This window comes from Enterococcus sp. NPDC086594 (assembly GCF_044746145.1).
GTDB classification, from domain to species: Bacteria; Bacillota; Bacilli; order Lactobacillales; family Enterococcaceae; genus Enterococcus_D; species Enterococcus_D entomosocium.
Genome location: NZ_JBIVBP010000003.1, coordinates 1 through 115,343, shown reverse-complemented (window position 1 = coordinate 115,343; position 115,343 = coordinate 1). Strand labels below are relative to the sequence as shown.

Genomic DNA, 115,343 nt, shown 5'->3' with positions numbered 1-115,343 from the left:
TTTCGCACTAGCAACGAGTTCGTAATGGGCTGCTTGGTACATGATTTTTTCTCGGTCTTCTCCTTCGGTAAAGAACAGACCGGAATTGGTAAACGGCGCAAAATCTTCTTTGTAGTTTGCTTGATTGTTGATTTCATTGAAAGTCATCCAATACTTCACTTTCTTTTGATAGCGCGTAAAACAAACTTCTGCAAAGCGGACAAACAAATCGATCAACTTACGGTTACGCCAACCTCCGTATTCGGTAACTAAATGATAGGGCATTTCAAAGTGAGAAAGGGTAATAACCGGCTCAATGCCATAGCGTAAACACTCATCGAATAATTGATCATAAAAGGCCAAGCCTTCCTCATTTGGCTCGCGTTCATCACCTTTTGGAAAAATACGGGTCCAGGCAATCGATGTTCGGAAGCACTTCAACCCTAATTCGGCAAAAAGCTTGATGTCTTCAGGATACCGATGATAAAAATCGATCGCTTCATGATTGGGATAGCTTTCGCCCGGTTGGATACCTTCCGTGATTCGGCGAGAAATTCCGTTGCCTCCTACAGTCATGACATCAGCGACACTCACGCCTTTTCCACCCGCACGATAGCCGCCTTCCAATTGGTGAGCAGCGACTGCGCCACCCCATAAAAAATCGTTTCTAAGTTTATTCATTTCTGTTCAACCTGCTTCCTTGGTATTAAACGATCTCTGTTTCTTGTTTATAGTTCAAACTATCGACCTTACGAATGAAAGGATAGTAAATAAAGAAGCCGATTGCTAAAACAACAAATTGTAAAATAGCGGTCCGGATGCCCCCTACTAGAAATCCTGAAATGATCGGCGGGGTCGTCCACGGAACTTGCACAGCAGTAAATAACGGTACGATACCGGTATAAAGTGCAAAATACGTGATCACGCCTGAAACCATCGGTGTCAAAATAAATGGTAAGACCATGATTGGGTTCATGACGATCGGTGTCGCAAAAATAATTGGTTCATTGATATTAAAGAATGCTGGGATCAGGGAGAGACGTCCTAATTGTTTGAACTGCGCTGAACGGGCAAAAGCAACCATGTATAGCACGATGCCAATTGTCATTCCTGCACCAGTTACCGTCATAAATTGATCTAAAAACTGTTGGGTCACGATGTGTCCCCCATTTTCCAATGTCAATGCTTTACCAGATTCAAGAATAGCCGTATTTGCTAATGAATTGGCTTGTAAAATCGGCCCCATGATGCCGCCCACGATCGTCGAACCATGAACCCCGAAGAACCACAAGAATGGTACTAAGAAGCCTAGCATCATTGCACCGCCAAGAGAATCCGTCACACCTTGCATTGGACTTTGAATCACGGTGTAGATCCATTCGACCACGGTTGTCTGAAAGACTTTATCAAAGAAAACATAAATGCCTAATGCGATGGTCGTCAAAACAGCTGCCGGAATCAACGCTGTAAATGAGTTTGCAACATTGGTGGGTACTTGTTCTGGCAGTTTGATCCGGATGTCGCGTTTTAAGAACCAAGTATAGCCCCAACCCACAAAAAGCCCTACTAAGATGGCACTGATCATGCCTTGTCCACCAGTCCATGTTTTATCAATGACATTTGCGATGGTCACATTTGCTTCAGCATCCGTTACACTTGACTCCATAGTTAATAAGAAAATAACTAAACCAATCATTCCTGCTGGGAGTCCTTCGTAACCTTCTGCTTTTACATACGAATAGGCGATACCCATTACGGCGAAAAAAGCCATAATTGCAAAAGAGGCGCCATAGGCTTGGTTGAAGTATTCACCTAAGCCACTATTCGTTACCCAATCCGCAATCGACTGGACGGGAAAGTTTGCTAATAGCAGGAAAATCGATCCTACGATTGAAAAGGGCATCGTATAAAGCATACCGTTTCTTAATGCAGTGATTGCTTTCGTATTAACAAATTTTAATATTGGGGGTAATAATTTCTCATTGATCCATTCGTTCATCTCACATCACTCCTAAAATAAAATTCCATCCACCGGCCAGTGAATTCGCTTACAAATAAATCTTAATGGATAATATTCCCCTTGCCTATAGCTTTTCTAAGTTATGAAACATGTTCCAACAAAAAAAACAGCCGAAGCTGTTTTTTTACGATCGCTTAGATTTGCTTGTAGACTTGATGGGCTAAAAGTTCGATCAGTGTAATCACCGGGACTTGCGTTGTCAGGTTCAAATCGACTTCTTTTCCGCCACTTACGACGGGCATATAATACGATATATTGTAGTCCGCCATTTGGGCGATCGTCGATTTTTCATCATTGGTGATGCTGAGTACTTTTGCTCCATAGCGTTTGAAGTCTTCCGTTTGCTTGATCATTTGAATGGTTTCACCCGACACCGATAAAATGATCGCTAACGTATTTTCCATTCCACGAGACGGTACTGGCAAAAAGGGATCAACGATGCTATAAGCATTAATGCCTAAGTTGGCAAAATAGCGACTGCCATAGGTGCCCAGAATGCCGCTTGTGCCGATACCGGAAAACGCCACATGGCGTGCGGAAAGAATCAATTCTACTGCCGGTTGGATAAACTTACGGTAATCTTCATTATTGACTTTTTTTAAGAATGTATTGACTTGAATCGTTGCATCATAGAAAAGATCAAACGCTCGTGCGTCTTGTTCCTTTTTTTGACAGATTGCATACTTTAACTCTGAATATCCACGATAGCCCAATTTCGTGATACATCGTAAAATCGTCGACGTTGAGACGTGGCATGCAGCTGACAATTCGCGAATCGTCAGCTGATCGATCTCTTCAAAATGCTGGACAATGTATTTATAAACTGCCATTTCAAGCTCGTTCAAAGTCTTGATTTTTTCTTCATCAAACATCCCACTGCCTCCACCCAACAAATTCATCGCTCTGATGATCGATTAGATCGCAAATAATTCCGTCGCTTTGTCAGGATCGGTATCAAAGACTTCAAACGTTTCTCCAACACCTAGATCATGTTCTTTCATGGTGTTGACCATCGTTAAGTGCGCCAACTCTTTCAGGTTGTTTTCTTTACTTAAATGACCAAGATAGACCCGTTTGGTGTTGTCGGTCAAGATATCCGTCATGACAAGTGCGCCATCTTCATTCGATAAGTGACCGCGATCTCCAAGAATCCGCTGCTTGAGACTCCATGGATAAGGACCCATTCGCAACATTTCTAGGTCATGGTTGCTTTCCACAAGGTACGCATCGGCGCCTTTGATAATGCCTCGCACATGATCGCTGCAATAACCGGTATCCGTCAACATCACGAATGATTTGCCGTCTTTATGGAAACGATAAAATTGCGGCGCTGCAGCATCGTGAGAGACGCCAAAGCTTTCAATGTCCAAGTCACCCAAGGTCAGCACTTTTCCCATTTCAAAGATATGTTTTTGTTCGACAGCGACGTTACCGATCATTGGATCCATCGCTTGCCATGTTTTTGTATTCGCATAGACATCAAGTTTGTATTTTCGTGCCAGTACTCCAACACCGTGGATGTGGTCCCGATGTTCGTGGGTCACAAGAATGGCGTCCAAGTCTTCTGGTTTGCGCCCTACTTCATCCAATAATGAAGTGATCTTCTTGCCGCTCAAACCGGCATCCACTAAGATCCGCTTTTTATTGCTTTCGATATAGAGCGAATTCCCTGAGCTTCCGCTGGCTAGAATACTTACTTGAAAGGCATTTTCCTTCATCATGGTTTACGTGACTTCCTCTCTGGTTGTTTCAACGAGTTCCATTATACCCGCTTTTTTATGGATTTTCTACCTTTTGAACGGCATTATTCGTGATGATCCGATTGCTGAAGGCATTGACCGTTTCGATTTGAATGGTGTCATCGCCATCTAATTGGAAAGCAATAAACCATGCAGGAATATACACGTTTTTTTCCCTAACCTTCAAAATCATCGTATAGGCTAATTCCGTCCAGAGAATTTTCGAGTGACTTGGCAGCTTGTTGTTCAGATAAAGCGTATTTACTGCTTCTTTTTCTGAATAGACCGTCATCTTTTCCCTTAGAGGCGTAATATTGGAGATATGTGTTTGCGTATAACGGGCAATCTGCAGTAGATCATCCGTTTGTTCTAAGGTGATATCGATCCGACTTGAGCTGTCATTGAAAGGAATGCCTTCATACGACTGGACCGCCACCACCGTCGGATGATTGGCGTTCAAGACAGAGAGGTTTTCCAAATAGTCATATTCATCCCCAAACAGGACTTGGTCTTTACGTTGCAAGAAACCATTGACGGTTTCTTCCGTTTGAGAATCATCACTGATATAAAAGCCATTGGTTGAGACATGGATCAACTGCTGCCCTTTGACCGTCGACCCTCTTTTGAACTGAGTATTGAGTTGCGGATTTCGTAGTTCTGCCTCAAAATCCGTCTGTTCACCGCTCAAATAATAGCCACTCAAGACCTCGTCTGATAATTCACCAGAATACCGAATGTCCTCAGAATCGAGTCGTTGTTCGATAGGAATCGTTTGGTTTGATTGTGAAACCATCTGATGCTCGCTGCGAGCCTCACTATAAACATTGAATAAAAAGACATTCAGACCAAGAAAAGCGAGGAAAAAAATCCATTCGATTCGTTTAAAATCCAATTAATTCTCCTCCGTTTCTGCTAATTTTGTCATTAATGCATCATAGCTAATCCAAGACGAGTCATAATTGACATACCAAGCAGGTGTCAAATCAACCAGTGGTGCATCTTTGATCTCCCCCCATTGATAGCCGACGATGATCTGTTGCAACAGCTCTGGGTCAGCCCCTGCCGCAATCAAATCATTTTTGACTGACAAACTAGAAGGCAATTCAATCTCCGTTTCAGAAGGAATCGGCACTTGAATTGCGTTCAAGCTGGCAGAAATCGTCATTTCACGACTGCCGGTCTGACCACTTTCTGAAAAAGCGACACTGATCACCCCTTGGCCGCCAGTACTAAAGACTGGATAGCCTTCGACGAAAACCCGATAATCCAAGTGTTTGTCTTGTTGATCAAAATAGCGGATCGTCCCAAAGTTATTGCCTAGACGAATAATGTAATCCGCACTCAACATTGCCAGATCCATTTCATCGGAACCGTCTGTGGTGGTTTCAAACTTGACTTGCTGCTGATCTTGCAAGACCGTCATGTTTTGCCCACCTTCATAATAGTAGGTATCGACACTTTCGTCATTGATCTTGACATTTTTAGGATTGCTGAAAAAGGCTTCTCGGAACAAACTCTGAGACTGTGTCGAAGAATAGTAGCTGTATTTTTTTAGCTTGATCGAATCCTGCGTATAGTATTGATTGCTGGATCGTTCTTGATCAGTCCTCATTGCCGTCCATTCCCGAGGATTGTCTGCTAGTAAGTGTTTTACTTGGCTTTTATCCCAGTCGATCTTGCCTCGAACTACTCGTTGATGGGTAAAGTCAACAAATTGGATCGTATTTTCTTCGAGATCAAACTGGATGCGAGAAAACGGAAAATCCTCTGTTTCACTTTCGTCCTCTAAGGACAGTTCTTTATCAAAGGTTTTCTCGTAATCTTTCAAGTAAAACGTCGTATAGTAGTTTAAGGATATTCCTTGATCGACCTCTTGGGCTTTCGAAAAAGCCTGTTCTTCACCATAGGTTCGCAGGGTCAAATCACTGATCGTTGCCTCGTTGATCACCTCTTGGATCTCTCGAATCACCGCTTCAGAGTTGGTTTCTTTGATATCCTCTTCGTCATTCCATGTCAGATATAGGGGCAAAAACAAATCACTTTTTTGTTTGTAGGTTTGAACCGAAGGATTGACGCCAGTATCTGTTTCGGTGCTGGCATTGTTGAACCCGGTCGGATTTAGCCAAATCATATAGGAGAAATAAAAACTCAAGGCGATCATCACGATCAAACCTGCTCGAATGATTTTTTCTGAGATTCTCATACCCACCAATCCTCCTCATACGGTTCATAAGGCAACATGATGTAAAATGTTGACCCGCGATTTTCTCGACTTTCCGCCCAAATCGCACCGCCATGAGCTTTGATGACTTCACGTGAGATCGCCAACCCTAAGCCGGTGCCTCCTTGTTGGCGGGCTCGAGCTTTATCGACTCGATAAAAACGATCAAAGATCTTCGTGAGATCTTTTTTCGGAATTCCTAGTCCTTGGTCATTGATGCTAAGGACGATGTTATTATGAGTCTCCATCAATTTCACCGTAATAATCCCACCATCTGGCGAATATTTGATGGCATTATTCATGATGTTGTCGATCACTTGGATCATTTTGTCCGTATCGACTTCCACCCACAATTCTCGTTTGGTGAACTCCCGACGAATCAAATATTTTTTGCTTTCATTCGTCACCATCATGTCAAAACGATCCAACACGAAATTAACCATTTCATTGAAATTGATGTATTCCAACTGCAGTTGCGAATTGCCGCTATCCATCCGCGACAGACTCAACAGGTCATTGATCATGCGAATCATTCGATCCGTTTCATCCAAAGTCACTTTCAAAAAGTTCGGCGCAATTTCTGGATCTTTCCAAGCACCCTCACTCAGCGCTTCGATGTAACTACGCATACTCGTTAGAGGTGTTCGCAACTCATGGGAAACGTTGGAGACAAATTCTCGCCGTTCCTGCTCATTTTTTTCTTGTTCCGTGACATCGTGCATTACCGCAACTAGACCGGAAATGAACCCGGACTCTCGACGGATCATGGAGAAATCAATGCGCAAGATCAGATTTGTTCCCGTCAAATCATTGCTAGGACGTTCCAAAAGCATGTCTTCAGGATTTTCCAAAAGCTTTCGTAACGTGTATTCTTCATCGATTTCCAATAACGTCAAAATCGACTGCCCGATCGCTTCTTCGTTTGTGACATTCAACAAGGACATCGCCATCTCATTGATGGTAATGACTTTGCCTCGTCGGTCGGTGGCAACAACGCCGTCTGTCATGTGGGATAAGACACTATCCAAGCGATTTCGCTCGGACTCCATCGCCTCTTGAGTCTCTTCGATTCGTTCTCCTAGTTGATTGAAGGTTTCCGCCAATTGTCCCAATTCATCTTTCCCATGAATCGCGACCTTGCGGCTATAATCTCCTTTAGCGATGCGAATCGCTTGTTCCCGCATCTCTCCAATTGGTTGGGTAATCGAACGAGAGACCAATAGTGCCACAATGATCGAAATCACTGCCGCTATCAGCGAGGCGGTAACAAAAATGACCGCCGTCGTACTGACTTCATTGTACTTTGACTCTAGATTGCTCCGTAAATAAAGGGTTCCTAAAACGGTATCCCCTGTCGGTGATTGGATCGACTGGACGATATTGAACACCCGCTGACCGCTGGATTCATCATAAAGGACTTCACTGCGGTTCGTATCGTAATCACGGTAATCATTTTTTTCTCCCACCGAGCCACGATCATTGATATTGGTGGTTGCACGAATAATCCCTTGCTCATCCACCACCCGCATCTCCAAAATTTCTGAAGAGTTGGTACTCGTTAAGATTCGATTCAGGGAAGCATTCATGGAATCCCAATCCAACCCGTCATCATTATCCATGCGACTCAATTCAGAGCCTAATGTCACCACTAACGTGCTGGCCCGTGCCTCCATGTCGCGTTTGAAGGCATCGACCGTTGTTCTTTCCAATTCGCGAATAAAATACGCCCCGATAATCTGGATCGCAATCAATAAGATCAAGATAAAAGTCAGGGCGATTTTGAAGTTCACCGATTGAAAAAAGCGAACCTTATTTTTCATAGCTTATTCCTGTTCTGGGTTCCGCAAGTAATAGCCCACTCCGCGACGAGTAACCAAATAGTTTGGATGGCTCGGGCTGTCTTCGATTTTTTCACGCAAACGGCGCACCGTCACGTCAACGGTTCGAACATCACCAAAGTAGTCATAGCCCCAGACAGTTTGCAATAAATGTTCTCGGGTCATCACTTGACCAAGATGTTTTGCCAAGTAGTGCATCAATTCAAACTCCCGGTGCGTCAATTCGATGGCTGCACCATTTTTAGTGACCATGTAGGCATCCGGATGAATTGTTAAATCACCAATCGTTAATTCGCTGTTGGCATTGTCGTCTGCTTCCTTCGCAGCTGCCGAGCCGCGACGCAGATTGGCTTTGACGCGGGCCACCAATTCCCGGTTTGAAAATGGTTTGGTTACATAATCGTCCGCACCAAGCTCAAGGCCTAGTACTTTATCGATTTCAGAATCTTTGGCTGTGACCATGATGATCGGCATGTCATGGGTTTTGCGCACTTCCCGTGCAACTTCCAATCCATCCATTTTTGGTAGCATCAAATCAAGCAAAATCAGATCAGGATCGACCTCGGCTACTTTTTCTAATGCCTCTTCTCCATCATAGGCGGTATATACTTCATATCCTTCTTTGGTTAAATTAAATTTGACGATATCAGAAATTGGTTTCTCATCGTCCACTACTAGGATCTTTTTCAAAAATGTCACCTCAATTTTTTTTGGTTTCTTACTTATTATACATTATTTAAACAGGCTTTTCATCTTTCCCAAAAACCGCCGCCTCATTCTTAAGGAAAGCACAAAAAAAGAAAGGCACGGGGCCTTTCTTTTTTACTCTTCTAAGAGTTGAATACCGATCCCTAACAACCCAGGACCCGTATGGACAACTAACGCGGGAGAGATTTGCCCAAACAAGATTTCTTTGACCTTAGGAAATTCGGCTTCTAATCTTGCTTTCATCTCTTTGGCTTCTTGTAGTGCATCACCTTGGGCCACGGCTAAACGCACATGGCGATGGTCACCGATGAATTGCTTGATCAAGTCAACGGTTTTATCCAAGCTTTTCTTCCGTCCACGAGATTTTGCGACCGTATAGTAGATCCCTTCTTCATTACAAGAGATAATTGGATTCAATTTCAAAGCATTACCTAAGATGGATGCAACCAGACCGATCCGGCCGCCTTTTTGTAAATACTCTAAGGTAGCTACGTTGAAAAAGACTTTGTTTTTCGGTACTTCATTCGTTAATTGTGCCCGCAATTCTTCCCAAGTCACGCCTTTTTCTAACAGTTCTGCCGCACGAATCGCTTGCAGCCCTGCACCGATCCCAATATTTTTCGTATCAAGTACAAAAACCTCAAGATCCGTCCGTTGTTCACCTAACAGTCGAACGACATTAAACGTTCCGCTCAATCCGCTGGAGATGGTTACGGCAAGGACTTTTTCATACCCATCGGCTTTGATCCGATCAAAGATTTCCCCGATCGCCGCGCCATCAGGTAATGAAGTACTAGGAATCTCTTGCGGCAAACGTTCGTAAATTTCTTCGGCAGTAATATCAACTTTATCGGTATAGGTCCGATCCTTGTAGATTATTTGCAATGGCAGCATATACATGCCGTATTGCTCCATGATCTGTGCGGGAACATCGGTACCTGAATCAACTAATAGGGCAATTTTCTCTTTATTCATGGGCTTCTCCTTTATGTGTTTCTAAATAAATGACTTCTAATTCGATGGTTTTTTCTGCCAACAATTTATTAGCAAAGGAACGCGTTGCACCTTTCATGGCCACTAATTCAATCGGGATTGGTTCCGATGCCATTTGCTCGGGCTCTCCCATTGCTTCTTTGCCAACAAGATGAATTGCTTTTTCTTGTTCTTCACAAAATACATTATAGGCATTTCTGATTCCGACAGCTTTCCCTTGAAAAAGGATGCCTGTCTTTATTTCTGGAATTGTCAACACTTGCTTCAGCATCGTGATCGCGATCAAAAATGCGAGATGCTTTTGGTTGTAACGTTTTTTTTCTGGTGCGGGGATCATCCCTTTTTTGACATAATTATTGACCATAGAAGAGGTCAATAGCGGATGTTTTTCTGTTTGGATCACAGGTGATAAATATTGGTCAATCAAAGTGATTACCTGATCCATATACAGTTCCAGGGTTGGCAACTCTTCCCACCTAGGCAGATGGAATTCCAGCAGCGATTCACCCCATGTTTTCATGTTCGATTGTAATTTTTCCATGTCATCCTCCATTTTGACTAACAGAAGGTTAGATTATCACAAACTAATCATCTAGTTTCGATAACTAGATACATTTTATCACGGTTTTCTGAGTTTTTAAAGCAATCTGATCAATCTTTTAAGAATTTCCTATCATTTGAAATTGGGGAACGAATGGTGTTTTTTTAAGATAACCCCTGTTTTCCAACTGGAAAAAGCGCACATTTTTTTCAAAAGAATGATTGATTTTTAAACACCGGAGTGCTAAGATAATGAAGTACTTTTGGTACGGGCCGTTAGCTCAGTTGGTAGAGCAGCTGACTCTTAATCAGCGGGTCGCGGGTTCGAGCCCCTCACGGCCCATTGGGTGCCAAACCCACGGAACAGGTAAATGTTGGTGCGAAAGCATTTCGAAAACATTTATGCTGTTCCATTTTTTTGTTTATAATTATCACCTTACGAATAAAGGATTTTTTTGATAAGAAGATTTCTTATTCGAAGAGGTCTGTGTAAAACTTCAAAAACTTTTGAGCGATGAAGAAGGCATCTCAATACGATTCTCTCCCTTACTCAAACGATGACTCATTTACCGATCACGAAACGAGTATTCTACAGATTTAAATCATTTGAGAACATGAGAATTAGAATCATTTTGATCAATCAATTAATCAAAGTAAGCTAACAAAAAATCTGAGCCAGAATGCTATTCATTCTGACCCAGATTTGATTTTGTACGACTCATCAGTCCTTGTTGACAAAGAGTCGAAATAGTTTAGCATATTATATCCCACGTTCATAGTGTGACCAAACAGAGAGAATCGTGATCGTTTTACTCTCTTCTTCCACGCTGTAACCAACCTGTGTTTGATATTGAGACGTCTTGAACAGTAAGGTAATCCTGGTAATTTTTCGTAAGGCGGCGGTGTTTGAAAAGGATTTTCCTTAATGACTTTGATCAGTTCATCAAACTTACTAGTTAGATTGATACTCTTCAATTTAGACAAATCTTTGCGAGCATTCTTTTTGATCTTTACATTCTATCCCAATCAATTTCACCTAAGTCTTCACTTTCTTCATTCTCAAAGTGTTTGATCCGATCAAGTACACCCACATTTTGTAAGTTGAGCGTTTCTTGTAAGGAGTTCCAATCGCTCTTACTAATCATGATGACGCTTTCTTCCTCTTTTGTACTCGCAATTTCTACAGGTTGACTGTCAGCCACAACATGCTTAATGATTCCATAAAGGTTTTTTCTTGCATTCGTTGGTGTAATTACTTCCATGTTTTCTCCTCCTTCTATTTAAAAATCTTAAGCATATTATAACGTACGTAAATAAAGAGGAAGAACATATTTAATTTTTCTTACAAGTCTTCAAGTCTTTTAGTAATCGTTTTTTGTGCCGTAATTTGTGGTTTCGATTGCTCAAATTGGTTACTGTTTGCCGTCCTATTTACCAAATGGGCGGTTTCTTGTATTGATTCTTGGTCTTTAACAGCTGCCATAGTCATTTTGTCTTCAGCGGCTTGCTTTTTGATCCGTTTATTAATCGAAGAATGCAACAAGAAAAGAAATTGCCAATCACTGTTTTGCTTCTAGTATGACTGTCCTTTGTGTCCTGCACAGTAATAAGACTAAATGTATTGAAAAGGAGTAAAAACATTTTGATGCTACTTCATTTATTCTTTTGCTCAATCACTACTTCATCTTCATTTATCGGTTCTTCGAATCCTGAAAAAAACCGTTGAAGGATTTCTTCTGTAATAGGAAAAGCGGAATTTGCAGTCTGGACTTTATTTCTGATCGCTAATCGTTTTCGTAAAGTATCATAATCAGCTTTTAGATAGATTACTTTAATCGTCACATCATATGCTGCCAGTAGTTCTCTATAAGCGTCTCGGTGACTTTTAGCCCAAAAACTAGAATCGACAACTACGTTTTTTCCTTCTTGAACAGCCCTTACTGTAAGCTCTTTCAATTTAACTGAAGATAATGACGAAACTTTTGCATATTTTTCCGAAGGGTAATCAACACCATAAACGCCATAGTCTTCCCAAATTAATTCATCTATTGCTAATCTTACATAACCTTCTTGCTCTTTTTGTTTTGAGTAAGTGGTTTTGCCTGCACCACTAACGCCACACATCAAAAGTACCTCAACCATTATTCTCCTCCTACCTTTTCTGATCAATAAACAAAGAGAACGAAAAAACCTTATTTGTAATCAACGCTCGTGTTTTAGACCACTGTTCGCCACCCACATCTGATGATACAATGATAACATTGTTTTTATGAACAACAAGCAGATTGGGAAACAATCGCAAGAAAAATAGTAAGTAAAACCATATATTAGAGAATAGAAGCGTTAGCCACTTAAGCTAACGGATAAATCAAATTTTTGTCCATTTCCACTCTACTATAAAAAAATTATTTTCTACAAAAAATAGGAACGAAAGCCAAAATACGAAAGAAACATCATGGCTAAAACTTATGTATGTAATGGTATCTTTATTTCTATTATTCCAATTTTAAAATAAAATAAGCCACCACTCCAAACTATGATAGAAAAACAAGAATAGACTCTTGAATAGAACTTGAATGCAAAACTACCTCCAAAATAAACGCAAGAGTCTATCTGTATAGATAAAGATCTTTATGTGCAAGTTCTTTTGCACCAATAAAGATCCTTAGAATCAAACAAATCAGAATGTTTTCAAATCAAATGTGATAGTGTCATTGTTCTTTAAAATCAACGCTTGTGCCCCTTTATCGGTCATTTCGTCATTGACGGTATAGACCCAAAATAGATTGGCTTTTTGATCTTGGCTGATGCCGTTGATCGAGGTGATAAAGCCATCTTTTTCTTTGATCGTAAAGTTTTCTTTCATTACTTCCAGCAGCGACTCATTTTCTCGGAACGTTACTTCTTTTGAGGTCACATCTTCTTGATTTTGGATGACGATCGTAGCTGTTCCTTGTTCTTGCTTCAAGGAACTTTGCTGCGTGCTTTCTGACGTTACACTTGCCTGTTGACATCCTGTAGCGACGAGTAATGTGCTCACTAGCATAAATACGACAAATACTTTTTTCATCTATTTCTTCCTCTCCAATAGTCAAAATACTAATCGTTTTTCTATCCAATATGCGGATAAGAGTTATTTTATCAATCCCGTTTTTTCTTAGAGCCCGCATTTTAATTGGATTTTACAGTTTGTGCAGGTACTACAGCCGCCGATTTCCTCAATGGTTCCTTCATGGCAGATGGGGCAGATTTCACCAGAGACGACGGGTTCATCTACTTGAACGACAGGCAGCGGTTCAACTTGTGCGGTCAGCTCATTTTCTACCGCTTCTAAGGTAAGTACTTGTGAATCTCGGCTGCCATCTACATAGACGGTCCCTCCTTTGGCTCCTCCTTCATAAAGATCTCGATAAACCTTGGCTACTTGGCTTACTGTATATCCTTTTGGTGCATTGACCGTTTTTGAAATGGAGCTATCCACCCAACGTTGAATGGTGCATTGCACACCGACATGTTCTTCGGGCGTCAACTCCATAGCGGAAATGAACCATGCCGGCAACTGCGCTTTGGTTCTTTCAGGATGATCCATCAGGTATTCGTCAACGATCTCCGCATTGATTTCAATAAACTTACCTAGTCGACCGCTTCTAAAATAAGAAAAGGAGTAGTAAGGTTCTAAACCGGTTGAAACTCCCGTCATCGTGCCTGTCGATCCTGTTGGTGCAACGGTCAAAAGATGAGAGTTACGAATGCCGAATCGCAGCACGCCTTCGTGGATGTGCGCTGGCATTTTTTTCATGTATCCTGTATCGACAAATTTCTTCCGCAACGCTTGCGTCTCTTGGTCATTTTTTCCAATCAGGAAGGGAAAGCTGCCTTTTTCTTTCGCCAATTCAATGGATGCCTCATAGGCAGTGACTGCCATTGCCTCGAAAATTTGATCAACGAATTGATTCCCTTCTGCCGATCCGTATTTTTTCCCACAGTAGATCAATAAATCTGCCAAGCCCATGATCCCTAATCCAACACGTCTTTCCCCTTTCGCCTGCTGCTCATTTTTGTCAAAAAAGTAAGGCGTTGCGTCAATAACATTGTCTTGGAAACGAACTGCTGTTTTCACGGTTTCTTTTAGTTTGGCAAAATCAACGGTGCCTTTCTGGCGATCCGCCATGTTTGCGAGATTGATGGCTGCCAAGTTACAGACGGCATAAGGGGTTAGGGGCTGTTCACCGCACGGATTGGTTGCCACGACTTTTTGTCCGTATGCTGTAGCATTCGTCATCTTGTTGGCATTATCGATAAAGAAAATACCAGGCTCAGCAGAATACGTTGCACAAAAAGTAATCAACTCCCATAACTCACGAGCTTTGATCCTTTGATAGGTTTTGACTTTATGACCAGCTGCTGCCCATTCTCGCACATCCCCGACTTCCGCCCATTTTGCATCATATTGCGCCATCTCTGCTTCTGAATAATTGTCAATATCTGGAAAGCGCAGCTCATACCACCCATCTGTCTTCACTGCTTCCATGAATTCTCCTGTCAAGCAGACTGAAATATTCGCACCAGTTAAGAAATCACTTTCTTTTACCGTATAGCTGCCACCTATTCGCAATTTTTCTTTTGCCTTTTGGATCATGTCATTATGTTCCTTATCTGACGATTCAGGCAGTTGCGCTAGATAAGTGAACATTCTTTCTTCCATTTTTGTCAAAGGATCAAATTGCAGTTTTTCATTGATCAGTTGTTTGATTGCTGCATTCGTGACTGTTTTTTTCAGGTGAAGCAATACAGCAGGATTTTGAACTTTAGAAAGAATAAACGTAAAAATATCTGGATGCCAATCTGCCATCATAATCATCTGCGCTCCGCGACGACTACCTCCTTGTTCGACAAGGTTCGTCAAGTTCGCCAAATCATTCAACCAAGAAACTGCCCCAGAAGACCGACCGCTGACGCCGTGGACCACACTTGATTTTGGTCGCAAGGTCGACCCATTGGTTCCAACCCCACCACCACGACTCATGATTTCCATGACTTCTTGTCGATGGACAGCAATCCCTTTTCGGGAATCATGGATGAAAGGCATCACAAAGCAATTGAAGTAGGTAACTTGAGAATTTGTTCCTGCTCCATAAAGTACTCTGCCTGCGGGAATTAGGTTTTGCGCCACGATTTGTTGGTAAAACGTCTCAAGGAAGCGCTCCTGGTCATGGGACTCGTTGGCAGAAATCCCTTTGGCAACACGATGCGCCACTTGCTCAAAAAAGAGTTCTAACGGTTTTTCAATGTCACTTTTTCTTCTTTTCACAAGTCCACTGGCTTGTTCATCAGTATCTTCTAACGCTGAACGATAGGCCTCTTCCACTTCGATAGAGACTAGTTCCCCATCGATTGCTTTCACAATACCGATTCCTCGTGCAGGATATTTAGGATCAGCTTTCGTTGTCAAAATCACCAAATCATCCTTACCCAACGTTTGATGGGTTTGATCCTTGAATGAGTAACGATCCAACATAATCAAACGAGCGATTCCCTCAAATGTTTTGGTCATTTCCGGTGTGATCGCCGAAACTTCTTGGAACAACTTGATATCCTCGTTCAATTTCTCAATCGTTTGTTTTTTGTAGTCCATTTCTTTCCCTCTCCTTCTAAAAACACAACATATTGTGCTCCGTTTTTATTATCGTACTATATGATGTGTATTTCAATCTTGAATTATATTATTTTCCATGTATAATGAGAATGATTATCAATTAGAAAGTCGGCGATTTTCATGCTTCCTCCCCAATCCAAGGTATTCTCCGTTCAAAGAATTTCTCATTTAGCACTGCTCACCGCAGCGTGTATCGTTGGACGGTTGGTTTTTGTCTTTATCCCTAACGTTCAGCCTATGAGTGCCCTTTTATTTTTAGTGGCTTTTTCTTACTGCTTAACCGATGCGTTGATGATTGCCTTGCTAAGTTTGCTCGGAACAAATATCTATTTAGGCATGGGTCCCTGGACGATCAGTCAATTGGCTGCACTTACCGGCACCATCGTTCTTTTTCAACAGCTTGGAAAAATCCCGATCATCAAGAAAAATCGTATCCTGCAAGCTTTCTTTGCCTTTCTTTGCGGACTTCTTTATGGCTTGATCGTTTCGTTGATGGAGGTTTGGCTTTATCAGTTTCCTTCGTTTCTTGCCTATTACCTTCAAGGACTACTGTTCGATTTCTTTCATGCCAGTGGAAACTTCGTCTTTTATTTGCTTTTATGGCCAGTATTTGAGCGAATAACACCCAACTCCTATAAATTGAAGAAAAAAAACCAGTGATTTCGATGGAATGAAGAATCCGGCTAACTTTGTTTTCGTGTTTCTTTGAAAGAATGTTAGCGTAAAGTTATTGTTAGAAAAACAAAAAAACTATGGCTACTCTTCTGTTTCCTTTGCTTAAAAATCTATCCAAAAAGTAACAGCTAAAAGCCTTTCGAAAGGGTTTCTTTCATCTTTATGCGTCCATTCATTTAAATGAAACGTTCTCTATTTCATCCACGCCCTTGACCGAATGTAGTAGCATTTCTTTCAGATTATTAATGAATGATGATGTTTACTTTTTCTATCATCAGAAATTTATTATTTTTTTTAAATAACAATTTAATTTTTCTTGACCAAAAGAATTCAGAGGTTTATCCTAACTATGGAAAATCAATGACTGGATAAAAAAGAGCAGCTGAAATTTTTTTATTCAATTTGACCTTTGACATTTGTGAAAAAGTGCATAAGAAACTTGATAGTGATCAAGCGCTTATGGAAAGAAATTTTTTTCTCACTAAATTTCAAAAAACGCTCTATTTTAACCAGTCAGAAAAATCATTTTAAGAAGGAGAAAGCGATGAATGAGAAACAATTACGCTGGTATAATATTGCGCTGATGGCGTTCGTCTCTGTTTGGGGACTGGGAAATGTTGTAAACAATTACGCTCAACAAGGATTGACTGTTGTTGTTTCGTGGCTATTAATTATGGCTCTTTATTTTGTACCCTATGCATTAAGTGTTGGTCAGTTAGGATCGACCTTCAAAGAGTCAAGTGGTGGGGTCTCCTCATGGATCAAAGAAACCTCAACAAAGCGGTTGGCTTTTTTTGCTGCTTGGACTTATTGGGTCGTTCACGTGCCCTACTTGGCACAAAAACCCCAAGGAATCTTAGTATCCTTGAGTTGGTTATTTAAAGGAAATGGTACATTTGTATCGACGATGGGTTCCATGGAAGTCTCGTTGATTTGTTTAGCTATTTTTCTATTCTTTTTATGGATTGCCTCTAAAGGATTGACGACCTTAAAAATGATTGGGAACATCGCGGGAACAGCCATGTTCGTGATGTCGATTCTTTTTATTCTTTTAGCAGTCACCGCTCCAGCAATGACTGGTGCTGAAATTGCTACACCAAACATGTCATCTGTTTCAACCTATATCCCTAAATTTGACTTTACCTATTTAACCACGATCTCGATGCTGGTATTTGCGGTAGGCGGCTGTGAAAAAATCTCGCCTTACGTAAATAACACAAAAAATCCTGCAAAAGAATTTCCAAAAGGCATGATCTTTTTAGCCGGTATGGTGGCGTTATGTGCCTTGCTCGGCTCGATTGCTATGGGGATGCTTTTTGATGCCAACCATATTCCAGAAGATTTGATGGTTAACGGCGCTTATGAAGCCTTTCAACGACTTGGAAACTTCTACGGAATCGGCAACTTCTTTGTCATTCTTTATTCCATCGCCAATGCGTTGGCGCAAATCTCTGCTTTGGCCTTTTCAATTGATGCCCCATTGAAAATATTACTGTCTGATGCTGATTCAGAATTTGTACCAAATGGCTTAGCAAAACTAAACAAAAAAGGAACACCAGTAAATGGATATATTATGACTGGTATCCTGGTAAGCATTTTGATCATTATTCCAGCACTAGGAATCGGCAATATGACCGAACTGTACCGTTGGTTGCTGAACTTGAATTCAGTTGTCATGCCACTGCGTTACTTATGGGTCTTCTTAGCCTTTATGCTAGTCAACAAACACGCCAATCGCTTTACTTCCGATTATAAATTCGTGAAAAACACCAAAGTTGGCTTTGGGATTGGCTTATGGTGCTTCTTGTTCACGGCCTTTGCCTGCATTTTAGGGATGGTTCCTAAGCTTGATTATGCGGCAGATCCGCAAGCTTGGTTCTTCCAATTGGCCTTAAATATCATTACGCCGATCGCCTTTCTTTTGATTGGCTTGATCTTGCCAATCATTGCGAAACGTGTAAATAAAAAATAATCATTTGCTCAAAAAAAAGGTGTCCGACAACTATTTCGGTTGTCGGGCACCTCTTTCTTTGTAAATGAACTTCTCCGCCGCGTGCGGTATTTGATCCATCCTCTTGCCGAAGCGTTCATTCCTCTTTGTTGTACTCTTTGTTGTCCTTTTTGATTCCATACTTGATCCACTGCACCTTATAGCGGAAATCTTTGATCAGCTCTTTTGCGGTCCATTCATTCGAAATAAAATCTGTCAGACTATCCATCACGACCGCCATAATAAAGTAAAGGAAACTGACGGCTTCTTGCGTATCATGGATCGTGAAGCGATTTTCTTCCAACAGCTCCAACCATTGGCGAATCATGGGCGAATCGTCAGGGATCGCATCGCGCTTCGTCCAGGCATTGCTTTGGGTACATAAGTGGATCATTTTCCAATGATCATCTTCAGGTGACCATTGACTGCACCAAGCCAAGTATTCTTCGATCCCTTTGAAAAAATCATTTTTGTTGCGATTGATAAACGTAAAAATCGCAGAATGGATTTGGTTGGAATAGTTGGTGATCGCATAGTCATAGGCATCTTCTAAGTTTTGAAAGTACTTGTAAAACGCCCCTCTAGAAATGTGCGATTTTTCGACGATGGCAGAGACCTTGACTTGACTGATATGCTTGCTAAAAAATTCTTCTAAAAGCACGGCATCGATTTTTTCTTTTTTCTCTTGTTTTAAATGAAAAAATGTTGTACTTGGCAAGGGATTCTCCTCCATCATTCGCAATCTACTCCCTCTATTATAAACAAATCCCTCTACTTTTCCACTCAGACTTGTGCAGTTTCTCTTGATGGGGCGTTTTGTTCGATCAGATTGCCATCTTCCATTCGGAAAATGCGATCACTCCATTGGATCATTCGCTCGTCGTGGGTGACCATAACTGTCGCTTTCTTTTTCTCATGCGCTTCTTTCACTAATAACTTCACGACTTCATACGCATGATCGGTGTCTAAGCTGGCAGTTGGTTCATCCGCTAAAATCAAGCTTGGGTCATTAAACAAGGCCCTGCCGATCGCTACTCGTTGACGTTCCCCACCAGATAAATCGCGGGGAAACTTGTCTTGAAGATCGAGAATATCTAATGAAGCAAGCAATTCATCAATCCGTTCCTTTTCCTTGGCTTTTCCTGAAACTTTGTCGACCAAATAAAATTGTTCCTTTACTGTTAGAAAAGGGATCAAATTCGAGCTTTGCAAGATAAACCCAATCTCTTTAAAACGCAACTTCCCTCGTTGCTTTTCATTTAATTGGGAAAAGTTGACCTGGTTGATGATGATCTCTCCGGCTGTTGGACTTTGTAAGCCGCCAGCGATGGTCAAAAAGGTACTTTTTCCTGAACCAGAAGGACCGATGATACTGACAAACTCCCCTTCTTGAACGTGAAAATTCAGTCCTTTTAGTGCCGTTACTTCGGTATGCTGCTTGCCAAATTTTTTTATAATATCCTTCATTACTAAAATGTCTTTCATCTTTGTTACCCTCCTATTGCCGTTATTGGATCGACTTTTGTGACCGTCCGAATGGAGAATAAGCCGCCTAGAACTGCCACGAGAATCAAGATGCCGCTATAAAGCAGCCATTGCTTTAATTCAAAGAAAAATGGCATGGCATCTGGTAAAAACAAGCTGGTGCCGTATGCCGCCGCAAAGGCTAGGGCTACCCCGATCACTCCTACCATAAATGCTTGCGCAATAATTGATTTGGCAATGAAGCTGGTCCGAATCCCTTGGGCTTTCATCACACCAAAAATCGCTGTTTTTTGTAGGGTGATCACATACATGAAAATCCCCACGATTGCCGTTGCAACAACAAACAAGAAGTAGATCATGGCATTTAAGGTCAAGTTTTGGGCAGAAAATCCGGGAAGCTTTTCAATAAAGTCTTCCGTTGCCAACACTTTGAGCTGGGTTCCTTCTTGGTTATCGACTTTAGGATCACTTGATTTGGTCACAATGATATTGATTGGCTGCTCCTTGTCAGATGCAAATGGTTGATTAGCAAACTTCATTTTCGTCCAAGTATCGAGGGAAGTATAAATCACTGGTGACACCGTATAAGACGTTTCTGGGGTGATCCCAACGACTTTGAAGGTTTCATCTGAGCGTCCGATTTTCACTTGATCCCCGACCTTGATACCTTCTTCTGCTAAGTTTTCTGAAATCGTGATCTCATTTTCTTTTGAAAACAGCTTGCCCTCTAAGACTTCTGGTAACAAGAACGCATCGTCTTGTGTACCAAAAACAGTCACATTGACTTGTTCATCGTTGACCGTAATGACACTGCTGTATAAACCAATTGGGGCTTTTTGTGTCCCTTCTACACGGTCTAAATCCCCTCTCGTCAATTGCGAAGCCGCAAATGTGTCATTCGCATCTTCTGATAAAACGATCGCGGATGAATCCCAGTCGACGATGGCCTTTTTAAAATCCCAGTTAAGTCCGGTAGCTAAGCCAGACAATATAAAAACAACATAGGCGATCAAAAACATGATTCCTACGATCAACCCATATCTTAATTTTGAATAACGCATTTCTTTTATAGCCAGAAACATTGTTCTTTCCTCCTACTTTCCAAATATTGACAAAGTGTCACTTTTTGAAGAATACCACATAAGGTGACACTTTGTCACTTTTTACAACTCGGAAAGTTTGTAAGGTTGATCGATCATTCTTTTTCTGTCATTCACTGAGGATGTTTTTTCCTAAAGGAGTGTGAATAAAGAGAGTTGAATACTGGGCGTTTCGCGTAAAATACGCCATTTCCTTTTAACATTCTTTGCTAGATGAAAAAAAGCATGGCAGACCGTAAATAGTCGAACCATGCTTTGGCAAAAACGAACACGAGGATTTCATTATTGGTGTTCTAGAGATCAGCTGACTTTGCTTTGTCCAATTGTGGAAATTACTGCTCGTAACTGATGACACGAAGTATCAAACTGCCGTTTTTCCTCAGGTGTAAGCGTCAATTCAATAATTTCGCGGACGCCGTTTTGGTCCACGACTGCAGGAACCCCTGTGAATAAATCGTTGATGCCATATTCCCCATTAAGGTAGGAAGATACCGGCAGAATCGCTTGCTCATCATTTAAGATCGCTCGAACGATTCTTGCGACACTCATCCCTATCCCGTAAAAAGTTGCTTGTTTTCGATCGATGATTTCATAGGCAGCATTTTTTACTCGTTCAGAAAGAACCGCTAGATCGGCAACGGTCAAACGATCCTTTTGCTTGATCAATTCTACGATCGGTTTCCCACCGATCGTTGTATGGGACCAGACAGCGACTTCCGAGTCACCGTGTTCCCCAATGATGTACCCATGAATATTCCGTGGATCGATGGCTAATTTTGCCGCCACTTCTTTTCGAAGTCTTGTGGTATCGAGGGTCGTTCCCGTACCAACGACCCGATTGGCTGGCAACCCGGACACACGCCATGCTTGATAAGTTAAGACATCGACTGGGTTTGAAGCGATAACAAGCACGCCATCAAAGCCTGAAGCCATCACTTGTTTTGTGACGCTTGCCATAATTTCGGCGTTCACATCAATCAATTCAAGCCGTGTTTGTCCTGGCTTTTGGTTGACCCCTGCGGTAATAACCACGATGTCAGCATCTTTACATTCCGAGTACTCTCCAGCCCAAACTTTGATGTTTTCTTGCCCCCATGACATACCGTCTAACAAATCGAGGGCTTCTCCTTCTGCTTTGTCACGATTGACATCGATCAAGACTAACTCATTGATCAGTCCTTGATTGATCATGGAATACGCAATGCTCGTTCCAACGAAACCTGTTCCGACAACGACAACTTTTCTGCTTGTACTTTTCATGTGCGATCCCTTCCTTTTCTTTTCAAATACTTGTGCTATTGTTTTGCGTATATTACGTATTTTCTCAAAAAATGTATGTTCTCTTGTGTACTCTTGTGTTTCCTTAATAACTATGACCGGCAATCAGCGCTTTGGCTTGCTGATACAAATGAATTGCATATTTTCCTAACACATAGCAGACGACAATCACGGCAAAGCTTGTTTCAATAATCGTTAAGGCTTGTAGAAATCCAAATATCAGTGGGTGATTCGCAAAAAACAGCGCTGATTTGAACATAGCAGTCGCTGAAATCACAAGAGGAAACGTAAATGCCGCATAGCTTGGATAAAAGCCGACTGCCAGCATGTTTTTCATATAAGCGACGACACAAAAATAAATCGTTTGTGACAATAACAGCATAAAGGCGACAAACCAAGCAGAGCCTTGTTCAAATACGGAAAGGTAACCTGCTAAGCAAAGAGAACCTGGTGCTGTTAAAATCGTGATCAAAGGAACTGCCGCACGTTCCGTCAGCTTCTGATGGACGATTCGTTTTAAAATAATCGGCAAAAGCGCAAAATACAATACCAATGCGATCCAGACGATCACTTCCCCCAGCTCTTTAAAAAAGACAGCAGAAGTATTGGGAATGACGCCAATACCGACGAAGGTAATAAACCAGCTCGGATAAATGTATTCCAGCGAAAGGTCGACAGGCAAAATATGCACGACAACAAAATAGATCATTAAAGCAAAATGTAAGCCGATAGCCCCCCACCAGAGCAGATCATTCATCACTGCATCGGGAATGACCCGTTCAAAAACAGTGGAAATCACCATCAGCGCCATCGTAAAGGTCGGCGCCACCGAAGCAACGATTGGGTTTTGCAACTCTGACATCGTGTGCTTAAATGTAACGCATACTTTCAGAAGGAAGAGCCCCATGATGAAAATACCAAGGGTACAAAACGCATTTCCAACCGTCTCCATTCCTTCTGAATACAATAAATTCCCCAAAGACACAGTGCCTAAAATCAAGCCACAAATCGGGATTGGCAATGAATGTAAAAAATGCTGGATCGATGTTTTCATCAACTCATCCTTTCTAAACGTATGAAAATTTCAACTAAATTTGCTTTCTTTTTTCTCTACACTTATACTATAATCACCTGATAACTATTTGTAAAATTATACTTTTAAATACTAATTATAAATATTATTAATAATAAAGGAGTCCCCAAAATGATTGAATTGCTCAAAACCTTCATTGTTGTTTATGAAATGAGAAACTTTAGTCTTGCCGCCAAACAACTCTATAAAACTCAACCAACGATTTCCTTGCAAATCCAACGCTTAGAGGCCGAACTTGGCTTCAAACTTTTTGAACGTAAAGGAAAACAATTGATTTTACCCACCAGCCAAGCGGAGTTTTTGTATCCTCGTGTGGTCGAGTCTCTCCGCTCAATGTCCACTATTTTTTCGCAAGCCAAAGACACCAAAAATTTTAAAACAGAGTGTGTGCTCGCTTGTTCGAATACCACCGCCGTCTACTTACTGCCCAGCATCATGGCGCAGCTGATTGCAGAATTTCCAACGTTTGCTTTTGAAATCAAAATCATGAATTCTCAAGAAGTAATCGATGCCGTCGAATCAAACAAAGCCCATATTGGCCTGATCGAAAAATCAATCGTTTCGCCATTGATCCAAAAAGAATTCGTTTATCGCGATGAATTGGTGTTAGCAGGCAACCTCGCTTCTGATTTTTGGGTCTTGCGGGAAAACGACTCGGGGATGTACTACATTAACGAAACCTATCTGTACGCACAGCACTTGCATCCGCAAATCATCAAAGCCAATAACAGCGAAGTGATTTTGTCCCTACTAAAACAAAACATCGGCAAATCGATCATCTCGAAACTTTCATTACCAGAAGAGTTGCCTTGGCAGGAACTTGATCCAGAGTACCGCTATCGTGATCTTTTTATCATTCAGAATCGTCAGCGTGCGACGCCGGAGACCGGAGAGATTTATGAGGAGATTAAACGGCTGTTGTTGGCTTTGATTCCATAAATACTAGACTTTTGAAACAATTATAGTGGATACAAAAAAGACGCTGAAGAGTCGTTTGTCACTCCTCCAGCGTCTTTGCATTTTTATAATTCCTTGATAAACCGTTTCTGTTCATGACTGCTGTGGTAGCCATGGTTTTCATAAAACTTGTGGGCAGCATGGCGTTTGACATTCGAATTTAATCGAATGCCTTGCATTCCTCGCTGTCGGGCTTCTGCTTCAATTGCCGACAGTAGTTTCCCGCCAACGCCTTGCTTTTGCACTTGATCATCCACTACCAAACCTAGGACATTAAAAAATCGCCCGGCAGAATAAACTGTTGAATATGGCTGTGCTTCAATCATTCCAACTGCTTTTCCCTCTATTTCAGCGACCAGCAAGAGATGATCCTCCTCAGCTAAAATTCTCTTTAGGCCTTCGATCAATACTTCTTCTTCGATTGGATAGCCTAGTACTTTCGACAAATGAGCTAGTTCTTTATGATCAGACAATGCAGCAGCTCTAATTCTCATAGTATTCTCCCACCTTTTGGCTTTTATTCGGTCTTGTTTTAGATAACTCACATTCATTTATCAACTTAGAAATAAATGACAGCTAGTTGATTTGTACAAGTGCAATAGAAAAAAAGTATACAGACAATGTACTAGAAATCCCTTTGCTATGATCTTTTATGTTATTTAGCTAAACCAGTTTTTAATTTTGATCAAATGAAATGAGTGCATATTCGTTAGGAATATACCTGATTGTCGTATATTCGAATAATTTTCCCATATCATTATAGACCGCATTTTCCAATATTCCCACACAATTATTTTTTCCTAAAGCTAATTCTTTAAAGTCAGAATCTTTTGCAGATTCAACTTTCATTATAGACTTTGATGCAGCGATTTTAAAATCTAAGTTTTGTTTGATATGGTCGTAGATTGATCCGGCTATGATTTTCTCATTAAGACCCTTAACGATACTTTTTTTGAAATAACTCGTATCTGACATCATCGCTTTCCCATCAATGAGGCGTAATCGTTTCACAAGGTATACTCTTTCACCAACCGGAAATGAAATTTTTTTTGCTAATGAATCATCAACAGTCAACTCGTGAAATTCTTGCACAATTGTTTTTTTTTCGACCTCAGTATCTGCGGATAGTGCCTTCAATCCTTGAAAATTTCCTACCTTGAAAGACTTCTTGTCAATCTCGATTCTTTCAAGAATAACTACCCCTCTTCCTTTCACACTATAAACCAATCCATCTTCATTAAGCAGTTGAATCGCTCTGCGAACTGTATTTCTACTAGTACCAAATCGCTCAATTAACGCCATTTCGGTCGGTAAAACCATTGTATCGTTATAGAGTCCCTCATTAATTTCATTTTTCAAAGTGTCATATATATCCCGAAACTTATTCACCATAGTTCCACCTCACTCTTTCAGTTAATTATAACATGATATCATTCTACCTATACAAAAAACTTAAATTTGTTTAAACAAATGCTTGATTATTTGTTTAAACAAATTTAAAATGAGCGTAACCGGTTAAAAGAAATGAGGAGGTTTTATTATGAGTGACAAACAGTTAGCGGAGTACATGATTGAATACGTTGGTGGAAAAAATAATATCAAAAATGTGATCCACTGCATTACACGTGTTCGTTTCTATCTAGTGGACAAAGAGAAAGCCGATACAACTAAGATAAAAGAGTTGGATGATGTAATGGGCGTAGTAGAAGCTCAAGGACAATATCAGGTGGTTGTTGGAAACAAAGTAAATGCTATTTACGAGGAAGTAATGCGCCAGTTAAACAATGATCAAGTCTTTGATTCTACAGAGGGAGTGGTGGAAAATGATTCCAATAGTGATTTTCTTCAGCTATTTCGAAATGGCTTCAATCAGTTTATTGGCATAATTACAGGTTCAATGATGCCCGTCATCGGTCTTCTTGCAGGAGCTGGAATAATCAAAGGATTACAAGCTTCGTTGGTGACGTTTGGTTTATTACAAGATAGTTCGCAATCTTATCTATTGATTAGCACGATTGCAGATGGCATTTTTTATTTTTTACCTGTCATCTTAGGTTTTACTGCAGCTCAAAAATTAAAGGTGAATCCTATTGTTCTGGCAGTCGTGGGTGCGATACTCATTCATCCAAATATAGTCACTATTGCTTCAAGTACAGCTGCGAAGGTCGCTATTTTTGGCATAGAATTCCCCATTATGAATTATACAGCTTCGGTTTTCCCTATTCTGGTCGCTGCTTGGTTAGCAACGTATGTTGAAAAGTTTTTAAAGAAAATTGTTCCTCTCGTGATTTCTTCCATTGTGTCACCAATCGTTGAAGTTCTGGTACTAAGCTTAGCCGTTCTTCTTATCATCGGACCAATCATAACGATTATTAGTGATGGGCTAGCATTCGGAATTAGTACCATTTTTGACTTTAACACGATTATTGGCGGAGCAGTCTATTGCGCACTTTTTCCAGTCTTAGTGGTCTTCGGCATGCATTGGCCATTGATTCCGATCATCGTCAACGATTTAACTGTTAACGGATTTAGTATGATGAATGCCTTCTCGTCTGTATTGATGATGGGTATTGCGGGTGCAACATGCTCAATCGCATTGAAAACAAAAAAAGCTCAACTAAAACAAGTTGCCTTTGCTGCCACTCTTTCACAAATATGCGGTGTTGGCGAACCTGCAATCTATGGTATTCTACTAAAATACAAAAAAGTCTTCTATCTCGTGACCCTTTCAAATATTTTTGGTGGTGCTCTAGCAGGTTTCCTTCACTTGGTCAACTATGGATTCGCAGGTGGGGTTATAGGATTTGCCTCTTTTATCAACCCGGTTGCAGGGATCGATAAAAACTTCTATGCTTATCTACTCTCTCATATAGGAACATTTTTGCTATCCTTTCTTTTGACTTGGCTTTTTGGTTTCAATGATAAAATGAAAGCTGCAGATGAACTGTAAGGTGATATATGATGAAAAAAATAATTTGGCATCAAGTATTTTCTAATTACCAAGTACTAAACTTTTCTCCTAATGGACGTAAATTACGTTTAAGAATCAAGCAGCCGCTTTCTGGACAACGATTAGCACTCGAACTTTGTAACCGCTATGATTCTTTTGATTTAAACGTAGAGTCGATAAAAATCAGTAGTAATCCGGGAAACCAACAATCCAATGTTATTACCTTAGATAATCGACCACAATTCATTGTCCCAGCTGGATCCACTTTATGGACAGATGACGTTGATTTTTCAGTAACCAAAGGAGCCGATATTCTGATAGAGGCATTATTCTCCAACGAGATCAATCGAGTATCTTCCTCGGCAAACTTACTATCTGATCAAGTAGTCCATTCGAATATAAGAGAAACCAATAACTTTATTTTTGGGATTACTTCAGTTGCTCTAGAAACGAAAGTTGATGCAAAAGTCATTGCTTTTTTTGGCGACTCTTTGACGAATCAAGGATATTTTAGTGATAGTGTCATCGACAATCTAAACAAACGTGGTCTGATTGCAACAAGCTTTAATGCTGGCATATCAGGCAATCGTCTGACACATGCTGGTTCAGGGATTTCTCGTTGGAAAGACAGCTTTGGTGTTGCAGGAATCGACAGGTTCCAAGCAGATGTCGTGGATCAAAAGCCAGATTTGATTGTTTCATTGATTGGGTTAAATGACTTGTTTCACCCAGGAACTGGCTCACCGCTTTCAGAATTACCTATCAAAGAAGAGTTGATCCAACAATACAAAGTTCTAATAAATCTGGCAAAAAAAGCAGACATTCCGTTTGTTCCCCTCACGCTTCCCCCTTTTAACTATTCTTACAACCAAGGAAAGCCGAGTTGGACCGAGGAAAAAGAAGCTATCCGAACTGCGTTTAATCAATGGATAATGACTCAAGCAAATACGATCGATATCAATGATATGGTAAGAGATCCTTCTGATAAAACGAGATTAGCTTCTGCATTTGATTCGGGGGATCATCTGCATTTTTCTCAAACTGGAGGGGAAATTTTAGGAAAAGCTGTGGCTGAGAAAATTCTTTGCCTTTCATTGCTGTGAATTGATAGACTCTCAACAAAAACTGTTAAAAATAGTCAAAAATAAAACCTACCTCCCATACACATCTGGTTAAAATGTATACGGGAGGTTGACCTTTTCACTATGAATTTTCTTCAACTCTGCACTTAAATATCCTTACTCTCGATCACTAGCAATTATTCTACATACAATGTCACAAATTTTGCATGGCCTATCTTTTCAAGAGTGACTACATTCTTTTCCACAAGAAGTGCTTCTTTTGTAGCTTCTTTTAAATCGACTGTTTCTACTACGTTCACTGGATGGTTAAATGTGATCGTCGCGTGTCCAACTTCATCTAAAAGCCCATTGTATAGACGCAAAATATAACCTGGACGAGCTTCGGCTTTTTTAAATACACTTAGGGTCAAATTGCCATTGATCTCAAAAAGACTAAAGTTTGCCGGTAAGGTTGGTTCAACCGGCCCTAAAGTAAAAATCAATCGGGAATTCAGGAATTCTGCGGATTGATAAAGCGTGATCGGTGTTACTGCTTGTTTGGCACGTTGCGCAACATTTGCTTGATCAAATCCTTGCGCAAAGTAAGCAACAGAAAAATCAAAATGCATCGTTTTGTGACACTGCGCAGCTGGTGTCGCAATCACTGATTCTCCTGAAGCACGCCCTGGACGATACAGTAGATTCTCTTTCCCCATGAAGCCATAGGTTCGGAAAATCGTTAAGCGAATCGTATCAAACGCTTCCCCCACGATCTCATATTCACGTACACCCTGAGGCATTACTGCTACGCCATGGGATGCATCGAATAAACTGACAAACGATTGACACGTTTCTATGGCGATCGGTTGCTCATTCCATTGCTCTTTATTGGCTTCCCAAAGGGCCATTTCTTTTTCAAACATAACCGGACGCTGCAATGTACCAAACTGTTGGTCAGCCAGCGAAAATTTCGAGGCAATTCCGGTATCAAATAGCACACATACCCGATGGCTATCCACTTGTTGATTTTCAACCGTTAATTTGAAATCAATTTGTTGCGATTGTTTTTTTAACACGATCGTCAATTGGATCGGCAGTGAAGCCGAGATCTTCTTTTCTGCACGTTCAGCTAAATCCTTCGGAACCCTCAGGGTGAATGCCACATCAATCTTTTGGTAGATCGCTGATTGCTGAATCGAGATCGTTGGTTGCGCATCAATTGATGAAATCACAAAATCTTTCACAGGTGGTGAATAATTGAATGAATCACCATCGTCGCCATTTTCTTCAATAATCCCTTGATTTTGATAAAGTACTTGATTGGTTTTATCTAGAATATCCAACGAACCATTGCTATTGACAGTGATCTGATAGTACTCATTTTCGATCGTATTGGTTGTAATCTCCTGCAATGGTGCGCTTGTATCACCTTTTAAATCAATCGTCATCTGGGTATACCCCATACTCGGCACGTCAGTCGTTTCTATGGCAATTTTTGCTTTATAGACTTTCTCCGGCAAATAGATCTCCTTGACTGGATCTAATATGTTCCCCTGATTCAACACATACTCCGTTTGGTCGGTAAGCTCTAAAATCGTATAAGGTAACGCCTGACCTGACTGGTCAAGGATCGCAAACTCTTTTTGCGGCAAATAAACCTCTGCTTCGATCACCCCATTACGTTTTGTGTCATAGGTATTGAAAAGCGTAAAAGTAATTTCTTTTGCTTGTGGGTTGTTGATTGCAATAGAAATCTGTCGTAACATCAATTCGACAAGATTCATAGAAATATCTCGCGCTTGCTTGTAGCGCATATAGATATCTTCGTTTGTCGTATCAGAAACACAAGAACCAATCGAATCATGCGCCGCATTTTCAAACATTAACTTCCAAATCTCTATGACTGTTTCTACGGGGTACTCAAATCCTAATTGCATAGCCATAGTTAAGATAGGCTCCATGACATTGACTAAGTAATGTTGGATCTGAGTGTTCATCGCCTTCAAATCAGGACGTGAAGAAAAAATCGTTTTGTGAATTCGCATCAATTTTCCGTTGATCAGTTCACCAGCGATTTCTTCCAACTCAGGATGGCGTGCTTTGACCGCAGCAATGTATTTTTCGATCGTTGAAAATTGTAACTCATACTCATCCTGATACAGTTGATTCATTCGATCAACCAATTCTGGAAGATTTTCTCTAACTGGTGCTTGGTCGAAACCATTTGGAAAATACACTTGATCCGTTGCACTGCGTCCCCAAGTCGTTTTAAACGGTTCTTGATGTAAGAACTTTGCTAATTCTACTTCTCGTTCAGGAATGGCACCGCCAATGTAGTACCCACTTGGGATCTGGTAAACATTGACCACAGAACCATCTTCTCCACGCCATTTGTACTCTGTGTGTTTAACATCGTCATCACTGACACCGCGCCAAAACATCGTGTCAGTGATACCAAACTCACGATAGATTTGTGGCATACTAGCTGCTTGTCCGAAAGAATCTGGCACATAGCCGACATTCATGTAGGTTCCGAATGCTTCACAAATTTTCATGCCATATAACATATTTCGAACAATGCTTTCTCCCGAGATCACTAATTGATCGGTTTGTGTGTACCATGGGCCAATGATCAATTTTCCTTGTTGGACAAGTTGTTGAATCCTTTCTTTGTCCTGTGGGCGCCATTTCAAGTAATCATCTAACAGAGAAGCCTGTCCATCTAAAATGAAACTTTCATAAGGATCATCCTTTTCTAGTTGTTCAATGACGTTTTTTAGATCGTGCATCAAATAGATTTTCGAGCGACTCGTCGTAAAATACCATTCGCGATCCCAATGACTGTGGGGTACGACATGTACTGTTTTTTTCATTCAATCATTCCTCTCCCGTGATTAAAAAAGGCACGTAACGATGGGTGTCGTTCGTGCCTATTAATTTTTCTCAATTTTTTTACCATCTGGTACGCATAATTTGATCCTTACATAAATGCTTCGAATTTTGAAAATCGTTTCTCTTCAAATACTCTTGTTTTCTTCCCCAAGTCTTGTCCTTGTCAGATACCTTAAAGCGTTCTTGAAACATCACCTGATCGTGCCTTTTCTTTTGCTACTATTTAGCTAATCAGCCTTGTTGCTTAGTTTTCAAAGCTCACTTCAATATCATCGAGGGCAATATCTTCTGTTTGTTCTTCTTGCTTATTGAAATTCACGAATAAAGGCGCGACAAAACCGATGAAGGCTGCTCCTGCAAATAGTCCAATCAAATACGCCCAACCGTTTCCAACAGTGAAGAAGCCGTAGATTCCCCCAACTGGCGGCATTTTGTCATACATTCCTAATGCGATCCCCAAACCAGAAGCGATTGCTCCTCCCAACATGTTGATCGGCACAAGCCGTAATGGATTGACTAATGTAAAAGGAATTGCTCCTTCTGTGATTCCGATGAACCCCATAATAAAGTTATTACGCCCAGCATCCAGTAGCTCTTTGTTGAATCGATTTTTGTGGAACAAAGTTGCTAAGGCATATCCAAATGGTACCGCACAAATCGCAACATTCACGATGATAGCTGGCAAAAAGACCCCTTCCGCTAGTAACACATTTCCTGCCATCCAAGCAGCTTTGTTTACAGGTCCCCCTAAGTCAGAGCCAATCATTGCCCCCATGATGACTGCCAGTAAAATTTTGTTAACGTCATTTTCAATCATGGTTCGGATCCATTCAACCAAACTAGTATTGATCCACGCCAATGGCTCAGAGAGTAAGGCGCCCATGACGATTGCTACAGACAATGTAGCAATCAAGGGTAAAATTACCAGCGGCATCACCCCAGCAAACGACTCCGGTAATTTGATATGTTCTTTCGCCCACTTCACTAAGTATCCTGCTAAGAACCCAGCAATAACTGCCCCTAAAAACCCAGCATTGGTGCTAGAAGCGACTGCACCACCGATAAAGCCGGCACCTAGCGCAGCCTTATCTCCAACAGAATACGCGATAAAACCAGCCAAGACAGTATTGATCAAGCCGATTCCTGTCCACCCTACTTGTTCAATCAAATAAAGCGCATGTTTAAAGCCTTCCGTGTCAGCATAAGGATCTAAGCTTGTGATCCCCATACCAAGAGCAATCATTTTCGGAATGGCAACAACCAGTGAAGCACCAATAATCAATGGCAGTACAAAACTAATTCCACTCATCAAGTGGCCTTTTAAATCTGCTAGAACTCTTTTCATCATCCTTGCCTCTTTCCTTTAGTTTGCGTTTCTTTGTTCAACAGCAGCGACACATTTCTTCAGCACCGCTTCCGGTGCTTTGATACACGTATTGATATTTACTCGAATTTGCGGTTTTCCTTCAAACCGTTCCATCCCAACAACTTTTTGGTCAGTCGCTAAAAGCAAGAAATCTGCTTCTTTTGCTTCGGCTGCAGTGATCTCATTGACTTGCCCTAACGAGCCTTGCTGTTCGATCTTGACCTCATAGCCAAGTTTCGCACCAGCTTTTTCTAAAGCTTTTGCCGCCATCGGTGTATGTGCCAATCCTGCTGGACAGGCGGAAATCCCTACTATTTTCATATAATTTTCTCTCCCATCATTTCCTTTTTGATCAATTCTGCTAAATAAGCTTTGTCTTCTGATTGTTGAATCTGCTGGATGAATGTCTCTTCAAGCAATGCGGTTGCTAGACGACTCAGCATTTGCAGATGCACCGTTCCTTCATCTTTTTTAGGGACCATCAAAGCAAACACATTTTTGACTGCCGAATCATCGAAAGTTTCCCATTCGATGGCTTGCTCTAAACGAATAAACAAAACGGTCGGTTCCAAAACCGGTTCAGCTTTTGCATGTGGAATAGCAAAGCCTTCTTGTAAGCCGGTTGAATATTGTGCTTCCCGTTCAATGAATGCCTCACATGTATCTGCTGCATTGGTAACGATCCCTGATTCATAGGCATGATGCGCAATTACGTGAAACAGTTCTTCTTTTGATGTAACAGCCACATTCAAGAGAATATTTTTTTCCTGAAAATCCATCTCATCTGCTCCTTTCCTTTATTATGAAACCATTAGCGTAATTCGTGTGGTTTATTTTCTGTACACGTTTAATTTACGGTTTCTGATTCACCATGTAAACACAACAAATTTCCAATTCAAGCGGCAATCATTAGTAAAGCGTTTTCCAAAATGATTGCCAACTCTTCTGGAAACTTTCGGTACTGGTGAAGCATTTCATTCTTATTCTTTCTATTGTATGATGAGAAAGAGCACGGAGGTGAAACAAGTGTCAAAACTTGCTTATCAACGATTAGATGATCTAATGGAAGTATTAACTAGACAAACGGCGCCGCTACCAATGAAGGAGTTAACAAAAAGCTTCTCGATTTCTGAGCGAACGGTTCGGACCGACATTGCAAATTTGAATGATTTGTTAACAAATGTAGGAGCCTCCATCAAGTTGATTCGAGGACAAGGCTATTTGTTGTCTATTGGTTCAAAAGAACGATTTCATGACTGGTGGACTGAAAGTATGTCGACTACCGAGTCCTTTCTAACTACGAGTGAAGAACGACAAGCTTATCTACTTTTCCTTTTATTTAAGAATGAAACCCCTTTATCCTTGGATGATTTTCTTGATCGATTATTTATTAGTAAAAACACCTTTTACTCATACTTAAAAACGGCTCGAGACAATTTAGCGACCTATCAATTAAAAATAGTAAATCGTCCAAATATTGGCTTTGAAGTCTTGGGTAACGAATTCGCCAAACGCCAAGCAATCAGTGATCTGTTGATTGAAAAAGATCTCCAAGAGTATTTGGTCGGCTTCACGGAAATGGAACTTGAGTTGTTTGATACGATTGATCTAACCCGCTTGCAAGAATTGTCATTAAATCATCTGGCACCCTTAGACTTATTAGACTCTGATTACTATCATAAAAACATTCTTTCTCATTTTGCTTTAGCAATCAGTCGCTTTATAGCCGGTCATCAGATCAACGAATTTCCCTTGCATGTGCCCGCGCTCAAAAAAGACGCCCAGAAAGTTGTAGGTCACTTCTTAGAAGAAATCGATCATGCATTTGATATACAATTGACTGCTGGAGAAAAACAATACTTCATTTACTATCTCGCGATGAACGCACCACGTTTAGTTGAAACAGGCGATGCAAGCGATTCTTCCACGAAAACTGCGAAAGCCATTGTGGAAGAATTATTAACTGCGATCAAACAGACGTCAAACTATGCATTAGAGACAGACAAGATGCTAATAGAAGATCTGACATCTCATATTGAGGGCTTTATCAATATGAATCTAATGGATGCACGCCGTAGCAATCCATTGCTGACAACGATCAAAAAATCTTTTCCACAGGCTTATGATTTATGTTTGACTCATTTAGAAACGGTAAGCCTGAAACACGGTTTTTATTTTTCTCCTGATGAGATCGGCTATATCGCTTTGCACATCGCAGGTGCTATGGAAAGGAATTCCATCAGAAATCATCATAAACATCGCGTCATCCTTGTTTGTGGAACTGGTCGAGCCATGAGTCGTATTATTGAAGCAAAAATTATCAAGCACTATCAAGAAACGATCGAAGTCGTTGATCGCTTTTCTTACGTCGAGCTACAACAATGTGATCTTTCTGCGATTGATTTTGTGATCACAACCGTTCCATTAGAACAGTTTTCGGTTCCCTCTATTTACATCAACATGGCCAAGCTAGATAAAGAAATTGGCAAAATCGAACCGTTCATTGAAACGCTCAGTGAAACAAAAGACGGCATCTATTCATTGTTTCAAAAAGCATTTTTTCTTCATGAAAATCATGCAGATAAAGAAACCTTACTAAAGAAAATGGCGCAGCAATTGTACCAAAAAGATTTTGTGCCCCAAGATTTTTATGACAGTGTGAAAAAACGAGAAGCAATCAATCAGACCAATATTAACGAGTGGCTTGCTATCCCCCACCCCATGACATTGCTGGCAAAACGCTCAGCCGTTTCAGTGGCGATCATTCCTGATGGTGTTGATTGGGGAAATGGTGATTTGGTTAAATTTGTCTTTCTCTTTGCGATTCAAAAAGACGAATATGAAGATACCGAAGAAATCTATAGTCTTTTATTAGAATTGATGGATCGTGAAGATATTCAACAAGCAATCTTACAAAAAAGTGACTATCACCACTTTTTGAGCTGTATCAAGCAATTATAAAAGGAGCTGGGGAATCCAGCTCCTTTTGTTGATATGACTAATCTTATTTTGATAGTTCTTTTTTCTCATTCATAGTAAGCAAAATTAAGACTGTTTCTTGACCTTTTTATTTTTTAGTATTATTAAAAAGATGAAACAAATGATACAGAACAATCCAACGAGTATATATCGTTGATCTACAGTTTCTCCTGTCTTAGGCAGAGCATCACTATCTGATTTTTTTATCCTTTTATTTTCTTTCTCCAACTCTTTTTCCCTGGTTGCTTTAATTGAACGATCATTTATTGAAAATTTGATAGGGGTTTTATCGATTTGATACCCATCTGGTGCTTTAGTTTCAACTAACTGATATTCTCCTATGTCTAAATTGCTTATCTCAACTTTTCCATCTTTATTTGTAACTATTTTTTTCTGTACAATATTTCCTTTCGAATCTTGCAACTCAAACTCTGCATTTGCCAGTAGCTTTCCTGTTTCGCTATCTACTTTTTTCAGAGTTACTTTCCCAAGTTTTGGTGATACATAAGTATTCTTGAAAAGAATCGATTCTTGATACGCTGGACTTGCCACTAATTGCCCCGATTGATCCTCCACATTTACGGTTACATGATAGACTGTGTCATCATAGGTGATCGTGTTATCTGTCCCTGCGACTTCACGGATCGTATACTTGTATGTGCCAGCTTGGTCATAGTCGATCGCATCGAAATAAATTTTCCCATTGGCATCATTGGTCTTGGTTTGAAGCACTTCCCCTTGCTCGTCCAACAGCTGGAATTGAAATTCATCTGCACTTAGTGCTTTGCCAGTTAGTTCTTTGCTTGCTTCTAGAACCGCACTTCCTTTTGCGGGATTATAGCTATTTTTAAAAGCAGCACTGCCTTCATAACTTGGACTTGCCACTAATTGCCCCGATTGATCTTCCACATTTACCGTTACATTGTAGACTGTGTCATCGTAGGTGATCGTGCTATCTGTCCCTGCGACTTCACGGATCGTATACTTGTATGTGCCAGCTTGGTCATAGTCGATCGCATCGAAATAAATTTTCCCATTGGCATCATTGGTCTTGGTTTGAAGCACTTCCCCTTGCTCGTCCAACAGCTGGAATTGAAATTCATCTGCACTTAGTGCTTTGCCAGTTAGTTCTTTGCTTGCTTCTAGAACCGCACTTCCTTTTGCGGGATTATAGCTATTTTTAAAAGCAGCACTGCCTTCATAGCTTGGACTTGCCACTAATTGCCCCGATTGATCCTCCACATTTACCGTTACATGATAGACTGTGTCATCATAGGTGATCGTGCTATCTGTTCCTGCGACTTCTCGGATCGTATACTTGTATGTGCCAGCTTGGTCATAAACGATTGCATCAAAGTAAATTTTTCCTTTGGCATCATTGCTCTTAGTTTGGAGCACTTCCCCTTGCTCGTCCAACAGTTGGAATTGAAATTCATCCGCACTTAGTGCTTTGCCAGTCAATTCTTTACTTGCTTCTAGAGTCAAAGCGACAGGTTTTTCTATTTTCTTGTTTACAACATTTTTCGTCACTTCTTTATCGTTGCCAAAGTCGCTTGGAGTAACAGTTAGTACCTGATCCAATAATTCATAACCCGCAGGAGCTTTTATTTCCTTTATCGTATAATTATCCTTCAGAAGATCATTGATAGAAGCTCGCCCTTCGTCATCTGTTATCAATTTTCCTACAACTTGTCCCGTTGACTCACGTAGAACTTCAAAATGTGCACCAGAAAGAACTTCCCCTGATTCATTCGTTTTAAGAATACTTACCGTGTAATTATATCCTTCGGCTTCGCCTCCTCCTTTTTGGTAATTTGTATAGGCAACGCCATCCTTTATCACTACGTCATTTGATGTCAATACAGCCGTATTAACGATATTCTCTCCATCAACAGGTGTATACGCTAATTCTGCTTTATAGTAAATTGCGTATTGATCTTCACTACCAATATCTCCAAAATCTATTGAGAATGATCGTTGATCACTAGAAATATTGATTTCATAATCTCCAGTCACGTTGACACGATTTACTAATTCCCAATCATTTCCAGCAGCATTTAATTGCCACTTTCCTTTATAAATAATGAACGAACCTGGAACATAATTGACAGCCTGACTATTTATCGCATCGGTGATCGTAGCATCAGGATAGTTACCGCTACTTCGATTGATTGCAACATAATATTGAATCGTTTGATCACTTCCGTCTGTAAACCAACCAGATTTCGTTAAAGGATATGTGGTTGTATCTATACCAGCATAATCAATTTCAATTGGAAAGGTCGTTCCTTCAACATCAATCGTCGTCGTTATTATCTGTTCCTCTTGAACAATTGTTGAATCAACGCCCGCGTAAAAATAAAAAGAGCCATGTATATCTGAATGGATTTCTGCATAATCTGTATAGGTCAGAATAATCTGTTTTGAATCTGACAAAACGGTTGCATTGGCGACGATGTTACCGTTCGAATCTTTTAATTCAAAGGATTCGTTACTACCAAATCTAAGTTCAGGCGGCAAGGTGATCGTTGTCGTATCTCCTTCTTTTACTTGGTTATTTGGTAGATCAAACGTCCCATTGATTCGAAATGTCTCCCACTGTCCAACAGCTTCCGTCAGAGGAGCTCCATTTTTATCCGTGATACTAAAGGAAGTGATCACATCATCAACTGCTGAAAATGGAGCAATGGTTGGCGCTCTTGATTGTTTCTCCGAAGTCTGTAAAGTTTCTGATTTAAGATCTGATTGTACCTCTGTATTCTGTAAATCTGTAGATTCTACCGATCCACTTGATGTGGTGGTCGATGTTTCACTTTGAGACTCACTTGTTCTATTTGTTACATCACTCGTCTCACTTGTGGCTTGTGTACCTTGGGTTTCACCAATACTCATTTCAGCAATCGCGTGTAATGGCGCAACCAAGATAGATGTTACAATTACTAAAAGGCTAAAATAAGTAGAAATTCTTCTTTTCATATTCACCGATTCCTTTTCTATACTATTAATGTGTTGCATACTGACATTTTTATACCGTTGCTACAAGATTCATCTATTTCAACTACTATCTTTTATGCAAATATTCCGTGTACTTTCTTCCATATAAAATTCCCCCAGACATACTTTCTAAAATTCTTCCTAAATAGATGGGTTTATCATTTGAAAGCAAATAAGGTTGTTCCGTTAACATTGTTAATTGTTGCTCAATTGAGAGGAAATTTTCCTTTTGTTTTCTGTATTTCGCTAATTTTTCTGAATCATTCTCAACGACGATTTCATTCTCATTGGAACCTACTTCAAACGCATATACAGGTGCTTCTTCTTTCGTATGTTCGCTAGGCAAGAAACTCATTTGATTGATTAGAAAAAAGGGTAAAACTACCCATGAAAAATATTTATCTTTCAAAAGCTGCCTCCTTTAGTTGTACTAGCAACTCTCCCAGTTCCTTCCAATCATTAGATGTAGGCGGTTTTTTCCAAATAAGTTGTTCACAGTTCAATTTATCCATAGCACAGTCCGAAAGAAATAACTTGGTATTATTACTGATTTTGGCTTCAAAGATAAGATTCATCGATTGTAATGACTGTAGCATCATTTTTATATAGCTGTTGTAATTATTCCCATGAGAAAAATCAATACAGATATTTAAAGGTGTCTCAATTTCTTCCATGGGTAGCTGCGTAACTAATAAGAAAAGATAGTCATAATAAAGCTTGTTTTTCTCGGAATTAGATTGGAAAAAAGTGGATTTTTCTATTTCCCGAAAAAAATCCTGAATAAATTTATCAATTGCTGGATTGGTTTCCTGAAAATAATTAAACTTCCCTTTGATAATGAATGACTGATTTTTAAAGCGATAAACTAACCATTTTATATGTATATTTGTTAGTTCCTTCTCTATAAAATCATCTCTTATTTCATAACTGAATGTGTCAAAAAACATAGAAATAAATTTTTGAGTCAACTTAACTGCTTCTTGATACAAATCAAATGTCATAAACTTCGTAACGAATTGTTCATTGTCGATTTCAAAATGACAGAACATCAAAAAATAACCAATTTCATTCTCTATCTGTTCATCGTCGATCGAAGAGTCACTGTTTATCGCTTTTTTCAACCACTTCGTAAAATCATTTTTCACATAGTCCACATAAGTCTCTTGTATAAAATGTTTATTTTTTATTCGAATGAACCAAACACTAATAAAGATTGCTAGTTTTATTTCTTTTGTTCTGGGGATAGTTACTATATATTGTGATGAAAATTGCTTTATAATTCTATCGGTCATTTGACGAATTTCTTTTGGAAAAGGATTTTCAATGCCGTTAAATAATTCATAGTAAGTACTAAAAAAAATACTGCGTACGCTTAACTCATTCCCAATAATTCTGCTCTTTTTAATCAAAATGTTTTCTTCATTTAATAAAGACTTTAAATGGCGAAACTTCACATAGCTAGAGGTCTGGCTGCTGTGAAGCAAACTAACTTGCTTTTTCATAGGAATCTCATTAATGAAGAAATTATCCAAAATATTAAAAAGTTCACAAATTCTCATAAACTTAATTCTTATTTTCTTTACTGTTACGTAATCCAGATTAGCACAAGTAATTTCTCCTGATTTTTTGATATAAATTTCAGTATCCTTGGAAATTAAGCTCAAATACGTATTCAATTCATCTATGTAAGTTTCAACTTTATAGCTAGAAATAGCCAAAATCGTACTTAATTCTGAAACTGTACAATAATGATTTTTATAATTCTCTATGTATTTAAGAATTACCCACTCATAACGATACCTATCAATCAATAGTTCTTCTGACAACATAGAAATACGCCCTCCCCTATATAAGTTTACAAGATTAGTCAAAAAGTAGTATAAGCTTTTTTAAACAAAATTGCTTATTTTTTTTATTTATTAGAAAAATATAGTAATTTTGAATTGAATCTTTTGCTTAGAATCTAAATTAAGAAATGATAATATAACTTTACGTATGATTAATAACTAGTATTCCTAACATCTTATCTTTTTACAACTATTTAATTACTTGCTAAAAAATAACTTAATGGCTAGTCAAAGACAAACTGATTGAACCTTGATTTCCTTGGCTATCTAGACGAAAAAATTACCTTTCGTTCTTGAAAAAAACTTGATAGTTGACTTCGCTTATCGTTGACATTCCGCCTCTTTTCAGCTAAGATTTTATTATTGTTACATTAATTGAATATCCAAAACACCACCGGGTGATAGAAGTGTTTGGTAAACTCATTAGGTCCTTGAAGAGTTTACTGAATGCTTATTTTTTTTTGAGGAGGAGAATAAATTATGACATGGATTTATTTACTTTTAGGAGGATTTTTTGAGGTCGTATGGGCATCTACCATGAAACTGAGCAACGGGTTTAGCCACTTTTGGTATAGTATTTCAACAGTCATCGGAATGCTTTTCAGTTTTGGCTTCTTGGCTTTAGCGGTCAAAAACCTACCATTAAGTATCGCTTATCCTGTTTGGACAGGGATAGGTGCGGTGGGATCGATTATTGTGGGGGTCGTGTTCTTTAAAGACCAGCTATCCCTTCTGACTTGGGTTTTCGTCGTCTTATTAATAGTTGGTATTTTGGGCATCAAGTTTACCAGCGGACATTGATTTAGCCATTTGATAATAGTTTTGCTAGCCTTTTTGTAGGTACCTTCATTAATCAAGCGCCTTGACTCATATATCGAAACACGGATCCAAATCGCCTTTTTCAGCCAATCTAAAGATTTTTTTGCAATTAGCCTATAGATAAAAAATATTTTCAAAAAACGTTTGACCTTATAGTCACTCTAACCTTTATGCTATTCATGTAAAGAAAACGGAGGGAAAATAATGAAACAATGGCATAATTTGGATATTGAAAAGGTGCAGTCAGCGACAAGTGAGACGTTTATCACAAATGAGGTACGTAAAGCGTATCAAGAAAAACACGGGAAAAATAAATTACAAGCATCAGAAAAGACACCCGAATGGAAGAAGTTTTTATCTTACTTCCACGATGCGTTAATGTATGTCTTGATCGGTGCAGCTGTTTTAAAATTTATTACGGGAAGTCTAATTGAAGGAGCGATCGTTTTACTAGTGGTCGTTTTAAACGCAATGATTGGTTATTATCAAGAGAGAAAAGCAGATGATTCACTATCTAGCATTTCAAAATTACTTAGTTCAAAGGCGACAGTCGAATCTGAAAACGGACGCCTTTTAATCGATGCAGAAGATTTGATTCCAGGGGACCGTGTTTATTTAGCACCTGGTGATGTTATTCCTGCTGATTTGCGTATGGAAACTGTGAATCAACTAAAAATAGATGAATCGATTCTGACTGGAGAGCCTGATGCAGTCGTAAAAACAACTGCTCGTTTAGAGGGGCAAATAGCACTTGCTGAACGAACCAATATGGCGTATTCAGGTACGCAAGTACAGTCAGGAACTGGAAAAGGGCTCGTTGTTGAAATTGGCTCGGACACTGAGATTGGTAAAATCAATGCTTCTTTAGCAACCATTGAAGTGAAAGAAACCCCTTTATTGAAAAAAGTGAACGAAATGAATCATGCTATTTTTAAAGGGATCGGCGTCTTTATCTTCTTATTAGGACTGATCAGCTACTTCATTTATGGCATGAGTCCGATGTATATCGTGTCAGCAATCATTGCTTTGATCGTTTCTTCTATTCCTGAGGGATTGCCTTCTATCTTGACGATTATTCTGTCTTCCGGCGTGAAAAATATGTCGGAGCAAAATGCGATCGTAAAGGGATTGCCTACTGTCGAAACACTTGGCTCAATGACAGTCATCTGTTCTGATAAAACAGGTACTTTGACCAAAAACGATATGACCCTTACCAATGTGTTTTCTAATAATCAGGTAACAGTGATTGATCATGAAGACCAAACAGATTCTTCGAACAACGAACTGCTAGCCAAAATCATGCAAAACTGTCAAGAAACACAGAGTTTCGGTGATCGCCACTGTCCAGTGACCGGAAATGCAACAGAATTAGCTTTATTACGTTGGACCAATCGTATTGGCACACCGCGGATCAAGAGTCTAGAAACATTACCTTTTGACTCAAAATATAAGTATATGGCAACAAGCCATTTGATCAATGGGAAAAAGCGGATTTTTGTAAAGGGTGCTCCAGATATCGTTTTAAATAAAGCGACTGCTGCACATATTGATGGGCAGATAGCGGAGTTTGATCATGCACAGTGGGAAAAGATCAATTTGGCTTTTGCTTCAGAGGGACAACGAGTGATCGCGTTTGCTTATAAAGATGTAGATACAACGACTGAATTGACTCATGAAGAGATGGACGAGCTCGTAATCATCGGATTAGCTGGCATTATCGATCCAGCAAAAGAATCAGCGATCGAAGCGGTAGCAGATTGTAAAAAAGCCGGGGTCAGAGTCGTAATGATCACCGGGGATCACCCAACGACCGCAAAAGCGATTGCCAAAAAATTAGGAATCGACCATTCTGAACGGGCAATCACTGGAACTGAATTGGATCGTTTATCCACAGATGAGTGGCAAAGAGTGGTAAAAAATACCAATATTTTTGCCCGAACGACACCTGAGCATAAACTGATGATCGTTACTTATTTACAAGAACAAGGCGAAATCGTTGGAATGACTGGTGATGGGGTCAATGACGCACCCGCACTTAGAAAAGCAGATGTAGGGATCGCCATGGGAATTAAAGGAAGCGATGTTAGTAAACAAGCTGCCGACATGATCCTCATTGACGATAATTTTGAAACGATTGCAAAAGCAATCAAAGAAGGCCGTCGAATTTTTGATAATTTAAAAAAGACGATCCTCTTCTACTTGCCAACCTGTCTGGCCCAGGGGCTTTTGCTGATCGTTTCTATGTTGGGAAATCTTCCTTTACCACTAAGCACAGTGCAGATTCTTTGGTTAAATCTAGTTGCGTCAATTACACTCTCCTATGCGTTAGGTTTTGAACCAGCTCACAAAATGATCATGAATCGAGCACCTCGTGATATGAAAGAAAAAATCATTTCCAAATATACACTCTTTCGAATCGTTTATGTCGGCCTACTCTTGACCTTCTTCGGCTTTCTAACGATGAATGCATTCGGCGACGAAGCTGTCAGACAAACCGTTTTGATCAATGCGATCGTTTTCGGTCAAGCTTTTTACATGATCAACTGTCGTGAGATCACGGATTCAGCCTTCAGTAACAAAATCAAGCAGAATAAAGCCTTGATTTACTCATTACTTGTTATGGCGATTCTCCAATTAGGAATGGTCTATTTTTCACCATTGCAAAGTATCTTACAGACCACCTCTTTAACTTTATCCGAACTGCTTATCAGTGTTATCCCAGCAACTCTACTTTTCTTATTAGTAGAATCTGAAAAGCACGTAACACGAGTCATTCTAAAGGAAACTACTCCCACCTACTCAATGGATACCAAAGTAGAGAAATAAGAACAGTTCTATTTCATAAGTCATCTTATCGATAAACTTGCTGAATCACTAAGTACCAATAGATACGTTTCTCCTTGATCGATCCCGTTTTAATCGGGTTGATCAAGGAGAATTTCTATTTTACTCACGTATTCTTCCGGTAAATTCGTCTCATGAAAATCAATCAAGTAGAACTCACAAAAATTTCCTTTCGCGACCAGTCTATTTTTCTTTAGGTAACTTTTTAGTTCTGCTAAAGCAGCTAAACGCTGCTTATATGTGCCCGTATAATAAATAGCGAGATACTCTCCTGCAGGCATTGTAAATGCCTTCTCATCTGCCAAATCGTTTGCCAGACAATAGAAAACTTGATGCCTAAATGCGTCTTCGTGCGGCAGTAAAATCGTTCCGAAAACATTTTGATTATTGGCATGCAGTTCTTTTTCAAATTGTTTGTGCAGGCGTTTAAGTTCAAAGTACAAGTCTTTCCCCATTGTGTCTTTCTCTTGACTTAAAACAAGGTACCGTTCTTCATAAAATGTACGTTCAATTTCATGGTTTTGCTTTTTTTCAGCGTAGACAAGCAAGTCAATTCGCTCTTTTAACAAATCTTGTTTCTCTTTTAACGCATGGATTCTATCTTCTAATTGCTCCATCTCGAAATGAAGGATTTCTTTAGTCAGCGCTTTATTCTTTGTATCCAAGTAGTTCTTAATTTCCTCAAGTGACACATCAAAAAAACGCAGGTCTCTAATGGTATTTAATCGCTCAATATCCTCGTATGAGTAATCTCGATACCCATTCTCAGTATAGTTGGGTGATAGCAAACCAATTTGTTCATAGTACCTAAGAGTATGTGGTGTGATATCATAGTTTTCACTCACTTGTTTTATCTTCATCGTTCCATCCCTCCCTTTATCTTTCATAGCGTGTCTCTGTCACAAAATCATATCATAATTTTCTTCAGAAAACGAAGGAGTTTTTCTATTGAAGTGGTCAGAAGGTTTGGTGTGTGATAGTACTTGAACAAGCTTCAAATCATAATGAAAAGACTGCTGATAAATTTCCAAGATTAGTATGGGAAATTATCAGCAGTCTTCTACTTCGCCAGTATTCTATTCCATTTCATAAGAAAGCTTTTTCTGATTTCTTATTTTCGTTTCTGTCTTAAGCGTCTTAAGAAAAATGCTAGCAGGGATGATACCGCCATAGTCACTCCAGCGTATAATATGAAGGGTTCCTCTTTCTCTCCTGTTTTTGGAAGACTTTTTTCACTCGTGACTGTTCTTGTTGTTTCTGATACGTTAGTCGTTATTTTCATATCAGTAGACGGTGTGTTATCATCTGTTTTTGTCTGATCACTTGGCGTGTTGCTCGACTCTTTTGATGAGTCTGTTGGATTGGCTTCGTCTGTTGCATTTTTTATATACGTCACAGTCAGCTCCGTATCTTCATCTTCTGCAGTCATTCCTGTTTGTTCTTTGACTGTCGTCAGGTCTGCCGTGTAGCCCTCAATTTGCTTGCTTTTCACCTCATCAAATGTCGTGTCACCATTTGTGGCTGTCCAGTCAGTATATGCGACTTCACCAGTCAGCAGATTGGTTGTTTCCGTGCGTGTATAGGTTAAGGTTTCCGTATAACTTTCTGCCGCTTGGCTACCATCTTCATAAACATAATGTATCGTCCGCGAAACCTCTTTGCTTTCCTCTTTCGTTTCCGTATTTGCTTTGTAGATCACAGTCAACTCGGTATCTTTTGCATCGGGTTGAATATTCGTAATTGCTTCGATTAACTCATTATCTGGTGTGCAATATTCAATCATTGGGCTGGAAATTTCAGCAAAAGTCGTGTCGTTGTCTTTTGCCTTCCATTCGCCATAGGTCACTACACCAGTTGCCAAATTCTTTGCTATCACCCGGGTGAACGTGACTTTATCGGTATGATCGTCCGCCGCTTTGCTACCATCTTCATAGACGTAATGAATCGTTTGCTTGACTTCCTCAGTTTCTGTTGCGGTTTCCATTTTTGGCACATACGTAACGGTGACTTCGATGTCTTGATTATCAACCGCTACTCCTGTAACTGCTTCGATCGTTTCCTTATCGACGGTATAGTTCTTAATCTCAGGACTCTTCACTTCGTCAAATGTCGTATCGTTTTCTTTGGCTTGCCATTCTCCATAGATCTTGTCACCAGTTGCTTCATTCGTTGTCACTGTGCGTGTAAAGGTCACCGTGTCTACTTTGTCTGGGGCTGCTTCTTTGCCGTCTTCATACACATAATGAACCGTTTGTTTGACCTCTTTGGTTTCTGTTGACTCAGTCATATTTGGTGAGTAAGTAACAGTCACTTCACGATCTTTGTCCTTTGCTGTCAAACCTGTGACTTTCTCAATGCTTGTTTTGTCTGCATGATAGTTCTTGATCTCAGGACTCTTCACTTCATCAAATGTTGTATCATCACCTTTGGCTTGCCATTCTCCATAGGTCTTGTCACCAGTTGCTTCGTTGGCGGTGACCGTCCGCGTGAACGTGACCGTGTCTACTTTATCTGGCGCGGCTTCTTTGCCGTCTTCATACATATAATGGATCGTTTGTTTGACCTCTTTGGTCTCCGTAGATTCGATCATATTTGGCGAATAAGTGACAGTCACTTCGCGATCTTCTGATTCTGCAGTCAGACCTGTGACTTTATCAACCGTTTTTTGGTCCGCATTGTATTTGTCAATTTCTGGACTTAACACTTCATCAAACATCGTATCATCATCTTGGGCTTGCCATTCGCCATAGGTCTTGTTGCCAGTTGCTTCGTTCGTGGTGACCGTTCGAGTGAACGTAACCGTGTCTACTTTGTCTGGGGCGGCTTCTTTGCCGTCTTCATATACAAAATGGATCATTCGTTTGACTTCTTTGGTTTCTGTTGACTCGGTCATATTTGGTGAGTAAGTAACAGTCACTTCACGATCCTTGTCTTCTGCTGTCAAACCTGTGACTTCCTCGATGCTTGTTTTGTCTGCGTGATAGTTCTTGATCTCAGGACTCTTCACTTCGTCAAATTTCGTGTCATCATCTTTCGCTTGCCATTCGCCAAAAGTTTTGTCACCTGTTGCTTCATTTATTGTGACAGTTCGTGTAAAAGTAACAGTGTCCGTTTTGTCTGGCGCGGCTTCTTTGCCATCTCCATACACATAATGGATCGTTTGGTTGACTTCTTTGGTCTCCGTAGATTCGATCATGTTTGGCGAATAAGTGACAGTCACTTCGCGATCTTCTGATTCTGCAGTCAACTCAGTGACTTTCTCAACCATTTTTTGGTCTGCATTGTACTTGTCTATTTCTGGACTTAACACTTCATCAAACATCGTGTCATCATCTTGGGCTTGCCATTCGCCATAGGTATTTTTCCCTGTTGCTTCATTCGTTGTCACTGTGCGTGTAAAGGTCACCGTATCGACACTGTCTGGCGCGGCTTCTTTACCATCTTCATACACATAATGGATCATTCGCTTGACTTCTTTGGTCTCCGTAGATTCAACCATCTTTGGCGAGTAAATGACAAATTCTTCAATATCTTCTGAATCGGCCTTTACATCGATAACTTCATCGATAAACTCCCTATCTGCATAGTAGTTGACTATCTCTGGACTTTTGACTAAATCAAATATCGTATCATCATCTCTTGCTTGCCATTCACCAAACGTTTCTTCGCCAGTGGCTAGATTCGTCCTTACTTCTCGAGTAAATTCAACTGTGTCTACTTTATCTGGAGCAGCTTCTGTACCGTCTTCATGCAAATAGTGAATGACTCGTGCGACAATTTTTCTTTCCTCATTACTTTCTATTTTAGGACTATAGATATACGTGACCGTTTGCGGAACATTGCTAAAGACAATTTTTTCCTCTCCTTGAACTTCCTTCAATGTATAGTTAGGGATCTCCTCAGGGACAACTTCAATTGAATCGCCAATATTTCCGCCAGTCAATACATTAGGTGGCAATAATTCATTACCCTCTTCATCTAGGTAATTGACTGTGACTGGTGCTCCTTCAATAAACCGAGGCTGCCATACATAGGTGTCAGCCATCGTCGTGCCATCGTAAATCAGCACTAGCTCCTCTGATTTTAATATATGTTCACCGTATGGCGCATCTATGGTACCTGTCCCTACATTTTGCCAGTAGCCGGTATAATAACTTGAATTCCATCCGTACATCCCACTTGGGTCAACCAAGTTCACCGGATAGGAATTGCCTGGCCAATTGTTCCACCCAACAAAACTGAATTTTGGTCCTAATGTTAATTCTCTTAGATAGCGTACATTTGCTAAAAACTGGTTCATCCCAGCACCTAAAGAATTTATAACACCGGTGCTATCAAAATTCGATAAATCTAATGTAGATCCGCTATAGCCATAAAACATACTATTCATCGTGGTGGCTTGACTCGTATCAAGATAAGTCAGCCCAACAATCTCATTCAATTGAGAGGGTACAGTGCCATAGTGGGAGTAGCTCTCGAACAAACCTGCCACATCGGCTGGCAGAATGACGGGCGCAGTGAGAATAACTTTTTTTATGACCATATTTTTAAGTTCTTCCGTTAAAGGAATCACTTGGTCCACCGCCGTTGTCAATGTACCTGCTCCTACAGTCAAAACCCCTTCAATATCTAATGTGGCTGGAGCGGTTCCCCAGTTACCTGACCAAACGATATTTTCTGCTTCCGCTACTTTTGTTTTCGACTCCTCATCAGATGTTGTACTGCTCTCAGCGGCTTCTGGCTCACTGGAGGATTCTGTCATTTGCTCTGTGGATGGTTCCACTTGATCTTCACTTGCTTGTGATGACTCCGATGCCCCATGTTCCCCTGTACTTTCTACTACTTGTGTTTCTGAATCGACGGTTTCTTCACCTGTAGCTTGTTCGACTATTCCTTCTTGTTGTTCAGATATGAATTCATTTGTACTTCGTGTTACTTCTTCTGTCGTTGAAGTGCTGATCGTTTCAGCTACTGCCGGAACACTGACAATTGCTTGCGTGATCAATGGGCTGCCTAATATAAAAACAGAAGAACTGATCAGAATACGTGATAAAAGTTCTTTCTTCGCTGGTTTTTTCATTGCTTTTCCCTCTTTCAAATTAAGTAAATAAGATCAGCTACACTCTCTCCAATTAAAAAAAGCTGCCCATTGACAACTACTTCTTACATCTATGTAATACGTTCGCTGACTCATTCCTTATGACTGCATTATTGCATGGTTTTCAGGGACGAACACGACAATAATTGTCATGAATATGACAAAATAAGTCCTATTTTATAAAACGAAAATAAAGAATATGAATGATTGTGTCTCTGAAAGTGTGAACAAATTAAAGAAATATAGTTTAACTTACTTCCTAGAACTGGTTCACACTATGTTTACAAAGCGTTCGGAGTCCTCGTAAAAAACTTTGGGTGTAACCGATCAATCCAATTAACTCGAAGGAAATAATAGCTATATAGAGATACAAAAAAAGAGACTGGATATTCAGCCCCTTTTGTTTATCATTCTTATTCATAGAAACAGCCAAGACGCTCTTGATCTTCTCCCTTTATCCTACGGCTAACAAGCAAAAACATCGAAGCCCATTTTTGATTTCTACGAACTTACTTTCCCTGATCTTCCTTAAAAGCAATAGCATCGATTTGAAAAAGAATGCCTACCTCTCCAGAATGAGCGAAAGCTGTCTGAATTGATTTTCTAACCGGAAATTTCCCATGGAAGGTTTCTTTTAAGAGCTTCTCCATCACTGGAATATCAAACACATCTTTAAAAAGTACATCCATTTGAACCACATTTGCAAATGTCAAATCGACTAATTTCAAACGTTCTTCTAAATGATTCAATGCCCCTACAATCTGTTGCTCTATTGGCTGCCCGATGTTCCCCACGCAATAGCCCACGAAAACAAAATTTCCCGCTTCAATCACACCTGAAAGTGCCCAGTCCTCATTGATATCGTATCGCTTCATTCGTTTTGTTTCCCCTTTCTATTTATTTTCATAATAAAAACCATGTCTATTAATTGACTTGGTCATATTATTGCTTTTTTTGTCTTTGAGCGTCAATCCGTACATTCCAACTGATAAATTCCTACTCCACCGAAAAATGCAAGGAATGAGGGGTTGGGGCGATCAATGTCAGCCCGCACCTTTCTTTAAAGTAAGTCTTGCTGTCTTCTTTTGCCACTTGCAAGATTTCCGCTTCAGTAAAAGGCACAACACTGTCACTGCCTCGAAGCTCACTACACTCTAAAATAATCAAAATCTCTGCTTCAAGGGTATTGATTTTCGCAAGCTGTTCGAAAAAATTTTTTTGATTGATTTCTTGAATCGCCATGCGAATTTCTAAACAGTTTCTATGGATTTTTTCTTTGATTTTTCCATACTCATCTTTACTGAAAAGCCGTTCAGATTCCTCAATATAAAAGTTCAAATATTCTTGCAATGTGTGGATTTTAAATGGTTCCTCCATCTCCAGCACCTCCTGTATTTTAATGGTTGATTCTTATGTAAAATGATTTATTCCAGTTTTGTATGTCTGTATTATCACACGGTTTTTAGCTGGAAACGCGTCAATATGTGACTGATTAAATACAAAATACGTCCTGTTATATAAATACTGATTCTAGTTAGTACAGTTCATTTACATAATCACCTTTATCTCCGAACATACTTCGCAAGCTATAGAAGGTGTGACACTGTTGTTCAGCAAATTTCTATCCTCTGGCTATAAAGAAAAACAGGCAGTCCTCTCAGATTTGAGAATACTGCCTGTTTGCTGAATCTTGGGTAAATCAATCATTTTCATTGTATTTTTTATTGGAGGTATTCTGAAATGTTTCCACCGCTTCAATTAGTTCCAGCCACCGGTCACCGGTTGGAAAGCTATTCCACTTAAAAAATTGGACGTTTGGATTTTGGTCCAAAAAGGCTTGCCGATCAACTGGATAATCGGTCACCACAAAATCTGGTTTTTCTGAAACGAAAGCGAGGGTATAGCCAAACCAGCGTTTCAATCGTTCTTTTTGTCTGATTTCTTGAATTTTTCCAAATTTTGATTCATGAAAGATGCGGACTGTCGTTCGATCGATTTTTGCTACAATTGAAAGAAGCATGCTGTATTGAAAAAGCAGTCGATTATTGGAAGCATACATGGTAGTAAAAATTGGGGATTGTTGGGCTAACGATTGGTACATCTCCTGCACGAGTGGAAAAATTTTGGGAAAGACTCTGCGATAATCTTTATCCGTTGTCGTTTTTCCAAAAGCATCAATTTTATTTTTCGACGCAAAGAGGAGTGACACAGAATGAATGTTCAAGGCATTAACGAAAAGATACTCGATCTCCCCTTCAGGGACGAGAAAGATCTTCTGAGCAGTTTTTGCAAACAGTCTTGCTGTTGCAATTGATCCTTCCGAGAAGTGATCAACAACTCTTAGTTGGCTAGGAATCTCTTCAGGCAAATACGTCGTCATCACAGAAAACATATAATATAAGAAGAGAAACTCTGTTTCTGGAACGTCACTTAGAATCAAGTTAGCGTTTAGCAATGGTTTTATGAGCTCTTCTTTGAATTGCTCGTAGGAAATCGTGTGATGGACCATTTTCTTCATCTCTTGAGGAATCTCTTTTACCGGAAAACCTCTTTTAAAACGATAAAGACTTAGTGCAAGCAGTTGGATAAATTTTTCCTGATCGATACCGCGATAAAAACTAGGATAACTTGTCAACTTCTCCTTCAATGCACGAACACTTTGCTTCGACAATCCAATATAACGCACATTCGTCGCATCATAGATCTGCCAATACATGATATGGAAAAAATGACGAATTCGGTATTCTTCCGCTACAAATAACGGTTTCTTTTTTAAATTCAATTTGATTTGATAATTCTCAAGAATCGTTTCTACTTCCTTGAGCTTTCTTTGAACCGTGCGATTACTGACATAATGTTGTTGGGCGGTTTCTTCCAAAGACACGTATTTATCACTAAAGAGTCTGTCTAAAATTTGAAAGGGCATACTTTCTGCTAACATAACCGAATAGAATTTTGACAACAAAAAATTAGGCGCAAAATCAAGGGCTAGCTCCCTTCCTTCTCGCATGTCGATTTCAAAAAAAGGGTATGATTTTTGTAAGTCTCTTGCACGCTCAAAAACTAAAACGATTCTTCTTTTTGATAAATGCACATGATCCGCAAGGTCACTCAATAGTTCACGATCAATGGCATGTTCAAAAAAATACGCAAATAGCTCATAGACATCTTGATCCAATTTAGTTAAAAGAAATTTATACATAGTAATACCTCTTAACTTTAGTTTTACAGTAATTATACTCTTTTAAACGTGCATTTTCATTTCCTAGGTGTTGATTCATTCGTTTCTCTCAATGAAACATTCTTGCTAAATAATTCTGTTATTCGAGATTGTCTTGGAACGTTAGTCTGATAAAGAATCAGAGTCTCAAATGATCAGAAATTCTTTGAGCTACTGGGAATAGTCAGATAAAATCCATTCAAAGATTAAGGAGACGAGGAAACCGTCCAATCCATCCTACAAAAAAGGAGTGGATCGCCCCACTCCATAAAAGGTTAACTTTTTAAACCAATCGTCCATTCTGGACATATTTTACTCTTTATAGAGAAGCTTTAATTCTCAGTTTTTCTTTTTCTTCGCCAAATTGCTAAGAAAGAAAATAGAACAATGATCGTTCCCAAAAAGCCCATGATTCGTTGACCTGTTAGTTGCTCTCCTGTGGCAGGTAATTTACTTTTCCCGTTGGTTTGTGTGTTGGTTTGTGTGTTCATTTGATTGTCTTTGTTTCCTGATTTATCCTCTTTTTCTTCTTCAGGGGTTTTGTTTTCTGATTCAGGCGTATCTGCTCCTGAATCATCCTCTGGTTTATTCTCTTTTTCAGCACCGTACACATAGATGACTTCTTGTGCGGTAGTACTGAACATCCCTTTGGCATTGCTTGGTATTTGAGAAACCGTCCAGCCTGAAAGTTCTTTGGCTTCACTCTCATACGGCAAACCTACTTTGCCGTTCAGAATCGTTGGTTCGGCTAACTGATTGCCTTCTGTATCTTCGTATTTTACCGTCACTGGTGCAGCATCACTACGTTCATACACATAGACCACTTCTTGCGCGGTGTCGCTGAAGATGCCTTTGGCATTGTCGGGTGTTTGGGCTACATACCAACCAGAAATAGATTCTGACTTGCTCTCATACGGCAAACCTACTTTGCCACTTAAAATTGTCGGCTCGGTTAATTGATTCCCTTCTGTATCTTCGTATTTTACCGTCACTGGTGCAGCATCACTACGTTCATACACATAGACCACTTCTTGCGCGGTGTCACTGAAGATGCCTTTGGCATTCGCTGGCGTTTGAGTCACCGTCCAGCCTGAAAGTTCTTTGGTTTCACTCTCGTATGGCAAACCTACTTTGCCGTTCAGAATCGTTGATTCTGCTAACTGATTGCCTTCTGTATCTTCGTATCTTATCGTCACTGGTGCAGCATCACTACGTTCATACACATAGACCACTTCTTGCGCGGTGTCGCCGAAGATGCCTTTGGCATTGTCGGGTGTTTGAGCTACATACCAACCAGGAATAGATTCTGACTTGCTCTCATACGGCAAACCTACTTTGCCGTTCAGAATCGTTGGTTCGGCTAACTGATTGCCTTCTGTATCTTCGTATCTTACTGTCACGGGTGCAGCATCACTGCGTTTGTATACATAAACGACTTCTTGCGGGGTATCACTGAAAGTACCTGTTTTATCCCCTTGGATTTCTTTCAATGTATAGCCAGCAATCGGCTCTTCTTGTGTCGTATACGGTTCACCAACAACCCCTGATAAAGTGACGTCTGGTAACAATGTCTTTTTACTTTCATCAACATACTTGACGGTCACATCTTCTGCAGTATTCACATACTTCACAGGTAGTTGATAATTCACTAAATATTGAATGGTACCTGTACTAGCAACTCTTTCTGTGGACAAACGATTAGGAACAAGAGAAGTGATTGACAAATAATCAACATTGGCGGGAATATGTTTAAATTGAATCCCTTCTTCAGTCAATTCGAACCCATCATTTTCATATAAGGGAAAGATATAGCCATTTTTATCTACCCCCCGAATCGAATAAGAATACTTTTTGTTGGACAAAGAAGAGAGCAACGCATTTCCTTGGGTATCAACCATCATATGGTCTTTATAAAGAACATCAGATTGGCCGTCTTTTACTAACATTGACTCTAATAGTATTTTCTCCTGAGTCATAATAGATAGTTGGGAATTTTGATGGTGTTCTGCAGATAGCTCTAACTTAGAAAAATCCGTCATGCTACTTGCATAGACCGTCAGATAATCTGTAACCCATCCACTAAGATATTGACCAACCCCAATTAATTCTTGGGCTGTCAAATAGGCATCATAATTTCCTATGTGGATATTTGAAAAAGATCCTTTTGGAAAAATTTGTGCTAGTACATTAGGACGGGTAAACAATGTTGCATTGTCCGCCATAGTGATTTTGGGAACATTCGCAGCAATAATAGACGTCGTATATAACGCTTGTAAGTTGCTAGCGTATTCTAAGCCAGTAAAATCGACTACTGTGTCTTTGACTAAAGAAGAAAAATCTAGCTGTTTTAGATTCGCCATATCTTCTTGAGTGATTGTATCAACTGTTTTGTTTAGCCCTTTCGCTACCTCATTTTGCAAATTCTTATCCGGCATCCAAGCGTCCAATGGAACGCTGCGATCAGAGAATGCCTCTTTCATTTCTGCTGACGATTCGGTTGCCAAGCTAGCTGTGTCTTCACTTGAATCAGGTAGTTTTTTTTCTGTTCTTTCCGTCGAGCCATTTTTCTCATCATCATTAAACACTTCTTGCGATTCTGAGTTACTTGTGGTGTCCCCGTTGAATTCTTCTATACGAGAAGAAGCGACTGTTTCAGTAGTCTCCTCCACTTTTTCTAATGTTCCTAGTGTCGTTATTTCCTTGTTTGATGGAATGGTTTCCTGTTCCTCAGCCATAACTTGTGCCAAAGGTGCCAACACAGGCTGACTTAACAAGATCGCCAATGACAAATAGCCCCAAAATTTCCTTTTCATAACATTCTCCTTTTATATTCGTTTAAATACGATACGCTTTCCTATCTTTCACCTATCTACAAACTTCGCCTTCTGATGATGGTGATGACTTGTTAATTACAACTTTTAGACACAGGATGCTCCTGTTCATTTTGATAGTATTGCATGGTTCATCATTCTGAACACGTCAACATTTGTATCAGAAATGACCAAACTTGTCAGGTTTCAACGAACAGGTTATTCAAACAAACAGATCGTTCACTTAACCTGCTTCTTCATGCTCCAAGCTTGGACTCGGTCAGCGCTACAATCACTTATTTAAATTGTTATTTTTACACACATAAAAAGAGACACATAACATGCATCTCTTTAGGCGCCCCATTGTAAGTTCAGTCTATTATTGATTTTTTACTAGTTATCCCGATACTCGATCGTCAATCCTTTTAAAAAGTTGCGGGCATATTTGTCTAAGCATGGCTTGTAATTGCGATGGCCTTCTTTGCGTAAAATGGCGCCCAGTTCACCTTTTGAAACCTTAACTCCCGCTTGCTCGAAAATGTTCAGCATTTCATCCGTTGTTAGGGAAAGGGCGATTTTTATTTTCTTCAGCATCAAATTATTCACATTGCCATTGTTCAACTCTAAGACAGGTTCTGCAGCATCTGACTTTGTTCCTCGTTGCGAGCGAATCAAACCATTTAAGAAACGCTCAAAGGCTTCATTGGTACACTCAATCTCGTAGGTCTCAGGGTCTTTTTTCTTCAATAATTGTCTTACTTCTTCTTTCGTGAAAGAAGCGCCGCCAAGTTCAAAAATTTTCACCATGTCAGTATCTTTGATATCCAAAGCATAGCGTAAACGCGTCAAGCGATCATTGTGATTCATTCTATACACCATCCATTTCTTAGGTTGATTATAACAAATAAACCTAGACGAGTAATCCCGTTTTCGCTTTTTTACTCTAAGAACCCATTGTTTTCGTTCAAATGTATATCGCTTCTCTCATTCTACTTCCTCCGCTATACTTGATTTAGGGAGTAAATTTATTCTAACAAAACAATAAACAAAAAAAAGCATCTATTACGATGATGTTTTGGATTGCTTTATTGTTTTTATTTTGTATACAAAAAGGAGAGGAAAGAAATGAAGAAGTATGGGAAATTTTTGGTAATGATTGGGGTATCGACGGTGATTATGTTTTGTATGATGTATTTCAATGTCTATGCCCTCGATCATATTTTTTTCAGCCAAACCCGCCTGTTTATGGCACTTATGATGGGCGCGATGATGGCGATCATCATGCTATTGTTTATGTGGAAGATGTATGACAACAAGAAAATGAATATCGGCATTCTAGTTGTCAGTGTTGCACTCTTTTTTAGTTCACTTTTTATGGTCAGAAGCCAAACTGCCGTGGGAGATACAGCCTGGATGAAAGCCATGATTCCCCATCATTCGATTGCGATTCTAACCAGTAAAAATGCCGATTTGTCTGATCCAAGAGTAAAAGAACTTGCAGAAAAAATCATCGACGCACAGGAAAAAGAAATCAAAGAAATGAAAGAATTGATCGAAGAGTTAGAAAACAAATAGCAATTTTATGTGCTCACTTAAAGAACCAGCAGATCAACTTTTTCCTCACGGATGAGAAGCCCTTCAAGCAATAGCTGAAGGGCTTCTTTTTTATCGTCAGCTACTTTCTTTCTACTGAAAAATCCTGACCGTTATTGCATCCGCTCTTGTTTGACTTTCTTATCCACAACATGACGCTTGGCAAGCTCTTGGCGAATAGCCGCTAAATCAATCCCCATTTCTGCCATTAAAACCAATGTATGATACGCCAAATCAGCAATCTCATAAACGGTTTCTTGACGGTCTTCCTTCATCGCCCCAATTACGACCTCGGTTGCTTCCTCGCCGATTTTTTTTAAGATTTTTTCACTGCCTTTTTCAAACAAGTAGCTGGTATAGCTTCCTTCTTGTGGCGTATCTTTACGACCTTTTATCAGCTCATACAACGCATCGATGGTTGGAGAGGATTTTGTACCATAAAGCACTTCTGTAAAGCAGCTTTCCGTGCCTGTATGGCAAGCAGGTCCGTCTTTTTTTACTTTGGCGACTAAGGCATCTTGATCGCAATCTGCTGTCAATGACACTAAATGCTGGTAATTGCCGCTGGTTTCTCCTTTGCGCCACAATTCTTGACGACTGCGGGAATAAAAGGTCATCAATCGGTCCTTCAAGGTCAAGGTCAAACTTTCTTGGTTCATATAAGCCAAAGTCAAGACTTCATTCGTTTCCACATCCTGCACGATCACTGGAACCAATCCTTGTTCATCAAATCGTACTTGCACCATGTTATCCACTCCTTCTGTTGCCTATCAAAACGCCTACTCTATACGATTCGTACGGGAATATCGACGGCCTGTAATTGTTTTTTCAGCTCTGGGATTTTTACCTCGCCATAGTGAAAAATCGAGGCTGCCAATCCTGCTTCAATATTTGGCAATTGAAACAGCTCGATAAAATCGGTACTTTTGCCAGCACCACCGGATGCGACGATCGGTAATTTGGTGATTTCGCTGACAGCTTTCAGCAAGTCGAGATCAAACCCCTGCTTCACGCCATCGGTATCCATGCTGTTGATGACTAGTTCACCAGCACCTAACTGCTCAGCTTGGTGAATCCACGCCAATGCTTCTAAGCCTGTATCTTCCCGTCCGCCTTTGGCAAACACATGCCAGTTCTCACCGACACGGCGAACATCAACGGATAAAACAACGCACTGGCTGCCATAGCGTTTCGCGCCTTCTGCGATCAGCTCTGGTCGGCGAAGCGCTCCCGAATTGACGCTGACTTTGTCGGCGCCACAGTTTAAGACTCGCTCAAAATCTGCTACTTGATTGATGCCGCCCCCCACCGTCAAAGGAATAAACACTTCTGACGCCACGCGCTGCAAAATGTCCGTGAATAAGCCGCGTTCTTCTGCAGAAGCAGTAATGTCATAAAAAACCAGCTCATCGGCGCCTTGTTCATTGTAAAAGCGCGCCAAAGTCACCGGATCATTGACATCTTTTAAGCCAGCAAAGTTGACCCCTTTCACTACTCGCCCATCTCGCACATCAAGGCAAGGAATAATTCGTTTGGCGATCATGCTTCTGCCTCCCCTGCTGCTAAGACATCGGCCAATTGGAGACTACCGTTATATAAGGATTTCCCGACGATCACGCCAGAGATCCCCAACTGTTTTAATCCTTTGATATCTGCCAATGAAGCCACGCCGCCAGAAGCCACGATGTCGCAATCCAATTGATTGAGTTTTTCGTATAAGGGCAGATTGATGCCTTCTCCTGTACCGTCACGGGAGATTTCGGTAAAGATGATCGTTTGCGCGCCCCATGCCACCAATTGTTGGCAAAAAGTAAACGCGTCTGTTGCCGTTTTCTCGAGCCAGCCTTCCACTGCCACTTTTTCTTCCTTGGCATCGACTCCAATGGCGATCTTATTGCCGTATTTCTTGAGCATCGCTTTTGTGAATGCTGGGTCTTTCTGGGCAATCGTGCCGAGGATCACCCGATGAACGCCTGCTGCCAAACAATGCTGGATCGTTTCTTCCTCACGAATCCCGCCGCCAACTTCGACAAACAGATTGGTCTGCTGGACGATGTTTTTTGCGATATCAAAGTAATGGAGTTTGCCGGCTTTGGCACCATCTAAGTCGACGAGGTGCAGATAGTTGGCACCCGCTTCTTCAAATGAACGAGCAAATGCCACTGGATCATCCCCAAACACTTCTTTTTGCTCATAGTCTCCTTGGTACAAACGGACCACTTTTTGATCTAACAGATCGATTGCTGGAAAAATTTTCATAGCGGCACCTCCGTAAATGCTTTTAAAATCTTCAACCCGACTGCCCCGCTTTTTTCTGGGTGAAACTGAGTGCCGAAGACATTGTCTTTTTGCACGATACCGGGAATTGCTAGACCATAGTCACTGTCTGCCACGACATACTCTTGGCAATCAGTAGCAAAATAACTGTGGACATAGTAGACAAAGTCTTGTTCCCCTAGCCCGCTGACGAGGGGACTTTCTTTTCTGACAGTCAAACGATTCCAACCAATCTGCGGCACTTTCAGATTCAGTTTGGCTTCTTCAAAGGCGCATTGCATGGAAACGATCCGTCCTGGAATCAAACCGAGCCCCGCATGTGTGCCAAACTCCTCACTGCTATCAAACAACAGCTGCATCCCTAAACAAATGCCTAAAAAGGGTTTGCCAGCTGCTGCCAATTCTTGGATCGGTTCGATCAGCGACAACTCTGCCAACTTTTGGCGAGCATCGCCAAAAGCCCCTACGCCGGGTAAAAGAATGCGGTCGGCAGCTTTTAATTCTGCTAATGAACGCGTGATTCGGCACTCAACACCCAAATAGTCCAGCGAACGAGACAAGCTGAACAAATTGCCGACCCCATAGTCGATGATTGCTAACATAATACGCCCCTTTCCTTATCTCATCCCTCTGTGTGGAAGATACGTAATCATTTTTCCCCTCATGAATCACTGGATCGTCCCTTTGGTTGAAGGGATCTCATCTGGGGCTGCTTGATTGATCGCCACCGCTTCACCTAAAGCACGCCCAAAACCTTTAAAGCAAGCTTCCACAATGTGGTGGCTGTTTTTGCCAGCGATTTGATGGAGATGGATCGTAGCACCTAATTCACGGGCAAAAGCAATGAAGAATTCTTCAACCAACTCCGTATCAAACTGCTGCCCGATTTTTTCACTCGGTATCGCCAACTCTACGACTGCCATGCCGCGACCGCTAATATCGATCGCTGTCATAACTAAGGCTTCGTCCATCGGCAGCAGCATACTACCATAGCGTTTGATACCTCGTCGCTCCCCAAGACTTTCTGAAAACGCTCGGCCAATGGCGATGGCAACGTCTTCTGTTGTGTGATGGGCATCTACTTCTGTATCGCCATCACAAACCAACGTCAAATCAAAGCGACCGTGGCGGACAAATAATTCCAGCATGTGGTCTAAAAACCCCACACCAGTCTTGATTGATTGCTGACCAGTACCATCGATCGTCAACTGCAGGTGGATCTTGGTTTCCGTCGTATTGCGGGTAGCTTCTGCTTTTCTCATTCCTTCACCTCTTCTATGATCGTTGTTAGCACCGTCATCAGTCGTTCCATCTGGGCCTTCGTTCCTACCGTAATTCGTAAATACTCTTTGATGCGGGGCTGATTGAACCAGCGGACGAAGATTTTCTGCTCTTTCAGTGCCTGATACAACTCTTCACCGGCAATCGCAGGGTGCCTTGCAAACAAAAAATTCCCTTGGCTGTCGGTCTGCTCAAAGTCGAATTTCGCTAGGGCTTGCTTGCTCCACTCACGCACGTGGATCGTTGCTTGGATTTTCTCATCGACATACGCTTGTTCCTGCAAAACGGCTGCACCAGCGGCTTGGGTCAAACTATTGACATTGTACGGATTCAAGCTAAATTTCAACCGATTCAAGTCTTGGATCAGTCCTTCATTGGCAACCGCAAAGCCTAAGCGTGCTCCTGCCAGCTGCCGAGATTTCGAAAACGTCCCCACAACCAAGAGATTTGGGTATTGATCGATCAAAGAAACCATTGAAGAGCCGCCAAAATCGATATAGGCCTCATCGACTATCACTAAGCGATCGGGATGCCGTTTTAGAAAGGCACAGATTTCGCTTTGTTCTTGATAAACCCCAGTCGGGGCATTGGGATTGGCAAAAATGACGGTCCCTTTGAGTGAATCGTAGTCCGTTAACGCGATCGAGAAATCTTCTTGCAGCGGAACAACGGTGGCAGCGACTTGGTACAAGGCACTATACACTTGATAAAACCCGTAGGTCACATCGGGAAAGGCGATGCCGTTTTCCGTGAAGCCTTGAAAGAGGTAGGACAAGACTTCGTCACTGCCATTACCGAGAAACAGTTGGGCTGGTGTAACGCCAAGATAGGCAGCCAGAGGGTTTGTCACTACTTCAGCAGCAATATCCGAGTAACGATTCAGCTTTTGGGCGGCATCAGCAACCGCTGCTTGAACACTTGGCGCTGGCGGATAAGGACTTTCATTGGTGTTCAGTTTAATAACGACTTGCTCATCTACTTGTTCCCCCGGTGTATAAGGAGTCAGCTTGTGATACTTTTGATGTAAAAAGGTCATTTTTCTCCCTCTCTTCGTACATTGATCGAACGGGCATGGCCGATCAAGTCTTCGGTTTCCGCGAACAACGCTACAGCTGGACCAGCTGCTTTCATGGCTGCCTCTGGGTAATACAAATAACTGCTTTTCTTAATAAAATCGTCCACTGATAACGGCGAATAGAAACGAGCCGTCCCTTCTGTCGGTAGGGTATGGTTTGGTCCAGCAAAATAATCTCCCAGTACTTCCGGTGTATGGTGACCTAAAAAGACGCTACCCGCATTTTCTACTTGTCCCAATAATGCAAAAGGATCAGCCACCGCTAATTCAAGGTGTTCTGGAGCAATTTGATTGGCAATGGTAAGTGCTTCGGTCAAATCTTTGACCAGAATCAGCTTTCCGCTAGATTCAAGCGCCGCAGCAGCAATGTCTTTGCGGGGCAGTTGCTTCAGCTGCAACTCAACCTCGGCTTGTACTTCTTCAATCAAAGCTGCTTCTGTTGTGACTAAGATAGCTTGCGCTAAGGGATCATGCTCGGCTTGTGCCAAAAGATCCGCCGACAGCCAGCGAGGATTTGCGCTGGCATCAGCGAGGATCAGCACATCGCTGGGCCCTGCGATCATATCGATATCAACTTCGCCGTACACCATTTTTTTCGCTGTGGCGACATAAATATTTCCCGGTCCGACGATTTTGTCGACTTTGGGAATTGTTTCTGTTCCATAAGCCAATGCCGCTACGCCATGGGCCCCACCGACTTTGTAGATTTCATCCACTCCGGCAACGGAAGCTGCCGCTAAAATAGCAGCCGGAACTTTTCCCTGACTGTCCGTCGGTGTGATCATAACGATTTTTTTGACCCCGGCGATTTTTGCCGGCAGGACATCCATCAAAACCGTACTTGGATAAGCTGCTGTGCCGCCAGGAACATAGACCCCGACTTTTGCTAATGGTAAGACCCGCTGTCCCATCACAACGCCATTTTCCTTCGTTAAGACAAAGCCTTGCTGGACTTGTTTTTGATGAAATGCCAAAATGTTTTCTTTCGCCTGTTCCATCACATTAAGCAGCTCGGGTGAGACGGCATGGACAGCCGCGTCTATCTCCCCTGGACTGACGGTTAAGGAAGACAAGGTCACTTGATCGATTTCCTCAATTAATTGAAACAACGCCTGATCTCCTTGCTGCTGAACACGGGCAATGATTTGGGCGACAATGGTTGAAACATCTTTCGTTTCCGACTGTTTCCTTGCCACAATCGTTTCGATCGTATTTTTTTGGGTCGAAAAAATTCTCATAATTGCTCCCTCACCTTCTCAATCACTGTTTGAATGCGTTCTTGCTTGAAACGCCACGTGGCGTGGTTGATCACTAAGCGCGCTGAAGACGGCGCGATGTCTTGGATCACTTCTAAATCATTTTCTTTTAGTGTCGTCCCCGTTTCGACGATGTCAACGATCACATCGGAGAGACCTAATAAAGGGGCCAATTCAATCGATCCATGCAGTTGGATCAATTCCACTGAGCGACCTAACCCTTGATAAAACTGGCGGGTGATCTGCGGATATTTTGTAGAGACCCGCAGCGGTCGGGAGAAATCTTCCTCGAAATCCTTACGCGCCGCTACGGCCAAACGGCAGACCCCCATATGCAAATCAAGAAATTCGATGACTTCCGCCTTGCTTTCCATTAAAATATCTTTGCCTACGACACCGATATCCGCCACTCCGTGCTCCACATAGATTGCTACATCGCTAGGCTTGACTAAGAAAAAGCGCAGCTTGTTTTCTTCATCACAAAAAATTAGTTGGCGATTGTCTTTGAAGACGCCTTGCGCAGCGACTCCGGCTTTCGTGAACAAATCATATACGGCATCCCCCATGCGGCCTTTTGGCAGCGCAATGTTCAAATAGGCTGAACTTTCGTTGTCAGTCGGCAACTTTTGCCCCACATGATTGAGCTTCATGCCAAATCCGATCGCTCCTTGCGCTTTGCCTTGCCGACTCATCAAGCGATCATAACGGCCGCCATATAAAATTGTCTCTCTTGCTTCTTCGATAAATCCTTGAAACAGCAAACCACTGTAATAATCGGCATCATTTAAAATCGAAAAATCTAACCTTATTCGAATGGAGGATGACAGTTGTTCTTTTTGCAATGCTTGATACAGTTGGTTCAGTTCTGCTAAACCAGCTTGAGCTTGGGGATATTCTGCCAGCAGTTCTTTGGCTTTTTGATACTTGGTTTCAAAATCACCTGACAAACGTACCAGTTTCGCTAATTTTTCAGCTTCTGTTGCTGACAAGCCAGCTTTTTCAGTCAGTGCATCCATGCCATGAGAACTCTTGTCCCGCAGGCAGTGCAATACCTTTTGTCGATCCGCTTCGGGGAAGCGTTGGCAGATGCCATCCAAAATCCCCATATGGGACAGATCCAAGGTCCCTTTTCCCACCTGAGCCAAACTTTCCCACGCCAGTTTTACAACCTCCAGTTGATCTTCCCACGTGATTTGGTCAATGAGCTCCAAACCGATTTGATCGATTTTTTGGTATTCCCCAGCTTGACGATCCTGTCGATAGACATCTTCCACATAATACACTCTACGCGCCTCTCCAGACGGTGTATTTTTGGCAATCGACAAGGTAACATCGGGTTTTAGAGCCATCGTCCTGCCATCCGTGCCTGTAAACGTGATGATGGAAGAACCACGCAAAAACTGATCATTTTGCTGATAGTTGCGATACTCTTCAAAGTTGTTCGAGTGATAAGGTGAAAAATGATGCTGCGTATACAATTTTCTTAATTTCAGTTCGACTTGTTCGGCTGGTTTCAATACATTCCATAACTCTTCCACACTTATCACTCCTATTTCATGCCACTGATCCGGCTTTCTCACTGTTAAAGGCTCGCTTTATCATCGATTCACCATCAGTTTTTCTAATAATACTAATGGTTTTGCCATAAATAAGCAATGGTATTTTTCGAAATATTCTGGAATTTTAGTCGATTTCAAGAGAACATAGCGATGTCGTTTCTTTGTTGACGATTATTCCATCGAAACTGGAAGTCAGTTTTCCTTTCTTAATGAAGTAACTTAGTACTTGTGCATCCTCCATCACTTAGTTGCACAACCATAAAAAAGTCCGAAATATACGACCATCTTGTTTCAGAAACTCGTTATCGATTACTCTATCCTTTGTACCGTACAAAGAATTGGCGCAAATGAAGCGATGATATGACAATCACCCAAAACGTTCATTGTTGTACTTATCGCTTATATTGCGGCACAAAAAGCACACTCAGAAGAATCAGAGAAAACAGCTAAATAGTACATGCTCTATAGCTTAATAAGGAGAGAAAAGTAAATGAACAAACTTATAGGAAAACAAATCTCATGGAACAACGCTTTACTAGGAACAGTCCTCGCAGGTATCGGTTTGGTCGGTCTTTTGTATGCCCCTGCCATCGTCAGCATCTTCTCATTATCGATTGCCAGCTATTTGGCATTACGGCTGGTTTACGGTAATGAGGCAGTCAAGCAGCTCTTTGGAAAACCCATCGCGCCAGTGAAGACGATCAGCAAGTATGTTCTTTTAAACATCCTGATCAGCTTCCTCGTTTCTCTCGTTTTGCAATATGGACTAAAATGGGATCTTCACGGAAATCCAGTGAACGAAGGCTTTCAATGGTTGACTCTGCTAGTTATTCCAATCATGTTACTTGGAGAAGAACTCTTTTCTATCTTCTTTTTAGCGATCTTTTCTAGTAAATGTACCTTGCCAATTGCCAGCATCCTTTCCGCGATCATCTTTGGCTTGGTTCATTACAGCACTTATGACAACGGCAATGTTTTCCATACCTTGATCCATATTCTTTTCATTCAAGGAGTGGCGCGCTTGCTATTTAACCAAGCTGCTATCAAGAGCAACTCGATCCTGACTAGTTGGGGCACACATGTCTTGTTCGACCTGTTTGCTATTTTAGTGGCTTATCTGACTGCTTGAGAAGAAAGAAAAAGACTGATTCAATTGGAATCAGTCTTTTTTGATACAACAAATAGTTACTTGTGTGCCCCTCCTTGAAAGGACGCATTGATCGCTTTTGTGCCTTTCACAAGGTTGGGTGTTTGTTCTATTCGCTGCGTTTCATAAGAAAATGGTCTTACTTTTTAAAGGTACCCTCTTTTACTTTCTCACAAATTTCTGCCTCACTGTACACCTTCATCAGCCGTTTGACTTCGCCTTCGATGTTGAAGCGCAAGGCTTCTGTCGCCTTCAGATTTTTCAATGCTTGTTCAAGATAACAAAAAAAGGTTGTTTCCTTCATTCAACTCAGCCTCCTTGTCAATCGTTGGTTTTACCGATCAGTTTACCAACATCGCTCAACTCCTGATCAATTCCTCCAGGAAACAAAAGGATTGTGCAGACATCTGCTTCTTAGTAGTTACACGAGGCCGTGCTTTTGGAGCGCTTGCGCAATCCCGCCGTCTTCTGGTCGAGCCGTCACCTCGTCAGCTACTGCCAATAGCTGTTCACAGGCATTGCCCATTGCAATTCCCGTCGCAACAGCTTCAAACATTTCGACATCATTATGGCCGTCACCAAACGCCAAGGTATCTTTGTTATCGATCCCTAAATGGTTCAAGAGAAAATCGATGGCTGTTTTCTTGTGGATATTCTTGATGCCGATCTCGCCGCTATCTTTGCCAAAAACAGGTACCGTACTGCGAATCATTTGGAATTGTTCGTGGTATTGGTCATGGACCCGTTCATAAGGAATGGAATGATTGATAAAGGAAACTTTGTTCACGTCATCGTAATCGATTTTCGCTTCGTCCTCAATCAGTAAATCAAGGAACCACTGAATAGTTTGAACGCGTTGTTTTCCTGCTTTACTTTCAACAGACTCACCTGCTAAGACGATCTCCAGCAAACGATTTCTTAGATTGGTACTTGCAAATAAACCTTGGTTCGATTCCAAGTAATACTCGATTTGGTTTTCTTTTAAGAAATCAATCAATCTTAATAAAGCTTCTTTTTCAAAAACTTTGTGCAAAATCACCTCATTATGCACCTCACAATAACCGCCGCCGGCACCAATCATCCCACTTAGGGGCAGTGCCAACACGTCTTCTGTAATTTCGGCCTTTGAACGACCGGTACATAAGAAAAATTCATGGCCTTTCTTATGCGCCGCTGTGATCGCTTGGCGTGCACTTTCTGGTACATTTCCAGCATCATCACATAATGTTCCATCTACATCTAAAAAGACAATTTTTTTCGTCAAATCATTCCCTCTTTTCTCACTCAATCAATAAAGCGCTCACATGAACGTACTTGCCGAACACAAGGTGTCAAGATCAGCTCCTTAGAATTAGTATAACAAATCACAAGGAAAGTGCGCTAGACTATTTTACTAGATCATAAGATGGGATTCTGTTATTATGATCGCTCTTTCTATTCCTCTACTCCCGTGTTCATCGCGTTATTGCTCCATGTGTTCTTTCTTGAGATGGTTGAATTATCCTAAAATATGCTTACTCCTCACTTAAATAAATTAAACTCCATTTTGGTACTTGATTGTTTTTTTGACCTGTAAGCTCGCGATAATAAGATTTTTTATCATTTTTGATCATACAAATAATTTCATGCTCATCCATACAAAACTCTTTGCATAGGTTTGTTCTACTATTTTCAAAAAGTTCCAGTAAAATTTGAATCTGCGCATCTATTGCTAGAAGTGCTTTGAGCTGAACAAATAAACTCTTTGATTGATCATAGTAAATGTGCTCAAATTCATCACAGAGTTCTTGATAATAATGAAAGATTTTTGGGTAATCAGTCAATACCCCTACACTTAGCAACACTTCTTTTGAATAACACAAATAGTCTTTCGGTTCCTTGATATTTTCTGATATCATATCCTTACTCCTTTACATCTATGTTTTTTTGGTGAAAGTAGCGCTATCCCTTCTGCTCGCTTTGATTTTCTTCCGATAGGTTTTTTAATTGAAGCTTAGCTGTCCAAAAACCACTAAAAATGATTGGGTCTTTAGCTCTTACCAATGCAGACACATTAAGAAAATCAGTTACGCCTATTATAGTTTCCCTTTCAGATTCTCTTATAATTACTTTTTATTAAATAAAAGAAATAAGAGTGAAAAAGAGGCGGCCCCGTTCCCTTCTGCTAAAAAGTAGTGCCCGAATGCAACTAGATCGTCTCTAATGACAAGAAAATGACTATAATATCCATAAAAATCAACAGATAGCTAAAATTGTTGCTTCATGTAAATAGACGCCCCATATCCATACCAACAAAAAAACCAATAATCGAATCTATCGATCATTGGTCGAAACCTCAAATATACTGCTGGAAGAAGACGTTCAGTCCATTCTATTTTTCACGCTACAGATCAAAAATAGAAATGATTTTTAAACTGTATCAGTAAAAATAGATCAAGCATAGATATAATCTAAAATATCCTGCGGCGCTTCTGCCAAAGCATCTGGTTTGTCAGCGGAAAGTTTTTTCGCATCGTGGCTGCCCCAGGTAACAGCGATGGTTTTGACACCGGCTGCTTTGCCCATCTGGATATCAAAAATAGCATCTCCTACCATGATCGTCCTTGTCGGATCAAACTGATACTGAGTTACTACTTTATTGATTCCTTCTGGATGAGGCTTGTAGTGGGACACCGCATCTGAGCCGATGATTTCTTCAAAGAACGCCACCAGGTTCTGAGCAGCCAAATTTCGTTTGACGACCGCTGTCTTCTTACTTGAAACCACGAAACAAGGAACCTTTCGTTTCATTAAGATTTCTAGGACATGGGGAATTTCAGGAAATACGTTCAAGGTACTTTCCTCGTATGTTTGATAATAGGTACGAAAAACCCGAATCAGTTCCGCTGCTGTTTCTTGATCCAATGGCTGTTCTGACATTTTAAAAAACGATTCTTCGATCGGTATCCCCATGTAATGTTCAATGACTACCTCACTCGGTACTTTGAGTCCCATCTCTGTAAAAGCTGCTTTTGTCGCCTTGATGCTGCATTCTCTCGAATCTAATAGGGTTCCGTCTAAATCAAATATCACACACTCAATCTTCTTCACGACATTTCCTCCTCTGAAAGATACTACAGCACGTTTCTCCAAAGTGCTTTTTAAATCCTGTAGTATTCCTTTTCATTACTGATTATCTCTATTTTAACACTAAAAAAAAGCATTATCATAATTTTCGATACCATCATTTATTTAATACTAATATTTTTATATAAAAAACGACTCAATTTGAAAACAGAGTCGTTTCTACCTGAAAAGCAGTCGAAGCTACAAAGAGGTCTATTCGTGAGAAATAAGGCTTCGATGCTCTTTTGATCACACAATTTTCTTTTTATTGTAAGATATAGCCTTTGCCCCAAGCGGTACGAACCCGTTTTTCAGTGTAGTCGTATTCATCTAATTTTTCATTGATTCGTTTCGCTAATATTGACAACTGAGATTTTCTCGAGTTTGTTCCACCATTTCCCCAAATTTTCCAACACAGGTCTTCTCGGTTAATAAATTGCTCTTCTCCTAAATTGTTAAAAAAGATCTGTTCTTGCAGACTAAGAAATTTAGGAAAGGATTCTTTCGTGACGGATGCTTTTTCTAACTTACGACTAATTGGTGGTAGTGCAGCCAAAAATTCTCTCAGCTCGACAAAAGAGCGATTCAGGTACGTGGCATTTTCAGCTTTTTCCATCCTACCTTCTTGTTCAATATTCCCTGGCAAGATACGGACGATTCGTTTTTGATAATAAGGAGCCAACGCCTGATTGATCAATAAAAATTCTGGATCTGCAATCGTTTCACTGACAAATAAGCAGTCAAATAATTTGGCGCTTTCTATCAACCATTCCGCCTCTTCTGTATTTTTCCCTACGAACACTTCATGACTCAAAATCTGTAACTCCCGCTGCAAATCAATCTCATATGATATATTTTTCGTCAGTATAATAATTCTCATGACACATCCTGCTTTCTTTCCCTTTTATTCAGAAATCATCTACTGAATCCTTTCCGACTCATTTCTGAATGCTTTATGTTGACATTATTACTTATTTTTATCAGTTTGAGGTGTCATTTTTTGTTCATAAATGATAGTCTACTGTCATGTTTTGTTGGAAGGAGCACCATTCGTTTCATGATTCGTTTTCTCGAGAGCTAATAAAAAAGCAACCTGTTGGTCAGGTTGCCTTATTAGTCATTTTGATTTTCTTTTTGCTGCTCCCACTTCAAATCTAACAGCTCCAGCATTTCATGGTAGGCGGTTTCTATGCGCTGTCGTTTTTCTTCAGGAACACGTTTGGCGTATTGTCCATCCGGTAGATAATCTTCGGCCAAGTAAACTTGAAAATCAAAGGCCTGTAAGACGCCGTATTCTGGATCATAATAGGTACGATCAGGGATCGGCTCTTTGGAGACCCAAGTTGGATGTAAGGCAATCTTACTTAAATAGGTCCGAGCTCCCTGTTTGGTGATCTCAACTTCTGGAATGACGCCGCGTTCGGTCCAATAGTTGTTATTGACGGTTTCATAACGTTGATTCGACAATAAGTTCCCCATTGAATAAATGATAAATTTCTTTTCACCGTCCTTTTCGATGATTTCGGTTGGTTCTGCTACATGCGGATGGCCGCCGAAAATAATATCAGCACCAAAATCGATCATCTTCCGATAAACAGTTTGTTGTTCTTCCGTTGGTTCTAAAGAATACTCGACACCAGACTGAGGCATCACGATGGTGATATCCGCCAAGGTTTCCGCTTCTTTGATCTCTGCTTCCACTTTATCGAGGGACAAGTCTTTCAAATAGGTGTCATACTCTGCTTGAGTTAAGCTTTCTTCAAGTCCATTGAAGCCATAGGCATAGGCCAAGAGAGCAACTTTGATCCCGTTGACTTCTTTGACCAAAATTCCACTATTGTCGACCGTGACACCAATCGTTGCCAACCCTTGATCGTGAAAAGCAGCCGCCGTTGTTTTGACTCCTTCGATTCCCGTATCTAAGATATGATTATGAGCAAGATCGATCACATCAAAGCCCGCATCTTTGATGCTGGCAACGGCATCGATAGGCGCGTTGAATAAGGGAAAACCGCCAAGCGGTTTATTAGGATTGATGGTTCCTTCAAAATCACCCAGAGCAAGATCCGCCGATGCAATTAACGGTTTGACTTGCTCAAAATCATTGTCAAAATCATAACGCTTTCCATCGTAAGCGCTTAAATAAACAGGTGTATGATAAAGCATATCGCCACTAGCTGTCACTGTGATGGTTTTTACTTTTGGCTTTGTTTCGGTAGAACTACTTGATTCTTGCATTGGCTTTGTCGGTTTTGTCGATTCTGCTGTAAGACGCTGTTCGGGGATGCTTGTCGCTTGAATCACTAGATAAATCACTCCGAATGTGATTGCCAATAATGCTACACTTAACCCAGCAATGATCCGCTGCCTTTTCTGATGTTCCTGTCTTCGTTGCTGTCTCATGAACCCACCCTTTCAATGTCCTTTTTCCCAAATTTTTATTCTATTACAATCGAAAGAGAGTGCTTCTATTCCCTTTCGCACAACATTCACTAAATAATATCTTTTTATTAAATAATTATACTATACTTTTTAGCCCCTTAATAGGTCATTTCATAAAGCATAAAAAACAGCCCGATCGTGATCGAACTGTTTCTCCACTTCTATGGTAGCTGATTTCCGAATGAATCTTTCTTGTAGAACTGGACTAACCTCAAACGGCATAAATTAGTATCATTAGATAATCCTTCGGCTGTTAACAGTTCTGGATGACATCCCTCGCTTTCGGATGAACAGCAGCAAACGATGAAGGCAAATTACTCCCCTTCGCACGCTTCTCTCAATAAAGACCAAAGAGTATATGCTTTATTCTATAATACTTACAGTTTTTTCGAAAAAATTTATACAACAGCAGTACGTAAAATCTCTGCAAACCAGTGATAAACTGTTTCCGGACATTCATGTTTTTCTAATTCTCGAAAAAAGTCTTTGGATTCAATAAGGGTAATAAACTGAGTCATCGCATTTAGATGCTGCTTGCTGTCTAACGCAGAAAGAGTAAAGATGTACTTTACAGGAATCGTTCCTAAGACATATACTTCAGATTCTAATGTTGTCAATCCCATGCCAAGTTTTTTTGCACCTGCTTCAGGAACCGTATGCGGTAAGGCAACTTGATCGACTATCACCATATAAGCACCTTCTGATCTGGTTTGTTGAATGATCGAATCGATGTAATTTCTAGTGATGATCTTTCTTTCAATCAATGGATTGGCTGCGAGATAAAAGGCCTCTTCCCACGTTCTGGCTTTTTTGTTTAATTGTATCAATTCTGGACGCATCATATCCAACAGCATTGCAGGTTCTTTTGACTTTTTCTCTTTTTGAGACATGATAGATGCTGTTGGCGAGCAGGACTCTTGTACAAATTTCTCTAGATGATGCCGCAGAGCTGACTCGCTGGTAACCGTTGAATATTGTTGAATAACCTGCATCAAGCCGTCGATCGTAACAGTATTGGGCTTTATACTTGTACTGGTTTCGAATTTGACATCTAAAAACAACTGGGTTCGTTCCTCGTAAGACATGATCGGGTTTACTACAAAAATCGGTTTTTTTAACGGATAAAGTTGAAAGTTGGGTTTTGTCGTAAAAATGATATCGTAAGACTGATCAAATGAATGCAGTTCGCTTGTTTCAATCGGTCCCAATAAGATAAAAGAGGGAAAGATTTCCTTTAATTCATTGTAAATGATTGCTGAGCTTCCAATACCATTTGGGCAAACAACGACCCCCACTTTTTGTTGCACCATATATTCTTCAGAATTCCTGATCAAAAGCGCAAAGTGCATTGTTAAAAAGGCTACTTCTTCATCTGGAAGCTTTGAATCAAAGCTATCACTGATTGGTCTCAAGGTTTCTTTTACGATCTGATAAAGGTCATTATATTTTTCAAAAATTTTCTCCTGCATAGGATTGATGATCGGTAATCGAAACAGCATTCGGAAATAGGTCGGTCGAAAATGACTATATAATTGCTTGATGACAGAGTGTTTATCCTTGAAACGAATACCTGAAAGCAATTCAAATCGCTCGACGATTCTTTCTACCAATTCAATGATGACCAAATTTCCTTGAAGCCATTCCTTTTCATTCCCTAATGCCATTCCCAGTACCCACCCACAGAGATAGTTCTTTTCTATACTATTCATCACCCCTGCGGTTTCTAAAATTTCTTCAGCAAAGCGGTACTCCTTCATTTTTACTAACTCATGATCATTAGAAAAGGGCTTTAGATCAAATTCATTCAAGCCCATTCTTGGGTATAAAAAAATAAGGATATAGTTCAATTCAATCAATCTATTTTCAACTAACTCTATCGCATGTTTTTCTAAAAGAAGAGAAAGATAGGTGTCCTGCTCATCCGCCAATTGTATTCGTTCGTTATGAATAAAGTAACGGTAAATAAAATCATCGTCCTTGCTAGTCACATCTTCCAAAATCATTCGAAATAAAGCGTAACGAATCATCAGTTCATCACCTGCTAAGTGATACCCCTCTTTTCTCGAGTAACTGATTGAAATATCGTACCCATGTAATTCCGCTTGTAATTTGCGCAGATCACTCATAAAGGTTGTTTTGCCGATTTTTAACGCATCTAAAAAATGATTGACCGACAGATAGTCTTTCTCGTAGTAAAAGAGCGTCAAAAAGATATATTTTCCTCGTTCTTTTGAACTCATCTCATAATACTTAAACATACGCTCACGTAAAAATGACTCCAACAAATATTCCTTGCTTTTTTCAGGCAGTCGAATCACACTTTCCTTATTCACGCTAAGTGGTAGTTTTTGGGCAGATAGAAACTGGTTGATTTTATCAATGGTATACTCTATTTGAGTGCGGTTCATAGAATAATTCCGCTGAAGATAATCGTAACTGATGGTCGGTTTTTCAATCAGAGCCATCAGCATCTTTCTCGTCCTATAGTCAATTTTTACCATCAATGTTCCCCCATTTCTGCAGCCTACTGTTCTACTTTCAATGTAAATCCTTCCGCTTGTACATATTTTTGAAGCACTTGATCTACCTGCTGCTTTTCTTCTTTCGTAAGATCTAGAACAGGCAGTTTCGGTAACCCAACATCCTGTCCGATTGCCCGCAAACAGTATTTCAGCCCAGACGGAATCGTTGAGCATTTGCAGGCTTCTCTAAAATCATCAATACTTACTTGTGCTTGCCGCGCTTGTTCTATGTTTCCAGCTACAAATTGTTCATAGATCGCCACATCTGTTTTCGTCACAACATTTGCGGTGGAAGCCACAGAGCCATCTGCTCCTAACTGTAATGCTTCTAAAATCTTAGAGTCGCTTCCCATCAGCAAAGAGAAATCCTCTCGATGATTTAATTCAAGATAGCCCTTGAAGTTTTCTAGATCACCGCTTGAATCTTTTATCCCAATGATCGAATCAATTTTGAGTAATTCCGAGAAAACATGACGATTGATGAAATTTCTAGTATTTGGCGGAATATTGTACAAAATGATTGGTAGTGTCGTTTGCTCAGCAATCATTCGGTAGTGATGGATCAACTCCTCATCGGTATATTTCAAAAGATACGGCGTAATGATGGAAGCAGCATCAACGCCGATTTTTGCAAACTCATTTACTAACTCAATCACTTTATTCGTTGCGATATCTCCGGCACCTGCAAATACTGGTACTCTGCCCGATACTTCATCGACAACGATTTTTGCAAACTGGATTTTCTCTTCTTTGCTTAAGGTATGAAATTCGCCATTGGTTCCTAAAATAAACAACCCGTGGACACCACCAGCAATCAAATGCCTTACAAGCTTTCTGGTGCCCTCTTCATTGATGCCGTTCTCATTTAATGGTGTGACCATTGCTGGTATAATTCCTCTGATTTTCATTGCGTAAGCTCCTTTTTTGTCGTTGCTCCTAAGCTTCCCCCTGGATGCCATTTAAGGTAATCTTCTAAATTGATTTTTTTTGCTTCTTGCAGCAACACCGACAGAACCTGCAGCTGGATCATTTGGGCGATCACAGAGGAACGTGGCGGTTTATTCAATGAGTCCCCTTCTTGGGAAACATAAGAAGACAATGTGACTTCAGCACAGGAAGCTAGGGAAGAATCTTCATTTCCTGTTACCGCTAAAATTACAGCGCCATTGGCTTTTAAGGCAGCAAGTGCATATTCTAATTCTTTGGTGTTCCCACTATTACTTATCGCAATCACTACATCGCCAGCCACGACTTGTCCTGCCGATCCGTGCACAGTTTCAGTTGTGTCTAAAAAATAGGTTGGCGTGCCGACAGATGAGAAAAGTGAAGCTGCATAGCCTGCTACATAGGAACATTTTCCCACGCCTGTTACATGAACACGCTTATGATTTTTTTCTGCATGGAGAATAAGTTCTTTGGCCTTCACCATCTGTTGATAGACTTCTTCTTCTTCAAGCCGATAAAATTGAGCATCGCTTTGGGCTTTTAAATTCGTACTATATGCAAACAAAACGTTTTTTTCATTCAATACAGATTTTCCTTCCTTATAGCAAGGAGAAATTGTATCCACCTTTCTCCTTGCTAATCATACTGTTTAACTAAATAGTTTTAAGATTTTATCTAGTAAAATTCCGATAATATTGTAGTCGATTTGAGGAAATCCAGCGTCTGTGATGCCTAATTCAGAAAAAGCTGGGAAAAGCACCAAAGGCAATGCAGTCAGCAAAATACCGCCTAAGAAGGATGCGATGATCGCCCCTTTCAACCCGCCTCTTATTGAACCAAAGACACCCATTGTTCCACCCGAGAAAAAAGCAATCCCAGCTGCTGGCAAAAGTACAACGGGAGAACCCATAGCAGCCATGGCAAACGTCGCTGTTAAGCCACCTATAAACGAGGTAATAAAACCGACAGGAACCATGGTTGGCGCATATTGGAAAAACACAGGAACATCTACTGCCGGCATTGATCCCGGGATATATTTTTCAGAGATCGCCACGAAGGCAGCCGTTAATTCAGCAATAAATTGACGCACACCATAAATCAGTACAGACATCCCCGCCGCAAATTGCAACCCTTGAATCAACGGATACAAGAACCATAAGTCGTTGCCAGCCATTTCTTGAACGACATCCATATGACCACTTAAAACTGCTGCGATCGTTGCAATGTAGAAAAGAATAATCATGAAAAATGCAACAGAGAAGACAAAATCTCGGAATACGGAGAAGAAATCAGGAAGCTCGCGATTGGCTGCTTTCTCTTTCTTTGCTTGCCAATTTTTCCCGCCAATGACACTGCCGATGACACCTGAGAACCAGTAAAAAATCAAGTTAAAGTGACCTAGTGCAACCCCTGCATTACCTGTCAGCTCATCTGTATATTTCTGAGCCAATTTGGGCAACCCTGCTCCTGCAAAACCTAGTACCAAAGAACCAAAGATAACTGTTACCCAAGTGGGCATACCATTCGAAATAAAAATCAACCCAATGACAGCAGCAAAGAAAAGATAATGCTGACCGGTTAAGAAAATTGATTTTAAAGGCGTCAATTTCGCAATAACTAATCCGAATATGAACCCTAGCCCCATAATCATTGATATTTCAAAACCATATACATCCATGGCTAACGCTGTAGCAGGCTCTACTGCCAGAACCGTCCCTTGAACACCAAATGCGGTCTGAAACAACGTGGCGAAATTTGCAGCAATCGTTCCTACATGACCACCACCAATATTAAAAATCATAAACCCAATGCCCACTTTGAGGACACCGCTCAGGGTCTCCTTCGCAGGCTTTCTTTGTGCAAGTAACCCGATCAAAGCTAAAATCATTAGCAACACAGCAGTATTTCTGAATTGGTTCATTACTAAAATTGCCATTCAATTTATTCCTCGCTCCATCAATTTATTTTGTTTGCATCGTTTCAAGAAATGTTTCTAGTTTTCCTTGGATCTCTTCTTTACTCATAATATTTTGAATGCCTATGACTTCATAAGGTTTGTTTTGAAAATCAGGTTCCGCTGCGATATCTGCCATACTCATAAAGGCATCACCCGTAAAACCAATGAGAACGTCTAGATTTCCATGAATCGTTTCAATGGGATAGCCGTTTTCTTCAATCACTGATTTTACCTTTATGTGAAGCAGCGTTGAACTCCCCATCCCAGCACGGCATGCAACCGCTATCAAAAATTTCTTGCCATTACTCGCCTTAGGTTTTGCATCTGATTGGATCGATGCATCATTTTTCTTTTTTTGAAAGAATCCCATCTTAACTCCTCGTTTCTTCTAATAGTTGTATAAATGCTTCTGGTGTCTCCACATTTGCTAAACGATCAATGATATTGTCCCTTGCTAAAACCTCTGCTAACTCACTCATCAGTTCCAAATGACTGGTCGGGTCTATCGCTGCCAAACAGAAAATGACTTTAACTGGATCATTGGGCGAACCAAATGAGATGGGGGTATTTAAGGTCATCGCACTTAGTCCTAAACGACAAACCCCATCTTCTGATCGGGCATGGGCCAAAGCAAACCCAGGCATAAGCACGATATACGGCCCGGCATCTAAGACGGATTGAATCATCGCTTCGACATACTGTTTTGAAACGCTGCCATTCCTCAATAACGGCTGGGCAGCTTTTTTGATTGCTTCTTGCCAACTGGTACTGTCTTGCTGAAGTAAAATGTTTTCTTTTGTTAATAATGTAGTTTGCAAACGACGATTTCCTTTCTAAAAAAATTTCTTTAGGTTTTAGTAAAGAATTTCTCGAGATAATTCCTATACACACACTATAAGTGAAAAGTTTCGGCCTGAATAGACGATTTGAGACCACATATTTGTACGCGCTTCCAGATTAAGTGAACTGCTCTTCTCAAAAAGACCAGGAATACTGGCTATTTTTTTTACTAGCCTCCAGTTTTTCTCGATAACCTTCTTGAGCAGTTCACAAAACTTATTCTACCAAGGAAAAAATGAACCAAAAATGGACAGATCTTTTGCTTGCACCCACAATAAAAAAAAGAAGCTCTTAAATAAACTAAGAACTTCTTAAAGCAAACACTCTATTCATGGCTATAGATCTACCGTTTCAATTGTAATTCTACCGTAGGTGTTTTCACACGAATTTTTACTTACAACCGCTATTTTCTACTTTGCTTCCTCATGCTTCACGGGACAACTGCTGTGGCAATCAGAACAATGATCCTTTTTCACCATGCGGTACACCACACGACCGCCATAGCCAAAAATCAGTCCGCTTAGAATTACTGTAGCAATCATTTTTCGCCTCCTACGACTTGGATCAAGGGCGCACTCCCTCGGAATGGTTTCTTCACCAGAGCAAATACCAATAGACCAGTAACGACTATTGCCGCGAAAACACCTAGCGTGAGGTGTCCGCCTTCAAAGATGACGTGTCCGAATTGGTAGACCAACAAACTGGCGCAGTATGCCAAGCCACATTGATAGCCAATGGCTAACCATGTCCACTTGCTGTCCCCCATTTCACGGTGGATCGCACCGATGGCAGCAAAACAGGGGGCACATAGTAGATTAAAGACGAGGAAAGAGTATGCCGCCACAGCAGTGTAATCGCCGCGCAACACTTGCCAAATCTCCGTCCCACTTTCTGACAACTCACCGGTTTGTCCGTAGAGAATCCCGAATGTGCCGATCACATTTTCTTTGGCCACCAAGCCAGTGATCGTCGCCACGGCGCCTCGCCAAGTTCCCCAGCCTAGGGGAGCAAAAAGCGGCGCCAAAAGTCGACCGAAAAAGGCCAAAATGCTTTGGTCTTCACTGACCCGCTGCAAGGCAAAGCTGTAGCTGGAGGTAAACCAGACAAAGATACAAGCCACAAAGATTATCGTTCCGGCTTTTTTTACAAAAGCAATGGCTCGATCACAGGCACTTTTCAAAATCGTTGTGAGCTGCGGCAAGTGATACGCTGGCAGTTCCATAATGAATGGTGCCAGATCACCTGCAAAAAGCGGCGTTTTTTTCAAGACGATCCCTGAAAAAATCACAGCGCCCATGCCGACAAAATAGGCCGATGGTGCGACCCAACTATAATGAGGGAAAAAGGCACCCGAAATCAATGCAATGATCGGCAATTTGGCAGAACAAGGCATAAAGGTCGTGACCATCACCGTCAACCGACGATCCTTTTCGTTTTCAATCGTTCGGCTTGCCATCACCCCCGGCACGCCGCAACCTGTAGCGATTAACATGGGGATAAACGACTTGCCGGATAGGCCAAATTTGCGAAACAACCGGTCCATGACAAATGCCACCCGTGCCATGTATCCACAGTCCTCCAAGATAGCCAAGCAAAAAAACAACACGAAAATCTGCGGCAAAAATCCTAAGACCGCACCGACCCCTGCCACGATGCCATCCAAAATCAATTCTTGCAGCCACTGGGCGACCCGCAGCTGTTCTAGCCAGTGCGCTGCTGTTTCGGGTATCCAGCTGCCAAATAATACATCATTGATCCAATCGGTGCCGATCGTGCCAATCGTCTGAATCGATAAATAGTAGATTCCCCACATAATGAAGGCAAAAATTGGTAGCGCCAATACGCGATGGGTCAACACGCGGTCGATTTTGTCGCTGAAGGCTAAGTGCTGATCTGTTTCCTTGATGACTGCCAGCGCCAACAATTCTTCAATGAAGCCATAGCGCTCATTAACGAGAATGGCGTCACTGCTGTCTTTAAAGATCATCTCTAAAATCGAAATCGTCTCCTGAATGACTGCTTGCTGGGAATCAGTCAGTTTACACATTGCTTGAATCGCTTCATCTTTTTCGAAGAGTTTTATGGCAAACCAGCGTTTTCGCTGCTGAGGGATCGTCTCTGGCAAAATCGCCATGATCTCGGTCAAGCCAGCTTCTAAACGATCATCGTAGCGGGGAGGGAGCTGTTGTGTGTTGACTGCGTGCTTCGCTGCCTCGATCATTTTGGCTAAACCACGTTGTTTCAAAGCACTGATCCCCACTACCGTAATCCCTAATCCGTAAGCCAATTTTTCGAAGTTGATCTGCAAGCCTTTTTTCTTTAATAGGTCGATCATGTTGATGGCTGCCACGGTGGGAACATTCATTTCTAATAATTGCAAGGTTAAATACAGATTTCGCTCAAGATTAGTTCCGTCAATAATATTGATTACCGCATCCAGCGATGCTTCCATCAAATAATTGCGGGAAATCAGTTCTTCCGGCGTATAAGGTGACAAGGAATAGATCCCGGGCAGATCTTGGATCAGCACGTGCCGGTCTTTTCGCAGTCGCCCCGCTTTACGTTCTACGGTGACACCCGGCCAATTGCCCACTGTTTGTTTGGCACCAGTCAATTGATTGAAAGTACTTGTTTTCCCGCTATTGGGATTTCCTGCTAATGCAAATTGATAGGTCATCAAGCTTCGACTCCTTTTTCGACAAAAACCAACGCTGCTTCTTGCTTTCTCAAAGACAATTCATAGCCGCGGAGCCGAATCTCCATTGGATCACCCAATGGAGCCAGTTTCACTACTTCCAAATGTACGTTTTTCGTAAGACCCATATCCATCAAACGACGGCGCAAAGCACCTTTTGCACCAATCTGATTGACCTTCCCGCTTTCACCGACTTGTAGCTGATCCAAAGAGGTAATGACGGTTTGCTGCTGGATCTCTGTGACATCGATTTGTTCCATGATCCTTGCATCTAAGGCAATCCGCGTTCCCTGGTGCAAAATGATGCCGCCTTTGCGATCTTTTTGTACCACAACGATTTCAACCCCCGTGCGAATGCCAAGATCGTTTAAATGAACCGTGATTTCTTTGGTTGTTGCCAACGAGTCGATTTTGTATGTCCCAGAAGCCCGAGTTTGCGCCATTTTCATTGGTTCTTACTCCTTTTGTGAAGTGTTATTTTAATTAACCCACTTTAATTGAGAATGATTATCATTATAATAGAGCCATTTCCACAGGAAGTCAATCTGTTTTCGACTTAACTTTGAATCTTCCTTCACAATGGAGATTTTTTTTACTCATTTTGATTGCATATCCCCTCTAATAATTACGCAAAAACCTTGTAATTCTACGTATTTTCCGCTTTTTTCATTTGCATAAAAAACACAGAAACACTATAAATTGTGTATGTCGAATTCACAAGCACAAGATATAGTGTTTTTTCGTTGACTTTCTCCGAGACTTATTTATACTAGGTTTATAACTATTACAACTCGGAGGAAACAATTATGAATATCAAACTATTTTCTAAAAACAACTGCATGCAATGTAAAATGGCGAAACGCTTTTTAAGTGAAAATCAGATTGCCTTTGAAGAAATCAATATCGATAATGAGCCTGAAGCATTAGAATTTTTGAAAGAACAAGGATTTCAAAGTGTGCCAGTCATTACCTCTGATGCGCAAACGATCATCGGTTTCCGTCCAGATCAACTACGTCAATTAGCGAGCTAAGATTTTTCTCAATGTGATGCTTTTGAGGGATTTGTCAGTCGTCCAGACCGCAAGTCCTTTTTTATACGAACAAAACAAGAAAAGAGGTTAGCCATTTATGAGCTTGAAAGAAATCAAAGATGTCAGTTATTTCAAATTGAATAATGAGATCAACCGTCCAGTAGATGGTCAAATTCCATTAAATAAAGACAAAGAAGCCCTAGCGGCATTCTTTAAAGAAAACGTTGAACCAAATACCTTAACCTTTGCGACTGCAATGGACAAAATCAATTATTTGATTGAAAATGATTATTTAGAAGAAGAATTTATCAAAAAGTACCGTCCTGCTTTTATTGAGGACTTGTATCAATTCTTAGATGAGCAACACTTTACTTTCAAATCATTTATGGCTGCTTACAAGTTTTATTCACAATACGCACTAAAAACCAATGATGGTACCGCGTATCTTGAACGTTACGAAGATCGGGTGGCGTTCAACGCCCTTTACTTTGCGGATGGGAATGAAGAGTTAGCCATGAGCTTGGCAGATGAAATGATCTACCAACGTTACCAACCAGCAACCCCTTCTTTCTTGAACGCAGGACGCAAACGTCGCGGTGAATTAGTTTCTTGTTTCTTGATCCAAATCACTGATGACATGAACGCGATCGGTCGTGGGATCAACTCCGCGCTGCAACTTTCACGGATCGGCGGCGGTGTCGGGATCACATTATCAAACTTGCGGGAAGCTGGCGCGCCTATCAAAGGCTACGAAGGTGCAGCAAGTGGTGTGATGCCTGTAATGAAATTGTTTGAAGATAGCTTCAGCTATTCAAACCAATTGGGTCAACGGCAAGGGGCTGGTGTGGTCTACTTGAACGTCTTCCACCCAGACATCATCAGCTTTTTATCAGCGAAAAAAGAAAATGCAGATGAAAAAATCCGTGTCAAAACCTTATCATTAGGTGTGATCGTACCTGACAAATTTTACGAATTGACGCGTAAAAATGAAGAGATGTATCTCTTTAGTCCGTACAGTGTCGAAAAAGAATATGGCGTACCATTTTCTTATGTCGATATCACCAAGGAATACGACAACTTAGTCATGAATCCACGGATTCGCAAGACTAAAATCAGAGCTCGCGATTTAGAAAATGAAATTTCTAAATTGCAACAAGAATCTGGTTATCCTTATATCATTAATATCGATACAGCAAACCGCAGCAACCCAATCGATGGCAAGATCATCATGAGTAATCTTTGTTCCGAGATCCTTCAAGTTCAAGCACCATCTGAGATCAACGGCAAGCAAGAATACGAGGTTTTAGGAACAGATATCAGCTGTAACTTAGGTTCCACCAATATCGTGAACTTGATGGACAGCCCTGACTTTGGGAAATCTGTTCGAGCAATGACTCGTGCCTTGACCTTCGTTACTGATGCGTCTGACATTGACGTGGTACCATCGATCCAAAATGGGAATGCCTTGAACCACACGATCGGTTTAGGCGCAATGGGCTTGCATACCTATTTTGCAAAAAATCAAATGGAATACGGTTCACCAGAATCCCTTGAATTTACTGATCTTTATTTCATGTTGTTAAACTATTGGACATTGGTTGAAAGCAATGCCATCGCCAAAGAAAAAGGCGAAGTTTTCCATAACTTTGAAAAATCAGCTTATGCAGATGGCAGCTACTTCACTGATTATATCCAAGGTGACTACCAACCAAAATCGGAAAAAGTCAAAGCATTGTTTGAAGGCGTCTTTTTACCAACTGGTGAAGATTGGGCAGCCTTGGCACAAACCGTCAAAGAAACCGGCTTGTATCACCAAAACCGCTTAGCCGTTGCACCAAATGGTTCGATCTCTTATATCAATGATACGAGTGCCAGCATCCACCCGATCACTCGGATGATCGAAGAACGCCAAGAAAAGAAAATCGGCAAGATCTATTATCCAGCACCTTACTTGAGCAATGAGACGATCGGCTACTACAAATCAGCCTACGATATGGATATGCGCAAAGTGATCGATGTTTACGCAACTGCTCAAAAACACGTCGATCAAGGGATGAGTATGACCTTGTTTATGCGTTCAGATATTCCAGAAGGTCTTTACGAATGGAAAGAAACGACAAAACAAACCACCCGTGATTTGAACATCTTGCGTCACTATGCTTTCCACAAAGGGATCAAATCGATCTACTATGTACGGACCTTTACAGATGATGCAGAAGAGATCGGCAGCAACCAATGTGAAAGCTGTGTCATCTAATCCAACTTTTGCCTGAAAACGAACCAATAGCCTGCCCCTGCTCTCTATTGAGAGCGGGTCGGCTGTTGTCTTGATACGATTATTGGAGGAACCGACTATGGGTAAGACTTACTATGAAGCAATCAACTGGAATGAGATCGAAGATATCATCGATAAATCCACTTGGGAAAAATTAACAGAGCAATTCTGGTTAGATACGCGGATCCCTTTATCAAATGACCTTGATGATTGGCGGACGCTATCACCATTAGAAAAAACGACGGTGGGCTACGTCTTTGGCGGCTTGACCTTATTAGATACCGTTCAATCAGAAAGCGGTATGGATCAACTGCGTAAAGATGTCCGCACCCCACATGAAGAAGCGGTCTTGAACAACATCCAATTTATGGAATCTGTCCATGCAAAAAGCTATTCATCGATTTTCAGCACCTTGAATACAAAAGCGGAGATCGCCGATATTTTTGAATGGACCAATACCAATCCTTACTTACAAAAGAAAGCCGAACGAATCAATGAGATTTACAAAAATGGGACACCGCTAGAGAAAAAAATCGCCAGTGTGTTTCTAGAGACCTTCTTATTCTATTCAGGTTTCTATACACCCCTTTACTACTTAGGTAATAACAAACTAGCGAACGTAGCGGAGATCATCAAATTGATCATTCGTGACGAATCCGTTCATGGCACGTATATCGGCTACAAATTCCAATTAGGTTTCAACGAATTACCAGAAGACGAACAGCAAAAGCTGAAAGACTGGATGTACGACTTGTTGTATGAGTTGTATGAAAACGAAGAACGTTATACCGAAGAATTATACGATGAGATTGGCTGGACCGAGGAAGTCAAAACCTTCTTGCGTTACAATGCCAATAAGGCTTTGATGAATCTAGGACAAGACCCGCTTTTCCCAGACACCGCCAACGATGTCAATCCAATCGTCATGAACGGTATTTCAACTGGTACCAGCAATCACGACTTCTTCTCACAAGTTGGGAACGGGTATCTGCTTGGTTCCGTTGAAGCGATGAAAGACGATGACTACTTCATCGGACTTGATTGATTTGCTTACAAAAAAACACCTTGTTTCTCGCCAATAGAGGGTGAGAAACAAGGTGTTTTTTAGTTAGCCAGCTGGTCTTTGATAAAGGTCAACGTTTCTGTCAAACATTCCTGTGCCTGCGGCAAGCTATAATCAAATTGGTATTCGTGGGTCACTGTTTCCGAATCCCCTTTGTAAAAACGACTTGTCACGGGAATATCAAGAGCTTGCAGCTGGTTGGCAAAGGCAATGCCTTGGTCTTCAAAGGAATAGGCGTTGCCATCAGTGATATACGTTGGTGGAAAATCAGCCGTCAATTTATCCACCAGTGAGATCTCCTGCAGTTGGGGACTATCTTGCCATTCTTTTTTGCCTAATAACGACCAAGCCACCGTTTTAACAAAGAATTTCATAAAACGATCATCCGAAGAAGTTCCAACGATCTGCTTCAAATCAAGGGGGCCGCAATAGGAAATAAACCCTTTCAGGGCCGATGCAGGAATGTCTTGATCAAAGGACATTTCCTTCGCATACGCTGGATTGGTTTGCAGCGCCACATATTGCCCGGCAATTTGGGCACCTGCAGAATCTCCACCGAAGAAGAGTTGATCGAAATCAAGCATGGGGTATGCTTGGGCATCTGCTTTGATCGAGTCTACCGCTTGGGCTAATTGTTTGACCTGTCCCGGATAATGCAAACTTGGCGCCCATTCATAATTAATCGAAATCACAGCGGCTTTGGTTTCATCGACGACATAGGTCGCAAATTCTTTGACGCCTTCTTTGTCTCCCCCGACATATCCGCCCCCATGGACCCAAAAAATGACTGGAACAGGGCCTTGTGCATCTTTGGGATAATAAAGATCAAAGGTACTGCGTTGATAATCCGATTGATAAGCCAAGTCCTGTTTGACCGTCACATTCGGCAAACTTTTTTGATAAGCCGCCTCATCCTTAATGGTCACTTCTTGGTTAAACAGATGACCGATCAAAAAAGCCCCCGGTCGTGGGGAGAGTTGAAAAGCCAGAAAAACGGCAGCTAAGAGTCCGATCAGGACAATCGCCACCCACATGAAAAAGCGCAGAATTTTTTTCACGCAAAAGCTCCTTCCTTCGTTCTGTTTCAGCTTTTTCATTTAACCATGTTTTTTTAGCAAATTCAATGACAATCGCTAAAGATTAAAAAAGGATGATACCAATAGGCACCATCCTTAAAATAACATCGTTTATAATGGCAACATCATAAACAATCCAGCTGCGATCGCTGCACCGATCATTGGACCGATGATTGGTACTAACGCATAGCCCCAATCGGAAGTCCCTTTGTTTTTGATTGGTAAGATTTGGTGAGCGATCCGTGGTCCTAAGTCCCGTGCCGGGTTGATGGCATAGCCTGTTGGTCCACCAAGAGACAGTCCGATCGCTAAGATCAAGATCCCAACAACGATGGGATTTAATCCATCCGTAAAGGTATTGGCACCAAAAGCCAATAAGCCAAAGACTAAGACAAAGGTACCAATGACTTCAGTGATCGTATTCGATACTAAATTACGAACTGCAGGCCCTGTTGCAAAGGTACCTAAAATCGCGCCTTGGTCTTTTGTTTCATCCCATAATGGCAAGTAGTTGAGCCAAACGAGGATTGCTCCTACGATCGCACCAGCAATCTGCGCCAGCATAAACGGTATAGCCAAACTCCAAGAAAAATTCCCTGTCATCGCCATGCCTAATGTAACGGCTGGATTCAAGTGAGCAGGTCCCATGTACCCTGAAACGTATACGGCTATGGTCACCGCCGTTGCCCAGCCCATCGCGATCACGATCCAGCCAGAGGCTTCTGCTTTACTCTTTTTCAGATTGACAGCCGCACACACGCCATCCCCTAACAAAACCAAAATAGCCGTTCCTAGAAATTCACTAAAGATCTGTGTTGTTTCATTCATCTTTTTTTCCTCCTTTTAAGGCTGTTAAATCTGATTCTGCGATCACTTGGTTCATTTCTGCTACATAGGCTGCTTTTTCTTCTTCGCTCCAGCCAAAGAAGTCGGTCATAGCTGCGACGACACCGGCTTTGACTTCATCTAAGGTATCTCGCATAAATAGGATATGGTTGGTCCGACGCAATAGATAATCGACAGGCGTCAGAACCATTTCTTCATGCAAGGAATAGTTCAAGGCAGTACTTTCTTTTTCATCTAAGCCCTCAAACTTCGTCTTGTAGTTCAACACTCGGGGAAGATTCGACCCATAAAGATGAGCCAAATACGTCGCATCTGCTTCATTGAACCCAGCGGCTTGTGCTTGGTCAGTCAGCTTCGCTAATTCTTCCTCTACATTGGCCGCATCAAGCTCACCACCAGAAACTGGGTACGTGGTTGAATCCACCAACTCGAAGGAAGCACCGCTTTCTTGGAGCAATTCATTGATCCGTTTGACTGCTCCTTCCGCCATCAAACGATAGTCGGTGATTTTTCCGCCTGCCAACGTCAATAGTCCGTCTTTTGAGCGTTCCAAACTGCTGCCGCGAGAAACTTGCGATGGATCCACTTTGCTGGCTTCTACTCGTTCTTGCGCTTGTTTTACAGCTTTTTCTACAACTGGTCGCTGCCGCTCATCTGCAAGATATTCTTTGACGCTTTCAACGATCTGCTCAAAGCTTTCATCAGATAATTTGCCTTTACCACCACCATTGTAATCCGAACCACCATTATTCGTAATCAATGGACGTAGACCAGCCCAGCTCGCTTCGATATCATCAAGGGTGATCTGTGCATGTGGAAAGCGTTCATTCACGATGGTCAGTAGATAATCGACATCTTCTTGTGTGACCGTCGGATGGGCAAAATCGCCTGTATAGTCCGTATCGGTTGTGCCAAAATAGGTCTTGTTTTCTCTTGGTACCACGAAAACCATCCGACCATCATTTTTCCCAGTATCAAAATAGGTTGGTTGCGGTACTTTTAGTTTTTCCCGATCGACCACTAAATGGACGCCTTTTGTCGGACGCATTTGTGGTGGCAGCTCATCATTCTTATCTAATTGACGAACGATGTCTGACCAAGGTCCGGTCGTGTTGATCACGACTTTGGCGTGAACCTCAAAGCGCTCGTTTGTCAGTTGATCCTCCACTTCTACCCCATTGATGATGCCTTGCTCATCATGTAAGATGCCGACGACTTTGGCCTTACTGATCATTGCTGCCCCATCGGCTTGTGCTCGTTTGATGTTTTCGATCACCAAGCGGGCATCGTTGTTGCGAAAATCAAGATAGACTCCGCCACCAACTAAGTTTTCCGCCTGCAGCTGTGGTTCGCGTGCTAAGACCTCTTCTTTCGTCAACAGATAATTTTCGTATTTACTGCCTGTCACATTCGCTAAGCGATCATAAAGATCCATCGCCACTTTAACAGAAAACAAGGAGAAGGTTGCCCCCGGTTCATCGTAAATCGGTAAAAGCATCGGATCTGGTTTCGGGATATGTGGAGCAATTTGTTGGACGATCGCCCGTTCCCGCACGGTGTCAGCGACCACTTCCACGTCAAAGGTTTTCAAATAGCGAATACCGCCATGAACGAGTTTCGTGGACCGCGAAGACGTCCCTTCGGCAAAGTCTTGCATTTCCAAAAGAACCGTCTTCATCCCAGCCGCTGCTGTTTGAACGGCAACCCCTGCGCCGGTAATCCCACCACCAATGATCAACACATCATAGGTGGTCTTTGCCGTTTCTTGAATGGTTTCCTTCCGATCTTTCTGAGAAAAGGTCATGGCTTACTCGCCTTCTTTCTTCGCTTTGAATTTGAAGGTCTGAGTAGCCGCTACCGCTTGTTTCCAGCCTTCGTACAAATTGTCTCTTTCTTCTGCTGGCATTTCTGGTGTAAACATTTGCCCTTCTTCTGCCATTGATTTCAATTCATCCAAGTCTTTCCAGAAGCCAACCGCTAGCCCTGCCAAGTAAGCTGCACCTAATGCGGTTGTTTCCAGATTCGCTGCTCGTTGCACGTCAATGTCTAAAATGTCCGCTTGGAACTGCATCAATAAATCGTTTTTGGCTGCCCCTCCATCGACTTTCAGCAATGGGATATCGATACCGGAATCTTTTTTCATCGTATCGATGACGTCTTTTGATTGGTACGCAACAGCTTGCAGTGTTGCCCGAACAAAATCTTCCTTCGTCGTCCCACGAGTCAAGCCGAAGACTGCTCCTCTTGCATCTGAATCCCAGTAAGGCGCACCTAATCCAGTAAAGGCAGGTACCACATAGACTTCATTATCTCCTTTTGCTTTGGCAGCTAGTTCTTCTGATTGTGGCGAAGTCTCGATCATGCGTAGACCATCCCGCAGCCATTGGATCGCTGATCCAGCAACGAAGATACTTCCTTCTAAGGCATAATAGACTTTGCCGTTGATGCCATACCCGATAGTCGTCAGTAGGTCATTGTCAGACAATTGTGGTTCTTCACCCGTATTCATGACAATAAATGCCCCAGTGCCGTAAGTATTTTTGATCATACCTTTTTCAAAGGCCATTTGTCCAAAGAGGGCGGCTTGTTGGTCTCCAGCCATTCCAGCGATTGGTACTTCACTGCCGTAAAAATGGTAGCTGCGGGTGTGACCATAGACTTCTGAGTTGCTTTTGACTTCTGGTAGCATCGAGCTTGGAATGTTCAAAAGATCCAAAATTTCTTGATCCCACTCTAATTTATGAATGTTGTAAAGCATCGTCCGACTAGCATTGGAGTAGTCGGTGACATGGACTTGTCCATCTGTCAGTTTCCACACAAGCCATGAATCGATCGTTCCGAAGAGTAACTCACCATTATCCGCCTTTTCTTGTGCCCCTTCGATATTGTCTAAAAGCCAACGCACCTTGGTCGCTGAGAAATACGCATCAATGACTAAACCAGTTTTTTCATGGATCATCTCTGTATGGCCATCTGCTTTTAATTGGTCAGCGATCGGTGAAGATTGACGGGATTGCCAAACAATCGCATTCGCGATTGGCTGCCCTGTCGTTTTATCCCAAACCACTGTCGTTTCACGCTGGTTGGTGATCCCGATGCCGGCGATTGCTTCTGGTCGGATACCTGATTCAATAAATGCCCCTGCGATGACTGATTGGACAGAGTTCCAAATTTCGTTGGCGTTGTGTTCTACCCAACCTGATTTTGGAAAGTATTGCGGAAACTCTTTTTGTGAACTGCCGATTTTTTTCCCGTTACGATCAAAAATAATTGCTCTTGAACTAGTGGTTCCTTGGTCGATCGCCATTACATAATTTTTTTCTGCCATTTGATTCGCTCCCTTTGGTTTTATATACGCCTTTTTGTTAGCGCTTTCTGACTTACTTTTATTTTAGCTGAACTTTTGCTATATGGTTCGTCAATTTTTTTTCAAATCTCTAAGAAATTGACGAAATCCACTATTTAAAGCGTTCACGGATCATTTTTTTGATTGTCTCACGATCATAAGCAGTCCCTAATTCACTGATTCGATAAGTCGGTGTTTTGGTCTCGATGGCATAATTCGCCAAGATCAAATCATATTCTTGTTCTGGACGATAGCGTTCGACAACTACGCCATTCAAATTTTTGAGATACAGCAGCCACATATAATAGAGAGCTTCTTTAAATAGCTCATCCATTTTCAAGGCGATCCCAACACGAAATTCTCGATTGATTTGATAGTCGATGATCGTGATGACACTCAAGTATTTGACCATCGTCATCATCAGTAGACTATTTTTCTCGGACGGCTTGATATTTAACTCTGTTAAGGCCTTACCTAATAGTTCATGACTGATTTGCTGAATGTTGCGGCTGGATAACTGCGCTTCTAACTGCCAAATATTTTCTCGATCAAAAACCTCCACATCCCCTTTGAAAAAATAGACGCGGCTGTGGATCTGCAGCAGGTGACCATAGCAAGTGGCTTCCATTTCACGAGGAACAAACGATGGGCGGTAAAGATGCAAAATATGTTCCAAAATCAATGTATCCGTCAAGGCAGTTGGCGTAAACCGAGAACGCTGCAGCATATACACCTGCAGATCGTGTTCGGATAACACCGAGAACGACAACAAAAAGACAAAATGCAGCATCGCCTCCTCTTCTCTGACTTCTAATGCGTAATGGCCAAAGCCACGAAATACCAACTCACGTAATTGTTGAAACAAAGGGTCTTTCATGTAAGGTGCCATTTTCTCCCGTAAAACTTGAAAGGATTGAGTAGCAATTTTAAGTCGCGCCTTCATGATCCTCAGCCATAGGGACAAGCGCTGCTGGGCTTCTTTCGTAAAGCGCATGTTCAGGCCGCGAGTGATCAGACCGACATATTTCTCATCGATTGGCAATGACTGACTGTCAAAAGAATGAACATACCAAAAGAGTTCAAAATAGAAATAACGAATTTGGGTTTCTTCTCCAATCAGCTTTCCTTGCCAGATCTCTAACTCAAATTCTGCTAGCAAACCATTTAGCTCTTTGATTTTGCGAAACAAGGATGACTCGCTAACTGTTAATTTTTGTGCCAGCTGGACAGTCGTCACTTCTTGATGTTGTAAAAGGTGCTCGAGAATTTGAAATTTCAATGCCGAACGATAAAATGCCCATTCAATTTGGTTAAGAGAAAAGGTGGGGCTCATTTCAAAAACCAGTGAACCATTTCGGTAATACAATCGACACTGCTCATGATAGTGCGTCAACTCATCTTGCAGCTCATCCACATACTTTTCCAGAGAAGGCTTACTGATGCCAAGATAGAGCGCTAATTCATGTAGCTCCATTTGACCGCCAACTAGTAAAAGTTTTTTGAGCAGCTGCAATTGTTTTGCTTCTTTTTTTTCTAATAACTGATCAAGTCTCATCGGCATCACTTCCCGACCATATGAAGGTTTGATCCAACACATTCGTGAATCGTGGATGGAAGAAAAAGTCTTTTTGGGTCAGCTCCTCCATCGTTGCCTGCTGCTCGATCGCAAACGCTAGTAAATTGATTTTTTCCAAAATATTGGCTTTTGATAAAAGCTGTGCACCAACGATTCGACCGCTGGCTTGTTCGATCATCACTTTTCCATGAACCTGCGTCGAATCAAAAAGGGAAACGGTAGCCGTAAAAGTGTGACAAACGATCGGTGATTCATAGAAAAACTGATCCGACTCGGTCAAGCCGGTACTGGCTAAATACCACTCAAACAATTGTGTACCGACTGTCCGCAATCCACCACGAAACGGGGTCGTTTTGTTTGCTAGATTGCGAGCTGCCGCAATCCCTGAGCGAACAGCATTATTGACTAAGGGCATGTAGACCGTGTCTTTCGTAATAGCATTTGGAATTTGGATCAAGTCGCCGACCGCAAAAATATCCGTGGCGGAAGTTTCCAAGTAGGCATCTGTCCAGATAGTTTGATCACTGTGTAATTCAAAGACCGTAAATGCCTCTGGCAAGCGAGGATGAACGTTAACTGTCGTCAATACCAGATCGCTTTCATAACCTTGATCGGCGGTTTCGATCCGAAAGCCTGTTTCCGTTTTAACGACTGCCAAAGTTGGCTCCGACCAATGCAGCTGCAAGTTGGGGATTTTTTCGATCTCCGTTAAAAAGGGCTGCAAAAAATCGCGATCAAAGTATTTGAATAAAGGATACGACATTGATTCGATCACACTGACTTTTTTGCCGATCATCGTTAAGGTATTCGCCGCTTCCATCCCGGCTTGACCAGCACCGACGATGGTAATCGACTCTGCTTGGGGCAATTGCTGCAAGAAATGCTTCGCTGCTTCATATTCCTTGTAGGTCAGTAGTGCTTCTTCTGGTTGTGGCAAAACAGTGGAATCTTGACTGGAACCTGCCGCCAAGACGAGTCGATCATAGCTTAGTTCCCGCTGATCCGTCCGAATCCGATGATCAGAAGGAAAGACTTCTAGAAAGGTTTCTTCTAAGGCTACGTCGATTGTTTCTGCCTCCAGCTGCTCCTTCGTACAAAAGAATGCTTCATCCAGTGAAGCGATCCTGCCTTCGATCAGCAATAACAAACCGCTTGGAACAAACCCAAGATGGGCTTTTTTTTCTATCAATAAAATCTCTGCGTCAGGGTATAATCGGCGTGCTTCACGGGCGCAGCTGACACCACCAAAGGACCCGCCTACGATAATGATTTTCATTGGATCACCTCTCTCCCTTAGCTTAAATGAAACGCTCTCATTTGACGAGTAAAAAGCTATCTTCCTTACTATTTTTTTGTTAACTGCGGTAAAATAAATGAGACCTATGCTACACTATACGCAAAGGAGTGTTCAAATGGTTTTCTTCTATCAATTCATGCTAGGATTGTTTGCCAGCATATTCGTTGCAGCGGCAGCATTCGTCTTTCAGTGGCTGACTATTTCTGGCGCACTGGCTGCGATTCTTTGCGGCACACTGGTTATTGGCTTTGGTCCGTGGTACAGCATCTTTTTGATTGGCTTTTTCTTTGCCAGCTCTGGCATCATTGGTCTTTTAAAGAAAATGCGCCGTCAGCCAGAGTTAGCTGTGCTTGCCAAAGGTGCTCGCCGTGATGCAAAACAAGTCTTTGCGAACATCGCACCAAGCATCTTTGCTCTACTGCTTGCCTTTTGGACGAAAGAACCGCTATTCCTTTGGGGATTTGTGGCGGGAATCGCTAGCTGTACGGCTGACACTTGGGGCTCAGAAATCGGCGTGCTGAGTCCAAGTCCACCGCGTCACTTACTAACGGGAAAAAAATTACCACCGGGACTTTCCGGCGGTGTCAGTTGGTTGGGAACTGCTGCTTCCCTAGCAGGGAGTCTCGCCATCACTGGTTTATTCTCAGCAGCTTTATGGTTGAACGGCAAGCCGTTCTCCTTTGATCTATGGTTGACTTTGACTGCTTTAGGCTTTTGCGGTAGTCTTTTGGACAGCTTACTGGGGGCAACGATTCAGGTGCGTTATCAATGCATTGTCTGTCACCAATACACCGAAAAAAAAAGCCACCACGACGTTGCGACCAAGCAAGTCGGCGGTCTTTCCTTTGTAACGAATGAAGGGGTCAATTTGCTGACTTCAATAGTGATCGTTTTTGTATCAGTCTTGCTAACTGGCTCTTTTTTCAAGTAATCAGGCAATCCACTGCGATGACAATTCCTTCATACAAAAAACCTTCGAGAGCTACACGTTTGTGTTTCTCTTGAAGGTTTTTATTTGTTTAGTGAAAGTATGATACGGGTGCTCACTCCATAAGGAGCCTGATTAAGATGCAGACGAATGATTCGTCACTTTATAATAAGCAAAATCAGCATAGGATTGATGTTGGTGTGCATCCACGGCACCAATGAAATTAAATAATCCTGTGAAGCCGCCTATTTCTCCTGGCATTCCATTGACTCCTTCATCAGATAAGTACGCCACTGACAGATCTTGTAGCAAAACTTGCCAAGTCTCTTGTTCCTCTAATCGATAGTAGACGTTTGCGATCCCATGCTCGTATCTAATTTTCAGGTGAATATTTCCTTCGGGAACGACGACGCGAGTATTTACATATTCGATCCTTTGTCCTAATTTTGCCTGTAAGAGAGTCAAATAAGGACATCGCTTTTCTTCTGAATAGGTAATATGAGCATATAACCAATTGTTTGAATCATAATAAAGCCCAAGTCCTGCTGTTTGTGAATAATGGTTCGGTTGAAACTCCAACAAGGTCTCCACCTCATAGGTGAAAGAGGTTGCTCGTGTTGCCATGATGGCAGGATTCATCTGTGAAAACAAGGAGTTGCCCCCATAGATCCGTAAGTACCCCTGCCGCTTTTGCGTACTGACCCATGACTGATGCTGTTGGCGATACGGTGTCATAAATTCTAACAGATACTGCGCCTCTTGAAATGAATCAAATAAATCAGTGTTTGGTTCATTGTCAATTGGAACACCAGCTAATCCTTTAAAAGTCATTTTTGCCAAATTGCTTCCATCTTCCATTTCCAACCAATTGTCTTCGGTCCAGTGCATCCTTTGAATAGAAGCTTCTCTTCCAAGAGGATTCAACAGCTGCCCCTCTAAGGGTCTTGCCATTAAATGAGCCATGAACCATTCATCAGTATGGGTATGGACGAGCGAACCATGTCCTGCTTTTTGCATCACTGAATGAGGATTGACCATTTCAAAATGCCCAGCATCAGGGTCGCCTAAAGAAAACAGATGCCTTGGAGAAGAAGTAAGGATCGGTTCGCCAGAAGGATGCGCTTCATAAGGACCAAAAATAGTCTCTGCGCGACCGACTTCCACACCATGAGCATAGCCCGTGCCTCCAGATGCCAGCAATAAAAAGTATGCCCCTTCATGCTTGTAGATTTGGGGTGCTTCCGCACACCCTCTGGTGGTGAACCCTTGTGTTACGCGATGCCAAGGGGACAGTAATTTACCTGAAGGCAAGTCGATCTCCGCAAGAACAATATGTCCCGGCGCTTGATAGCCTTCTCTTGTTTCCCATTCCAAAATCGTTAAATAATGCCGCCCATCCTCGTCATGAAATAGCGCTGGATCAAAGCCAATTGAGGTAAAATAAATCGGTTCTGACCATGGTCCTCGGATGTCAGTCGCCCAAATGGCATAGGAATCAGCATTAAATTCACGTCCTGCCATGTTGACCATATGTGAATACGCCAGCCAAAATCGTTTTGTTTGTGGATCATAAGATAAATGTGGTGCCCAGATACCAGCTGGTGTATTGGTTCCACGTAAATTCACTTCTTCATTGTTCAAGGCATAGCCAACAAGTTGCCAATTCGCAAGATCCTTTGATTCGAAAAGTTGAATCGCAGGTGTCCAATGGAAGGTTGAAGTTGCGATATAATAACGCTCATCCACACAAATGATAGAGGGATCAGGCGCCATTCCAGGAATAACTGGATTTTTGATGATTGTCATAAGCTTCCTTCCTATTCTTAACTTTTTATTCGTTTTGCAACCAAACAACAGTTTTTTTATCATCGTTTGCAGGCGAATGCGATAAATTGAAACCGTTTTATTCGATTGCTACATTTATCTTACGAAACTTTTAGGGTAGAATGAATATCAAAAAAAAGCCAATACTTACCATTTTTCATTTTTAAGGAGGTCGTACCGAATGAACCCAACACCTAAATGGCTAGAACAGCTGGTCAAATTACCCGATATCGACATCAATTTAAAAACCTTTGGTGGACACAAGCAACGCGTTTCCGAAGGATGGTGTGCACCGCAAGAGACCCACTTTGCTTTTGAGATCATGATGATCATTGATGGAGAGCAGCGCACAATATTTGAAGGCAGGCAGTTTGATTTTGTGGCAAATGATGTGATCCTGATACCGCCTGGTACCGCTCATGAAAATACTTGTCTCGTAGCAGAAGGTTTAGAGTATTTTTGTATGCATTTCGATCTTGATGATCCTGAGATTCAGCAACAGTTGTTGATGTATTGTCCTTTACTACTAAAAAAGACAAATCCCGCTTACCAAGCGATCGTTGAGATCCTTCAGCAATACATTGCGTTTTTGGCAAGCGGATACTTTGGAATGAAAGAAAAAATCGCCATTGAGATCTTACTGTTAGAACTGATGCGTGCCTTACTAGACTATGTCGAAGATGAAAAAAATCAGTTAGCGCATACAGATAACACTTCCCTTGTTTTAGCAAAAGCGATCGCAGAATCGATCCAACAAAATTTTCGTACGTACACACAATGCCCAACGGAAGAAAACAAGGCCTTGCTTTCCATGAGTTATACAGCCAATTCATTGAACATTAGTAATAGTACGATGCTGACGGTTTTCAAAAAAGTTTATGCTAGTAGTCCAAAACAGTACTTAGATCAATTACGCTTCAACCAAGCAAAATTCTATCTCCATCAACCCAAATTGGCCATCGCCGAAATCGCAGAGATCATTGGCTATCAAAATGCCGCCCACTTTACGAGACAATTCAAAAAATGGGCAAACATGTCGCCGAATAAATACCGTAAGCTCCAGTTAGAAGCAGCAAAATAAGTAATCGACAAATAATGATTCGAGAAAAGCGACTTCTACTTCTTCCTCTGAGGATTCGAAAAAAGCTTTTTTTTCACATAATAAATGAAAAATGGTAAATTTCCCCTTTTTTTTGATATTTCAAGTCCTGTCAGCATTCTTTATGATTAATACCAAGAAATCGTTTGCAGGAATAAAAATAGTTAGTTGCAAAATAGCAAGATGGGAGATATTCTCAGCACACTTGCTTTGCACTACATTAAGGGGAATATGTATGCTTTCAGAAAATTCAATGTCAATCAAAAGTCGGTTGCCGTTAAAAATCGGAATTTTGAGTCTTTCATTGGTCGTACAAGCTGCTGGTGCAGTAGCAGCAGCCGTACCTTTTATTATGAACGATTTTTCTGACCGAACCACCGCACAAGTCCAATCTATTTTGACACTGCCATCAATGGCAATCTTGATTTTCATTCTGCTAAGTTCATGGTTTATCAAAGCACTTGGCAAAAAGCGAACGGTCTGTTTAGGCTTGATGATCGCTTTAGTCGGTGGTATCTTACCGGCATTTACAATGAACTTTGGCTTGATTTTATTTGCCCGTATTTTGTTTGGCGCAGGTCTGGGGCTCTTTAACTCAATGACCGTCTCCTTGATCGGCGACAACTTTACAGGTGCCGATCAAAAAAACTTATTAGGTATTCAATCAGCCGTGATGACTTTAGGAAATAGCCTAGCAACGTTTGCTGCGGGCTTACTGTTAACGATCTCGTGGCAAGCTTCATTCTTAGTGTACTTGGTCATCTTACCGATTCTGTTTCTTTTTCTTTTCGGTTATCGTAACGTCAATGAAAATCCAGTTGAAACAACGCAGTCATCAGCCATCGATACAAAAAGAAGAAAGCTGCCATTAAGCGTAACTTTAGGTATTTTGACTCTCTTTTTATTCTTCATTAGTTTGATGGTCGTCATTACTTCTTCCGCACTACTGATTCAAGAATTGGCGCTGACGAATCAAGGATTTCTTTCCACCGCACTAGCGATCGCCGGTATTTTTAGCAGCTTGGTCGCATTAGCTTTTGGTCAAATCACCAAATTATTAAAGCGCTTTACACCAGTTGTCGTCATCAGTTTCGCAATGGTTGGTTTTTTCACGATAACTTTAGCACCTACGATGACCGTCTTTTTCATTGGTCTATTAGTGGTTTATCTTGCCAATCTTGTAGTTCCTTATGTATACAGTGTCATTCTTAGCGATGTAGATCCAGAAGCCAATAACTTAGTTGTTTCTTTGGCAATGGTCGCTTGTAATCTTGGTGCTTTTTCCTCCCCCTATGTCATAAACTTTATCAGTCAACTGTTTGGCATGACAACGGCGGTCATGCAAGTCAGAATCGCTGCCGGAATCATGGCAATCATTGCTCTGATTTTTCTATTTCTCGCTTTCAATAAAATAACCACACCTATTAGTAAGGAGGAACTATAAGATGGAACAAAAACTTAGAGGCGTCAACCTAGGCGGTTGGCTTGTATTAGAAAAATGGATGGCACCTAGTCTCTTTCAAGGAACACCTGCCGATGACGAGTATTATTTAGCCTATGATCTACCTGAAGCTGAATACCAAGCACGGCTGTTGATTCATCGTGAAACATTCATCACTGAAGCTGACTTCTTGCGCATTTCAGCAGCTGGCTTCAATACCGTTCGAATACCTGTCCCTTATTTTATTTTTGGTGATCGTGCCCCCTTTATTGGCTGTATCGACTATTTGGATAAAGCCTTCGCTTGGGCAAAGGCTTATGACCTAAAAATCTTGATTGATCTGCATACCGCACCCTTCAGCCAAAATGGTTTTGACAATGGTGGTCTCTCGGGTGTGGTCAGATGGGCACAAATGCCCGAAGAAGTGGCGTTCGAATTAACGGTCTTGGAACGTTTGGCGCAAAGATATGCGGATCACGAAGCATTGTGGGGCATTGAAGTATTAAACGAACCGATCACAGATGGTGAAGTGTTGCACAGCATGAATCCCATGGATCGTTTCCCACCTCGTGATCTTGCGTTAGCAAAAGGTAGTGCACCGATCTCTTTAGACTTTTTGAGAACTTTTTATCAAGATGCCTATCGAAGAATGCGTAACTATTTAAGCGATGACAAAGTGATCGTCTTTCATGATGGCTTCCAATTGCATGCTTGGAAAGAGTTTTTCACCCAAAACGATTTTCACAATGTCATGCTAGATACGCACCAATACGTTATGATGGCAGAAATGGCCGGCACAGAGCAATCCTTGGAAGCATACGTGTCTTTCATTGATGGCTTAGCCAAAGAGATCGCCACGGTTGCACAATATGTCGAGGTTTTTGTTGGAGAATGGTCCTTGTTCAACTCCTATACTGTTGGTACAGATACCAAAGGCGGTATCAATCCCACACAAGAGGAATTCAGTAGCAACCGTAGTTTGACAAAAAGTGAATTAGAAGAAGTTTATCAAACTTTGTGGCGTGCTTCAATCACAGCTTGGAACCAAGGAGCCGGACACATGTACTGGACCTATAAGTTATCCATCGATACGATCAATGAGCCTGCTTGGTATGGCTGGGATTCCTGGGATGCTAGTCGAGCTATGGCAAAAAACTGGATCGATCCACGTTTCTAAAACACAACAAAAAACGAGATTGAAACGAAGCAAACGATACTGTTTGCGTTACGTTTCAATCTCGCTTTTTTGTTGCTTTTAAGCAATATCCACCAAGCGGATCTTCGTGACATTTTTGTAGACAGACAATTCTTCGATCACTTCAGAAAAGCCTAGTCCTCGCGGGAGATCAATCGTATAAATGTTGGTATAAATGCGATAGTCTTCCATGAATTTGACATCAAAATTGACATCTTCGATCACGATATTTTTCTCTTGGAAGTACTCCGTCAAAAACTCTTTGGTCTCGGTGCGATGAATGTACTGGATCTCCAATTTCTTTGCTGTTGGTACGCGGACGATCCGCTTAACGATCGTCAATGCAAAGAAGATCCCGATAAAACTGCTTAATGCGATGGTGTAAAAGCCCATCCCGATGGCAATTCCTAAACCGGCGATCGCCCATAAGGAAGCAGCCGTCGTCAACCCCGTCACCGAGCGCTTCGTCACAATGATCGTTCCGGCGCCTAGAAAACCGACCCCGCTGACGACTTGTGCAATCAATCGTGCTTCGTCCGAACGAATCACGCCTGCTAAATCTGGATGATCCAGCGCATCTCGCATGGCACCTGTGGCGATCTCCACTTGGATCAAAGCAATGACACAAGCCCCCATGCAAACCAAGATATGGGTTCTAAGACCAGCTGGTCGGCTTTTGTACTGCCGCTCGTACCCAATCGCGCCACCCATGACCATCGCCAACAGCAACCTCAGTGCTACTTCAGGAATGGATAAATGCATATCAACCATTTGCATCCCTCTTTTCTTCGTATTCTCTCTTTTAACTATAGCATCTCTGATGGAAAAAAGGAAAAAACATCGCTAGAGCGGCCAAATAAAAAAAGCCTCCTCAGAAATAAGCAAGATAGATACGAACCATCGCTCGCAGCTGCGCTGGCATTACTGCACAAGCGCAGGGGGAAGCTGCAAGGATGGCGCGTTTTCCTTCTGACTTATTTCTGAAAAGGGCTGATTTTGTTTTACAGGTTGCTGGCAGCAGCTTCGTCGATGATCACGATCACGTCATCATGCTTTTGTAAAACTGAAGCTGGTAATTCGTTGGTTACGGGTCCTTCGATCATTTTTTGGATTGCATCCGCTTTGACTTCGCCAAATGCCATCAAAATGATTTTTTTGCTTTGCATAATTGAACCGATCCCCATGGAAATCGCCGTCGTTGGGACGTCTTCGACTTTATCAAAGTAGCGTTTGTTGGCATTGATGGTTGATTCAGTCAAGTCAACGACTGAGGTCGTTCCTTCAAAGGATGCACCAGGTTCGTTGAAGCCGATATGTCCGTTTTGACCGATACCCAAGATTTGGATATCAACTGGGTGATCCGCAATCACGCTATCGTAGCGTTGGCATTCTGCTTCTAAGTCTTCCGCTTTGCCGTTTGGTACGAAGGTTTCTTTGAATGGTTTTTTATTGAATAAATGAGCATTCATGAAGTAGCGATAGCTTTGTTCGTCTTCGCCGCCTAGTCCTACGTATTCATCTAAGTTGACTGAAGTCATTTCTGAAAAATCAACTTCACTGGCAGTCATTTCTGCATAAAGGGTCTCTGGCGTGCTTCCTGTTGCTAAACCTAGGACTTTGGCACCATTTGCCATACCTTCTTGTATCAATTCAAAAGCTTTCTTTCCGCCTTGAGCAGCATCTTTAACGCGAATAATTTCCATGATCAGCGCTCCGTTTCTATTTGGTATAGTCCAATAATACCACAGGTTGTGTTGAATTACAATAATTAGTCTAGACCAGATGACGATTTTTTCTCGGCAATCAAAAAAAGACGAGCTCTAAAATGCGCTCGTCTCTACTCGTATTCTACTTGTTTACCAATTCGTATAAACATCAATACCGCTATGACCGACACCTGTGTCATAGACTTTGTAGGCACCTAAGGATGATTGACCGGTCGAACCTTTCGGTTGATTGTCACTGGCAACAACGATGTACCCATCGGCATCACGGATGGTTCCGTCAGAGGCTACATGGCGTCCAGGGATGTTCAATCCGCCTCCTGGCAAAACTTTTTGTGAGTAGTACGATTCTCTCACACCATTGAAGTAGTTGATCCCATCCACTGGATTCAAGACTCCAGAACCAGCACCAGGAATGCTTGAAAGGGTTTGACTCACGTTAGCAGTCGCTGTAGATTCACTTTTTTCTGTGCTTTCTTTCGTACTTGTTTCTTTGTTTTCTACTGATTGGCCATCGTTAGAAACCAACAATGTTTCGCCATCAAAAATCATATTTGGATTTTCGATCGAATCATTCAAAGCTAAAAGGTCTTCGATCGTTGTTTGATAAGTAGCAGCGATCCCAGATAGGGTGTCTCCTGGTTCGACAACATGGGTTTGTTCTGCTGCTGAAACAACTGTTCCTCCAACGAATAAACCAAATCCTGCAACAACTGTAAATGCAAATTTTTTCAAATGAAAAAACCTCTCTTTTGATTATTTGTCCCGCTATCGGGCACAAGTAAGAGAATAACATTACAATATTGCAGGAAGGTTTCAGAAATGTTTTTCATTATCACAATTGTTAAACAGAAAATTACAAGCTTTTTGTTGATAAACAGCAAACTTACAATATTGTTATCCATTTCGATGAATGATTTTAGTGGCCACATGCTATAGTGATGCTAGTAATGGAAAGGAATGACACCCATGAAAAAACTACTTTTGACGCTTGGCGTTTTGATTTTAGCAGTAGGTGGCTATTTTGGCTACACTTACTATACAACAACTTATCAAGGGATAACGGCCTATGCCATCACGCCCAACAAAGTCCCTGAAAAGACCCAAACGTACAGCGATTCCGGTGAAAAAATCGATGGCTCCTTTACGTATAAGTACACGTTTGAGTTTGTTAAGAAAAACGGCGAGAAAGAACTCATGACCTATGATCTTTCTGGTGAAAATGTGAAGCCATTCGCACCAAATACCTTAGTCAAAGCAGAGATCAGTAAAACCCGTGTCATCTCGGGTCCCAATGAAGTCCCTCAATCAGAAGTCCCAGCAAAAATACTGTCTGAACTGGAAACCTTTGACGAATAAGGACTTCTTACAAGAAACTTTCTACTTTTTAAGGTTCATTTTACTTTGACCGGCTATGCTAGCTTTATACCAAAACTATTTTTCTTCCTCTTACCAGTCCTCGCCCGACTGGTATATTTTTATTTTTTCCCAATGATCAGGCAAAATTTACGCGCCTTATAGACAGAACCGCTCTAGCTTCGCAATGTTTTTCTGTTCAAATTTTGATCAACCAGTTATTGACTATCGGAAATAAATAAACCGAGAATTATTAGGATAAAAGCTGAGTTCATCATAAAAAAACCGCTAGATTGTTTATCTCTAGCGGTTTTCTTGCGATTTTAGTATAGTTCCAAGTATTGTTCTCTTTCCCACTCGGAGACTGTTTGGCGGAAGGCTGCCCATTCTAATCGTTTTGCTTCGACAAAGTTGGCATAGATGTGTTTGCCTAAAGCATCGATCATCACTTGATCTTTGCGCAATGCTTTGATGGCATTGTGGATCGTTGATGGCAGATCTTCGATTTGTGCTTCTGCACGTTCTGTTTCGTTCATGATGTAGATGTTGCGGTCGACTGCTGGTGGTGGTGTCAACTCACGTCTAACGCCATCAAGTCCTGCTTGCAGTAAAACAGCCATTGCTAAGTATGGGTTGGCTGATGGGTCAACCGAACGCAATTCCAAACGCGTTGACAAGCCTCTTGATTCTGGTACCCGAATCAATGGTGAACGGTTGCGTCCTGACCATGCCACGTATACAGGCGCTTCGTAACCTGGCACTAAGCGTTTGTAAGAGTTGACGGTTGGGTTGCAGACAGCTGTGTAAGCACGGGCGTGTTCGATCAAACCGCCTAAGAAGTGATACGCTGTTTGGCTTAATTGCATTGGCCCTTCTTCATCAAAGAAGACATTTTCATCGTCTTTGAACAAGGACATGTTGCAGTGCATGCCTGAACCGTTGATGCCGAATAATGGTTTTGGCATGAAGGTTGCATGCAAGCCGTGTTTACGAGCAATAGTTTTCACGACAAGTTTGAAGGTTTGGATGTTGTCACATGCTTCCACTGCATCCGCATATTTAAAATCGATCTCGTGTTGCCCTGGTGCTACCTCATGGTGAGACGCTTCAACTTCAAAGCCAAGGCTTTCTAATTCTAATACGATATCGCGACGGCAGTTTTCCCCTAGATCGGTTGGGGCAAAATCGAAGTAGCCGCCTTTGTCGTTTAATTCCGTTGTGATTTCGCCTGCTTCATCTAATTTGAATAGGAAAAATTCTGGTTCTGGTCCAAGATTGAAAGAAGTAAAGCCAAGGGATTGCATGTCCGCTAATGCCCGTTTTAAATTGCCGCGAGGGTCGCCTGCAAATGGGGTGCCATCTGGATTGTAGATATCACAGATCAAACGAGCCACTTTGCCATGTTCACTTTCCCAAGGGAAGATCATCCATGTCGACAAATCAGGATACAGATACATGTCACTTTCTTCAATACGGACAAATCCTTCAATAGAAGAACCGTCAAACATCATTTTGTTTTCCAGTACTTTATCTAATTGACTTACAGGTACTTCAACGTTCTTGTTTGTTCCTAAAATATCAGTAAACATCAAGCGTAAAAAGCGCACGTTCTCATCCTTTACGATTTGTTTGATGTCTTCGGCAGTTCTTTCAAATTTTGGCATAGTATCCCTTCCTTTTTCCCAATTCTTTTTTTATATCACAGCAATGATCTACAAGTGTTCTACATTCGTGGACCTTTTTGCTGGTATGGCTGTTGTTGATTCAATCCACCTTGAGCCAAGAGTTCATCATAAAAAATTCGACGAACATCTTCATCGGTCAGCGGCGGTTTGTTCTTCGCTTCTTTTTCTTTGGCAACTTTCATTTCATAAACTCGTTTGATCCCAGCCATGTTCAGTCCATCGGAAAGATAGTCTTTGATCTCTAGCAAGGTATCAATATCATTCAGCGAATACATGCGTCGATTGCCATCGCTGCGTTCCGGGTGGATCAATTCTTGTTCTTCGTAATAACGAATTTGACGGGCGGTGAGATCGGTCAATTTCATGACTGTTCCGATAGGAAAGACTGACATTGAGCGCCGCAATTCTTTTTCCCGCATAACTTGGCTCCCCTCCGTTTCAATGATGCTGCGTAACTTTATGGAAACTATACCAATTCTTTTTTTGCGTGTCAACCCCTCATGTTAGAAAAAGTGACATGAATGCAAATTTTTTTGATTTTTTCATTAGGTCCTTGATTTGATCGTATGTTCAAGCAGTTGTTTTTATGGAAGAAATGGTGCTTTAGCCAAAAATGTTCGGTTTTTGCGTTCAAAGCAAGCCAAACCACTTATACTTCATAATTTTGTCACGACAAAAAAACGGTGCATCGGTTGCACCGTTTCTGCTTATTCCTGTTCTTGCGCCATTCTGCGTAGTGGATAGGTATCCTCCAGCGCAAATCCTTTGATATGATAGGTCTGTGTTGCTTCATCGAAGGCATTGCTCAAAACTAGTGACTCCCGTTTTAAACGATTCAGCGCATTGCCTTCATCGGCTTGCAGCACTAGATGATAAGGCTGCATGATCTGCATCAATTCCATTTTGATCGCCTGAGTCAAGCGTTCTTTGCCTTTGGTACTCTTTGCCGAGATCAAGACGTTGGGAAAGAGCGTTGGGACAAACTGATCGGCGTCGATGCGATCCGCCTTATTATAGACCGTCAACATCGGTAATTGGGTCAAAGAAAGTTCTTCCATTAACTTCAAGACGGTCTCCTCTTGCTGAACCCGTTCTTCGGAACTGGCATCGACGACATGCAGCAAGAAGTCCATGTTTTGACTTTCTTCCAGTGTGGAATGAAACGCATCGATCAATTGGGTCGGCAATTCTTGGATAAAGCCAACCGTATCGGTAATGGTGACTTCAAATCCTTCCGGCATCCGCCAGCGTTTCGTCAAAGGATCGAGTGTTGCGAACAGCTGGTCTTGTTCATAGGTATCCGCACTGGTTAAAATATTTAAAATAGTTGATTTTCCGGCATTGGTATAACCAATCAAGCCCATTTGAAAGACTTGGCTGTCTTTGCGCTTTTGGCGTGTCCGGTCTCGATGGGCGACCACTTCCTTCAATTCCCGTTTGATGATGGTGATGCGGTTGCGGATGTGTCGACGATCGGTCTCCAGCTTGGTTTCCCCTGGCCCTCTCGTTCCGATTCCGCCCCCTAGCCGAGACATGTTCTTTCCTTGCCCTATCAAGCGTGGAAGCAAATAATCAAGCTGCGCCAATTCTACTTGCAGCTTTCCTTCTTTGGAACGGGCACGCATCGCAAAAATATCGAGGATCAGCTGGACGCGATCAATCACCGGCACTTCTAACGCATCACCAATCAACTGGCTTTGTCTTGGTGTCAGTTCATGATTGAAGATCACTAGATCTGCTTCATGTGCTTCTGCCAACTGCTGCAATTCCGCAACTTTCCCCTTGCCAATCACGGTTTGTCGATCGACTTGCTGCCGTTTTTGCACCAGTGAAAAAACAACTTCGCCATTGGCGGTTTTTGTTAAGCTTTTCAATTCTTTCATTGACGAATCAAAATGAAGATAGTTTTTCTCCGTTTCTACTCCGACAAGAATCACACGTTCTTGGCTCATCTTTTCTCCTCCAACCATTGATCGATTTCTGTTTCAAGGGTACGTTGTTCTTCGGGTTGTCTCACTAAATCAATCCATCGGGGCTGTGCTCGGTTATTGAACCACGTCAGCTGCCGCTTGGCGTAGCGGCGTGAGTTTTGCTTGATTTGCTCAATGGTTTCATCCAATGTGGCCTGCCCGTGAAAATAGGGCAAAAATTCCTTGTAGCCGATCCCTTTTGCGGCTTGCGTTTCTGGATACTGCAAAACAGCTTTTGCTTCTTCGATCAAGCCTTGATCCATCATTAAGTCCACTCGCTGATTGATTCGCTGGTATAACAATTCTCGCTCAGTGGTTAAACCGATCATGAAGAAATCGTACAAAACTTGCGGTGTTTCTTTTGGTGCAGCAATACTTTCGCCAGTCATTTCAAAAACCTCCAACGCACGAATCACTTTCCGCTCATTGTTGTAGTGGATCTTCGCTGCTGCCAAGGGATCGACCGCCTGCAGCTTTTGCCATAGAGCTTCTTTGCCGATGGCTGCTGCTTCTTGTTCATAGCGCTGACGAATCGTTGAGTCGCCTTCTTCTGCCCCTAAACTAAAGTCATACAAAAGCGCTTGGATGTATAGCCCTGTCCCCCCCACAATGATCGGCAGTTTTCCTTGCTGCTGGATCGTCTCAATGGCCTCACGCCCCATTTGCTGGAAATCAGCCGCAGAATACGTTTCCGTCATTGCACGAATATCGATCAAATGATGAGGAATCCCTGCCATTTCTTCCTTCGTCACTTTGGCGGTACCGATATCTAATTGTCGATAAATTTGCATGGAATCCCCGCTGATTATCTCCCCATGGTATTTTTGAGCTAATTGGATACTCAAGGCGGTTTTACCGACTGCGGTCGGTCCCACGATCACTAAGACTTTTTTCATCCTTTTGTTTCCTCGCGGACCTGCTGCACAATTGCCCGAGCGTTTTCTGGAAAATCGGTGATGATCCCGGTCAACCCCAAAGCCAAGCAGGTGCGAATCGCCGCTTCTTCATTGACAGTCCACGGACGGATCGCAATCGGAAAATCAGTCAAGACCGTTGCTGTCTCTTGGACCCAGCGATAGGCCGGATGAATTCCTTCGATATACGGTCGGCTGAGCGCCAACGGTGGTTTGTCTTCCCCGCGTCCCATAATAAAATCAAGGATCGCATCCAGTTCGATCGCATGCATCCGATCCAAAGTCTCGATATTAAAGGAACAATACCAATGAGTAAAAGGCCATTCTTGGCTATTCAATAAATCGGATACTTTGGCTTCGATTCCTTCATACTCATAATGATCGGTTTTTAATTCGATCGTCAAAATGCCACGATAATTCTTCGCTGCAAGTAAATCCAACACTTCTTTTAGCGTGGGGACTTTGGCGGCTTGGAATTCCTCAGAAAACCAGCTGCCGGCATTGAGTTCTTTTAGTTCAGCAACCGTCAGGTCACAGATCCGACCTTTGCCGTTGGTCGTTCGATCAACCGTTTCATCATGCATGACGATCAAGCCGCCATCTTTTGATAGATGTACATCTAACTCAATGATATCAGCTTTGACCCGCACCGCTTCCGCGAATGCCGGTAGCGTGTTTTCAGGTCGGTTGCCGCTACTCCCGCGGTGGGCAACGATTTGTACCATCATTCTTTCACTCCATTCTCACTCTTTATTTTACCATGGAATCTGCTAGAACCAAAAAGCCTCTGTTTGTTTTGATCCTTTTAAGGGGACAGCGCTTTGTTTCGGTCAAAGAAAAACACTCTTACTATGATCGCAGTAAGAGTGTGTGTGATCAGTTGAAAAAGTGCAATCGTCGATACTATGGTTTGGTTACCTTAACCAAGGCGACCGACTGACCAGAAGAATCAAATCGTTTTTGAAAAATAGGTCAACGGTTCGCTCGTCATGTTTTTCATTTGGTTTTTACGCTCATTGACCATTTCAACCAATTGATCAAGGAAATTTTCCATAATGATCCGACCGCCTTTATACGTATACCCACCGATCTTAACGGTTTCCTCTGGCGACAAAATCACCCGACGTGTCCCGATTTTTTTGAAAAATTCTTCCAAGAAAAAATTCGGTAGATAAAAACTGTTTTGCGCCGCAAAAGATTGTAGATAGGCAAAATCATCGATGGTGATATAACAGTCGTCAAAGGCATCAAAGCTGACATACTCATCCATCAGCATGACCCGTTTTTGTAGAATCTCACTGATTTTTTGATTCAATAAAACCAGCGTTTCGATTTCTTTGACTTTATGCTCCAACAAACGGCGTTGTTTTTCTTTTTGTTCCTCATACCGTATGCGTAAATTAAAAATGATGGTTACTAACAATGCGCCCACTAAGACGCCAATCAAACCTGCTATTGCTACTGCCATTCTTCGATCCTTCCTCATTCCTTTTTTAATATTGTATCATATTTGAAAGTTTCGCAAAAAAGATAACGAACTTTTTATTTGACCTTTCTTGACCTAATCGGTATACTATCTCTTAGATATTGCGAAAACTTTATGCTAAACTATATCTATAACGATTTTTAGGAGGACTATCACTATGAATTTAATTCCTACTGTCATTGAACAATCATCTCGCGGTGAAAGAGCGTATGACATCTATTCTCGTCTATTAAAAGACCGGATCATTATGTTGAGTGGTCAAGTAACCGATGACTTAGCAAACTCGATCATTGCTCAGCTTTTATTCTTAGACGCGCAAGATTCTGAAAAAGACATCTACTTGTACATCAACTCGCCTGGCGGAAGCGTTACTGCTGGTCTAGCGATCTTTGATACCATGAACTTTATCAAAGCCGATGTCCAAACCATCGTTATGGGGATGGCTGCTTCTATGGGTTCATTCTTATTGACCGCTGGTGAAAAAGGCAAACGCTTTGCGTTACCAAATGCCGAAATCATGATTCACCAACCATTAGGTGGCGCACAAGGTCAAGCAACTGAGATTGAAATTGCTGCCCGCCACATTTTGGCAACCCGCGAACGTCTGAACAAAATCTTGTCAGAACGTACTGGTCAACCAATCGAAGTGATTGAACGCGATACCGATCGCGACAACTTCATGACCGCACAAGAAGCCAAAGACTACGGCTTGATCGACGAGATCATGGAATCAAACAAATTGAAATAAGCTTGCATAAAAAGGTGTACGAAGCAATTCGTACACCTTTTTGCGTCTTTTGGTTCATCGTCAGACTTCGCCATATTGGCCTTGTTGGTAAGCATGCCCATTTTCCACGTAATGCGTGATGTTTGCCTGATTTTTGGCGATCTCTTCTTCTGTCAACGGGCGGATCACTCGTGCCGGACGACCAAACGCCAACACATTAGGAGGAATGACGGTTCCTTCCGTCACTAACGAACCGGCACCTAACAAACTATTTTCGCCGATCACGGCATGATTCAAAACGATCGAGCTCATGCCGACCAGCGCCCCTTTTTTGATGGTACAGCCATGGAGCATACACTGATGCCCAACAGTCACATCGTCTTCAACGATCGTCGGGGCATCGTGATCAACGTGGATGATCGTTCCATCTTGAATATTGGTACGCGCGCCGATTTCGATTCGATTGGCATCGCCTCGAATCACTGCTTGAAACCAGACCGTACTATCTTTTTCTAGAGTCACGTTTCCTACGATCGTCGCATTTTTTGCCACAAAACAAGGTGTCGCTTGCGGCGAGGCGGGCGAAACTGTTTTTTGGGTTTCATTCCCTGATTGTTCTTTGTCCATCAACTTCTCCTTCCAATCCATAAACGGATCTGCGCTTTCTTTTTTCACTATAGCACCACCCTTGCTACAATGCAAAAAGAGCGCCAGTCAGACTGGACGCTCTTTTCGGCTTACTCGGCTTCTTCTGAAAATTGACTTTGATACAGTTGGCTATAAAAGCCGCCAGCTGCCAACAAGGTCTCGTGATTGCCTTTTTCAATGATCGACCCTTGATCCATCACTAAGATCAGATCCGCTTCACGAATCGTTGACAAACGATGGGCGATCACAAAGCTGGTACGACCTTCCATCACTTTATCCATTGCTTTTTGAATCAGCGCTTCTAAGCGGGTATCTACCGAACTGGTGGCTTCATCGAGAATCAAAATCTTCGGATCAGAGATGACTGCCCGGGCGATGGTCAACAATTGTTTTTGTCCCAAGGAGACATTATCACCTTCAGAATTGATGATCATCTCGTAGCCATCTGGCATCGTACGAATGAAGTGATCGACATTGGCGGTTTTCGCTGCATCAACGACTTCATAATCGGTGGCATCTAATTTCCCAAAGCGAATGTTATCGCCGATCGTGCCTTCATACAGCCACGCATCTTGTAAAACCATCCCAAACAGTGAGCGGACATCGTGACGTTCCATCTTTTTCGTGTCGATGCCGTCGATCTTGATAGCCCCTTCATTGACATCATAAAAACGCATCAACAAATTGATCAAGGTCGTTTTCCCAGCACCTGTTGGTCCAACGATCGCCACAGTTTGCCCAGCTTTGACTTCAAAGTTCAAGTCTTTGATCAATGGTTTTTTCGGATCATAGGCAAAGCCGACATGTTCAAAGGTCACGTCGCCTCTGATTTGTTCCGGTAATTGGATATCGGTTCGATTGACTGGCTCTTCTTCCTCATCTAAGATTTCAAAGACCCGTTTTGCTGCTGCTGAGGCACTTTGCAAGACGGAAGACAACTGGGTAATGTTCCCCATTGGCTGACTGACTTGCCAAATGTATTGAATGAACGCTTGCAGCTGACCAACAACGATCACGCCGCTGATCACGTAAAAACTACCCATGACTGCCATTGCGATATAGGTAAAGTAAGCGGTCATTTGCACCAGCGGCATCATCAATCCTGACACAAAGGCAGAACGAAAGCCGTAATAGCGCAACTGGTGGTTAACGTTTTTAAACCCTTCAAGTGTTTGCTTTTCCCGTCCATACACTTTCAACACACTGAATCCAGTCATGTTTTCTTGTACGTAGCCGTTCAGATCTCCTAACGCATTTTGCATGCCTTGGAAGTCCTTTTGCGACTTTTTGACGATTGTGCGAGAAATCAATAAGGAGGCTGGGATCATGATCAATGAAACCAATGCCATGTAAGTATTGATATAAAACATCATAGAAACCGCCATAATGATTCCTAAGAAGGCATTGACGATCCCGATCAAGGCTTGCTGCATCGCACCGCTGACGGCATCCACGTCATTGGTCACCCTTGACAGGATATTCCCTTGCTGGTTGCGGTCGAAGTAAGAAACGGGCAGACGATTGATTTTTTCTTCAATGTCTTGCCGCAAATCTCGCATCGCAGATTGGACAACGTTGGTGATCAGCAGCCCTGACATCAATTGTGAGAAACAGTAACCGACACCAACGACTGCGATCCAGATCAAGCAAAGGATCACGTAATCAAAATTAACGCCTTCGCCTGCAGCGATGTTGCGGCTGATCTCTGTCGTCGGCAATCCAGAAACATACGGCATTGCCGCATTGAAGCCGACGGTTGCAACTGTAAACAGCAAGACTAGGATAAATTGTACTTTGTATGGTTTGATGTAGGCACCTAACCGTTTTAAAGAAGAGATTGCTTTCATTGTGCCAACTCCTCCTCTGATAATTGTGACGCCGCAATGTCGTAGTATACTGGACAAGTTTGCAGCAGTTCTTTGTGGGTACCGATCCCAACCACATCGCCTTCATTCAAGACGACGATCTTATCGGCATTCATGATCGTTCCTACTCGTTGAGCAACGATCAAAACGGTCGATTCCGTGGTTTCTTTTTTCAAACGTGCCCGCAATTTTGCATCCGTTTGGTAATCCAATGCAGAAAAACTATCATCAAAAATATAGATCTCTGGTTGGCGAATCACCGCACGGGCAATCGCTAGACGTTGTTTTTGTCCGCCAGAGAAGTTGCTTCCGCCTTCTGCCAAATGAGCATCAAAGCCATCTGGTGTGCGAGAAATGAAATCGGCCGCTTGCGCAATCTCGGCTGCTCGTTCCAGCTCTGCTTGCGTGGCATCTTCTTTCCCATAGCGCAGGTTTTCTGCGATCGTCCCTGTAAATAGCAACGCTTTTTGAGGGATAAACCCGATCTTGTTGCGCAAAGTCGTTAAACTGTAATCCCGAACGTCAACGCCATCCACCAAGACTTGGCCTTCACTGACGTCGTAAAAACGCGGAATCAATTGGATCAAGGTCGATTTCCCGCTCCCGGTACTACCGATAAACGCCACAGTTTCACCTGGTGAAGCGGTAAAGCTAACATTACGAATCACTGGACTTTGGGCATGTCCCGGATAAGCAAAGGTAACATTTTTAAATTCCAAGAAACCTTTTGTCTTAGTTTCTGTCACTGGCTGTTCTGACTCTTTGATTTCAGAAGTCGCATCTAACGCTTCTTGGATTCGGCGAGCAGAAACCGCCGCTCGTGGATACATCGTAAAGACGGTCGCAAACAGCATGAAAGAAAACAGCGCATGGAAGATGTATTCGATAAACGCAATCAAGTCACCGACTTGCAGTTGCCCTTGATCGATTTGAATACTTCCCGTCCAAATAATCAAGATCATCACGATATTGAATAAGAAGAAAAAGCCCGGTTGTGCCGTTGCCATCAAGCGAAACAAGCTGCGAGAACTAGACGCATAGGCTTGGTTGACTTTGCCAAAGCGTTTTTCTTCAAATTTTTCATTGACGAAGGCACGGATCACTCGTAAACCAGAGAGATTTTCCCGCAAAATGCCATTGATTTTATCTAGATTGGCTTGTTGCTTGGTGGATAATGGTTCCGAGATTTTGGCAATGGCGATGACTGCCATTAGCAATATCGGCAATGCCCCCAAGACATATAATCCTAGTTGTGTACTTGTCCGCATGACCATGTACAAGCTGACCACAAACATCATGGGTGTCATCAAACCCGTCCGTAAGATGCTTTGCATAAACAGCATGATTTGATACGCATCATTGGTCACACGGGTGATCAATGATGAAACCCCGATTTTTTCATATTCAGTATGTGAATAGCCTTGGACTTTTTCAAAAAGATCGTCACGAATATCTGCCACAATGTTAGTGGTGATACGTGACGTGAAATAGCCTAACAAAATGTTCATCGTGATCCCCACAATGGTGATCGCGATCATCGCCGCACCCATTTTCCATATGTAGTCGCGATCACCAGCGGCGATCCCTTTGTCGATCATTCTTGCCAATAACGTCGGCAAACCTAATTCAATCAAAATAAAACCAAAAACACAGATGAAATTAAAAACCAGCAGTTTTTTGTTTCTCATCGTATAGTGCCACATTAATTTCAAAAAATCCCCTCCTTTTTTACTTCATTACTTCTACTATAGCATAGGAATATTCTTATTGTAATGCACTTTCAACGAAAAAAAGTAAACTTCGGAAATAGTCGTTTCATTTTCTTTCAGTAAGCCTTTTCAAAAATGACGTGTTTCTATACTTATTCGTTTTTCTGTGATAAACTAGGGATACTTGTAGTGGAACGACTTACAAACCCGGTGAATTTTTTATGACGACATTTGGAAAGCAAAGACGAGGCTTTCTCTTTTTTCTCACAACGATTGTCTGAAAAAAGCATGCAGCGGCTCTCGAAGCCTTCTTTTCAGGTCACTTTATTCGGACCTCGATTTTTTGATGCAGCGAATTCATCAACCAAATAGACTACTGCGAAAAGCAGATAAAGGAGAAAAGATATGATTTACAAAATTTATTACCAAGAAACAAAAGACCGCAACCCAAAGAGAGAACAAACCCACTCTTTGTACATTGAAGCAGACGATGCAGTGATCGCACGCCGTCTAGTGGAACAAAATACCCCATACAACATCGAGTTCGTTCAAGAACTAGATGAAAAACATTTAGCTTACGAAAAAGAAAACGCTGATTTCAAATTAGCGGAGTTTTAAGATGAAAGTTTCGCTGAAAAATAATGAGACCGGCGTATTCGGCGTCGGTGGACTTGGCGAAATCGGAAAAAACTGTTATGGGGTTCAATTCCAAGATGAGATCATCTTAATTGACGCGGGAATCAAATTCCCCGAAGATGAACTGCTTGGGATCGACTATGTCATTTCCGATTATAGCTACATCGTTCAAAATTTACCGAAAGTCAAAGGCTTGATCGTTACTCATGGTCACGAAGACCATATTGGCGGAATCCCTTACTTGTTGCGGGAAGCCAATATCCCAATCTATGCGGGACCCTTGGCACTTGCTTTGATCACCAACAAATTAGATGAGCATGGCTTATTGCGGGACGCGGAATTACACGAAATCAATGAAGATACGGTGATTCGTTTCCGTAAAACGTCCATCAGCTTCTTCCGAACGACCCACAGTATCCCTGATGCTTTAGGTGTCGTTGTCAAAACGCCTTCTGGCAATATCGTCGCAACTGGCGATTTCAAGTTTGACTTTACGCCTGTGGGCGAACCAGCAAACTTGCACAAAATGGCAAAAATTGGTGAAGAAGGCGTCCTTTGCCTCCTTTCCGATAGTACCAATGCAGAAATTCCAACCTTTACCAAATCAGAAAAAACGATCGGCAGCTCGATTCAAAAGATTTTTGAAAAAATCGATGGTCGGATCATTTTTGCCAGCTTTGCTTCCAATATTTTCCGGCTCCAACAAGCTGCAGATGCGGCGGTTGCGACTGGACGTAAAATCGCCGTTTTTGGACGCAGTATGGAAAATGCGATCGTCAATGGACAGCGCCTTGGCTATATCAAGGTGCCAGATGGTACATTTGTGGAATCTCATGAGATCAATCGTTTGCCTGCAAATGAAACGATGATCCTTTGTACGGGTTCTCAAGGAGAGCCGATGGCTGCTTTGAGTCGGATTGCCAACGGGACTCACCGTCAAATCCAAATTCACCCAGATGATACCGTGATTTTCTCAAGCTCACCGATTCCAGGAAATACCACGAGTGTCAATCAGCTGATCAACTTGCTGTTGGAAGCTGGCGCAAACGTGATCCATGGCAAATTGAACAACATCCATACTTCTGGTCATGGTGGCCAAGAAGAACAAAAACTGATGTTGCGTCTAATGAAGCCAAAATTCTTCATGCCTGTCCATGGGGAATTTCGGATGCTGAACATCCACACCCAACTGGCACAAGATGTCGGTGTACCAAAAGAAAATTGTTTCATTATGGAAAATGGTGACATGTTGGCCTTAACAGCGGATACCGCTCGCTTGGCTGGTCATTTCAATGCCAATGATGTTTATGTCGACGGCAGCGGTATCGGTGATATCGGGAATGTCGTCTTACGAGATCGTCGTATTCTTTCAGAAGAAGGCCTCGTCTTAGCGGTAGCGACAGTCGATGTGGCGAAGAAAGAAGTTCTTGCTGGACCAGATATTCTTTCTCGTGGGTTTGTTTACATGCGGGAATCCGGCGAGATGATCAACGAAGCCCAACAAATTCTCTTCCGTGCGTTGCGAGAAGTCTTGAACCAACCAGACCCAACAGAGCACAAATTAAGAGAAGCGATGTCATCGGCTTTACAGCCATTCCTATTTGAAAAAACCGAGCGTCATCCAATGATCCTTTCAATGATCATGACACCGGATAATTTATAGTTTCACATGCAAGGGGAGTTCTGGCTCTTTGTCAATAAGGACTGATGAGTTGTGCAAAATCAAATCTGGGTCAGAATGAACCTCATTCTGGCTCAGATTTTTTGTTATCTTACTTTG

At 41.6% G+C, this 115,343-nt stretch carries 98 protein-coding genes, 1 tRNA gene and 1 pseudogene (1 of these 100 running past the window's edge); 23 read left to right on the top strand and 77 right to left on the bottom strand.

The window, feature by feature from the left end:
* The 10 genes from ACIPK1_RS06800 to ACIPK1_RS06755 form a co-directional block, all read right to left on the bottom strand.
* Positions 1-660, bottom strand: the 5' end (the start) of a protein-coding gene (locus ACIPK1_RS06800; RefSeq protein ID WP_086299172.1) for a 6-phospho-beta-glucosidase. It extends 771 nt beyond the left edge of the window; only the first 660 of its 1,431 coding nucleotides appear in the window; its start codon is at positions 658-660; its stop codon lies beyond the left edge, outside the window.
* A 25-nt stretch (positions 661-685) separates the two neighbouring features.
* Positions 686-1,978 carry a PTS sugar transporter subunit IIC gene (locus ACIPK1_RS06795; protein ID WP_005237388.1) on the bottom strand — a complete coding sequence of 431 codons (1,293 nt, stop codon included), beginning with the start codon at positions 1,976-1,978 and terminating at the stop codon, positions 686-688.
* Positions 1,979-2,133: 155 nt separating this feature from the next.
* The gene (locus ACIPK1_RS06790; protein WP_008377233.1) at positions 2,134-2,871 is read right to left on the bottom strand and encodes a MurR/RpiR family transcriptional regulator; all 738 of its coding nucleotides are present in this window, start codon (positions 2,869-2,871) and stop codon (positions 2,134-2,136) included.
* Between the two features lie 42 nt (positions 2,872-2,913).
* Positions 2,914-3,720, bottom strand: a complete 807-nt coding sequence (locus ACIPK1_RS06785) for an MBL fold metallo-hydrolase (RefSeq protein WP_005237390.1) — start codon at positions 3,718-3,720, stop codon at positions 2,914-2,916.
* A 55-nt stretch (positions 3,721-3,775) separates the two neighbouring features.
* Positions 3,776-4,630, bottom strand: a complete 855-nt coding sequence (locus ACIPK1_RS06780) for a two-component system regulatory protein YycI (protein ID WP_005237391.1) — start codon at positions 4,628-4,630, stop codon at positions 3,776-3,778.
* Positions 4,631-5,941 (bottom strand): YycH family regulatory protein, encoded by a 1,311-nt coding sequence (locus tag ACIPK1_RS06775; protein WP_086372670.1) that lies wholly within the window; start codon positions 5,939-5,941, stop codon positions 4,631-4,633. It abuts the gene before it with no gap.
* A complete protein-coding gene (walK, locus tag ACIPK1_RS06770; RefSeq protein WP_008377228.1) occupies positions 5,938-7,779 on the bottom strand; it encodes a cell wall metabolism sensor histidine kinase WalK in 1,842 nt (613 codons plus the stop codon). The genes ACIPK1_RS06775 and walK overlap by 4 nt, the downstream gene beginning before the upstream one ends.
* 3 nt (positions 7,780-7,782) lie before the next feature.
* Entirely contained in the window at positions 7,783-8,487 is a 705-nt protein-coding gene (gene yycF / locus ACIPK1_RS06765) for a response regulator YycF (RefSeq protein ID WP_010747607.1), read from the bottom strand.
* Positions 8,488-8,619: 132 nt separating this feature from the next.
* The gene (locus tag ACIPK1_RS06760; protein ID WP_005237394.1) at positions 8,620-9,480 is read right to left on the bottom strand and encodes a DegV family protein; all 861 of its coding nucleotides are present in this window, start codon (positions 9,478-9,480) and stop codon (positions 8,620-8,622) included.
* Complete coding sequence (locus ACIPK1_RS06755) at positions 9,473-10,039, bottom strand: DUF1836 domain-containing protein (protein WP_086299705.1); 567 nt, start codon at positions 10,037-10,039, stop codon at positions 9,473-9,475. The genes ACIPK1_RS06760 and ACIPK1_RS06755 overlap by 8 nt, the downstream gene beginning before the upstream one ends.
* Positions 10,040-10,308: 269 nt before the next feature.
* Here ACIPK1_RS06755 and ACIPK1_RS06750 point away from each other — a divergent pair.
* Together ACIPK1_RS06750 and ACIPK1_RS06745 are read left to right on the top strand one after the other, a co-directional pair.
* A tRNA-Lys gene (locus ACIPK1_RS06750) sits at positions 10,309-10,381 on the top strand.
* Between the two features lie 149 nt (positions 10,382-10,530).
* Positions 10,531-10,700: pseudogene (locus tag ACIPK1_RS06745) on the top strand (ISL3 family transposase); the annotation flags it as partial.
* 348 nt (positions 10,701-11,048) lie between these two features.
* Here the strand turns inward: ACIPK1_RS06745 and ACIPK1_RS06740 are convergent.
* From ACIPK1_RS06740 to ACIPK1_RS06725, 4 genes are all read right to left on the bottom strand, one after another.
* Entirely contained in the window at positions 11,049-11,300 is a 252-nt protein-coding gene (locus ACIPK1_RS06740) for a type II toxin-antitoxin system Phd/YefM family antitoxin (RefSeq protein WP_005237397.1), read from the bottom strand.
* Positions 11,301-11,691: 391 nt separating this feature from the next.
* The gene (locus ACIPK1_RS06735; RefSeq protein ID WP_005237399.1) at positions 11,692-12,180 is read right to left on the bottom strand and encodes an ATP-binding protein; all 489 of its coding nucleotides are present in this window, start codon (positions 12,178-12,180) and stop codon (positions 11,692-11,694) included.
* A 538-nt stretch (positions 12,181-12,718) separates the two neighbouring features.
* Complete coding sequence (locus ACIPK1_RS06730) at positions 12,719-13,108, bottom strand: DUF4430 domain-containing protein (protein ID WP_086299167.1); 390 nt, start codon at positions 13,106-13,108, stop codon at positions 12,719-12,721.
* An 87-nt stretch (positions 13,109-13,195) separates the two neighbouring features.
* Positions 13,196-15,673, bottom strand: coding sequence for a vitamin B12-dependent ribonucleotide reductase (locus ACIPK1_RS06725; protein WP_086299166.1), 2,478 nt, complete (start codon positions 15,671-15,673; stop codon positions 13,196-13,198).
* Positions 15,674-15,814: 141 nt separating this feature from the next.
* Between ACIPK1_RS06725 and ACIPK1_RS06720 the strand changes: the two genes are divergently transcribed.
* Positions 15,815-16,354, top strand: coding sequence for a hypothetical protein (locus ACIPK1_RS06720; RefSeq protein WP_086299165.1), 540 nt, complete (start codon positions 15,815-15,817; stop codon positions 16,352-16,354).
* 559 nt (positions 16,355-16,913) lie between these two features.
* Complete coding sequence (locus ACIPK1_RS06715; protein WP_005225272.1) at positions 16,914-18,341, top strand: APC family permease; 1,428 nt, start codon at positions 16,914-16,916, stop codon at positions 18,339-18,341.
* A 115-nt stretch (positions 18,342-18,456) separates the two neighbouring features.
* Here ACIPK1_RS06715 and ACIPK1_RS06710 read toward each other — a convergent pair whose 3' ends face one another.
* From ACIPK1_RS06710 to ACIPK1_RS06690, 5 genes are all read right to left on the bottom strand, one after another.
* Complete coding sequence (locus ACIPK1_RS06710) at positions 18,457-19,095, bottom strand: TetR family transcriptional regulator (protein ID WP_016613761.1); 639 nt, start codon at positions 19,093-19,095, stop codon at positions 18,457-18,459.
* A 47-nt stretch (positions 19,096-19,142) separates the two neighbouring features.
* Positions 19,143-19,844, bottom strand: a complete 702-nt coding sequence (locus tag ACIPK1_RS06705) for an ABC transporter ATP-binding protein (RefSeq protein ID WP_008377215.1) — start codon at positions 19,842-19,844, stop codon at positions 19,143-19,145.
* A 5-nt stretch (positions 19,845-19,849) separates the two neighbouring features.
* Positions 19,850-20,926: an ABC transporter permease gene (locus ACIPK1_RS06700; RefSeq protein ID WP_005237408.1), complete on the bottom strand. Its 1,077-nt coding sequence runs from the start codon at positions 20,924-20,926 to the stop codon at positions 19,850-19,852.
* A gap of 318 nt (positions 20,927-21,244) precedes the next feature.
* Positions 21,245-22,204, bottom strand: a complete 960-nt coding sequence (locus tag ACIPK1_RS06695; RefSeq protein ID WP_034878749.1) for an L-lactate dehydrogenase — start codon at positions 22,202-22,204, stop codon at positions 21,245-21,247.
* Between the two features lie 103 nt (positions 22,205-22,307).
* Positions 22,308-23,276 (bottom strand): TDT family transporter, encoded by a 969-nt coding sequence (locus ACIPK1_RS06690; RefSeq protein WP_244733124.1) that lies wholly within the window; start codon positions 23,274-23,276, stop codon positions 22,308-22,310.
* 150 nt (positions 23,277-23,426) lie between these two features.
* Between ACIPK1_RS06690 and ACIPK1_RS06685 the strand changes: the two genes are divergently transcribed.
* The gene (locus ACIPK1_RS06685; protein ID WP_400450339.1) at positions 23,427-24,254 is read left to right on the top strand and encodes a LysR family transcriptional regulator; all 828 of its coding nucleotides are present in this window, start codon (positions 23,427-23,429) and stop codon (positions 24,252-24,254) included.
* Between the two features lie 83 nt (positions 24,255-24,337).
* Here the strand turns inward: ACIPK1_RS06685 and ACIPK1_RS06680 are convergent, their stop codons facing one another.
* Together ACIPK1_RS06680 and ACIPK1_RS06675 are read right to left on the bottom strand one after the other, a co-directional pair.
* Positions 24,338-24,766 carry a GNAT family N-acetyltransferase gene (locus tag ACIPK1_RS06680; protein WP_008377173.1) on the bottom strand — a complete coding sequence of 143 codons (429 nt, stop codon included), beginning with the start codon at positions 24,764-24,766 and terminating at the stop codon, positions 24,338-24,340.
* Positions 24,767-24,947: 181 nt separating this feature from the next.
* Positions 24,948-25,664, bottom strand: a complete 717-nt coding sequence (locus ACIPK1_RS06675; protein WP_005237422.1) for a GntR family transcriptional regulator — start codon at positions 25,662-25,664, stop codon at positions 24,948-24,950.
* A gap of 148 nt (positions 25,665-25,812) precedes the next feature.
* On the opposite strand from ACIPK1_RS06675, the gene ACIPK1_RS06670 reads away from it, so the two are divergent.
* A complete protein-coding gene (locus ACIPK1_RS06670) occupies positions 25,813-27,222 on the top strand; it encodes a PTS transporter subunit EIIC (protein ID WP_016613049.1) in 1,410 nt (469 codons plus the stop codon).
* Positions 27,223-27,233: 11 nt separating this feature from the next.
* Entirely contained in the window at positions 27,234-28,325 is a 1,092-nt protein-coding gene (locus tag ACIPK1_RS06665) for a GDSL-type esterase/lipase family protein (protein WP_233499088.1), read from the top strand.
* Positions 28,326-28,480: 155 nt separating this feature from the next.
* Here the strand turns inward: ACIPK1_RS06665 and mngB are convergent, their stop codons facing one another.
* The 4 genes from mngB to ACIPK1_RS06645 all read right to left on the bottom strand — a co-directional run bounded on the left by mngB (position 28,481) and on the right by ACIPK1_RS06645 (position 33,320).
* Positions 28,481-31,156 carry a mannosylglycerate hydrolase gene (gene mngB / locus ACIPK1_RS06660; protein WP_400450336.1) on the bottom strand — a complete coding sequence of 892 codons (2,676 nt, stop codon included), beginning with the start codon at positions 31,154-31,156 and terminating at the stop codon, positions 28,481-28,483.
* 263 nt (positions 31,157-31,419) lie between these two features.
* On the bottom strand, positions 31,420-32,520 hold the full coding sequence (locus tag ACIPK1_RS06655) for a PTS fructose transporter subunit IIC (protein WP_008377165.1): 1,101 nt from the start codon (positions 32,518-32,520) through the stop codon (positions 31,420-31,422).
* An 18-nt stretch (positions 32,521-32,538) separates the two neighbouring features.
* Positions 32,539-32,862, bottom strand: coding sequence for a PTS fructose transporter subunit IIB (locus ACIPK1_RS06650; RefSeq protein WP_005237427.1), 324 nt, complete (start codon positions 32,860-32,862; stop codon positions 32,539-32,541).
* Entirely contained in the window at positions 32,859-33,320 is a 462-nt protein-coding gene (locus ACIPK1_RS06645) for a PTS sugar transporter subunit IIA (RefSeq protein ID WP_005237428.1), read from the bottom strand. Before ACIPK1_RS06645 ends, ACIPK1_RS06650 begins: the two co-directional genes overlap by 4 nt.
* A gap of 247 nt (positions 33,321-33,567) precedes the next feature.
* On the opposite strand from ACIPK1_RS06645, the gene ACIPK1_RS06640 reads away from it, so the two are divergent.
* On the top strand, positions 33,568-35,502 hold the full coding sequence (locus ACIPK1_RS06640; RefSeq protein ID WP_244733112.1) for a BglG family transcription antiterminator: 1,935 nt from the start codon (positions 33,568-33,570) through the stop codon (positions 35,500-35,502).
* 84 nt (positions 35,503-35,586) lie between these two features.
* Here the strand turns inward: ACIPK1_RS06640 and ACIPK1_RS06635 are convergent, their stop codons facing one another.
* From ACIPK1_RS06635 to ACIPK1_RS06625, 3 genes are all read right to left on the bottom strand, one after another.
* Positions 35,587-38,496 (bottom strand): Spy0128 family protein, encoded by a 2,910-nt coding sequence (locus ACIPK1_RS06635; RefSeq protein WP_400450335.1) that lies wholly within the window; start codon positions 38,494-38,496, stop codon positions 35,587-35,589.
* An 85-nt stretch (positions 38,497-38,581) separates the two neighbouring features.
* Positions 38,582-38,923: a hypothetical protein gene (locus ACIPK1_RS06630; RefSeq protein WP_016619463.1), complete on the bottom strand. Its 342-nt coding sequence runs from the start codon at positions 38,921-38,923 to the stop codon at positions 38,582-38,584.
* Positions 38,913-40,343: a helix-turn-helix domain-containing protein gene (locus ACIPK1_RS06625; RefSeq protein ID WP_196044122.1), complete on the bottom strand. Its 1,431-nt coding sequence runs from the start codon at positions 40,341-40,343 to the stop codon at positions 38,913-38,915. The genes ACIPK1_RS06630 and ACIPK1_RS06625 overlap by 11 nt, the downstream gene beginning before the upstream one ends.
* Before the next feature lie 498 nt (positions 40,344-40,841).
* Between ACIPK1_RS06625 and ACIPK1_RS06620 the strand changes: the two genes are divergently transcribed.
* Complete coding sequence (locus ACIPK1_RS06620; RefSeq protein WP_005237430.1) at positions 40,842-41,162, top strand: multidrug efflux SMR transporter; 321 nt, start codon at positions 40,842-40,844, stop codon at positions 41,160-41,162.
* Between the two features lie 222 nt (positions 41,163-41,384).
* The gene (locus ACIPK1_RS06615; RefSeq protein WP_016613044.1) at positions 41,385-44,006 is read left to right on the top strand and encodes an HAD-IC family P-type ATPase; all 2,622 of its coding nucleotides are present in this window, start codon (positions 41,385-41,387) and stop codon (positions 44,004-44,006) included.
* An 89-nt stretch (positions 44,007-44,095) separates the two neighbouring features.
* Here the strand turns inward: ACIPK1_RS06615 and ACIPK1_RS06610 are convergent, their stop codons facing one another.
* From ACIPK1_RS06610 to ACIPK1_RS06580, 7 genes are all read right to left on the bottom strand, one after another.
* A complete protein-coding gene (locus tag ACIPK1_RS06610; RefSeq protein WP_400450334.1) occupies positions 44,096-44,884 on the bottom strand; it encodes a MerR family transcriptional regulator in 789 nt (262 codons plus the stop codon).
* A gap of 251 nt (positions 44,885-45,135) precedes the next feature.
* A complete protein-coding gene (locus ACIPK1_RS06605) occupies positions 45,136-49,104 on the bottom strand; it encodes a MucBP domain-containing protein (RefSeq protein ID WP_400450333.1) in 3,969 nt (1,322 codons plus the stop codon).
* Between the two features lie 527 nt (positions 49,105-49,631).
* On the bottom strand, positions 49,632-49,997 hold the full coding sequence (locus ACIPK1_RS06600) for a RidA family protein (protein ID WP_008377153.1): 366 nt from the start codon (positions 49,995-49,997) through the stop codon (positions 49,632-49,634).
* A 121-nt stretch (positions 49,998-50,118) separates the two neighbouring features.
* Positions 50,119-50,499, bottom strand: a complete 381-nt coding sequence (locus tag ACIPK1_RS06595) for a DUF7006 family protein (protein ID WP_008377151.1) — start codon at positions 50,497-50,499, stop codon at positions 50,119-50,121.
* A gap of 322 nt (positions 50,500-50,821) precedes the next feature.
* Positions 50,822-52,324 (bottom strand): helix-turn-helix domain-containing protein, encoded by a 1,503-nt coding sequence (locus ACIPK1_RS06590; protein WP_008377149.1) that lies wholly within the window; start codon positions 52,322-52,324, stop codon positions 50,822-50,824.
* 350 nt (positions 52,325-52,674) lie between these two features.
* Positions 52,675-55,155 (bottom strand): MucBP domain-containing protein, encoded by a 2,481-nt coding sequence (locus ACIPK1_RS06585; protein ID WP_061053831.1) that lies wholly within the window; start codon positions 55,153-55,155, stop codon positions 52,675-52,677.
* Between the two features lie 390 nt (positions 55,156-55,545).
* Positions 55,546-56,019 (bottom strand): DUF1456 family protein, encoded by a 474-nt coding sequence (locus tag ACIPK1_RS06580; protein WP_008377143.1) that lies wholly within the window; start codon positions 56,017-56,019, stop codon positions 55,546-55,548.
* A 258-nt stretch (positions 56,020-56,277) separates the two neighbouring features.
* On the opposite strand from ACIPK1_RS06580, the gene ACIPK1_RS06575 reads away from it, so the two are divergent.
* Entirely contained in the window at positions 56,278-56,727 is a 450-nt protein-coding gene (locus tag ACIPK1_RS06575) for a DUF305 domain-containing protein (protein ID WP_005237438.1), read from the top strand.
* A gap of 131 nt (positions 56,728-56,858) precedes the next feature.
* On the opposite strand, the gene hisIE is transcribed toward ACIPK1_RS06575, so the two are convergent.
* From hisIE to hisG, 8 genes are all read right to left on the bottom strand, one after another.
* Positions 56,859-57,491 carry a bifunctional phosphoribosyl-AMP cyclohydrolase/phosphoribosyl-ATP diphosphatase HisIE gene (gene hisIE, locus ACIPK1_RS06570; RefSeq protein WP_008377139.1) on the bottom strand — a complete coding sequence of 211 codons (633 nt, stop codon included), beginning with the start codon at positions 57,489-57,491 and terminating at the stop codon, positions 56,859-56,861.
* Between the two features lie 38 nt (positions 57,492-57,529).
* Entirely contained in the window at positions 57,530-58,288 is a 759-nt protein-coding gene (gene hisF, locus ACIPK1_RS06565; protein ID WP_008377137.1) for an imidazole glycerol phosphate synthase subunit HisF, read from the bottom strand.
* Positions 58,285-59,004 (bottom strand): 1-(5-phosphoribosyl)-5-[(5-phosphoribosylamino)methylideneamino]imidazole-4-carboxamide isomerase, encoded by a 720-nt coding sequence (hisA, locus tag ACIPK1_RS06560; RefSeq protein ID WP_016611981.1) that lies wholly within the window; start codon positions 59,002-59,004, stop codon positions 58,285-58,287. Before hisA ends, hisF begins: the two co-directional genes overlap by 4 nt.
* Positions 59,001-59,624 carry an imidazole glycerol phosphate synthase subunit HisH gene (hisH, locus tag ACIPK1_RS06555; protein ID WP_016611979.1) on the bottom strand — a complete coding sequence of 208 codons (624 nt, stop codon included), beginning with the start codon at positions 59,622-59,624 and terminating at the stop codon, positions 59,001-59,003. Before hisH ends, hisA begins: the two co-directional genes overlap by 4 nt.
* A gap of 66 nt (positions 59,625-59,690) precedes the next feature.
* The gene (gene hisB, locus ACIPK1_RS06550) at positions 59,691-60,284 is read right to left on the bottom strand and encodes an imidazoleglycerol-phosphate dehydratase HisB (protein WP_061053828.1); all 594 of its coding nucleotides are present in this window, start codon (positions 60,282-60,284) and stop codon (positions 59,691-59,693) included.
* Positions 60,281-61,339, bottom strand: coding sequence for a histidinol-phosphate transaminase (gene hisC, locus ACIPK1_RS06545; RefSeq protein WP_008377129.1), 1,059 nt, complete (start codon positions 61,337-61,339; stop codon positions 60,281-60,283). Before hisC ends, hisB begins: the two co-directional genes overlap by 4 nt.
* Positions 61,336-62,616: a histidinol dehydrogenase gene (gene hisD / locus ACIPK1_RS06540; RefSeq protein WP_400450328.1), complete on the bottom strand. Its 1,281-nt coding sequence runs from the start codon at positions 62,614-62,616 to the stop codon at positions 61,336-61,338. The genes hisC and hisD overlap by 4 nt, the downstream gene beginning before the upstream one ends.
* Positions 62,613-64,172 carry an ATP phosphoribosyltransferase gene (gene hisG, locus ACIPK1_RS06535; RefSeq protein ID WP_086299159.1) on the bottom strand — a complete coding sequence of 520 codons (1,560 nt, stop codon included), beginning with the start codon at positions 64,170-64,172 and terminating at the stop codon, positions 62,613-62,615. Before hisG ends, hisD begins: the two co-directional genes overlap by 4 nt.
* Positions 64,173-64,683: 511 nt before the next feature.
* Here hisG and ACIPK1_RS06530 point away from each other — a divergent pair.
* A complete protein-coding gene (locus ACIPK1_RS06530) occupies positions 64,684-65,322 on the top strand; it encodes a type II CAAX prenyl endopeptidase Rce1 family protein (protein ID WP_016611971.1) in 639 nt (212 codons plus the stop codon).
* Positions 65,323-65,479: 157 nt separating this feature from the next.
* On the opposite strand, the gene ACIPK1_RS06525 is transcribed toward ACIPK1_RS06530, so the two are convergent.
* From ACIPK1_RS06525 to ACIPK1_RS06455, 15 genes are all read right to left on the bottom strand, one after another.
* Positions 65,480-65,644, bottom strand: a complete 165-nt coding sequence (locus tag ACIPK1_RS06525) for a hypothetical protein (RefSeq protein WP_008377119.1) — start codon at positions 65,642-65,644, stop codon at positions 65,480-65,482.
* Between the two features lie 117 nt (positions 65,645-65,761).
* Entirely contained in the window at positions 65,762-66,604 is an 843-nt protein-coding gene (locus ACIPK1_RS06520) for a Cof-type HAD-IIB family hydrolase (protein WP_086299158.1), read from the bottom strand.
* A 250-nt stretch (positions 66,605-66,854) separates the two neighbouring features.
* Complete coding sequence (locus ACIPK1_RS06515) at positions 66,855-67,238, bottom strand: DUF7006 family protein (protein WP_016611968.1); 384 nt, start codon at positions 67,236-67,238, stop codon at positions 66,855-66,857.
* A gap of 535 nt (positions 67,239-67,773) precedes the next feature.
* Positions 67,774-68,430: an HAD family hydrolase gene (locus ACIPK1_RS06510; RefSeq protein WP_400450324.1), complete on the bottom strand. Its 657-nt coding sequence runs from the start codon at positions 68,428-68,430 to the stop codon at positions 67,774-67,776.
* 280 nt (positions 68,431-68,710) lie between these two features.
* Positions 68,711-69,325: a hypothetical protein gene (locus ACIPK1_RS06505; protein ID WP_005237455.1), complete on the bottom strand. Its 615-nt coding sequence runs from the start codon at positions 69,323-69,325 to the stop codon at positions 68,711-68,713.
* A gap of 233 nt (positions 69,326-69,558) precedes the next feature.
* The gene (locus tag ACIPK1_RS06500; protein WP_400450322.1) at positions 69,559-70,848 is read right to left on the bottom strand and encodes a CapA family protein; all 1,290 of its coding nucleotides are present in this window, start codon (positions 70,846-70,848) and stop codon (positions 69,559-69,561) included.
* A 437-nt stretch (positions 70,849-71,285) separates the two neighbouring features.
* Complete coding sequence (locus ACIPK1_RS06495) at positions 71,286-73,388, bottom strand: BglG family transcription antiterminator (RefSeq protein WP_400450321.1); 2,103 nt, start codon at positions 73,386-73,388, stop codon at positions 71,286-71,288.
* 23 nt (positions 73,389-73,411) lie between these two features.
* Entirely contained in the window at positions 73,412-74,317 is a 906-nt protein-coding gene (gene dapA, locus ACIPK1_RS06490) for a 4-hydroxy-tetrahydrodipicolinate synthase (RefSeq protein WP_142971830.1), read from the bottom strand.
* A complete protein-coding gene (locus ACIPK1_RS06485) occupies positions 74,314-74,979 on the bottom strand; it encodes an SIS domain-containing protein (RefSeq protein ID WP_042891045.1) in 666 nt (221 codons plus the stop codon). The genes dapA and ACIPK1_RS06485 overlap by 4 nt, the downstream gene beginning before the upstream one ends.
* A gap of 24 nt (positions 74,980-75,003) precedes the next feature.
* Positions 75,004-76,290, bottom strand: a complete 1,287-nt coding sequence (locus ACIPK1_RS06480; RefSeq protein WP_016610457.1) for a PTS ascorbate transporter subunit IIC — start codon at positions 76,288-76,290, stop codon at positions 75,004-75,006.
* A 25-nt stretch (positions 76,291-76,315) separates the two neighbouring features.
* Entirely contained in the window at positions 76,316-76,681 is a 366-nt protein-coding gene (locus ACIPK1_RS06475; protein ID WP_005237463.1) for a PTS sugar transporter subunit IIB, read from the bottom strand.
* A gap of 1 nt (position 76,682) precedes the next feature.
* A complete protein-coding gene (locus ACIPK1_RS06470) occupies positions 76,683-77,129 on the bottom strand; it encodes a PTS sugar transporter subunit IIA (RefSeq protein WP_016611962.1) in 447 nt (148 codons plus the stop codon).
* 432 nt (positions 77,130-77,561) lie between these two features.
* Positions 77,562-77,693, bottom strand: coding sequence for a hypothetical protein (locus tag ACIPK1_RS06465; RefSeq protein ID WP_005237465.1), 132 nt, complete (start codon positions 77,691-77,693; stop codon positions 77,562-77,564).
* Complete coding sequence (gene feoB / locus ACIPK1_RS06460) at positions 77,690-79,828, bottom strand: ferrous iron transport protein B (protein WP_400450317.1); 2,139 nt, start codon at positions 79,826-79,828, stop codon at positions 77,690-77,692. The genes ACIPK1_RS06465 and feoB overlap by 4 nt, the downstream gene beginning before the upstream one ends.
* The gene (locus tag ACIPK1_RS06455; RefSeq protein ID WP_400450316.1) at positions 79,828-80,295 is read right to left on the bottom strand and encodes a ferrous iron transport protein A; all 468 of its coding nucleotides are present in this window, start codon (positions 80,293-80,295) and stop codon (positions 79,828-79,830) included. The genes feoB and ACIPK1_RS06455 overlap by 1 nt, the downstream gene beginning before the upstream one ends.
* A 357-nt stretch (positions 80,296-80,652) precedes the next feature.
* On the opposite strand from ACIPK1_RS06455, the gene nrdH reads away from it, so the two are divergent.
* From nrdH to nrdF, 3 genes are all read left to right on the top strand, one after another.
* The gene (gene nrdH, locus ACIPK1_RS06450; RefSeq protein ID WP_005225182.1) at positions 80,653-80,877 is read left to right on the top strand and encodes a glutaredoxin-like protein NrdH; all 225 of its coding nucleotides are present in this window, start codon (positions 80,653-80,655) and stop codon (positions 80,875-80,877) included.
* A 97-nt stretch (positions 80,878-80,974) separates the two neighbouring features.
* Complete coding sequence (nrdE, locus tag ACIPK1_RS06445) at positions 80,975-83,134, top strand: class 1b ribonucleoside-diphosphate reductase subunit alpha (RefSeq protein ID WP_008377092.1); 2,160 nt, start codon at positions 80,975-80,977, stop codon at positions 83,132-83,134.
* A gap of 97 nt (positions 83,135-83,231) precedes the next feature.
* A complete protein-coding gene (gene nrdF, locus ACIPK1_RS06440) occupies positions 83,232-84,197 on the top strand; it encodes a class 1b ribonucleoside-diphosphate reductase subunit beta (protein WP_005225180.1) in 966 nt (321 codons plus the stop codon).
* 59 nt (positions 84,198-84,256) lie between these two features.
* Here the strand turns inward: nrdF and ACIPK1_RS06435 are convergent, their stop codons facing one another.
* From ACIPK1_RS06435 to ACIPK1_RS06410, 6 genes are all read right to left on the bottom strand, one after another.
* On the bottom strand, positions 84,257-85,312 hold the full coding sequence (locus ACIPK1_RS06435; protein ID WP_016611960.1) for an alpha/beta hydrolase: 1,056 nt from the start codon (positions 85,310-85,312) through the stop codon (positions 84,257-84,259).
* Between the two features lie 90 nt (positions 85,313-85,402).
* On the bottom strand, positions 85,403-86,119 hold the full coding sequence (locus ACIPK1_RS06430; RefSeq protein ID WP_005237471.1) for an MIP/aquaporin family protein: 717 nt from the start codon (positions 86,117-86,119) through the stop codon (positions 85,403-85,405).
* Positions 86,112-87,941 carry a type 1 glycerol-3-phosphate oxidase gene (gene glpO / locus ACIPK1_RS06425; RefSeq protein ID WP_400450313.1) on the bottom strand — a complete coding sequence of 610 codons (1,830 nt, stop codon included), beginning with the start codon at positions 87,939-87,941 and terminating at the stop codon, positions 86,112-86,114. The genes ACIPK1_RS06430 and glpO overlap by 8 nt, the downstream gene beginning before the upstream one ends.
* A gap of 3 nt (positions 87,942-87,944) precedes the next feature.
* A complete protein-coding gene (glpK, locus tag ACIPK1_RS06420; protein ID WP_008377082.1) occupies positions 87,945-89,465 on the bottom strand; it encodes a glycerol kinase GlpK in 1,521 nt (506 codons plus the stop codon).
* Positions 89,466-89,595: 130 nt separating this feature from the next.
* Entirely contained in the window at positions 89,596-91,038 is a 1,443-nt protein-coding gene (locus ACIPK1_RS06415; RefSeq protein WP_400450311.1) for a helix-turn-helix domain-containing protein, read from the bottom strand.
* Positions 91,028-92,335 carry an FAD/NAD(P)-binding oxidoreductase gene (locus ACIPK1_RS06410; protein ID WP_196044108.1) on the bottom strand — a complete coding sequence of 436 codons (1,308 nt, stop codon included), beginning with the start codon at positions 92,333-92,335 and terminating at the stop codon, positions 91,028-91,030. The genes ACIPK1_RS06415 and ACIPK1_RS06410 overlap by 11 nt, the downstream gene beginning before the upstream one ends.
* 136 nt (positions 92,336-92,471) lie before the next feature.
* Between ACIPK1_RS06410 and ACIPK1_RS06405 the strand changes: the two genes are divergently transcribed.
* Positions 92,472-93,287 carry a DUF92 domain-containing protein gene (locus ACIPK1_RS06405; RefSeq protein ID WP_400450309.1) on the top strand — a complete coding sequence of 272 codons (816 nt, stop codon included), beginning with the start codon at positions 92,472-92,474 and terminating at the stop codon, positions 93,285-93,287.
* A gap of 132 nt (positions 93,288-93,419) precedes the next feature.
* Here ACIPK1_RS06405 and ACIPK1_RS06400 read toward each other — a convergent pair whose 3' ends face one another.
* Positions 93,420-95,090 carry a family 43 glycosylhydrolase gene (locus tag ACIPK1_RS06400; RefSeq protein WP_244733092.1) on the bottom strand — a complete coding sequence of 557 codons (1,671 nt, stop codon included), beginning with the start codon at positions 95,088-95,090 and terminating at the stop codon, positions 93,420-93,422.
* 199 nt (positions 95,091-95,289) lie between these two features.
* Here ACIPK1_RS06400 and ACIPK1_RS06395 point away from each other — a divergent pair, with 199 nt between their 5' ends.
* The 3 genes from ACIPK1_RS06395 (at position 95,290) to ACIPK1_RS06385 (ending at position 98,825) form a co-directional block, all read left to right on the top strand.
* Positions 95,290-96,189 carry an AraC family transcriptional regulator gene (locus ACIPK1_RS06395; protein WP_244733091.1) on the top strand — a complete coding sequence of 300 codons (900 nt, stop codon included), beginning with the start codon at positions 95,290-95,292 and terminating at the stop codon, positions 96,187-96,189.
* A 253-nt stretch (positions 96,190-96,442) separates the two neighbouring features.
* A complete protein-coding gene (locus ACIPK1_RS06390) occupies positions 96,443-97,651 on the top strand; it encodes an MFS transporter (RefSeq protein ID WP_244733089.1) in 1,209 nt (402 codons plus the stop codon).
* A gap of 1 nt (position 97,652) precedes the next feature.
* Entirely contained in the window at positions 97,653-98,825 is a 1,173-nt protein-coding gene (locus tag ACIPK1_RS06385) for a glycoside hydrolase family 5 protein (protein WP_400450306.1), read from the top strand.
* A gap of 78 nt (positions 98,826-98,903) precedes the next feature.
* Here ACIPK1_RS06385 and ACIPK1_RS06380 read toward each other — a convergent pair whose 3' ends face one another.
* The 3 genes from ACIPK1_RS06380 to ACIPK1_RS06370 form a co-directional block, all read right to left on the bottom strand.
* Positions 98,904-99,614 carry an MgtC/SapB family protein gene (locus ACIPK1_RS06380; RefSeq protein WP_008377072.1) on the bottom strand — a complete coding sequence of 237 codons (711 nt, stop codon included), beginning with the start codon at positions 99,612-99,614 and terminating at the stop codon, positions 98,904-98,906.
* A gap of 230 nt (positions 99,615-99,844) precedes the next feature.
* The gene (gene nagB, locus ACIPK1_RS06375; RefSeq protein WP_005225171.1) at positions 99,845-100,546 is read right to left on the bottom strand and encodes a glucosamine-6-phosphate deaminase; all 702 of its coding nucleotides are present in this window, start codon (positions 100,544-100,546) and stop codon (positions 99,845-99,847) included.
* Between the two features lie 153 nt (positions 100,547-100,699).
* The gene (locus ACIPK1_RS06370) at positions 100,700-101,302 is read right to left on the bottom strand and encodes a LysM domain-containing protein (protein ID WP_196044104.1); all 603 of its coding nucleotides are present in this window, start codon (positions 101,300-101,302) and stop codon (positions 100,700-100,702) included.
* Positions 101,303-101,536: 234 nt separating this feature from the next.
* Between ACIPK1_RS06370 and ACIPK1_RS06365 the strand changes: the two genes are divergently transcribed.
* A complete protein-coding gene (locus ACIPK1_RS06365) occupies positions 101,537-101,926 on the top strand; it encodes a DUF1093 domain-containing protein (protein ID WP_005237494.1) in 390 nt (129 codons plus the stop codon).
* Positions 101,927-102,246: 320 nt separating this feature from the next.
* On the opposite strand, the gene glnA is transcribed toward ACIPK1_RS06365, so the two are convergent.
* From glnA to ACIPK1_RS06335, 6 genes are all read right to left on the bottom strand, one after another.
* Positions 102,247-103,587, bottom strand: a complete 1,341-nt coding sequence (gene glnA / locus ACIPK1_RS06360; protein WP_194188740.1) for a type I glutamate--ammonia ligase — start codon at positions 103,585-103,587, stop codon at positions 102,247-102,249.
* Between the two features lie 59 nt (positions 103,588-103,646).
* The gene (locus tag ACIPK1_RS06355; RefSeq protein ID WP_005225166.1) at positions 103,647-104,027 is read right to left on the bottom strand and encodes a MerR family transcriptional regulator; all 381 of its coding nucleotides are present in this window, start codon (positions 104,025-104,027) and stop codon (positions 103,647-103,649) included.
* A 288-nt stretch (positions 104,028-104,315) separates the two neighbouring features.
* Positions 104,316-105,560, bottom strand: coding sequence for a GTPase HflX (gene hflX / locus ACIPK1_RS06350; RefSeq protein ID WP_121259933.1), 1,245 nt, complete (start codon positions 105,558-105,560; stop codon positions 104,316-104,318).
* Positions 105,557-106,474, bottom strand: coding sequence for a tRNA (adenosine(37)-N6)-dimethylallyltransferase MiaA (gene miaA / locus ACIPK1_RS06345; RefSeq protein ID WP_400450302.1), 918 nt, complete (start codon positions 106,472-106,474; stop codon positions 105,557-105,559). The genes hflX and miaA overlap by 4 nt, the downstream gene beginning before the upstream one ends.
* A complete protein-coding gene (locus ACIPK1_RS06340) occupies positions 106,471-107,220 on the bottom strand; it encodes a glycerophosphodiester phosphodiesterase (RefSeq protein WP_400450300.1) in 750 nt (249 codons plus the stop codon). The genes miaA and ACIPK1_RS06340 overlap by 4 nt, the downstream gene beginning before the upstream one ends.
* A gap of 221 nt (positions 107,221-107,441) precedes the next feature.
* A complete protein-coding gene (locus ACIPK1_RS06335; protein WP_008377057.1) occupies positions 107,442-107,960 on the bottom strand; it encodes a hypothetical protein in 519 nt (172 codons plus the stop codon).
* A 175-nt stretch (positions 107,961-108,135) separates the two neighbouring features.
* Between ACIPK1_RS06335 and clpP the strand changes: the two genes are divergently transcribed.
* Complete coding sequence (gene clpP / locus ACIPK1_RS06330; RefSeq protein WP_005225161.1) at positions 108,136-108,726, top strand: ATP-dependent Clp endopeptidase proteolytic subunit ClpP; 591 nt, start codon at positions 108,136-108,138, stop codon at positions 108,724-108,726.
* A gap of 60 nt (positions 108,727-108,786) precedes the next feature.
* Here clpP and ACIPK1_RS06325 read toward each other — a convergent pair whose 3' ends face one another.
* The 3 genes from ACIPK1_RS06325 to ACIPK1_RS06315 form a co-directional block, all read right to left on the bottom strand.
* Positions 108,787-109,380, bottom strand: a complete 594-nt coding sequence (locus ACIPK1_RS06325; RefSeq protein WP_400450297.1) for a gamma carbonic anhydrase family protein — start codon at positions 109,378-109,380, stop codon at positions 108,787-108,789.
* A 62-nt stretch (positions 109,381-109,442) separates the two neighbouring features.
* A complete protein-coding gene (locus tag ACIPK1_RS06320) occupies positions 109,443-111,200 on the bottom strand; it encodes an ABC transporter ATP-binding protein (protein WP_005237514.1) in 1,758 nt (585 codons plus the stop codon).
* The gene (locus tag ACIPK1_RS06315; RefSeq protein ID WP_008377050.1) at positions 111,197-112,930 is read right to left on the bottom strand and encodes an ABC transporter ATP-binding protein; all 1,734 of its coding nucleotides are present in this window, start codon (positions 112,928-112,930) and stop codon (positions 111,197-111,199) included. The genes ACIPK1_RS06320 and ACIPK1_RS06315 overlap by 4 nt, the downstream gene beginning before the upstream one ends.
* Positions 112,931-113,332: 402 nt before the next feature.
* On the opposite strand from ACIPK1_RS06315, the gene ACIPK1_RS06310 reads away from it, so the two are divergent.
* Both ACIPK1_RS06310 and rnjA read left to right on the top strand, forming a co-directional pair.
* Positions 113,333-113,545, top strand: coding sequence for a DNA-directed RNA polymerase subunit epsilon (locus ACIPK1_RS06310; protein WP_005225157.1), 213 nt, complete (start codon positions 113,333-113,335; stop codon positions 113,543-113,545).
* Position 113,546: 1 nt separating this feature from the next.
* Positions 113,547-115,226, top strand: a complete 1,680-nt coding sequence (gene rnjA, locus ACIPK1_RS06305) for a ribonuclease J1 (RefSeq protein WP_005237517.1) — start codon at positions 113,547-113,549, stop codon at positions 115,224-115,226.
* The last annotated feature ends 117 nt before the right edge of the window (positions 115,227-115,343 follow it).

Coding starts and splice junctions, on each gene's coding strand:
- ACIPK1_RS06795 (WP_005237388.1), bottom strand. CDS start 1,978: ATGAACGAATGGATCAATGAGAAATTATTACCCCCAATATTAAAATTT.
- ACIPK1_RS06790 (WP_008377233.1), bottom strand. CDS start 2,871: ATGTTTGATGAAGAAAAAATCAAGACTTTGAACGAGCTTGAAATGGCA.
- ACIPK1_RS06785 (WP_005237390.1), bottom strand. CDS start 3,720: ATGATGAAGGAAAATGCCTTTCAAGTAAGTATTCTAGCCAGCGGAAGC.
- ACIPK1_RS06775 (WP_086372670.1), bottom strand. CDS start 5,941: ATGAGAATCTCAGAAAAAATCATTCGAGCAGGTTTGATCGTGATGATC.
- walK (WP_008377228.1), bottom strand. CDS start 7,779: ATGAAAAATAAGGTTCGCTTTTTTCAATCGGTGAACTTCAAAATCGCC.
- ACIPK1_RS06760 (WP_005237394.1), bottom strand. CDS start 9,480: ATGAATAAAGAGAAAATTGCCCTATTAGTTGATTCAGGTACCGATGTT.
- ACIPK1_RS06755 (WP_086299705.1), bottom strand. CDS start 10,039: ATGGAAAAATTACAATCGAACATGAAAACATGGGGTGAATCGCTGCTG.
- ACIPK1_RS06740 (WP_005237397.1), bottom strand. CDS start 11,300: ATGGAAGTAATTACACCAACGAATGCAAGAAAAAACCTTTATGGAATC.
- ACIPK1_RS06735 (WP_005237399.1), bottom strand. CDS start 12,180: ATGGTTGAGGTACTTTTGATGTGTGGCGTTAGTGGTGCAGGCAAAACC.
- ACIPK1_RS06730 (WP_086299167.1), bottom strand. CDS start 13,108: ATGAAAAAAGTATTTGTCGTATTTATGCTAGTGAGCACATTACTCGTC.
- ACIPK1_RS06725 (WP_086299166.1), bottom strand. CDS start 15,673: ATGGACTACAAAAAACAAACGATTGAGAAATTGAACGAGGATATCAAG.
- ACIPK1_RS06720 (WP_086299165.1), top strand. CDS start 15,815: ATGCTTCCTCCCCAATCCAAGGTATTCTCCGTTCAAAGAATTTCTCAT.
- ACIPK1_RS06715 (WP_005225272.1), top strand. CDS start 16,914: ATGAATGAGAAACAATTACGCTGGTATAATATTGCGCTGATGGCGTTC.
- ACIPK1_RS06710 (WP_016613761.1), bottom strand. CDS start 19,095: ATGATGGAGGAGAATCCCTTGCCAAGTACAACATTTTTTCATTTAAAA.
- ACIPK1_RS06705 (WP_008377215.1), bottom strand. CDS start 19,844: ATGAAAGACATTTTAGTAATGAAGGATATTATAAAAAAATTTGGCAAG.
- ACIPK1_RS06700 (WP_005237408.1), bottom strand. CDS start 20,926: ATGTTTCTGGCTATAAAAGAAATGCGTTATTCAAAATTAAGATATGGG.
- ACIPK1_RS06695 (WP_034878749.1), bottom strand. CDS start 22,204: ATGAAAAGTACAAGCAGAAAAGTTGTCGTTGTCGGAACAGGTTTCGTT.
- ACIPK1_RS06690 (WP_244733124.1), bottom strand. CDS start 23,276: ATGAAAACATCGATCCAGCATTTTTTACATTCATTGCCAATCCCGATT.
- ACIPK1_RS06685 (WP_400450339.1), top strand. CDS start 23,427: ATGATTGAATTGCTCAAAACCTTCATTGTTGTTTATGAAATGAGAAAC.
- ACIPK1_RS06680 (WP_008377173.1), bottom strand. CDS start 24,766: ATGAGAATTAGAGCTGCTGCATTGTCTGATCATAAAGAACTAGCTCAT.
- ACIPK1_RS06675 (WP_005237422.1), bottom strand. CDS start 25,664: ATGGTGAATAAGTTTCGGGATATATATGACACTTTGAAAAATGAAATT.
- ACIPK1_RS06670 (WP_016613049.1), top strand. CDS start 25,813: ATGAGTGACAAACAGTTAGCGGAGTACATGATTGAATACGTTGGTGGA.
- ACIPK1_RS06665 (WP_233499088.1), top strand. CDS start 27,234: ATGAAAAAAATAATTTGGCATCAAGTATTTTCTAATTACCAAGTACTA.
- mngB (WP_400450336.1), bottom strand. CDS start 31,156: ATGAAAAAAACAGTACATGTCGTACCCCACAGTCATTGGGATCGCGAA.
- ACIPK1_RS06655 (WP_008377165.1), bottom strand. CDS start 32,520: ATGAAAAGAGTTCTAGCAGATTTAAAAGGCCACTTGATGAGTGGAATT.
- ACIPK1_RS06650 (WP_005237427.1), bottom strand. CDS start 32,862: ATGAAAATAGTAGGGATTTCCGCCTGTCCAGCAGGATTGGCACATACA.
- ACIPK1_RS06645 (WP_005237428.1), bottom strand. CDS start 33,320: ATGGATTTTCAGGAAAAAAATATTCTCTTGAATGTGGCTGTTACATCA.
- ACIPK1_RS06635 (WP_400450335.1), bottom strand. CDS start 38,496: ATGAAAAGAAGAATTTCTACTTATTTTAGCCTTTTAGTAATTGTAACA.
- ACIPK1_RS06625 (WP_196044122.1), bottom strand. CDS start 40,343: ATGTTGTCAGAAGAACTATTGATTGATAGGTATCGTTATGAGTGGGTA.
- ACIPK1_RS06620 (WP_005237430.1), top strand. CDS start 40,842: ATGACATGGATTTATTTACTTTTAGGAGGATTTTTTGAGGTCGTATGG.
- ACIPK1_RS06615 (WP_016613044.1), top strand. CDS start 41,385: ATGAAACAATGGCATAATTTGGATATTGAAAAGGTGCAGTCAGCGACA.
- ACIPK1_RS06610 (WP_400450334.1), bottom strand. CDS start 44,884: ATGAAGATAAAACAAGTGAGTGAAAACTATGATATCACACCACATACT.
- ACIPK1_RS06605 (WP_400450333.1), bottom strand. CDS start 49,104: ATGAAAAAACCAGCGAAGAAAGAACTTTTATCACGTATTCTGATCAGT.
- ACIPK1_RS06600 (WP_008377153.1), bottom strand. CDS start 49,997: ATGAAGCGATACGATATCAATGAGGACTGGGCACTTTCAGGTGTGATT.
- ACIPK1_RS06595 (WP_008377151.1), bottom strand. CDS start 50,499: ATGGAGGAACCATTTAAAATCCACACATTGCAAGAATATTTGAACTTT.
- ACIPK1_RS06590 (WP_008377149.1), bottom strand. CDS start 52,324: ATGTATAAATTTCTTTTAACTAAATTGGATCAAGATGTCTATGAGCTA.
- ACIPK1_RS06585 (WP_061053831.1), bottom strand. CDS start 55,155: ATGAAAAGGAAATTTTGGGGCTATTTGTCATTGGCGATCTTGTTAAGT.
- ACIPK1_RS06580 (WP_008377143.1), bottom strand. CDS start 56,019: ATGAATCACAATGATCGCTTGACGCGTTTACGCTATGCTTTGGATATC.
- ACIPK1_RS06575 (WP_005237438.1), top strand. CDS start 56,278: ATGAAGAAGTATGGGAAATTTTTGGTAATGATTGGGGTATCGACGGTG.
- hisIE (WP_008377139.1), bottom strand. CDS start 57,491: ATGGTGCAAGTACGATTTGATGAACAAGGATTGGTTCCAGTGATCGTG.
- hisF (WP_008377137.1), bottom strand. CDS start 58,288: ATGATCGCCAAACGAATTATTCCTTGCCTTGATGTGCGAGATGGGCGA.
- hisA (WP_016611981.1), bottom strand. CDS start 59,004: ATGAAAATTTTTCCAGCAATCGATCTGTTAGATCAAAAAGTGGTCCGT.
- hisH (WP_016611979.1), bottom strand. CDS start 59,624: ATGTTAGCAATCATCGACTATGGGGTCGGCAATTTGTTCAGCTTGTCT.
- hisB (WP_061053828.1), bottom strand. CDS start 60,284: ATGAGAAAAGCAGAAGCTACCCGCAATACGACGGAAACCAAGATCCAC.
- hisC (WP_008377129.1), bottom strand. CDS start 61,339: ATGACCTTTTTACATCAAAAGTATCACAAGCTGACTCCTTATACACCG.
- hisD (WP_400450328.1), bottom strand. CDS start 62,616: ATGAGAATTTTTTCGACCCAAAAAAATACGATCGAAACGATTGTGGCA.
- ACIPK1_RS06530 (WP_016611971.1), top strand. CDS start 64,684: ATGAACAAACTTATAGGAAAACAAATCTCATGGAACAACGCTTTACTA.
- ACIPK1_RS06525 (WP_008377119.1), bottom strand. CDS start 65,644: ATGAAGGAAACAACCTTTTTTTGTTATCTTGAACAAGCATTGAAAAAT.
- ACIPK1_RS06515 (WP_016611968.1), bottom strand. CDS start 67,238: ATGATATCAGAAAATATCAAGGAACCGAAAGACTATTTGTGTTATTCA.
- ACIPK1_RS06505 (WP_005237455.1), bottom strand. CDS start 69,325: ATGAGAATTATTATACTGACGAAAAATATATCATATGAGATTGATTTG.
- ACIPK1_RS06500 (WP_400450322.1), bottom strand. CDS start 70,848: ATGAGACAGCAACGAAGACAGGAACATCAGAAAAGGCAGCGGATCATT.
- ACIPK1_RS06495 (WP_400450321.1), bottom strand. CDS start 73,388: ATGGTAAAAATTGACTATAGGACGAGAAAGATGCTGATGGCTCTGATT.
- dapA (WP_142971830.1), bottom strand. CDS start 74,317: ATGAAAATCAGAGGAATTATACCAGCAATGGTCACACCATTAAATGAG.
- ACIPK1_RS06480 (WP_016610457.1), bottom strand. CDS start 76,290: ATGGCAATTTTAGTAATGAACCAATTCAGAAATACTGCTGTGTTGCTA.
- ACIPK1_RS06475 (WP_005237463.1), bottom strand. CDS start 76,681: ATGGGATTCTTTCAAAAAAAGAAAAATGATGCATCGATCCAATCAGAT.
- ACIPK1_RS06465 (WP_005237465.1), bottom strand. CDS start 77,693: ATGATTGCTACAGTAATTCTAAGCGGACTGATTTTTGGCTATGGCGGT.
- feoB (WP_400450317.1), bottom strand. CDS start 79,828: ATGACCTATCAATTTGCATTAGCAGGAAATCCCAATAGCGGGAAAACA.
- ACIPK1_RS06455 (WP_400450316.1), bottom strand. CDS start 80,295: ATGAAAATGGCGCAAACTCGGGCTTCTGGGACATACAAAATCGACTCG.
- nrdH (WP_005225182.1), top strand. CDS start 80,653: ATGAATATCAAACTATTTTCTAAAAACAACTGCATGCAATGTAAAATG.
- nrdE (WP_008377092.1), top strand. CDS start 80,975: ATGAGCTTGAAAGAAATCAAAGATGTCAGTTATTTCAAATTGAATAAT.
- nrdF (WP_005225180.1), top strand. CDS start 83,232: ATGGGTAAGACTTACTATGAAGCAATCAACTGGAATGAGATCGAAGAT.
- ACIPK1_RS06435 (WP_016611960.1), bottom strand. CDS start 85,312: ATGAAAAAGCTGAAACAGAACGAAGGAAGGAGCTTTTGCGTGAAAAAA.
- ACIPK1_RS06430 (WP_005237471.1), bottom strand. CDS start 86,119: ATGAATGAAACAACACAGATCTTTAGTGAATTTCTAGGAACGGCTATT.
- glpO (WP_400450313.1), bottom strand. CDS start 87,941: ATGACCTTTTCTCAGAAAGATCGGAAGGAAACCATTCAAGAAACGGCA.
- glpK (WP_008377082.1), bottom strand. CDS start 89,465: ATGGCAGAAAAAAATTATGTAATGGCGATCGACCAAGGAACCACTAGT.
- ACIPK1_RS06415 (WP_400450311.1), bottom strand. CDS start 91,038: ATGAGACTTGATCAGTTATTAGAAAAAAAAGAAGCAAAACAATTGCAG.
- ACIPK1_RS06410 (WP_196044108.1), bottom strand. CDS start 92,335: ATGAAAATCATTATCGTAGGCGGGTCCTTTGGTGGTGTCAGCTGCGCC.
- ACIPK1_RS06405 (WP_400450309.1), top strand. CDS start 92,472: ATGGTTTTCTTCTATCAATTCATGCTAGGATTGTTTGCCAGCATATTC.
- ACIPK1_RS06400 (WP_244733092.1), bottom strand. CDS start 95,090: ATGACAATCATCAAAAATCCAGTTATTCCTGGAATGGCGCCTGATCCC.
- ACIPK1_RS06395 (WP_244733091.1), top strand. CDS start 95,290: ATGAACCCAACACCTAAATGGCTAGAACAGCTGGTCAAATTACCCGAT.
- ACIPK1_RS06390 (WP_244733089.1), top strand. CDS start 96,443: ATGCTTTCAGAAAATTCAATGTCAATCAAAAGTCGGTTGCCGTTAAAA.
- ACIPK1_RS06385 (WP_400450306.1), top strand. CDS start 97,653: ATGGAACAAAAACTTAGAGGCGTCAACCTAGGCGGTTGGCTTGTATTA.
- ACIPK1_RS06380 (WP_008377072.1), bottom strand. CDS start 99,614: ATGGTTGATATGCATTTATCCATTCCTGAAGTAGCACTGAGGTTGCTG.
- nagB (WP_005225171.1), bottom strand. CDS start 100,546: ATGGAAATTATTCGCGTTAAAGATGCTGCTCAAGGCGGAAAGAAAGCT.
- ACIPK1_RS06365 (WP_005237494.1), top strand. CDS start 101,537: ATGAAAAAACTACTTTTGACGCTTGGCGTTTTGATTTTAGCAGTAGGT.
- glnA (WP_194188740.1), bottom strand. CDS start 103,587: ATGCCAAAATTTGAAAGAACTGCCGAAGACATCAAACAAATCGTAAAG.
- ACIPK1_RS06355 (WP_005225166.1), bottom strand. CDS start 104,027: ATGCGGGAAAAAGAATTGCGGCGCTCAATGTCAGTCTTTCCTATCGGA.
- hflX (WP_121259933.1), bottom strand. CDS start 105,560: ATGAGCCAAGAACGTGTGATTCTTGTCGGAGTAGAAACGGAGAAAAAC.
- miaA (WP_400450302.1), bottom strand. CDS start 106,474: ATGAAAAAAGTCTTAGTGATCGTGGGACCGACCGCAGTCGGTAAAACC.
- ACIPK1_RS06340 (WP_400450300.1), bottom strand. CDS start 107,220: ATGATGGTACAAATCGTTGCCCACCGCGGGAGTAGCGGCAACCGACCT.
- ACIPK1_RS06335 (WP_008377057.1), bottom strand. CDS start 107,960: ATGGCAGTAGCAATAGCAGGTTTGATTGGCGTCTTAGTGGGCGCATTG.
- clpP (WP_005225161.1), top strand. CDS start 108,136: ATGAATTTAATTCCTACTGTCATTGAACAATCATCTCGCGGTGAAAGA.
- ACIPK1_RS06320 (WP_005237514.1), bottom strand. CDS start 111,200: ATGAAAGCAATCTCTTCTTTAAAACGGTTAGGTGCCTACATCAAACCA.
- ACIPK1_RS06310 (WP_005225157.1), top strand. CDS start 113,333: ATGATTTACAAAATTTATTACCAAGAAACAAAAGACCGCAACCCAAAG.
- rnjA (WP_005237517.1), top strand. CDS start 113,547: ATGAAAGTTTCGCTGAAAAATAATGAGACCGGCGTATTCGGCGTCGGT.